This is a genomic window from Paracoccus sediminilitoris (genome assembly GCF_003259195.1).
GTDB classification, from domain to species: domain Bacteria; phylum Pseudomonadota; class Alphaproteobacteria; order Rhodobacterales; family Rhodobacteraceae; genus Paracoccus; species Paracoccus sediminilitoris.
In genome coordinates this window covers 166,184-278,005 of the sequence record NZ_QJPK01000002.1, presented here as the reverse complement: position 1 = coordinate 278,005, position 111,822 = coordinate 166,184, and the positions used below count along the sequence as shown (strand labels likewise).

The window sequence follows — 111,822 nt, the reverse complement described above, 5'->3', positions numbered from 1 at the left end:
ACGAGGCCATACCATCCCCCGCGCTGATGCCCAGCACGCCCCTGGAACGCCACGAGGTGCGCAGGCTTTGCACGTGGTTCGATGACAAGTTCCATACCGAGGTGACCCAACCCATCCTGAACGAGCGCGTCTGGAAAAAGGTCACGCGGTCCGGATATCCCGACAGCCGTGTCGTCAAGGACGGGCTGAGGGCGATCAAGGAGCATATCGACTATCTGTCCAGCCTGCTGGAAATGCGGCGCTGGCTGGCCGGAAATGCGATCAGCCTGGCCGATTTCACGGCCGCGGCGCATTTTTCCTGTCTGGACTACATCTCGGATGTCGATTGGGACCGGTCCGAGATGCTGCGTGACTGGTATGCGACGATCAAGTCGCGCCCGGCCTTCCGCTCGGTTCTGGCCGATCAGGTTCCGGGCATCCATCCGGCCGCGCATTATGCCGAGCTGGACTTCGGATAGGCCCGCAGGGGGCGGGATGCGTCCCGCGACGGCCGGGGGCGCGTCGCCCCCCGAACCCCCCGAGGGTATTTGGGCAAAGAAGAAGGCGGAAATCGAGACCGAGGCGAAGGCCATCGGTTTTTCGCGCATGGGGGTCACCACCACCCATGCCGTTCCCGAACTGGCCGGGCGACTGGCGGCATTTCTGGAGGCCGGGCGGCACGGGCACATGGATTGGATGGCCGAGCGGACGCATTGGCGGGGCGACCCACAGGCCCTTTGGCCCGAGGCGCGATCGGTGATCATGCTGGCCGAGCTGTATACACCCGACCACGATCCGCTGGCCGTACTGAATCAGCGCGACCGCGCGGCGGTCAGCGTCTATGCGCAGGGCAAGGATTACCACGACCTGGTCAAGAAGCGCCTGAAGCGTCTTGGCCGCTGGATGTTGGAACAGACGCCGGGGCATCAGATCAAAGTCTTTGTCGACACCGCCCCGGTGATGGAAAAGCCGCTGGCGCAGGCAGCGGGACTGGGATGGCAGGGCAAGCATACCAATCTTCTGTCGCGCGACCTGGGCAGCTGGTTCTTTCTGGGGGCAATCTTTTCCACCCTGCCCCTGCCGCCCGATGCCCCGCAGGAGGAGCATTGCGGTTCCTGCCGCGCCTGTCTGGATATCTGCCCGACGGGGGCCTTTCCGGCGCCGTTCCAGCTGGATGCACGGCGCTGCATTTCCTATCTGACGATCGAACACAAAGGCCCGGTCGATCCCGAATTGCGGCCCCTGATGGGCAACCGGATCTATGGCTGCGACGACTGCCTTGCTGCCTGCCCATGGAACAAATTCGCCCAATCGGGGTCCGAAATGCGCTATCGCGGGATCATCGACGCCCCGCCCCTGGCTGAACTGGCCCTGCTGGACGATGCGGGGTTTCGGGCGCGGTTTTCGGGCAGTCCGATCAAGCGGATCGGGCGCGATCGCTTTGTCCGCAACGTGCTTTACGCGATCGGCAATTCGGGGGATGCGACGCTGATGCCGGTGGCACAGGGGTTGTGCGGCGATCCGGATCCGACGGTGGCGGATGCGGCGGCCTGGGCCGTGTCGCGTTTGGCGAATTAGATCAGGAAGTCGTCGCCCGTCAGCGTCAGCGTGCCATTCAGCCAGATCAGCATGTCGGCATGGTGATCGCCGTTCAGGTCGATCATGACATGCGTCTGCGACCCGACATGGTCCCAGGACAGCGATCTGCCGCCCCTGAAATCCTCTGGTCCGGCATGGCCCAGGTTCAGGGGCCTTAAATCAAGACGATCCAAGCCGGGCTGAAAGCCCACGATCAGATCCGGCGTGTTGACGCGGCTGTCATTGGCGTGGCCATAGCAGAAGATGTCGCCACCGGGGCCACCGACAAGCCGGTCCGCCCCCGCTCCGCCGATCAGAACGTCCCGGCCCGCCCCCCCTGTCAGGGTATCCTTACCCCCGCCACCGATCAGGCGATCGGCGCCAGCCTGGCCGAAAAGGCGGTCATTGCCCTGTCCGCCCCTCAGCAGGTCATTGCCGCCTTGCCCGAACAGCCGGTCATCGCCGGCGCCACCATCTAGGGTATCATTGCCCTGCCCCCCCGACAGGTGATCCCGCCCCCCGGCGCCGCGCAGCAGGTCTTTACCGTCACCCCCGAACAGTGTGTCGTTGCCCGCCCCGCCCAACAGCGTGTCGCTACCCCTGCCACCGTTGAGGAGATCGTTTCCAGAGCCGCCCGACAGCAGGTTCAGACCGGCCGTGCTTGACAGCCTGTCATTGCCGGCATTCCCGAACAGGCGGTCATCGCCGCTTCCGCCGGTCAATATGTCGTCGCCGCCCTGACCGAACAGGGTGTCATTGCCCGATCCTCCGAACAGGCGGTCATTGCCCGACCCACCCTTCAGAACATCGCGGCCCGCCCCGCCGAACAGGTGGTCGTCATGCTTGACGCCGATCAGCGTATCGTTGCCGTCTTCGCCGTAAAGCCAGTTCCGGCCGCCACCGCCCTGCAGAAAGTCCTGGCCCGCCCCCCCATAGAGCGAATCGTTGCCGTTGCCGCCCAACAAGCGGTCATTGCCATCGCCCCCGTAAAGAAGGTCATGGCCCGGTCCTCCCTTCAGGGTGTCGTCGCCCATCTCTCCGTACAGCCTGTCATTGTCGGCACCCCCGTCAAAGAAATCGAAATCGTCGCCTCCGAACAAAGTGTCATTTCCGGCATGCCCGAAGATCGAGTCACGCCCCGCACCGCCATAGATCAGATCCGCCCCAAATTGGCCCAGCAGGCGGTCATTGCCGTCATCGCCGTGGATCGTGTCATTGCCTGCCCCACCCAGAAGGCGGTCATTCCCCGGCCCGCCATACAGCAGATCGTTGCCCTCGCCCCCCAGAACCAGGTCATAGCCGGCGCCGCCACGGATCAGGTCGTGACCGCGCCCCCCCAGCAGCGTATCGCCGCCCACGCCGCCGTCCAGCGAGTCGTCACCGTCCTCGCCCTGCAACCGGTCATTGCCGTCACCGCCCGACAAACTGTCATTGCCCAGACCGCCCGACAGGAAATCGGCCCCGGCCCCGCCCATCAGCGTGTCATCGCCATCCTCTCCCAGAAGGCGGTTGTTGCCCAGAAAGACCTGCAGCCAGTCATCGCCCGCCCCGCCGACCAGCGTGTCGTTGCCCGCATCCCCGTAGAGCGCATCATCGCCGTCATCTCCATAGATCAGGTCGTTGCCCACCCCCCCGTACAGGGTGTCATTGCCGGCGCCCCCGTAGATAAGATCATCGTCATCATCGCCGTTCAGCAGGTCGTCACCGGCATCGCCGAACAGCGTGTCGCGGCCCGTCCCGCCCCGGATCTGGTCGGCCCCGTTGCCACCGCGCAGGACGTCATTGCCGGTTTCGCCCTTGATCGTGTCATTGCCCGCCCCGCCCGACACGGTGTCGTTGCCCGCCCCTGCCATGACCGTCTGCGGCGCTGCAGTGCCCAGAAGACGGTCGTTGCCGGCCGTCCCGATCAGCCATTCGGGCTTGTCCGAGGGCGTTCCGCCGGGGGCGTTATCCTCGGGGTCGATCTCGGGCAGGTCGTAATGGGCGACGGGAAACAGCGCGTTCGAGAAATCGGCGATGCTGAGCGAGCGGCCGTCGCGGGTCTGGATGTCCAGGATCGTCTCGCCATAGATGATCATGACGCCGCTGGCGGTGGGAATGAAGCGCAGCTGCCAGATGCTGCGGATGCTGCCTAGCATGGACAGGTCCAGGCGGTCTACTCCGTGTTCGTAGTCCAGAATCGAGATGCGCCCCTTGACGCGCGACGGCACGAAGATGTCGGCCCCCGCACCGCCCACCAGCGTGATCGGCCGGTTGCCCGCCACCAGGATATCGCCGCCGGCGCCGCCCTCGATCCGGGTGGTGTCGGCACCCGCGACCAGCAGGTCACCGCCATTCCCGCCCTTCGCGATGCCCGCGCCCGCAAAGCCCGTCTTACCGATCGGGCCGGGCTGAAAGCTGAGCTGGGTGATGCCCGTTTCGGTCGCCGAGGCCACGAACAGCATGATCTGTCCGTCGCGCACCAGCGCCTGGATGTCGCTGACATCGGCCAAGGTCATGTCGTCCGTATCGGCGATGGTGCCCAGATGCAGCAGGTGGCCGTCGGGCAGCACGGTGAAGACGGTGATCCCGTCATCGGCCCCGCCGACGAAGATGAAGCCACGGCCTCCCATCTGGACGGTTTCCAGCGCCGTGACCGACTGGAACCGGGTCGTGGCCTCGTCCAGCACGTGATCGACGGGGGTCAGCTGGCCTTTTCCGTCCAGCCGAAACACCGTCAGCGACCCGGACCCCGACCCCGCCACGACGACAAAGGTCCGCCCGCCGGAACCGACCACCCGCAGGTCGGATGGCGCGTCATAGCCCACCCCCTGGGCCGCGACATGGACCACGCCCGCGCTGAGCGCGCCGGTCGCCGACATCAGGTGGGTCGAGATGAAGTTCCCCCCCGCCGACACCGCCACTAGGATCTTCTGGCCATTGACCGACGTATCCACGATGCGGTCCAGCGTGGCATCGACGCTGCCCGCGGGCGCGGTCAGAACGACCTGCCCCCGCGCCGTCAGCCTGCCGTCATCCGTGACCACATGTGTCTGCAGGCGCAGCCCGCCATCCTGCGCGGAATAGACGATATTGCCCTGGGCCGTCTGGACCTGCCCCAAGGCCGTCAGCGACCGCCCCAACCCGTTCTGGAACAGGGTTTGGAACTGTCCCAATGCCCCGTTGCCCGACCGCAATTCGGTCGCCTGATCCGCGATGCCGCCCATCTGCGCCACATGGATCATGCTGCGGTCGCCCATGTCGATGACCGACAGCTGCGGCGGGCCCTGATAGGTCGCATCGCTCAGATAGGCGCGGTTGCGCAAGGCGGTGATCTGCGTGCCGGGCCGCCCCAAGGCATAGCTGCTGATCCCGCCGCCCAGCTGCGTCGCCACCACCAGCATCGCCTGCCCATCGATCTCGACCAAGGCGAGATCGGTGATCTTGGCAAGCCAGCGCTGTTGCGTGACACCGAAGGTGGTCACGTGGCGATACTCGATCATGATATTTCGGATGTGCGCCGCGGGGGCGGGTGACTCGGGATTACCCTAAAGATGGGCTTAACCTATCCCTTTGGCTAGTCCGCGTTCTTCTGCATTTTATGCAATCGGCGCCCGGTCACCCCTTGAAAATCACGTCGTTTCCTTGCTGACCGGCAGGGCCAGGGGGCCATAGATGATTAGCCCGGGCTGGCTGACAGGACCTTGGCGCAGCATCTGCGCAAGCCCGTCGACGGTCGTGCGCACAAGGCGCTGCGTGGGGTGGCCCACCGCTTCGGCAAAGACCGCGGGCGTGGTGCCGGGCAGCCCGTGTTCGACAAGTCCTTGCGCCATCTTGGGAAAACTGCGCTGGCCCATGAAGACCACCGTCGTCACCGCCGGATCGGCAAGCGCCGCCCAGTTGATGTCGCCGGGCAGCTGCCCCGTCACGTCGGCGCCCGTCACGAACTGCACCCGGCGCGCGGTCAGGCGGCGCGTCAGGGGCATGCCGATGGCCGCCGCCGCCGCGCTGGCTGACGTTACGCCAGGCACGATCTCGAAGGGGATATTTGCCTGCGTCAGGGCAATCAGCTCTTCCTCCAGGCGCCCGAAGATGCCCGCATCGCCCGATTTCAGCCGCACGACCCGCTTGCCGGCGCGGGCGTGCTGGATGATCAGCTCGTTCACCGCCTCCTGCTTGGCCGAGGGACGCCCCGCGCGCTTGCCCACCGCGATCAGTTCCGCATCGGGCCCCGCATGATCCAGCACCGGACCGGATGCCAGGTCGTCGAACAGCACCACATCCGCCTGCGCCAAGAGTCGCGCGGCCTTCAGCGTCAGCAGTTCGGGATCACCCGGCCCCGCCGAGACGAGCGAGACGAAACCGGGGCTGGGGGCATGATCGGGCAATGTCTGGGGGCCTCTGCATCGGGTGTGGGGACAGCTATACCACCCCGCGCGGGTGTGACAATGCCGCGCATCGGGAATGCAAGTTGCGGATGCGATGAAACTTTCCACGCGGTGATGCGTGATGTCAGGACAGGCAACAAGGAGAATGCGATGACGGTGATCTGCTGGTTCAGACGGGTGCTGCGGCTGGACGACCACCCCGCCCTTGTCGCCGCCGCCAAGGATGGTGCCGTGATCCCGCTGGTCATCCTGGACCCTGCCGAAGCCCGCGACCACCCCGCCAGCGCCCAACGGCAGGCAATGTCCCTGCCCCGCCTGGAAGCCTCGCTGCATCAGCGCCACAGCAAGCTGATCGTGCGACGCGGCGATCCGGCCGAGGTTCTGGAACAGATCGCCCGTGAAACCGGTGCCAGCGCGGTTCACACCACCGTCGGCTTCCCCTTTGCCAGCGATTACGGATTGCAGGCTGCGGTCGAACGGGGCGGCGCGACGCTGCACCTGCATGAACTTGCCGATCTTGTGCCGCGGGCATCGGTGCTGACCAAGACCGGCGGCGTCTACAAGGTCTTTACCCCCTTCTGGAAGGCCGTGCGCCAGACCGACATCGCCCCGCCCCTGCCCGCGCCCAGCCTGTCGTCCCCCGACCGCTGGCCCGAGAGCGACGGCACCGACTGGCCCGAGGCCCGCGCCGCCATGGACCGTGGCTGGGACATCGTCGCCGACCACATCCGCCCCGGCGAGGATGAGGCCATGACCCGTCTGGACGAATTCCTGGACGGCACCCTGCCCGACTACAAGGAACACCGCGACCATCCCTGGCGGCCACGCGCGACCTCGAACTTGTCGGATGCGCTGGCCGTAGGCGAGATCAGCGCCCGCCGCATCTGGCACCACTGCCAGCCTGCCCTTCAGGACGGCCAGCGGGGGATCGATCATTTCCTGTCCGAACTGTGCTGGCGCGAATTCGCCCGTGAATTGTTCCACGAAGCCCCCGACATGGCCAGCACCCCTTGGCGCGAGGAATGGACCGATTTCCCATGGAAACGCGACAACAATGACGCGCGGGACTGGCGGCGCGGGATGACAGGCGTGCCGATGGTCGATGCCGGCATGCGCGAGCTTTATGTCACCGGCCAGATGCACAACCGCGTCCGCATGATCACCGGCAGCTATCTGACCAAGCATCTGCTGACCGACTGGCGCGTGGGGCTGGACTGGTTCGCGCACTGCCTGATCGATTGGGATGCGGCCTCGAATGCGATGAACTGGCAATGGGTGGCGGGTTGCGGGCCAGATGCCTCACCCTTCTTCCGGGTCTTCAACCCCGAAACCCAGGCCGAGAAATTCGACGAGAAAAGCCGATATCGCGACCATTGGCTGCAGCCCGACGCCGAGGGCGCCAAAGAGTTCGCCGCCGCCACCCCCCGGTCGTGGAAGATCGACCTGACGCATAAGCCCACCCCCGCCATTTCCCTGGCCGAGGGTCGGCAACGCGCGCTTGACGCCTATGAAACCGTGAAATCCTGAAGGAACATCCGATGCAAATGGTCATCCTCTATGTCTCGACACTGGTCATCTTTCTGGCGGTGGATGCGGTGGGCATCAGCAAGCTGATCCGCCCGGTCTTTGAACGCCATGTGGGCGACCTGCTGGCCGATCCCTTCCGGATCGGTCCGGCGGCGTTCTTCTATTCGCTCTATATCGTGGGTATGCTCTATTTCGTGTCGGTTCCGGCATTGAAGGCGAACCAGCCCGTGCAGGCGTTGATCGGCGGGGCGCTGATCGGGTTGATGTGCTATGGCACATATGAATTCACCAATCTTGCCACGCTGCGCCCGTGGTCGTGGGAGCAGGTCATCACCGACACGCTGTGGGGTGGTGCGCTGACGGGTGCGTCGGCTTGGGCCGGGGTGATGATTACGCGCTGGTTCGTCTGATGCAGGCGCTGGTCATCGGGGCATCGGGCGGCATCGGCGCCGCCCTGTGCGACCGGCTTCGCGATGCAGGGGCCGATGTCACGGGCTTGTCGCGCAGCGCGGACGGGCTGGACGTGACGCGTCCGGATACGCTGCGCGATCACGCCGCGCGGCTGTCCGACAGGCGGTTCGACCTGATCTTCAATGCTACGGGCGCGCTGGTCGTCGGCGGGCATCAGCCCGAAAAGACCATGGACGCGGTGGATGCACAGGCGATGGCGGCGCAATTCGCGCTGAATGCGACGGGGGTGGCGCTGGTCATCGCGCATTTCGCGCCCTTGTTGGCCAGCGACCGGCGATCGGTTCTGGCTTCGCTGTCGGCGCGGGTCGGATCGATCGGGGATAATGGCTTGGGGGGATGGGTGTCCTATCGCGCCGCCAAGGCCGCCCAGAACCAGATCATCCGCACCGCCGCCATCGAATATCGCCGCCGCAACCGCAACGCCATTCTGGTAGCGCTGCATCCGGGCACCGTGGAAACGCCGCTGACGGCCAGATATGCCGCCCGTTATCCGACCATCACGCCCGATGACAGTGCCGAGGCGCTGCTGGCGGTCATCGACAGGCTGAGCCCCGATGACACGGGCAGTTTCCGCGACTGGAAGGGCCAAGTGGTCCCGTGGTGATCTAACCCTGCAGATAGGGTTCAAACAACGCGCTGATCTGCGGACCACCGGGCTTGGTGAAGGACCCCCAGCTGCCAAGGATCGCGCCATCCGGGCCGATCAGGACCTTGTTGAAATTCCACTTGGGCACGAAACCCGTCTGCTGCCGAACCCAGGCGTAAAAGGGGTGAACCTCGCCCTTGGCCACCGGCAGGATGTCGGTCATCGGCAGGGTGATGCCATATTCCATCTGGCAATATTCGCTGACCTCCTTGCCGCTGGCCAGTTCCTGATTGAAATCATCCGAAGGGACGGCCAGCACCACCAGCCCGCGATCGCCATAGGCGTCATGCAGCGCCTGCATGTCGGTCAGCTGCCCCGCAAAACCGCAAAGCGAGGCCGTGTTCACCACCAGGACCGGCTTGCCCCGCCAATCGGCCGTGTCGTATTCGCCTCCGTCGATCGAGGGAAAGCGAAAGGCCGGCGCATCGGCCGCGCGGGATGCGACGCTGGTCAGCCCCATGGCCGAGATGACCGTGGCCAGCGACAGGAACAGGCGGCGTTTCATCTTGCTTGTCCTTTGCGTTTCAGCCCCATCGCCGCGCGGGCGGCCAGTGCGATCGCACCGATCAGGGCAAGAATGACGATCACCGTATTGCCGCTGGCAAGGTTGGCGACAATGATTCCGATCAAAGCCCAGATCACCGCGGCGGGATAGGCCCATTCTTCGGGCCGCATCGTCATAACGGTCAGGGCGACGGCACAGATGCCGATCAGGCACAGGATGGCGGCCATCTGCTGGGACAGGATGCCATGCCCCGCCAACCAGATGCCGATGGATACCCCCGACGCTGCCGTCAGCCAACCCGCGTAGAGGGCGACGGGCCGCCCTTCCAGCCAGAGATCGCGTCGGCCCGCCCACAGCATGGCCACGATGGCCGACACCATCATCACCAGGATCATCAGCGTTGCCAGACCGGGCAGCACCTGCGCGACGGGGATCCACAGGAAACCCACCGCAAGGCTGATCAGCAGGGCGGGGCGCATGGTGGCCCAGTCCTCGTCATCGGCCCGCCGCCACAGCCCGTATGCCGCGCCTAGGATCAGCCACAGATAGATCACGCCCCAGATGGAAAAGGCCCAGCCTGCAGGCTGCACGGGCGGGTTTTCCTGCGGGATCGGGAACAGGTCGGCATCATAGCCCGCAAAGCCCGGAAAGATCACAGGCGACAGCGCGAAGGCGATTGCCGCGATCAGCACAAGGATGGCCCAGCTGCGGTTGGTCATGGATCAGTCCTCGCGGCTCAGCCGTCGGGTCAGGCGCATCGACAGCGCATAGGGCAGCGCCCGGATCAGCTTCAGCGACCGCGTCAGGCGATGGGGAAAGTGGATCTCGAAGCTGCCGCCCTCAAGGCCCTTCATGATGGCCTTGGCGGCTTCCTCGGGCTTGATGATGGCGGGCATCTTGAAATCGTTCTTTTCGGTCAGCCGCGTTTCCACGAAACCCGGACAGATCAAGCGGATGTCCAGATCGGTCCGTTCCGCCCGCAGCGATTCCGCCAGGTTGATGACCCCCGCCTTCGACGCCGAATAGATCTGCCCCTGCGGCAACCCGACATAACCTGCCACCGATCCGGTCAGCGCCAGCTGTCCGCCCGCGCGCAGGACCTTGGGGCCGATCTGGGCGATGTGAAAGCTGCCGGTCAGGTTCACGGTGACGATCTGGGCGGCCTTGTCGGGGTCCAGATCGGCGATGCGGCCAGGATCGTACATGGCGGCCAGATGCACGATTCGGTCGACGGGACCATCGGCGCTGATGGCATCGGCTGCGGCCTGCACGCTGGCGCGGTCGGCGACATCCAGCACCTGCACATCGGCACGGCCCAGCTGGGCGGCCAGCTTTTCCAGCGGCTCGCGACTGCGGGCGGACAGGATCACATGCGCGCCGCGCGCCGACCAGGCCTTGGCCAGCGCCTGCCCGATTCCGTCGCTTGCGCCGATGATCCAAATGCGTTCGGGGGTCTTGTCGCTGCTCATATCCGGCCCTTCCGGTGAAATTGGATCAACAGGCCGATCGCCAGCGCACGCAGCACCAGCGGCAGACCCGCATAGATCCAACGCAGCGCGTCCAGCGCCTGTTCCGGGTTCGATGCCGCAGGACGAAACCCCGCCCGCGCCAGCAGCGGCAGCGCGATGGCCCCCGCCAGCGCCAGCGCCGCCTTGGTCAGGAAGGCCAGCCCCGCATGGGCGCGGGTGGCGGCGGCGGCGCTGCCCGTGGCCCCGATCCGCGCCGACAGGATCGCCGGCGGCAGGACCAGATCCGCACCGAAGGTCAGGCCCGTCACCAGGCAGATGACAAAGAACAGCCCCACGGTCCCCGGCCCCAATGCCAAGGCACCCGCAAACCCGGCGATCGACAGGATCAGCGCGCCCGTCCAGACCGGCACGGCGCCGAAACGCCCGCCCAGATGCCCCGCCATGGCCGCCCCCGGCAGGGCCGCCACGAAATAGGCGAGCAGGAAGGCCCCGGCCAGATCCTCGGCCCCCAGAAGGTCGCGGACCAGCATCAGGATCAGCGCCGCAGGAAAGGCTGCCGACAACAAGACCAGCCCCGCCACCGCATAGAAGGGTCCAAAGGCGCGCAGGCCCGGCGGGGCGGCATCGGGCGCGGCCTGCAGGTCGAAACGCGCGCCTTGCCGCCATCGCAGGAACAGGGGCAGGCAGATCGCCATGCCAATCGCCAGCACCCCTGCCAGTGCCATCAGCGATGCCTGGCGTCCCACCACCACGGCCAATCCGGCGGGCAGCGACACCGCCAGGATCAGCCCCGCCAATCCAAAGCCTTCGCGAAAACCGCTGATGCGGGACTTGGCGGCGGGCGCATCGCGCCAGACCCCGCCATAGGTCATCAGGTTCACCGAAATCAGGCTGTGCCCAAGACTGGCCAGCACCATCATCAACCCGAACCAGACCAGCAGCGGCAGGCCCATCGGCGCAAACAGGCCCGCCACACCGGCCACCAGCGCCACCGCGCCCGCCACCATCATCGCGGGACGCGCCCGGGGCCAGCGGTCGCCCGCCCAACCGACCAGCGGGTCCTGCACCGCGTCGACCGCGCGCAGGGCGGCCAGCACGACCCCCAGGGCCGCCAGCCCCACGCCCAGATCGGCGGCATAGAAATCGGGCGCGTGGATATAAAGCGGCAGCCCGCCAAAGGCCAGGGGCGCGGCCAGCGCGCCATAGGCCAGAACCTCGGCCCGCGGTGGATCCGCTGGCCGGGGGCCGTCACGCATGGGCAAGACGGTATTGGATCACGTCGGTGCGCCCGACCTCGAACGACGCTGCGCAGGCGGCCAGATAGAAGCGCCAGACGCGGATGAAGGCATCGTCGAAACCCAGGCTGCGGATCTGCGGCAGGGCCGCGTCGAACCGCACCAGCCATTCGCGCAGCGTGCGGGCATAGTCGCGGCCAAAGCCGAAGCTGTCCTCGACCCGCAGGCCGGCGCGGGCGGCCTCGGCCTGGAACCGTGTGGGGGACGGCAGCATGCCGCCCGGAAAGATGAAGCTGCGGATCATGTCCGGGCCGCTGCGATAGCGGTCGAAATAACGGTCGGCCACGGTGATCGTCTGGATCATCGCCCGTCCCTTGTCGGCCAGCACATGGCCCAGCTTGCCGAAATAGACTGGCCAGAATTTCTCGCCCACGGCCTCGAACATCTCGATCGACACGACGTGGTCGTATTTCCCGGCCTCGTCGCGGTAATCCTGCAGCGCGATGTCGGCCCCCTGCCCCAGACGGTTGCGCGCATATTCGGCCTGTTCGACCGACAGCGTCAGGCCCTTGGGCGCGAAATCGCCGCGTGCCATGGCCCGTTCGGCGAAACCGCCCCAGCCGCAGCCGACCTCCAGCAGGCGGCCCGAATTGCCCGACAGGTTGTCGATGATGCGGTCGTATTTGCGATGCTGGGCCGCGGTCAGGTCGTCGCCCGGCGCATAGATGCCCGAGCTGTAGGTCATGCTGTCATCCAGCCACAGGCCATAGAACTGGTTACCCAGGTCGTAATGCGCCTGGATGTTGCGACGCGACCCGGCCTTGGTGTTGCGGTTGAAGAAATAGAGCGCCTTGGTCGCCATCGCCTGCAACCGGTTGCCATAGATATAGCGGTCCAGCACGTCCTCGTTCAGCAAGGCGACGGTCAGCAGAGCTTCCAGATCGGGGGTGTCGCACCAGCCGTCGCGATAGGCTTCGGTCATGCCGATGTCGCCCTTGGCGGCCAGCGCGGGCACCATGCGCCAGTCATGGATGATCAGATGCGCGTCAGGGCCGGGATGGACGCCGCCAAAGGCATGGATGGCGCCATCGGGCGTAGTGATGGTCAGCGTGCCGCGTTCGATACGCTCGGCGGTTTCCAGGAACTGGCGTGACAGTCGTCCTTGCAGCAGCATCGTTATTCGTCATCCCCTGTCATGTGATCCCTTGCCGCGGTCCAACGCGGTCGCGTCCGAGGCCCTGACGGCCTTCTGCGCGGGCTTTCTCAAGTAACGGACGCCCCGTCCGAAAAGTTGCGCGGCCTGCCAGTGGATCAGCGCCATGATCCGCTGTGCCTGAAGCGGGCGACGCAGGGCGGCGGCCCGGACACCGCGCCGCGTCATGGCCCGCGCGGGCCCCACCATCGAAGTCCCCAGCCGCACCGTCCCATCCGCGCCGATCCAGTCGACCCAGGCCCCGAAACGATCCGGCCCCGCATCGAAGCGGAAGACATAGCGCCCCGATCGCGGCAGGAAGGGCGAGACGTGAAACAGCTTCTCGCCCGTCAGCCGGTCGCTGCGCGTGATCGGACCCCGATCGGGGCGGTGGCACAGATAAAGGTGACGTTCCCCGAAGGTGTTCGAGACCTCGGCCAGGACGGCGCGCAGATCGCCCGCATCGTCGCGGCACAGCCAGAAGCTGACCGGGTTGAACCCGTATCCCGACGTGCGCGGCGTGGTGACCAGCGTGACGTGGCGGGCCTGCGACAGCCCGGCGGGTTCCAGCAGCCCCATGATGAAGCCCTGCAACGACGATCCGTCCCGCGCGCCGAAATCGCGGCGGCGAAGCTGCCACACCGCCGCACGGTCCACCGCGACGGGCAGATCGCCCGCGTCGAACCCCGCCACCGGCACCGCCAGATAGGTCGCGCGATAGTGGAAGTCGCGCGCCACATCGCCCCGCCGGCCATGCCAGATGCGGGTGTCGATCAGCGCGCCTTCCCACAGATCGGTCATGCAGCCTGCGCCTCCTCGGCCCAGGGGTCGATCCCCAGGGGCCATTCGATGCCCATGGCCTGTGCGACGCGCAGCGCCGACAGCAGGCCATCCTCGTGGAAGCCATAGCGCGTCCAGGCGCCCGCGTGATAGACTCCGCCGCGCCCTTGGATCGAGGGCAGCCGCCGTTGCGCGGCCATGGCGGCATCGTCGAATTGCGGATGGGCCAGCATCGCCTGGTCGTGGATGTCGCGCGGTTCGAATTCGGGGTTCAGCGTCACGATCAGGGGTTTCGGCGTCTCCAGGTTCTGCAGGCGGTTCATCCAGTATGACAGGCTGATCGGCCGGTCCGGCACGGGGCGGCGTTCCTGCGTAATGTAATTCCACGACGCCCATGCCGCACGGCGACGCGGCATCAGGCGTTCGTCCGAATGCAGCACCATGCGGTTGGGCTGGGTGCGAAAGGCACCCAAGATGGCCCGTTCCTGCGCGTCGGGATGATCCAGCATCGCAAGGTTCTGGGGGGCATGGGCGGCAATGACGACGCGGTCGAATTCCTCGGGGCCGCGGGGGGTGACGACGGTGACGCCCTGCGGATGGCGGATGACCTTGAAGACCGGCGCACCCAGGCGCAGCTGCCCGCGCAGCCCGGCGGTGATGGCCTGCACATAGGCGCGCGACCCCCCCGTGACCGTCAGCCAGTCCGGCTGGCCGCTGACCGACAAGAGGCCGTGATTGTCAAAGAACCGCACAAAGCTGGCCGCCGGGAAATCCAGCATGTCGCCCGAAGGCGTGGACCAGATGGCGCCGGAAATCGGCTGCAGGAACATCTCGCGGAAGTCGCGGCCAAGGCGCAGCCGGTCCAGCATCTGGCCAAGGGACAGCCCGCCATCCTGGTATCCATGTGCCTGACGGAAGAACCGCAGGATGTCGCGCAGCATCATCAGGTGGCGGGGGTCCAGCGCCCGGATCTTTTGCGCAAACAGCGCCGCTGTCGTGGCGGTGCCGTATTCGTATCGCCCGCCGCCGAAACTGGCCGAGAACGTCATGTCGGATTTTTCCAGGGCCACGCCCAAGTGCTCCAGCATGGGAGTGAACAGCGGATAGGTTCGCCTGTTGCAGACGATGAAGCCGGTATCGACGGGGGTGCCCAGGGCCTCGACGGTGCGGGCATGACCACCGGGGCGGGTCTCGGCCTCGAACAGGGTGACGTCGTGATGCGGGTCCAGCAGCCAGGCGGTCCCCAGCCCCGAAATGCCGCCCCCGATGACGGCGATGCGGGCGCGGGGGCCCGGGCTGGACATTCGGGGGGCGGGGCGGAACTGGGTCGGGTCGGTCACTGTCTGTCTCCTGCTCTTGGTGCCAAGACACGGACAGGGCCGGGAAAAGGTTGCACCCTGCGACTTCGGGGGGTCGGCGGTCGGAAAGTCAACCACGATTGCGCAAACCCGTTGAAAGCGCGAAACTGTTGCCATCGTTGGGCGAAAGCTGCATTGATGGAAACCGATACCCGTCCCGGCGCGACAACGCGCCGCGGCAAGATGCGGACGAACATGACGCTTAAGGAATTCGCCAAGCTGGTCGGCATGTCGCAGACGACCGTCAGCCGGGCGCTGAACGGCCACCCCGAGGTCAATGAACGCACCCGCGCCCGCCTGATCGAGGCCGCGCGCCTGCACGGCTACAGCCCCAACGCCCATGCGCGCTTTCTGGCCACGGGTCATGCCGACATCATCGGCTGCGTCATCCCCGTCACCGGCCGCAATGAGATCGTGAACCCGATCTATGCCGATTTCCTGGCCGGCGTGGGCGAGGAATGCGCCGCCCGCCGCTTTGACATCAACCTGTCGATGGTCCCCGACGACGATCAGGCGCAGGCCTATCGCGGGTTGAAGTCCAAGGGCATGATCGGCGGCGTCATCGTCCAGTTCCCGCGCCATGACGACACGCGGCCCGCGCTGCTGGACAGCATCGGCCTGCCATACGTGGTGCATGGCCGGGTCAGCGAACATTCCGGCCCCTATTCCTGGGTGGACGTGAACAACCAGCGCGCCTTCGAACGGGCGACGGGGTTCCTGCTGCAACTGGGTCACCGGCGCATCGCCCTGCTGAACGGGGACGAGCGGTTGGATTTCGCCCATCGCCGGCGCCAGGGCTTTGCCAAGGCGATGCGCGATGCGGGGCTGTCGCCCGCGCCGCAGATGATGGTCTCGGCCGAGATGACGGCGGCTTACGGCTATGCCCAGGCGCTGCGCCTGCTGGACCTGCCGGAACCGCCCACCGCGATCCTGTGTGCCGCGACCACCATTGCCACGGGCATCCGCCAGGCCGCCGAGGAACGCGGCCTTGTGCTGGGTCGCGACCTGTCGGTGGTCACCTTCGACGACGACCTGTCCTATTATGCCAATCGCGACACGGTGCCCTATTTCACCGCCATGCGGTCGCCCGTCCGCCTGGCGGGACAACGCTGCGCCGCCCGCCTGATCGAGCGGGTGGGCAACAAGGACGCCCCCCATGTCGAGGACCTGCTGGAGGCAGAGCTGGTCGTCGGTCGTTCCACCGCGCCGCCGCTCTGACCGGCGTCAGGCGGTCACCTGCGCCGCCGCCGCGCGCAGGGTGGCCTCGTGGCCCGTGCCCAGGATCTGACCCTCGGCCATCAGGTCGGCGATGCGGGGATCGGGTGCGAAAAGCGGCAGCAGCACATCCGCGTCATCCAGCCGCCGCAGCGCCCGCGCCAGAACCGTAACCTGCGCCTGGTCCAAACAGCCGAAACCCGACAGCCCTCGCAGCCGCTCCGCGATGATCGAGGGATAGACCTCGGCCAGGACCACCGGCGCATCCTGCCAGTCCTGGAAGGGCCAGACCCGCGCATCCTGCCGGTCGCGCAGCCCCGCCAGCCAGGGAATGCCCGTCAGGCTCTGGGCGCCGACGCTGCCCGCCCCTGCCAGTTGAAAGGCCGATTTCGGCCGCGCCCCGGTGATGGTCGTTTCCGTGGCGCGGTGGTCGCGCAGGTCAGGATGCGCGGGCGGCTTCAGCCGCGGCAGATCCGCGATCTGGACCTTGCGCCCGTTGCCCCAAAAGACCGGCTGCCCGATCTGGCGGTTCATCTGGGCGGCGATGTCGCGATAGTTGCTGGCGTTGGTGCCGTCATCGTGATGCAGGGCCGACAGGTGGTCCCACAGCGCCATGGCCCGCCCCTGCCCCGTCACCATCGCCGCCAGCCCCGTCGGGTGGCCAAAGGCGAAATCCACGCCGATCAGCACCCGATGCCCCGCCTTGCGCGCCCGCGACAGCTGACAGCCCAGCATCTTCCACGCCCGCTGGCGGGTTTCGGGATTGGCCGCATCGCCCGCATCGCTGCCGATCCAGATGGAATTCGCGCCCCGGCAGGGTTTGCCCGCCGCCGACCAGTCGACGATCAGGATCCGGTCAAAGCGCGGCAAGCCGGGCCTCGGTCAGGGCCAGATCCTGCGGCGTGTTGATATTGGCGAAGGGATCAAAGGGGGCGGCGTCCCAGATGGCCTGCACGGCCCCGTGGCGCGCGGTGAAGCTGCGCACCCGCCCCTGGCCCTGCGCCAGCGTGGCGCGCAGGTCATCCCGCAGGTCCACCGGCCACAACCCGAAGGTGGGGTGATCGCGCAAACCCGCGCCATCCCGCGTCGCGGCCAGCGCCAGGCCCTGCGGCCCTGCGGCCCCGGCCAGCCCCACCACCAGGTCGCGGGGAAACAGCGGCGTGTCCCCCGCCACCGTCACCACTTGGCGCGCGCCCGTCGCGGCGGCCCAGTCCATCGCCACCAGGATGCCCGCCAGCGGTCCGGGGAAATCGGGCAGGCTGTCGGGCAGAACGGGCAGGTCGTATGATGCAAAGCGGGCGGGATCGCCATTGGCGTTCAGCGCCACCGGCCCGCCCTGCCCGTGCAACCTGTCCAGAATGATCGACAGCAGGCTTTGCCCGCACAAGCTCAGCAACGGCTTGTCCAGACCGCCCATCCGGGTGGCCCGTCCGCCTGCAAGAATGACGACCGGAATCTTCATGCCCCATCCTTGAACCGAGCAGATCGCCGGGGCAAGCGCTATTGCCAGCCTATTCTTGACATCTTTACTAAGATTACGGTATCGGCATGGGAAACCCCGCATCCGGGCCCTGCCGGCCTGCCTTTCACGCCTGCCGCGGCCATGCGCCGCCCCAGCATTCAGGAACCGACCCATGACCGAACTCGGGACGACATTGGCCTCCATTCCCCTTTTCGCGATGATCCGCGACGGCGGTTGGACGATGTGGCTGATCGCCGCGCTGTCGGTGATCCTGCTGGCGGTGGTGCTGTGGAAGGTGCTGTCGCTGTGGCGGCTGGGGGTCTGGGGCGGGCGGCATTCGCGGCGCGCGCTGGAGCTGTGGGCGCAGGGCGACCGCCGCGCGGCGCTGGACCAGGTGCGGGGGCGTCCCTCGGCGCGGGCGCGCGTGGTGCAGGCTGCCATCGGCACCTCGCTTGATCCGGCCTTCGACGATCAGGCCGCGCGCGAGGAAACCGCACGCGTCGCCCGCCAGACCTTGTACCGGTCCCGCGAAGGCCTGCGCGCGCTGGAGCTGATCGCCACCATCGCGCCGCTTCTGGGTCTGCTGGGGACGGTTCTGGGCATGATCTCGGCCTTCCAGGTGCTGCAGACCTCGGGGAACCAGGCCGATCCGTCCGATCTGGCAGGCGGCATCTGGGTGGCGCTGCTGACGACCGCGGCGGGCATGGCGGTCGCCATCCCCGCGGGCGTGGCGCTGTCCTGGTTCGAAAGCATCAGCGACCGCCTGCAATCGGACCTGGAGGACCTGGCCACCCGCGTCTTCGTCAAGCGTGACGCCGCCCCTGCCCGCGCCCGGCTGCTGCAGGCCGCGGAATGACCCAGGGCGGCTTCGACCTGGGACCGCGCCGGCACCCGCGACGAATGTCGCTGACGCCGATGATCGACGTGGTCTTCCTGCTGCTGATCTTCTTCATGCTGGCATCGCGCTTCGGCATGGATGTCGCCCTGCCCATCGCGGGCGGAGCCGAGGGTCAGGCCACCGAATGGCAGGGCGCGCCGCGCCTGGTCGACGTGACGCCCGACGCGATCCTGCTGAACGGCACGGCGATGGCCCGGCCCGACCTGGTCGCGGCGCTGTCCGACCTGCTGCCCGAACCCGGCGATGCCGTCATCCTGCGCCCCCGCGACGGGGCCGACCTGCAGCGACTGGTCGGCGTCATGGACGATCTGCGCGCGGGCGGCATCACCAACATGATCCTGGTGGAATAGCCCATGCATATCGACATGCCCAGGCGCAGGCCGCGCGGCGAATCGATCATCCCCATGATCAACGTCGTCTTCCTGTTGCTGATCTTCTTTCTGCTGACGGCGCAGATATCGCCCTCAACGCCGTTTCCCGTGACGCCGCCGGACAGCCGGTCCGATCTGCGCACGCAGGCGCAGGACGTGCTCTACGTGTCGGCCACCGGTGAGCTGGCCTGGAACGAGGCGCGGGGCGAGGATGTCTGGCCGCTGATCGCCGCCCGCACCGACACCCTGCCCGTTCAGATCCGCGCCGATGCCGCCACCCCCGCGCTCAGCCTGGCCGCCTATCTGAAACAGCTGCGCCAGGTGACCGATGCCGGGGCGCAGCTGGTCGTCAACAAGGGTCAGCCATGATGTCGCTGCGGATGTTGGAAACGGCGGGCTTCTTCACCATCGCGGCGGCGCTGCACGTGTCGGCGGCAGCGATGATGCTGCCGCAGGACGAGCTGGAAAAGGGCGCCGCGATGGATGCCCCGCCCGCATCGCTGGCGGCGGGCGGACCCGAAGCGCAGGCCCTGGTCGAGGCATGGGAGACCGAGCCCGACACGGCCGAGCAGCCCGAACAGGTCCAGCCCGAACCCGAGAGCGCGGACCTGCCCGACGCTTCGGTCGAAGAGGCACCGCAGATGGCCGCGTTGCCCGACATGGCCCCGCCCATGCCGACCGCCGCGCGTCCGAACCTGCCGCCCCCGCCCGAGCTGGAACCAGTGCCGGAACCAGAGCCGGAACCCGAACCCCGGATCGATCCCGCGACGCTGGACCTGCCCGACCTGCAGCAGATGACCCCGCCCGACATCAAGCCCGACACCGCGCTGGTGGCCTCGGCTCGTCCCGACCGCAAGCCCGCCCGTCCCAAGCCGCAGCCCAAAGTGGAACCGCAACCCGAAACCCAGGCACGCCCGGAACCGGCCAGCCCCGCACCCGCACGGGCGGCCGAGGCCCAGCCCGCGCGCCGTCAAGGGAATGGCGGGACCAGCCAAGCCTCGGGTCAGGGGGGCGGAGGCGGCGGCGTCAGCGCCCAGACCCGCGCCAACCTGAAGGCCCAATGGGGGGCGCAGATCAACCAATGCCTGGCCCGCCAGTTGTCGCGGATCAGCGGCGGGCGCGGCCAGCAGGTGAATATCGACGTGACGGTGGCCCGCAGCGGCCAGATCCAAGGTGCCTCGCTGGCCGGTTCGACCGGGAACGCGCGCGTCGATCAGCAGATCCAGCGTGCCCTGCAGCGCACCGGCAGATGCCCCGCCGCCCCCGCCGGCGTGACCGAGGCCGCGGTCGCCTTCCGCCAGCCCTTCGCCCTGCGCTGAGGCCCCGGCTCAGGCGTGATGCAGCACCAGTGGACGGTCCTTGTGCCGACCCACGGTGATCGGCGCGTCATACAGATCCGACAGCACGGCCTGGGTCAGGACGGCATCGGGCGTGCCCTGGGCCACGATGCGGCCGTCCTTCATGGCGATGACGTGATCGGCCCATGCGGCGGCATAGTTGATTTCATGCACGACCAGACCGACGCTGCGGCCCTGCCGATCAACCAGGTCGCGCAGGCGCGCCATCAGCGCGCGGGCATGGGCCATGTCCAGGTTGTTCAGGGGTTCGTCCAGCAACAGCCATTCGGTGTCCTGGGCAAAGGCCATGGCAATATGAGCGCGCTGTGCCTGGCCGCCTGACACCTCGTCCAGGAACCGGTTCTGCAGGGGGGTCAGGCCAAAGGCATCGATGGCCTCTGCTACCTTGGCGCGGTCGGCGGGGCCGGGGCGGCCCTGATGATGGGGCCAGCGGCCAAAGGCCACCAGCTCGGACAGGCGCAGCCGGCTGGCGATGGCGGTCTGCTGGCCCAGGATCGCCATGACGCGGGCCAGATCGGCGGTGGGCGTGCGGGCCACGTCATGGCCGGCCACGGTGATGCGCCCCTGCTGCAGGGGTTCCAACCGTCCGACAAGGCGCAGCAGGGTGGATTTGCCCGCCCCGTTCGGCCCGATCAGCGCCGTCAGCCGACCCTTGGGAAAGCGGGTGGTGATGTCGTGCAGGATCTGCGTCCCGCCGATCTGGTGGCCAAGATTGCTGATCTGGATCATCGGATACGGCCTTTCAGCAGCAGATAGAGGAAGAAGAGCCCGCCCGCGAATTCGACGACCACCGACAGGGTGGCGGCCTGTCCCAGCACGCGTTCGAACAGCCACTGACCGCCGACCAGCAGGATGGCCGCGATCAGCCCGGCGGCGGGGATCAGCCCCGCGTGGCGCGCGCCTTGCAGCGCCCCATGCGCCATCCCCGCCACGATCAGCCCGAAGAAAGCCACTGGTCCCACCAGCGCCGTCGACACCGACACCAGCATCGCCACCAGCGCCAGCGTCGCCATGACCAGCCTGCGATGGCGCAGGCCCAGGGACACCGCCGGTTCGCGCCCCAGGGCCAGCACGTCCAATTGCGGTGCCAGACGGAGGGCGGTCAGCACAGCCCCCGCCGTCAGCACGCCCGCCACAGGCAGCAGGGCCGCATCGACGCGGTTGAAGCTGGCAAAGCTGACCGATTGCACGACGGCGAATTCATTGGGGTCCAGCACCCGCCCCAGGAACCCGGAAACGGACCGGAACAGCACCCCCAGGATCACCCCGGTCAGGATCATCCGGGGAATGTCGCGCGCGCCCCTGACCAGCAGCGTGCCGAACAGCGCCACCGACAGCACGGTCATCATGCCGACATCCGCCGCGAATTTCAGGCCCGCCGGCAGGCCCGCAAAGCCGGCATTGCCCAGGATCACCACCATCAGCGTCTGCATCAGCACGTACAGCGCGTCGAACCCCATGATCGATGGCGTCAGCACCCGGTTCGCCGCCACCGTCTGGAACAGCACCGTCGCCACGCCGATCGCCACGGCCACCGTGACCAATGCCGCCAGCTTGGTGGCGCGCAGCGACAGGATGAAGCCGCGATTGCCCGCCCCCAGCCCCTGGAACATCCACAGCGCCGAAAGCCCCGCCAGCAGGAGGGCCAGTCCGGCCAGCATCAGCGTCGCGCGCCTATCCATGGGCGGGCCTGCGATGCAGCAGCCACAGGAACAGGGCCGCACCCAGAATGCCCAGGATCATGCCGGCGGGCACCTCGTAGGGATAGATGACCAGCCGCCCCGCCAGGTCGCAGGCCAGCACCAGCACCGCCCCCGACAGCGCCACCACCGGCAGCGAGGCCCGCAGGTTGTCGCCCATCACGCGCGATACCAGGTTCGGCACCACCAGCCCGACGAAGGGGATCATCCCCACCGTGGTCACGACCATCGCCGTCACCACGGAAACCACCGCCAGCCCAAGCCGCATGACCGAGGCCGTGGAGAGCCCCAGCCCCGTGGCCACCTGATCGCCCAAGCCCAGAATGGCAAAGCGGTCGGCGGCGAACCATGCCAGTCCCGCCGCCCCCGCCGCGACCCACAGCAGTTCATAGCGCCCCGCGATCACGCCCGAAAATTCGCCGCTCAGCAGCCAGGTGCTGACATATTGCATCAGGTCGGTCTGCCAGCCGACAAAGGTCACGACCGATCCCAGCACCCCCGACAGAACCAGGCCCGCGATGGGGATCAGCATCACTTCGCGCACGGGCAGACGGCGGATCACGCCAAGAAACAGCCAGGTCGTCGCCATTGCCGCAAGGCTGGCCGCGATCATGCGCACCCACAGCGGGCTGGCCGGGAACAGGATGGTGACGCCCAGCAGGCCAAGGGCCGCGCCCTCGGCGGTGCCGACGGTGTCGGGGCCGACAAAGCGGTTGCGCACCAGCGCCTGGATCAGAACCCCTGCCACCGACAGCGCGGCCCCGGTCAGGGCCACCGCCACCGTACGCGGCAGGCGCGATTCCAGCAGGACCAGCATCGCGCGGCTGTCGCGAAAGATGTCGCGCAGATCGACATGGGCGGCCCCGACGGTCAGGCTGGCCAGCATCAGCGCGACCAGCGCCATCAGCAGGGCGGGCAGCGGGCGCATCAGCGGGTGGGGCTGTCGGTCAGTGCCTTGGTCAGCTGGTCCAGCGTCGCGATCAGCGACCCGTAACCGCCCGCCGCGATATAATTCGCCGCCGGGTCCAGATAGACGACCTGCCCCCTGGACCACGCCGTCGTCCCCGCCACCAGATCCGAGGTCAGCGTCGCTTGGGCGCCCTGCCCGTCCTCGCCGATGGCAGCCCCGCGATCGACGACCAGCAGCCAGTCGGGATCGGCCTCGGCGATGAATTCATGGGTGATGGCCTGCCCGTGGGTGGCCTCGTCCAGACCGGACGCGGCCTCGGCCAGGCCGGCGGCATCATAGATCCAGCCAAAGCGCGACCCCTTGCCATAGGCCGCCATCTTGGGACCGTTGGTCATCACGATCATCGCGGTGTCGTGGCCATGGGCGGCATCCTTCAGCGCGGCCAGCTTGTTGTCCAAGGTCTCGCGCATCTGCGCGGCGCGGTCCTGCTTGCCGAACAGCGTGCCATAGGCCTCGATGCGGGCGCGGGCCTCGGGCAGCAGGTCGGTGTCGATGGTCATGTCGATGGCAGGGGCGACCTGAGACACGGTCTGCAGCTGGGTCGAAGACCGGCCTCCGACGATGACCAGATCGGGTGTCAGCCCCGCCAGTGCCTCGAGGTCGGGTTCGAACAGCGTGCCGACAGGGGCGGCATCCTTGGCCCCTTCGCGCAGCGCCGGAACCATGATGTCGTCGATGGTGCCCGCAGGCGTCACGCCCATCGCCTGCAAAGTGTCCAGCGCCGCCATGTCATAGACGGCGACCCGTTGCGGGTTTGCGGGCAGTTCGACCGGACCCTGCGCGGTCTGGATGGTGACATCCTGGGCAAATGCGGCGGATGACAGGGCGACGGATGACAGCGTGACGGCCATCAGGCCGGACAGGGCAATGTGACGCATGACAGATCCTTTCATTGACGCGCGCCCATCCAACAGGCCGGACAATCGGGCGCGCAACCAAGGCCCTAGCGCGGCAGATGACCAAGGTAAAGAATGCCCGCGTGTTTTTGTCAGGTTACCGCGCCGATTTGTTGACAAATTTGGTTGGTCGCCCTAGCCCAAGGCGGATCGCCCCGATCGCGGGGCCGGATACCAAAGGATTCCGCCATGCAGATGACCGCAGATTTTCCCACCGAACGCGCCACGGGCCTGATGACCACGATGGGCAAGCATTTCGGCCACAAGATCCCGGTCACCCTGGCCGATAACCACGCGATCCTGACCTTCGAGATGGGAACGGCGCGCATCGCCACGACCGCGGATGGCCTGCATCTGGTCCTGGATGCCAGCGATGCCGAGGCGATGGAGAGCCTGCGCGATGTCATCGAACGGCACCTGCTGCGCTTTGCTCAGCGCGACGACCCAGCACCGCTGGCTTGGTCGACCCCCGCCTGACCGAACCCCGCCTGATCATCACGGGTATCAAAAATCTGCGGGACCCCGTCCTGCGGGTCCCATGCGACATGCCAGGCGCCCGTCAGGCCGCGCTTGTTCTTGGTCAGCGCCCAATGGTGGGCGGCCATGTCCCATCCCGCCCCCGCCAACGGCCTGCAATGCCAGCGGCTTTCGGTGGCATTGGACCCGGCCCCCGCCCCGATCATCATCAGGCCGGTCGTGCGCCCAGCCTCGGCCGCCAGCTGCAGCCGTCGCCCGGCGGTCAGGGACAGGGGCTTGGTCGGCTCGGCCAGGACGAAACCCGTCAGGCGCGCGCGCAGGGTTTCCTCGACCGCCCAAAGCAGATCGACCTCGGATCCGGCGCAGACCTGATACAGCCGCGCAGCCAGACCCTGCGGCAGCCCCGCCGGCAGGAACGTGCCCCGATCGCGCAGGGGTCGGACCCAGAAGACCGGCCCCGCATGGCGCGCGGCCTGAAAGATGGCAAAGGCATGACGACCCGCACCCTCGACCTCGTGGATGCGGGCAGGCACAAGCTGAAAGGGGTTCGGTTCAGGTGGCAGCATGATCGACCTTGGGCAGAAGGTGAACATTGCATGAACATCGCCTTGTTGAAAACCCGGCAAGGGATGAAATTGGGGCTTTTCATTCGCCCCCGCATGGCGTTCCTTGCCGGCCAGGAGGCGTGATGGTGCTTTATCTGGGACTGGATGGCGGCGGAACAGGCTGCCGGGCGGCAATCTGCGATCACGCCGGTCAGCTGCTGGGCCGTGGCGAAGGCGGGCCGGCCAACATCAATTCGGACCCGCAGGGGGCAACGGTCAGCATTCTGGCGGCCGCCACCGCCGCGATGGTGCAGGCCGGGGCGACCCCCGCCGATCTGGTGGCGGTGCTGGGTGTCGCGGGGGGCGGGCTTGCCCGACCCGCGGCCCTGATACGCAACAGCCTGCCCTTTGCCCGCACGCTGGTCGTCAACGACGCCGTCACCGCCGCAAGGGGTGCCTTGGGGACCGCCGACGGCATTCTGGTGGCGGTCGGCACGGGGTCTGTCCTGGCCGTGCAGCGGGGGGGCGATCTGCGCCAATATGGCGGGCGCGGCTTTCTGATGGGCGACGAGGGCAGCGGCGCCGTTCTTGGCCGGACCCTCTTGGCGCAGGCCATGCGCGCGGGCGATGGCTTTGCCCCCGACAGCCCGCTGCTGGCGGCAATCCGCGACGAATTCGGCGGCCATGACGGCATCATCGCCTTCGGCACCACTGCCAGCCCCGCCGATTTCGCGACCCTGGCCCCGCGTCTGATCGCCACCCAGGACCCCGAGGGGCAGCGCATCCGCGATCAGGCCGTGGCCCAGATGTCCGATGCCATTCGCGTATTGCAACAGGGGCAAGGCCTGCCGGTGGTCTGCCTTGGCGGGCTGGGGCCCTTCTATGCCGCGCGGCTGGCGCAGGATTGGGACGTGCGACCGGCCAAGGGATCTGCGGTCGATGGCGCGCTTGCCATGGCGCGGGACCTGAGGGGCACGGCATGACCCGCATCTTGGCCCCCGATCTGCTGTTCGATGGCACCGAACTGCACGAAGGCATGGCCGTCGCCATAGACGGCGACCGGATCACCAGCGTCACCCGTGCCGCCCCCAAGGGCGCCGAACCTCTCCCCGGCATTGTGGCCCCCGGCTTTGTCGACTTGCAGGTGAACGGCGGCGGCGGGCTGATGGTCGGGGCCGACACGGATGCCAATAAGCTGGCCCATATCTGCGCCGCCCATCGCGGGCTTGGTTGCGCGGGCGTGCTGCCGACGCTGATCACCGACCGCGCGGAGGTGACCGCCAGCGTCATCGAGGCCACCATCCAGGCTGCGCGCGCGGGCACGCCCGGCCTGCTGGGCCTGCACCTGGAGGGGCCGCATCTGGACCCCCGCCGCGCCGGTGCCCATGACCCCGCCCTGATCCGGCCCATGCAGCAGGACGACCTGGCGCGGCTCTGCGCCGCCGCCCGCGACCTGCCGGTGCTGATGGTGACGCTGGCCCCCGAATCGGTGACGCCCGACCAGATCGCGCAACTGACCCATGCGGGTGTGCTGGTCAGCCTTGGTCACAGCGATTGCAGCCTGGAAACCGCCCGCGCGAGTTTCGCCGCCGGTGCGCGCCTTGCCACCCATCTGTTCAACGCCATGAGCCAGATGGCCCATCGCGCCCCCGGCCTTGTCGGAGCGGTCCTCTCGGGCGAGGCCCATGCCGGACTAATCGCGGACGGTGTTCATGTCGATCCGGCGGCGCTGTCGGTGGCCCTGCGCGCGCGACCGTCGGGGCTGTTCCTAGTCAGCGACTGCATGGCCGTGGCGGGCAGCGACATGGACAGCTTCGACCTGCATGGCCGAACCATCCTGCGCCGCGAAGGCCGCCTGACCCTGCCCGACGGCACGCTGGCGGGGGCCGATCTGCGGCTGGACCGGGCGATACAGAACATCGTGGCGGCAGGGGCCGACCCCGCACGGGCGCTGGCCATGGCGACCAGCATCCCTGCCGCCCTGATCGGCGCGGATGACCGCTTCGGGCGTGTAGCGCCGGGTCGCAGGGCCGATCTGATCGTTCTGGATCACGACCTGACCCTGCGCGGCCCGCTGGCGGCCTAGGCGTCGCGGGCGATGATCTCCTCGACCTCAGGCGCCGGGACGAAGCGCCAGTTGCGGCGCGGCCCCGCCATGACGTTCAGGTAGTACAGCTCGAACCCATAGGGCGCGCCGCAGGGGTGATGGCCGCGCGGCACCAGCACCACGTCGCCATCCTTGACCGCCATCACCTCATCCAAGGTCCCGTCATCGGTATAGACCCGCTGCACGGCCCAGCCTTGGGCGGGGTTCAGGCGGTGGTAATAGGTTTCCTCCAGATAGGTGATGCGCGGGAAGTCGTCCTCGTCATGACGGTGGCTGGGATAGGAGGACCAATGACCTGCGGGGGTAAAGACCTCGGTGACCAGCAGGCTGTCGCAGTAATCCTCGGCCTCCATCGCGATATTGTTGATGTGGCGGGTGTTGCCGCCCTTGCCGCGTTGGGTCAGCGTGATGCCGTCGGGTCCGATGCGGCGGGCGGGATGGCCGCCACGACCGGGGGCGGCGCAGACGGCAATGACGCAATCGGTTTCAGCAGTGGCCGACCAGTCCTGCCCGTTCGGCACATAGAGACAATGCGGCGGGGTCTTTTCGAAGACGTCCATCCGTTCGCCCAGCACGCCCCAATCCTGCCCTGCGGCGGTAAAGGCGGCTTTGCCCTCGACCATGACCAGGATCACCTCGTTGCTGCCGGTCGCCTCGGCCGCGCTTTCACCCGCCCGCAGCCGATAGAGCGAGAACCCCACGTGCCGCCATCCGGCATCCTGCGCGGTGATCTGATGCACCTTGCCATGCTGCCCAAGGGGCTTTCGAAGAAGATGGCTCATGGGTTGCTCCTTGTATTTGGTCCCGTGGTGCGGCCAAGGGATCGCCCCCTTGGCCGCGTCATGTCGATCAGGCGGCCGCGTCGCGGTCCAGACCCGCGTCGCGTGCCATGCGGCGCAGGGCCTTATGCCCCATCGACTGATAGTGCAGCGGATCGCGGATGGCGCTGTCCTGTTCGGCCTCGATCACCAGCCAGCCGGAATAACCCGCCTTGGCCGCGACCTTCAGCACGGAGGTGAAATCGACGCAGCCCTCGACATCACCCGGCACGGTGAAGGCCCCGCGACGCACGCCCTCGATGAAGGACAGGCCCTGATCGCGGACCTGCGCCATGATATCGGGGCGGACGTTCTTGCAGTGGATATGTCCGACGCGGTCCATGTATTTGGCCGCGACCGCTTCCGGGTCGGCACCCGCAAAGGTCAGGTGGCCGGTGTCCAGCAGCAGATGCAAATCGGGTCCGGCGGCGGCCATGAAGCGGTCGACGTCATCCGCGCTTTCCACGCAGGTGCCCATATGGTGGTGATAGCAGGCGCGCACGCCCTGCCCCGCCGCATGGCTAGCCAGCGCGTTCAGTCCCTCCATCAGGCGGTCCCATTCCTCATCCGACAGGATGGGGCGGTCGTTCACCGCGACCTGATCGTTGCCATGCACCGTGTTCGAGCATTCGCACAGGATCACCACGTCGCTGCCCGCGCCCTTGGTCATGGCGATATGCACGTCCAGTGCCGCCATTTCCGTTTCCAGCGTCGCGCCGGTGGCCAGGATGTTGGTCGAATGCCAGCCGCCCACAAAGCGCAGTCCGTATTCGCCAAGTGCGGCCTTCAGCGCGCTGCCTTCGTTGGGCATCTTGTGGCCCTTTTCGATGCCGTCGAAGCCGATCTTGCGGCAATCGGACAGGCAATCGTCCAGCGACAGATGGGCGCCGATGCTGTGGTCGTCGTCATTCGACCAGGCGATGGGATTGGTGCCGTAAAGGATCATGGTCTTGTCCGTTCAGTTAAGCGTGGCCTGACGGCCCGCCTGTTCAAGATAGCGTTCGTGGGCGCGACGCAGGGCATCCGTATCGCCCACCTCGGGGACGGCGACGTCCCACCAATGGCCCGCATCGCCGAAACCTGGGCCTTCGGCGGCGGTCGTGTTGATGACGATGACGGTGGGGATGTCGCGCCCGCGTGCCGCCTCGATCTGGGCCTGAAGGTCCGCGATGTCGCGGGCCTTGACGGCATGCGCCCCCATGGCCCCGGCATGGGCGACGAAGTCGATTTGCGGCTGCACCTCGATCCGGCTGTCGACATACATATTGTTGAAGGGTGCGCCGCCGCAGCCCTGCTGCAAGCGGTTGATGCAGCCATAGCCGCGGTTGTCGGTCAGGATCACCGTGAAGGGGATCCGCCGCATCACCGCCGTGGCCAATTCGCTATTGGCCATCATGTAGCTGCCGTCGCCCACGAAGCACAGAACCTCGCGTTCCGGACGGGCCAGCTTCAGCCCCATCGCGCCGGCCAGTTCATAGCCCATGCAGCTGAACCCGTATTCCATGTGATAACCGCCCTGGCTGGGCTGCCACAGCAGCTTCAGGGCACCGGGCATGGTGCCTGCCGCGCACATGGCGATGCTGGCGGGGGTCGAGGCCCGCTGCACCGCGCCGATCACCTGTGCATCGGTCGGCAAACCGTCGCCCGTGGGCGCGGCGCAATGCGCGTCCACCGCCGCCAGCCATGCCGCGCGGCTGTCGGTATCGGCGGCATCGGCGCGGTATTCGCCAAGCGCGCCGCCCAGCTGTTCCAGCGCCACCTTGGCATCAGCCACCAGCGTGACCGAGCCGTGCTTGGCCGCGTCATAGGGCTGGACGTTGATGCTGACCAACCGCCCGTTGGCGAAGAGCGTTCGCGACCCGGTGGTGAAATCCTGCAGCCGCGTGCCGATGCCGATCACCAGATCGGCCTTGCCTGCCGCCGCATTCGCCGCAGCCGATCCATCGACCCCCGCCGCCCCGAAGTTCATCGGATGGTCCTGCGCCAGCGCCGATTTGCCGGCTTGGGTCTCGATCACCGGGATATTGTGGCGGGTGGCGAAATCGGCCAGCGTGGCCTCGGCACCCGAATAGATGACGCCGCCGCCCGCCACGATCACCGGCGCCTTGGCCGCGCGGATCAGGTCGGCCACCTGCGCCAGTTCCCGCGCATCGGGCGCAGGACGGCGGATGCGCCAGACGCGCGGTTCAAAGAACGCCTGCGGCCAGTCGTAGGCCTCGGCCTGCACGTCCTGACAGAAGGACAGGCAGACCGGCCCGCAATCGGCGGGATCGGTCATCACCCGCATGGCGCGGGGCAACGCGCTGAGCAGATGCTCGGGGCGGGTGATGCGGTCGAAATAGCGCACCACCGGGCGGAAGCAGTCATTGGCGCTGACCGTGCCGTCGGTGAAATCTTCGATCTGCTGCAGCACGGGATCGGGCCTGCGGTTGGCGAAGACATCGCCGGGGATCAGCAGCAGCGGCAGGCGGTTCACATGCGCCACCGCCGCGGCGGTGACCATATTCGTGGCCCCCGGCCCGATCGATGCGGTGATCGCCTGCGCCCGCCGGCGTCCATGACCCTTGGCAAAGGCGATGGCGGCATGGGCCATGGTCTGTTCGTTCTGGCCACGCCAGGTGGGCAGCGCGTCGCCGATGCCGTGCAGCGCCTCGCCCAGACCCGCGACGTTGCCATGGCCGAAGATCGCCCAGACCCCGTCGATGAAGCGTTCGCCGTCCTCGGTCATCTGCACCGACAGCCAGCGGACGATGGCCTGCGCGGCCGTCAGTCTGATTGTGCCCGTCATGCCGCCACCCGCGATGCGGCGCGCGCATCGTCCCAAATATTGCACAGTCTCTCATAGCGTTGTGCCATCATGGCCACCGCCTGCGCGTCGTCGATGCGTCCGGCCAGCCAGTCGTGGGCCACGCTGCCAAAGATGGTCCGGCCCACGGCGAAACCGCGCACCAGCGGGAATTTGGCTGCGACCGCAAAGCTGGCGGCCAGCTGGTCCTCGGGGGCGTCCAGTCCCAGAACCACGATGCCGCGGGTGTTCTGGTCATGCGCCTCGATGGCGGCGATGGCCTTGGACCATGCCTGCTTGCTGGTCAGCGGTTCCAGCTTCCACCAGTCGGGGAAGATGCCCGCGGCATAGAACTGGGTGATCAGCGCCGCGGTGGTGTCGTCATCGACCGGGCCGACCTTGGACGGGATGATCTCCAGCAGGAAATCCAGCCCGTTGCGGCGCGCGGCGGCATAGAGCTTGCCGACCGTCGCTTCTTGATCGGCGCGCAGGGCGGCATCGTCGTCCGGGTGACAGAAGCAAAGCACCTTGACCACGTTCTCGCGCGCCCATTCCTGCAGGGCTCCACAATCGGGGCCCAGTTCGGGTTCCAGCGTCAGCGGGCGCGAGGCGGGCCATTCGGCTGGCCTGCCGATCCACAGGCCCGTGCCCGATGCCGCATGCAGCGCCGCGCGGCCAATACGGTTGTCGCAGAGGATGCCATAGCCCGCCTGCCCGTCCTGCACCTGAAGCGCCGCCTGCAGGCAGAGCTGCTTGAAGTCGCCACCCTTGGCGGGGGTATAACCCTCCATCTCCTCCAGCTGGATACGGTGATCGAAGGCGAAGACCCGCATCGTCGACCAGTCGCCGCCCATGCGGCCCTGACGGTTCGTCGCCCAATGGATCTGTTCCAGATCGGCGTCGTTGCGCAGATCGGGGCGCACCACGCCGCGATCCAGGAAGAAGCGCAGTTCCTCGAGGCTGGGATAGGCGGGCGTGCAGCCGTGGCGGCTGACCGCGAAGGCCCCGCAGGCATTGGCGTATTCCAGCGCGCGCGGCCAGGGTTCGTCATCCATCCAGCCCTTCAGCAGGCCCGAAAAGAAGCCGTCGCCCGCGCCCAGCACATTGAAGACCTCGATCGGGAAGCCGGGGCCTGCCTGACCGGCATCAAGGCTGTCGGGGATCGCGCCCTCGAAGGCCACGGCGCCCACCGCCCCGCGCTTGCAGATCAGCGTGGCATCGCTGACGGCGCGGACCGCGCGCAGGGCGGCCAGCGTGTCGGTGGTGCCGCCGGCAATGTGGAACTCCTCCTCGGTGCCGACGATCAGGTCGAAGCGGTGCAGCGTCGCCTGCAGGCGCGCGGTGACGGCGGCGCTTTCGACAAAGCGGCTTTCGCCATCGCCATGCCCGGCCACGCCCCAGAGGTTCGGACGGTAATCAATGTCCAGCGCCGTGCGCGCGCCATGCTGGCGCGCCAGATCCAGCGCCTTGATGACCGCAGCCTCGGTCTGCGGATGCGACAGATGCGTGCCGGTCGCCAACACGCAGCGGGCATCGGCGATCAGGTCTTCGTCGATATCGTCGGGCGACAGCGCCATGTCGGCGCAGTCCTGGCGATAAAAGATCAGCGGAAAGCTGTCCTGATCGCGGATGCCCAGGATCACCAGTGCGGTCAGCCGGTCGGGATCGGTTCCCACCCCGCGCACGTCGACGCCTTCGCGGATCAGCTGTTCGCGGATGAAGCGGCCCATATGTTCATCGCCGACCTTGGTGATCACCGCCGAGCGCAGCCCCAGCCGCGCCGTCCCGCAGGCGATGTTCGTCGGGCTGCCGCCGATATATTTGGCAAAGGACCCCATGTCCTCAAGCCGGCCGCCGACCTGCTGACCGTAAAGATCAACCGAACTCCGACCGATCGTCACGACATCAATCGTCTTCATCCTTGAAACTCCTTCATCGTCACGGCGCGGCCATCCGAGGCTGCCATCGCGTGAATGACCCGTTCAATCTCCAGGCCCTGTGCGAAATCGGGCGTGGCGGGACCCTGGCCGTCGATGGCGCGCATCAGGTCGCGGCATTCGATGACCTTCTGTTCGTTGAACCCGAAATTATGGCCTGCGCCGGGGCAGAAGGCCGCGAAATCGGGCTGGTCGGGTCCGGTCAGATGCCGCACGAAGCCTGGCTGCCCTGCCTGATGGACCCAAAGTTCGTTCATGTTTTCCTGGTCGAAGACCAGTGTGCCGTCGCTGCCGTGGACCTCCCATTGCAGGCGGCATTTTCGGCCGCGCGCCACGCGCGAGGTGGCGAATGACCCCTGCGCCCCGCTGGCAAATCGGATCAGGGCCAAGGCGCTGTCCTCATTCTCCACCGCACGCGGGCCTTCGGGCGAGGGACGCTGCGGGACCGCGATCTGGGTCATGGCCGTCACCTGATCGACCGGCCCCATCAGCGCGACCATCAGACTCACGAGGTGGCAGCCCAGATCGCCAAGCGCGCCCAGGCCGCCCCCCTCGTGAGTCATCCGCCATGACCAGGGGAGGAGCGGGTCGGCGGAATAGTCTTCGTCATAGACGCCGCGAAACGCCAGCAGACGCCCGATCGCGCCCTGTGCAACCAGATCGCGCGCCGCCTGAAAGGCCGGGCTGCGCAGATAGTTGTAGCCCAAGAGCGTCACCTGACCCGGATGCTGCGCCGCCAGATCGGCCATGGCCTGCGCATCGGCCAGCGTCAGCGCCATGGGCTTTTCCAACCAGACATGCTTGCCGGCGCGCAGCGCGGCCTCGGCCATGGGGCGGTGAAGGCCATTGGGGGTGGTGATGCTGACCACGTCCACCTGAGGGTCGGCGACCGCCTGATGCCAGTCATCGGTGCCGCGGGCGAAACCGAACTGCGCGGCCATGGCTTCGGCACGATCGGGCATGTCACACAGCACCTGCAGCCGGGGATGGGCGCCACCAAAGACGGTGGCGACGTTGCGCCAGGCCATCGCGTGGCATTTGCCCATGAACCCGGTGCCGATCAGGGCCACGCCCAAGGGTCGCGCCTGCGTCATCAAATGGTCCCCCCCAGGCTGCCTTCCAGCGTCGCCAGCTCCTGCCCGCCGGCCATCATGTCCTGCAATTCGGCGGCGTCGATCTGACCCTTCTGGGCGGTGCCCAGGGTTTGGCCGCGGTTCAGCACGGTGAAGCGGTCGCCCACGGCCAGCGCGTGGCGCACATTGTGGCTGATGAAGACGACGCCCACGCCCTGCGCCCGCACCCGCGCGATGGTCGCCAGCACGTTCGACGTCTGGCGCACGCCAAGCGCGCTTGTCGGTTCGTCCAGGATCAGCACCTTGGCCCCGAAATACACGGCCCGCGCGATGGCGACCGTCTGGCGTTCGCCGCCCGACAGCGTGCCCACCGCCTGGTCGGGCGCGCGCAGGTTGATGCCCATCTTGCGCATCTCCTCCATGCAGATGCGGTTGGCGGCCTCCAGGTCGAAGCGCTTGACGAAACGGCCCCTGGTGGGTTCGCGCCCCATGAAGAAGTTGCGCGTCACGCTCATCAGCGGGATCATGGCCAGGTCCTGGAAGACGGTGGCAATCCCCGCCTCCATCGCGTCGCGGGGGCTGTCGAAGGACAGGGGCTTGCCCTCGAACAGGATCGTGCCCTCGGTCGGCTTGTGAACGCCCGACATGGTCTTGATGAAGGTCGACTTGCCCGCGCCGTTGTCGCCAAGCAGGCAGTGGCATTCGCCGGGACGCACATCGAAGTTCACGCCGTTCAGGGCGATGACATTGCCGAAATGCTTCTTGATGCCCTGCATCCGGATGATGGGATCGGTCATGTCAGCGTTCCCCCGTCACACGCTTGCGGATCGCGTTGTTGAAGACCACGGCCAGCAGCAGCATGCCGCCCAGAAAGACCTGGAACCAGTCCTGGTCAAAGCCGGTATAGGTCAGCCCGATGGTGACCATGCCGAAGATGATCGCCCCGAAGAAGGCCCCGATGGCCGACCCGTAGCCGCCGGTCAGCAGGCAGCCCCCGATGACGGCGGCGATGATCGCCTCGAATTCCTTCATGAAGCCGCGGCGGGCATCGGTCGACCCGGTGTCGATGACGGTGATGATGGCCACCAGCGCCGCAGCACAGGCCGTCAGCATAAAGAGCGAGATCTTGACCTTGCGCACCGGCACGCCCGAATTGCTGGCGGCGTTCTTGTCGCCGCCGGTGGCAAAGATCCAGTTGCCGGCAGGGGTGCGCAGCAGGACGAAGGTGGCGACGGCGGCCACGGCGATGAACCACAAGATCTCGACGGGGATGCCGGGGACCTTGGGGGCGCCGGAATTCAGCGCCTCGATCCAGCCATTGTCGGCCATCCACTGGAAGGCGCCCCCGAAGGCGTCTCCCGAAAAGAAAGGGGCCAGCCAGTCACCCTCGACCGATTCGCGCACGCCGCGCAGCTGGGTCGAGCCGTTGGTGAAGATCTTCAGCCCGACCAGCGACGCGCCGCGCAGGATGAACAGGAAGGCCAGCGTCACGATGAAGCTGGGCAGACCGGTGCGCAGCACGATGGCGCCATTGACGGCCCCCATCGCGGCGGCAAAGCCCATGGTCAGCGGAATGGCGAAGATCAGCGGCAGGCCCATGTTGACGACCAGGACCCCGAAGATCATCCCGGCAAAGGCCACCATCGACCCGATCGACAGGTCGAATTCGCCGCCGATCATCAACATCGCGGCCGCGATCCCCAGGATGCCCAGCTGGGCCGCGGGGGTCAGGAAGTTCATGATCCCCGAAAAGGAGAACATCGTCCCGCTGGCGGTGAACAGGAAGAAAATGGTGACAAGGATCACCCCGCCGATCGCCCCCAGTTCGGGCCGCTTCATCAGGCGCGTCGTGATGGATTCGGTCTTGATCCGCTCGTCCGCGGATGCGGTGGCGTTGGCCATGGGTTTCCTCCCCCCTCTCGCTCTGTCGGAATGGGCGGGCGCGCGATGCGCCCGCCTGTTCGGCCGCCGGTCAGCGGATGCCCTGCGCGGACAGGTCGATCACCTGCGCGGCGCTGTCCTGCATCACCAGGTTCGGCCCCGAGGGCACGTCGCCGCCCGGCATCAGCCCGTATTCCGCGTTCAGCGCCAAGAAGGCGACCGGCAGATAGCCCTGCAGGTATTGCTGCTGGTCGATGGCAAAGGCGGCGTCGCCGTCGGCCACCGATTGCAGGAAGCCCGCCGACAGATCGAAGCTGGCGATCAGGACGTCGTCGCGACCAAGCGCCTTGACGGCGGCCACGGCCGGTTCGCCGACCAAGCTGGCGCCCAGGCCCAGGACGGTGTCGACCTCGGGGTCGCTGTCCAGGGCGGCGCGGATCTTGGACTGGACCTCGGTCGGGTCGTTCTGGGTCGGCACGACCGAAACCGGGTTGCCGAAGCCTTCTGCGAAACCGGCGCAGCGCTGGTCCAGCGAGACGTTGCCGACCTCCTGGTTGACGCAGATGCCCTTCTTGCCGCCCAACTCGGCCAGCTTTTCGCCTGCGGCCTTGCCCGCGTCGAATTCCGACTGGCCGACATGCAGCAGCGCGCCCAGTTCCTTGGCGACGTCGGACCCGGAATTCATCGAGATGACGGGGATGCCCGCATCGACCGCGCGTTCGATCGAGGGCCCAAGCGCATCCGCATCGGGGATCGACACGACCAGCCCGTCGGGCTCCTGGTTGACGGCGGCATCGATCAGCTGGCCCATGGCGACCATGTCGAAGGTTTCGGGCGACCGGAAATCGACCGTCGCGCCGGTATGTTCGCCGGCCTTGGCCGCGCCGTTCTTGACGACCGACCAGAAGGGGTCGTTCGCCTGGCCATGGGCTACGACGATGATATTCTGGGCCAGCGCGGGGGCGCCGAAGGCCATCAATGCGGCGACTGCCGCGGCGGTTCTGAATGTGGTCATGTCTTCCCTCCCAAGGTTGAAGTCATATCCCCCCGGCCCCTCCTCGGACCTGCGGGTTCGTCCGGCGCCTCTGCGGGCGCGCGGATCTCAGCTGCCCAAGGCGCGGATCGCCCGGACGGACCGGGCCAGCATATCCTCAAGCGTATCCTCAAAGCCGGGACCCTTGTTCGTGGTGAACGGATCGGGTCCGGGGGCTGCGGGTTCGACGATCATCGGCCCCGCGTAATCGATGGCGTCCAGCGCGCGGAACTGGGCGGCAAAGTCGATGTGACCATCCCCCACCGCGCCGCGATTGCTGTCGGCCAGATGATAGAGGCCGATGCGCCCGCCCCCAGACCGCAGGGCGGCGGTGGGATCGGCCTCTTCGATGTTCATGTGATAGGCGTCGGGCAAGAGCGCCAGGTTCGCGGCACCGACCGCGTCCAGCAGCGCCAACCCCTGGGCCACGGTGCGGACCTGGTGGCTTTCATAGCGGTTCAGGATCTCGAAGCAGACATCCAGCCCGGCCCCATGGGCCAGCGTGCAGATCCGGCGCGTGCTGTCGGCCAGCAGGTCGTCTTCCTGCGCCTGATCGCTCAGCGGACGGATGCGCTGCACCAGCCCGTGGCAGCCGACGCGCGGCGCATGGCCAAGCGATCCGGCCCAATCGACCAGCCGGCGGTAATAATCCACCGCATCCTGGCGGATTGCCCCGTCGGGATGGCTGATATCGGCGTCCCCCGGCGTGATCGAAAAGATCCGCAAGCCGTGATCGGACAGGATGCGCCCCGCCTGGACCGGATCGATCGACAGATCGCCATGGATCTCGACCCCGTCCAGCCCCGCGCGGACGGCACGGGCCGCGATGGCCGCGATGTCCTTCGTGCCGAAGATCCAAGTGCAGCATCCGATGGGGCGCATCACGCTCATCCCAGCATGTCGGGGGTGATGGCGACCGTCTGGCCGGTCTGCATCGACCGGGTGGCGGCCTCGGCGCAGGCAAGGGCCGCGACGCCTTCGCGCAGGGTCACGGGCATGGTCGTCCCGCCCTGCACGGCATCCACGAAGGCCGTCCATTCGTCCTGATAGGCCCGCATGTAGCGTTCCAGGAAGAAATGCACCGGCTTGGCGCTGACCGCGCCTTCGGTGGTGATCTTCTGGACTGTGTTTTCCAGCACGTTGGCAGCCGACAGCAGCCCATCCGAGCCCAGAACCTCGATCCGCTGGTCATAGCCGTATCCGGCGCGGCGCGAATTCTTGATTACCGCGATGCGCCCGTCGTCCCAGACCATGGTCACGGCGGCGGTATCGACATCGCCCGCCGCCCCGATTTCGGGATCGACCAGGGCCGCGCCGGTGGCGGTGACCTTGGCGGGGGTGCCGCCGAAGATCCAGCAGGCCATGTCGAAATCATGGATCATCATGTCGCGGAACAGCCCGCCCGACACCTTGACATAGCTGACCGGCGGCGGGGCCGGATCGAACGAGGTGATGGACAGCAATTCGCCCTTGCCGATCTCTCCCTTGTCGAAGGCGGTCTTCAACGCGGCGAAATTCGGATCGAAGCGGCGGTTGAAGCCGACCATGACCGGCTGGCCCGTGGCCTCGGCCTTGGCCAGCGTCGACAGCGCGCGTTCCAGCGACAGGTCGACCGGCTTTTCGCACAGGACGGCCTTGCCCGCGGAGGTCGCGCGTTCGATCAGGTCGGAATGCGTGTCGGTCGAGGTGGCGATCAGCACCGCATCGATCGAGGCATCCGCGATGATCTCCTCGACGCTCATGGCGCGGGCGCCGATCTCGGCGGCCAGATCGCGGGCCGCGTCGGTGTTCACGTCGGCCACCGCGATCAGGTCGCAGGATTTCGTCATGACGATGGATGTCGCATGGACCCGACCGATTCGGCCCGCCCCCAGCAAGGCAACCCTAAGCATCCTGCACTCCTCCCTCGAATCGTCTGCAGAACCGTATGTGACGCAACGTTGCACAGCGTTGCACGCGCGTGCAACAATTATCTGCACGCGCGTGCAAGACACTTCCGGTCGGCTGATGCGCAAGATAGGATGCCCCCATGGCAGACCCCGAAGACAGCACCGATACCGTGACCGCCGACCACGTCGCCGCCGCGGCGGGGGTGTCGCGCTGGACCGTGGCCCGCGCCTTCAAGAAGGATGCCTCGATCTCGCGGCAAAGCCGCGAACGCGTGATTGCCGCTGCCGAGGCCCTGGGATATGCACCCGACCTGATGGCCTCGTCGCTGGCCTCGGATCGGTCGAACCTGATCGCGCTGATCACCAACGATTTCAACAATCCGCACAAGCTGGTGCTGCTGGAACGGCTGACGCGCATCCTATGGTCGCGGGGCTGGGGGACGCTGCTGGTGCATATGTCCGACAGCGAGGACGCCTCGGCGGCACTGCTGGCGGCCAGCCAGCGCCGGGTCGATGCGGCGGTCGTGATCGGCACCCGCTTCGACGACAAGATGCTGGAAACGGCGCTTGGGGCGCGGCGGCTGAAGAAGCTGGTGATCTTCGCCCGCTACAGCCAGAATCCGAACACGCTGACCATCGCCTGCGACGACGTGATCGCCATGCGCCAGATGGCCGATCACCTGCTGGAACGCGGCTATCGCAAGCCCGTCTTCCTGGCCGGTCCCGACACGCAATCGGCCAAGCTGCACCGCAAGTCGACCTTCACCGAATACTGGCAGGAACGCACCGGGACGCATGTGCCCTCGATCAATGCCGCGGCTTATGATTTCGGCCCCGCCATCGACCGCGTGACCGCGCTGCTGCAGGACCGCACAGCGGCCGACCGCCCCGATGTTCTGGTCTGCGAAAACGACATCATCGCCATCGGCGCCATGGATGCGATCCGTTACCGCCTGGGGCTGCGCGTGCCGCAGGACATCGCCGTGACGGGGTTCGACGACATCCCGCTGTCCAGTTCGCCCGCCTATCAGCTGACCACCTATCGCCAGCCGATCACCGCCATGGCCGAATGCCTGCTGGAGGTGCTGGAGGGCAAGCTGACCCATGACGTCGCCCTGCCCGGTCAGTTTATCGCACGCCAGACGACCTGAGACCTCTGGTCGTGGCGACCGGCAGGCCTTAGATAACGGACATGCGCAAGATCACCCTTCCAGAACGCCCCGACCTGGCCGCCAAGGCCGAGGATGCCGGTTTCACCTTCGCCCACATGCATGGCGAACCCTATTGGGACGAGACATCAGCCTATCAGTTCACGCTGGCCCAGATCGAGACCGACCTGGAAGACCCGGCCACCGAACTGCACGCCATGACCCGCCAGGCCGTCGACCGCATCGTGGGCGATCAGGCGCTGATGGCCAAGCTGGGCATTCCGCCCGCGCATTTCGGCCTGATCGCCGACAGTTGGGCGCGAAACGAACCCGAGGTCTATGGCCGCATGGACCTGGCCTATGACGGCAAGGGTCCTGCCAAGCTGCTGGAATACAACGCCGACACGCCAACCTCGCTTTACGAAAGCGCAGCCTTCCAGTGGCAATGGCTGGAGGATCAGCTGGCGGCGGGCGTCCTGCCCGAGGGCGCCGATCAGTTCAACGGCATCCACGAGGCCCTGGTCGAACGCTTCAAGGAATTGTTCGACCCGAACACCGACATCCATTTCTCGGCCATGCCGGACACGCCCGAGGATTATGCCACGGTCGAATCCATGGCCTGGGCGGCGCGCGAGGCCGGGATGGGCGCGCATTACACCGACCTGAACAAGATCGCGATCAGCAAGGACAAGCAGTTCCTGGACGACCAGGATCGGGTCATCGGCACGCTGTTCAAGCTGTACCCCTGGGAGGACATGCTGGCCGATGATTTCGGCAAGCATGTCAAGGGTTCGGGCTGCCTGTTCATCGAACCCGCCTGGAAGGCGGTCGTGTCGAACAAGGGTCTGCTGCCGGTCCTGTGGCAGATGTTCGAAGGCCATCCGAACCTGCTTCCGGCCTTCTTTGCCGATGACGTGGCCGAGGCGCTGGTCGCGGGCGGAACCCCCGATCCCGCCGTGGCCGACGCCTTTGGCCGGGTAGCCGACCAGATCCGCGCGGCCCATGTGGTCAAGCCGATCTTCTCGCGCGAGGGGGCCTCGATCAGCATCGTCGAGGGCGGTGATGTCACCGAGACCAGCCCCAACACCGATTACGACCGCCATCCGCGCATCGTCCAGGCCTATCACGCGCTGCCCGAATTCGACGGCTTCCGCCCGGTGGTGGGCGCTTGGATCGTGGGCCATGCCTGCGCGGGCATCGGCATGCGCGAGGACCGGTCGCGGATCACCCAGGATCTGTCGCGCTTCAAGCCGCATTTCATCGCGGAGTGATCCGCGCTAAGGAGGGAATATGAGGAAACGTTCCAGAACCGTCGCGCTGACCATCCTTGGCGCCGCCGCCTTCACCGTCGCGGGCTGCCGCGAGGAACAGGTCGACGCGCAGGCCTTTCCCGACATGGCCAGCTGCGAGGCCGCCGCCGCGCAGGACGGCCTGTTCTCGGTCGAGGAATGCGACAAGGCCTTTGCCGAGGCCGAGGCGCTGCATGTCGAATCCGCCCCCCGCTATGACAGCCTGCAGGTCTGCGAGGAACAGCATGGCGAGGGCAATTGCGGGTCCGAGGAACAGCAGGTCAGCAATGGCGGGTCCGGCAGCATCTTCATGCCGCTTCTGGCCGGTTACCTGATCGGGAACATGCTGGGCCGTGCGGGCGGCGGGATGGCGGCCTCGCAGCCGATGTACCGCAACGCGCAGGGCGGCTTTACCAACGCCACCGGCACGACGAATTTTGGCAGCAATGCGGGCCGCGCCACGATGGGTGCACAGAACTTCACCCGCCCTGCCGCCACCGCAGGCCGGGCGCCGATGACGCGCGCCACCGCCGGATCGCGCGGCGGCTTCGGCGCCAGCCGCAGCAGCTTTGGCGGTTAAGGCGTGACGCGGGCGGTGCTGCGACGCGGCACCAGCCTGTATCCCAGATCGATCGCGTGACCGCGCGGCTGGCCCCTGCCTGCCAGCCGGTCGCGGATCTGAAGGATCGCGGCGCGCCCCATTTCATAGCGATCCGTCGCGACCGAGGTCAGCGGCGGTTCGGCCGCCGACATCATTTCGTGGTCGTTGAACCCGCAGATGCCAAGCCGGTCGGGGATGCGGATGTTGCGCCGCTGCGCCTCGAACAGCACGCCAAGCGCCAAATCGTCATTGTTGCACAGCACCGCATCGGTCTGGGGGCGCGTCGCGATCAGATCCGCGAACAGACGGCACCCCAGGCTGACGGATGACGGCTCGGGCGTGGTGACGACGGGATCGTCGCCGCCCAGCCCCGCCGCGATCAGGCAATCGCGGAACCCTGCCAGGCGGCGCTGGCTGCGCGGGTCCATCTGCGCGCCCAGGAACGCCGGCGCGCGGTATCCGCTGTCCAGCAGATGCTGCGCCCCGTCCCGCGCCGCCTGATAATGCGACAGGCCCACGACCAGGTCGATGGGCTGCGGCCCCACCTCCATGATCTGGACGACGGGGCAATCGGCGCGCTCCAGCAGGGCGCGGGCACCGGGCGACTGGTCATGGCCCGCCACGATCAGGCCGGCGGGCTGCTGGGACAGGAAGACGCGGACCAGCTGCTCCTCGGTCGAGGGTGCATAGCGGGTTGTCCCCAGCTGGACGCCAAGCTGACTGTCCTGCAGCCCGTCATAGATCCCGCGCATCACATCCGCGAAGACGTTGTTGCTGACCGACGGGATGATCACCCCCACCACATCCGTCCGTCCCGATGCCAGGGCCCGCGCCGCAGGGTTCGGCACATAGCCCAGCTGGGCGATGGCCAAGGTGATTCGGGCCCGCGCATCGGGCGACACTTTTTCCGGATCGCGCAGAGCGCGCGACACCGTGATAGGGCTGACATCGGCAAGCGCCGCAACATCTGACAGGGTGGTCTTGCGCGTTTTTTCCATGATGACCGCAAGTTACTCGGTCCTTCGAAAAAAGTAAGGGGGTTGACGAATGACAGCGCTGTCATCCATGATTGCGCTGTCATCGAGGGGGTGACACGACAGGAGGACAGGTGACATGGGTGTGCGACCGATTCTGGTCATGGGTATCTGCGGCGTCGGCAAATCGACGATCGCGCAGGGCATCGCGGACCGGCTCGGCGGGCATTTCATCGAAGCCGACGAATACCACGACGAACGAAGCGTGGCCCATATGCGCGACGGCCGCCCCTTGACGGATGACATGCGTTGGGGCTGGCTGGACAGACTGGGCCAGGCGGTGAACGCCGCGCCCGGACGCGCGGTGCTGGCCTGTTCCGCCCTTGGCCTTGCCCATCGCGACCGCCTGCGGACCGTGACCGGTCCGATCGACATCGTGTTCCTGCATGGCGACCGCGCCCTGATCGAGGAACGGATGAACGCCCGCACGGGCCATTACATGCCGACCAGCCTGATCGACAGTCAGCTGGCGGCGCTGCAGCCACCCGATGCCCAGGCCGAGAACGCGCTGTGGCTCAGCGTGGCGCTGGCGCCGGAACGCATCATCGAGCTTGCAGCCGAGGCGCTTGCCCCGGCTGCCTGAATACCAACCCGGAGGAGAAACACATGACCAACCTGACCCGCCGCACCCTGATGGCCGCCACCGCGCTGATGGCGCTGGCCGCCCCTGCGCTGTCGGCCGACTACACCTTCCGCTTCCAGTCCTCGGACCCGGCAGGCAACCCCAACTTCATGCTGCAGCAGGGCTGGGCCAAGGATGTCGCCGAGAAATCCGACGGCAAGATCGAGATCAACCTGATGCCCGTCGAATCGATCGTCGCGCATAACGAGACGCAGGACGCGATCGCGACCGGCATCCTGGACGGCCATGTCACCGACCTGTCCTATTTCTCGGGCAAGGATCCGGCATTCGGCCTGATGGGCAACCCGGTCGGCGCATGGTCCAACCCCGAACAGATGCTGGACTTTGTCGAGAACGGCGGCGGCTCCGAGCTGCTGAACGAGATCATGAACCCCTATGGCCTGCAATTCATCGGCGCCACGACCCCCGGTCTGGAAGCGCTGGTCAGCGCCGTGCCGCTGGACGGCGTGGACGACCTGCAGGGCGTCAAGATCCGCGCCCCCGAAGGCCTGGTCCAGTCGGTCTTTGCCGCCGCCGGCGCATCGCCCGTGAACCTGCCCGGCTCCGAGGTCTTCACCTCGCTGGACAAGAAGGTCATCGACGCGGCCGACTATACCGTCTTCTCGACGAACCAGGCGCAGGGTTTGAACGACATCGCGCCCCATCCGGTCTATCCGGGCTTCCACTCGATGCCCTTGGTCGAGATCTCGATGAACAAGGACAAGTGGGACGCCCTGCCCGAGGACCTGCAGCAGGTCATGACGCAATCGGTCAAGGATTTCGCCCGCGTTCAGGTCGCAGCCCTGGCCGAAGCCGATGAAAAGGCCGTCGCCGCAGCCAAGGAGAGCGGCGAGATCACCGTCCACGACTGGTCCGATGAAGAACGCGCCAAGTTCCGCGGCATCGCCATGGGCGAATGGGAAAAGGTCGCAAGCCAATCCCCCGCCGCACAGAAGGTCTATGACGCCCTGACCGCCTATCTGACCGAAAAAGGCCTGGTCGAGTAAAACACGCTTCCGGGTCGGGCCACGTGCCCGACCCCACCCGAGGGAGGGGAAACACCATGTCCGCATCCGATGAGATGCCGCGCGAGGAGCATGCCGCCGTCGCGCAATCCGGCTTTCTGGGCCGATGGATCGACCGCTTCGCGCTGATCCCGGCACTGGGGCTGGTCGTCGCCATGCTGATCCTGATCCAGGAGGTCATCCTGCGTTACGTCTTCGGCAACCCGACCAACTGGGCGCATGAGACGACGGTGTTCCTCTGCGCGATCTCGTTCATCTATGGCGGGCTTTTGTGCACCTCGCGCGACCGTCACATCCGGGTCGTGCTGGTCTATGACATCCTGCCGCCCGCTGCGCGGCGCGTGGCCGATTTCCTGATTTCGGCGGTCTGCGCAATTTCCGCGGGCGCCTTCGCATGGGCCGCCTGGCAGATGGTCAAGCGTTCGGCATGGCGTCCCGACGGCAGCTTCCACCTTGAAACATCCGGCAGCGCCTGGAACCCCGCGTTCCCCGGCGTGCTCAAGATCCTGCTGATGGTCGCGCTGATCGTCATGGCAGTGCAATTCGTGATCCTTGCGATCAACTATGCCCGCGGGCAGGGCATGGGGGCCCGCTGATGGAGATTTTCGGTTCACTTCAATCCCTGGGCATCGAAACCGGCACGCTGGTGCTGTTCGCGATGCTTCTGGGCCTGCTGGTCACCGGCATTCCGCTGGCCTTCGTCACGCTGCTGGTCACGCTGATCTTCGCGCTTGGCTGGTTCGGGCCGAACGTGGTGCCGTTGATCACCAGCCGCGTCTATTCCTTCGTCAGCAGCTTCGTCTTCGTCTCGGTCCCGATGTTCGTGCTGATGGCGGCCATCCTGGACCGCAGCGGCATCGCGCGCGACCTGTTCGAGGCGATGCGCCTGATCGGCGGGCGCATCCGCGGCGGCGTGGCCGTCCAGACCATCTTTGTGGCCGTCATTCTGGCCGCCATGTCTGGCATCATCGGCGGCGAAGTCGTCCTTCTGGGCCTGATCGCGCTGCCGCAGATGCTGGCGCAGGGCTATGACCGCAAGCTGGCCATCGGTGTCGTCTGCGCGGGCGGCAGCCTGGGGACCATGGTGCCGCCGTCGATCGTGCTGATCATCTATGGCCTGACGGCGAACGTCTCGATCGGAGACCTGTTCACGGCCTCCTTCATTCCGGGCTTCATGCTGGCCATGCTCTATGTCGGCTATGTGCTGATGCGGGCCTGGCTGACGCCGGGCGCGGTCCCGCCCACCGTCAGCGACCCGGTGCCGACATCGGAAAAGCTGCGCCTGCTCAAGGGGCTGTTCCTGCCCATCGTCGTGGTGGTCATGGTGCTCGGCTCGATCTATGGCGGCATCGCATCCGTGACCGAGGCCAGCGCCGTCGGCGTGGCGGGGGTGCTGCTCTCGACCATCGTGCGGGGTGAATTCACCTGGGCGCTGCTGCGCGACGCGGCCATCCAGACGCTGCAGACGGTCGGCATGATCGTCTGGATCGGCATCGGCGCCTCGGCCCTGGTGGGTGTCTTCAACCTGATGGGCGGCATCAGCTTCGTGTCCGAACTGATCACCGGCATCAGCGACAACCCCACCATCATCATCCTGTTCATGATGGCGATCCTGTTCGTGTTGGGGATGTTCCTGGACTGGGTGGGGATCGCGCTGCTGACCATGCCGATCTTCGTGCCGATCATTGTCAGCCTTGGCTATGACCCGGTCTGGTTCGGCGTGCTCTTCGCGATGAACATGCAGGTCAGCTTCCTGTCGCCGCCCTTCGGGCCTGCCGCCTTCTATCTGAAGTCGGTCACCCCGCCCGACATTTCCCTGGGCGAGATCTTCACCGCACTGCTGCCCTTCATCGGTCTTCAGATCCTGGCGGTGGCGCTGCTGATCATCTTCCCGATGATCGCCGTCTACTGATCACGGGCGACTTAACCACATTCGGGGCCGGGGCATCTGCCGCCGGCCCCGATGCATTCCGACGGGGCGATTTCCGCCGGAACCTTTCCCCCCGCCCTGCATTTGGGTCCTGAGCCGCATTGCGGAATGCCACAGAGCGCCCGGCGCGACAGGAAAGGACCACCCATGAAAGCCATCCCCTCGATTGCCGCCGCAGCCCTGATCGGACTGGGCTCTGCCGCCGGTGCGCAGGACATCACCGTTTCCTCCAAGATCGACACCGAGGGTGGGTTGCTGGGCAACATCATCCTGATGGCCTTGGAAAATGCCGACCTGCCGGTCAACGCGCGCCTGCAGCTGGGCGGCACGCCAATCATGCGCGATGCGATCACCTCGGGCCAGATCGACATCTATCCCGAATATACCGCCAACGGCGCCTTCTTCTTCAACGAAGCCGACAGCGAGGTCTGGAAGGATGCCGATGCCGGCTACAAGCGCGTGGCCGAACTGGACCTGGAGCAGAACGACATCGTCTGGCTGCAGCCTTCGCCCGCCAACAACACCTGGGCCATTGCCGTCCGCCAAGACCTGGCGGAAGAAAACGACCTGTCCACCATGAGCGATTTCGGCGCTTGGATCGCGGATGGTGGTGACGTCAAGCTGGCCGCGTCGACCGAATTCGTGACCTCGGCGGCGGCCCTGCCCGCCTTCCAGTCCACCTATGGCTTCGAGATGTCGCCAGACCAGTTAGTCCAGCTGTCGGGGGGCGACACGGCCGCCACCATCGCCGCGGCGGCGCAGCAGACATCGGGCGTGAACGCGGCCATGGTCTATGGCACCGATGGCGGCATCGCGCCTGCGGGCCTTGTGGTGATGGAGGATGACAAGGGCGTTCAGCCCGTCTATCAGCCCGCCCCCATCGTGCGCGCCGAAATCCTCGAGGCGCATCCCGATATCCGCGACGTCCTTGCCCCCATCTTCGAGGGACTGGACCTTGAAACCCTGCAAGAGCTGAACGGGCGCATCCAGATCGGCGGCGAACCCGCCGAGGCCGTCGCCCGCGATTACCTGACCAGCGTGGGCATTCGGGATTGATGACGGCGCGGCTGGATCGCCCCGGCCTGCTGTTCGCCCTGATCGGGCTGGTCGGGCTGGTCCTGCCGCTGGTGCAGTTCAAGGCTAACAGAATCGTTCCCGGCGACGGCGTGTCGATGGCCCTCCCGCTGGCAGGGCTGCTGGCGTTGATCCTGCTGGGCGGATGCCTGCGCTGGTCCCATGGCCTGCGACTGGCAGCGGCCCTGGCGGGGCTTGGCACGGTGATCGCGGCACTTGGCGGCACGGCGCGGGCGTTGATGGCCGATGGGCCCGCTCTGGCCCGCGTCGCCCCGGCGGCGGGTTTCTGGTTGCTGCTGCTGGCCTTTGCGTTGATGCTGACCGACGCGGTGACGCGGCTGCGCCCTGCCCTGCACTGGCGGTGGCTGATGCTGGCGGGGGCCATCGCGCTGGTCGCGATGGTCCTGTCGACGGGCTGGCTGGACCAGGTGTCGGTCATGCGCGAATACGCCGCACGCCGCGACGCCTTTCTGCGCGAAGGCGTCGCCCATCTGTATCTGGCCTTCGGGTCGCTTGGCCTGGCGCTGATGATCGGCCTGCCCTTGGGGGTCGCGATCCATCAGGCGCCATCGGCGCGCGGCCCGGTCCTGTCGGTGCTGAACATCCTGCAGACCATTCCGTCTCTGGCGCTCTTCGGCATTATGATCCCGATCTTTGGCTGGATCGCGGCCAATGTTCCCGGTGCTGCGCAGGCGGGCATCGCGGGGATCGGCGTCTTTCCGGCGCTGGTCGCGCTGTTTCTCTATTCGCTGCTGCCGGTGGTGTCGAACACGCTGACCGGCCTGTCGGGCGTCAGTCCCGCCACGCAAGAGGCCGCCATCGGCCTTGGCCTGACACGGTTCCAGCGACTGACATGGGTGCTGGTGCCGTTGGCCCTGCCCGTGCTGCTGGCCGCGATCCGCATCGTGCTGGTCCAGAATATCGGGTTGGCCGTCATTGCGGGCCTGATCGGCGGAGGCGGTTTCGGCACCTTCGTCTTTCAGGGCTTGAATCAGACCGCGATGGATCTGGTCCTGCTGGGTGCGCTACCCACCATCGGGCTGGCCTTGGTGGCCGGCATCGCGCTTGACCTGCTGGTCCAGACCCTGAACCACACCACCCCGAGGCCCGCATGATCCAGATCAGCCACCTGACCAAGCTCTATGACGGCAAGCCCGTGGTCGACGATGTCAGCCTGACCGTCGAGCGGGGCCAGATCGCGGCGCTGGTCGGCACCTCGGGGTCGGGCAAGACGACATTGCTGCGGATGATCAACCGGCTGGTCACGCCCAGTTCGGGGCAGGTGCTGATCGATGGTCAGGATACGGCCGCCATAGCCCCGCACCTGCTGCGCCGCCGCATCGGTTACGCCATCCAGGGGCACGGGCTGTTCCCGCACCGCACCGTGGGCCAGAACATCGCCACCGTTCCGCGCCTGCTGCGCTGGTCCGCGGACGACATCCGCGCCCGGGTCGATGAATTGCTGACCCTGTTCCAGCTGGACCCCGACGCCTTTCGCGACCGCATGCCGCATGAACTGTCGGGCGGCCAGCAACAGCGCATCGGCGTGGCCCGCGCCTTGGCCGCCAAGCCCGATCTGCTGTTGATGGACGAACCCTTCGGCGCGCTGGACCCGGTGATCCGCGCCAAGGCCCAGGCCGATCTGCGCCAGATCCAGCGCCAGCTGGGGACAACGCTGGTCCTTGTCACCCATGACATGGCCGAGGCGATTCTGCTGGGCGACCGCATCGCCGTCATGGACCGAGGCAAGCTAGTGCAATACGCGCCCCCCGCCGACATCCTGCGCGCCCCCGCCACCCCCTTCGTCGAGGCGCTGATCGGTCCCGACATGCGCCCTTTCCACCTGCTGTCGCTGACCCCCGCCTTCCAGATCGCCACCGAGGGTCACGCCATCGGCGCCCCCATCCCGCGCGAGGCGACGCTGCGCGACGCCTTGGCCGAATGCCTGTGGAGCGGGCGCGACGCCCTGCCCGTCGAAGGCGGCGGCGTGGTCACCCTGGCCGCCTTGCGCCAAAGGGCCGCCCCGTGATCGGACGCATCCTGATGACAGCGGCGGGGCTGTTCCTGATCGCCTTTCTGGCCAGCCCCGACAGCTTTGCCTGGCTCTTCTCCCCGATGACCCGGAACGGCGCGCCCGCCATCTATACCCAGACGCCGCTCTGGTCGCTGACCCTGTCGCATCTGGCGCTGGTGGCGATGGCGGTCACGGCCTCGACCCTGGTGGCGCTGGTGCTGGCGATCCTGGTGACGCGGCCCTCCGGGCGCGAATTCCTGCCGCTGGCGCGGACCATCACTTCGGTCGGGCAGACTTTTCCGCCGGTGGCGGTGCTGGCGCTGGCGGTGCCGGTGATGGGCTTCGGGGCGGGGCCGACGCTGGTGGCGCTGTTCCTCTATGGCCTTCTGCCGGTCTTTGAAAACACGTTGGCGGGCCTGACCAATCAGCCCGCCCGCATCCGCGAGGCGGCGCGTGGCATGGGCCTGACCCCCGCCCAACGCCTGTGGCAGGTGGACCTGCCCCTGGCGCTGCCGGTGATCCTGACGGGGATGCGGCTGACGGCGGTGATCTCGCTTGGGACGGGGACGATCGGCTCGACCGTCGCCGCCCGCACCCTGGGCGAGGTGATCATCGCGGGTCTTCTGTCCTCGAACACCGCCTTCGTTCTGCAGGGCGGCATGGTCGTGGGCATCATCGCCGTGATGATCCACGAGGGCTTTCAGGCGCTGGCGCGCCTTGCGGCGCGCCGCACCGGTTAACTGGGCAGCGTGACCGGCCGGACGTCCCAGATATCCTGCATATAGCCGCGGATCGTGCGGTCCGACGAAAAGAACCCCGACCGCGCGATGTTCAGCGCCGCCATCCGGTGCCAGTCGTCCTGATCGGCATAGGCGGCATCGACCTGGCGCTGCGCCGCGTAATAGGCGTCGAAATCCGATGCCACTAGGAAGGGATCGTCGTTCCAGGTCCGGTCCAGCAACCCGTAATAGGTCTCGGCCCGGCCAAAGCGGCCTTCGGCGATCAGCTGCAGAGCGATCTTCATGTCCTCGCTGCGCTCGATCGCGGCGCGGGCATGACCGGGGCGCGATTTTTCCGCCGCCGCCTGATCGGCGGTCATGCCGAACAGGAAGAAGTTCTCGGGACCGACATGGTCGCGGATTTCCACGTTGGCGCCGTCCAGCGTGCCGATGGTCAGCGCGCCGTTCATCGTGAACTTCATGTTGCCGGTACCCGACGCCTCTTTCCCCGCCGTGCTGATCTGTTCGGACAGATCGGCGGCGGGGATCAGATCCTCGGCCATCGAGACGTTATAATTCGGGGGATAGGCGATCTGCAGATATTTCGACGTGACCGGGTCGCTGTTGATCGTTTCGGCCACGTCGTTGATCAGGTGGATCACCGATTTCGCCAGCCAGTATCCCGGCGCGGCCTTGCCGCCAAAGATCTTGACGCGCGGGGTCCAGTCGCCGTTGGGGTCGTCGTGGATGCGGCTCCAGAGCGCGATGGCTTCCAGGATGTTCAGCAGCTGGCGCTTGTATTCGTGGATGCGCTTGATCTGCACGTCGAAGATCGCTTCGGGATCAGCCTTGATGCCCAGACCCGCCAGCAGACCGTTCGACAGCAGGACCTTGTTGTCGCGCTTGGCCGCGCGCAGACGGTCGCGGAACTCGGCATCCTGGGCATAAGGTTCCAGCCCCTTCAGCTGGTCCAGATCGCGCGTCCAGCCCGTGCCGATGGTATCGTCCAGAAGCCGCGTCAGGGCGGGATTGGCCATCCGCAGCCAGCGGCGCGGAGTGACGCCGTTCGTCTGGTTCACGATCCGGTCGGGATGCAGCCGGTGCAGATCGGCAAAGACGGTGTCCTTGACCAGATCCGTGTGCAGCGCCGAGACGCCGTTTACCCGGCCCGCCATGATGAAGGCCAGCTCGCCCATATGGACCTGATCGCCATGCACGATGCCGACATGGTTCGGCCGGCCCGTGGCGCGGCGGTGTTCGTCATCGATCATCTGGATGATCTGCATATGGCGCGGCAACACGCGGCCCATCAGCCATGTCGACCACCGTTCCAGCGCTTCGGGCAGCAGGGTGTGGTTGGTATAGTTCAGCGTCTTCTGCGCCAGCACCATGGCCCGGTCGAAGGGCAGTCCGTGTTCATCCATCAGCAGGCGGATCAGTTCTGGCCCCGCGATGGCGGGGTGGGTGTCGTTCAGCTGGATCGCGACCTTTTCGGGCAGCAGGTCCAGATCGCCGTGTTCGGACAAAAAGCGGCGCAGGATGTCCTGTAACGCCGCCGAGGTCAGGAAATATTCCTGCTTCAGGCGCAGCTCCTTGCCCGCCTCGGTCGTGTCGTCGGGATAGAGGACGCGCGACAGGGTCCGGGCCAGGGCCTCGGGTTCGGCTGCGGCTGTGTGGTCGCCCGCGTTGAAGCGGTGCAGATCCAGCAGCGTCGTGGGATGCGCCCCCCACAGGCGCAGGCTGTTGGCCCAATCGCCGCCCCAGCCGATGACCGGCGTGTCATAGGCGCGCGCCAGCACGCTTTCGGCGGGGCGCCAGACGGCGCGGCTGTCGATCTGGTCGACATGGCCCTTAAAGCCGATCTCATAGCTGTAATCGATGCGGACGAATTCCCAGGGGTGCGGCTGATTCAGCCAGTCCTCGGGGGTTTCGACCTGCTGGCCGCCTTCGAAACGCTGGCGGAACAGCCCGTGTTCGTAACGGATGCCGTAACCGAAGGCCGGGCAGTTCAGCGATGAGAGCGATTCCATGAAACAGGCTGCCAGACGCCCCAGCCCGCCATTGCCCAAAGCCGCATCCGGTTCATCGTCCAGAATCGTGCTTTCATCCTGCCCCAGCAGCGCCAGCGCCTCGCCGATGGCGGGTTCCAGACCCAGGTTGATGATCGCATCGCCCAGGATGCGGCCGATCAGGAATTCCATCGACAGGTAATAGACCCGCTTGGCGCCCTGGTCGCGGGCGGCGCGGATGGCATTGACCCAAGGCCCCACCATCTGGTCGCGCACGGTATAGCTGACCGCCATCCGCCAATCGAAAACGGTTGCGAATTCCGGCCCCCGACCCTGGGTGTGGGTCAGGTGGTGAAGGATCTGGTCACGCAGGTCTTGCGCGGTCAAGGCATGGGTCATGTTGGGCCTCTTACACTTGTTCAGGACAGCCAGACACGGCCATAGGGGGGCAGAATCAGCATGTCGTCATGCAAGGACACCGTTGCGTCCGACAAGATGTCTCGCATGTCGGTCACGCCTTGAAAGCGCAGCCAATTTCCATCGACCTGTTGCCAGTTTTCGGTGAAGTTGAAAAGACAAACAACACTTCCCTGCGGCGCGCGGCGCGCAAAGGCAAAAACTGCGGCATTTGCGCCATCCAGAACCTGGGTGGGATGCCCGCCATGCAGGCGGTCGCAGGATCGGCGCCGCGCCATGATCATCCGCGTGCCATGCAGGATGCGCCCTTGGGTCGAGCCTGCATCTGCGACCGCCTGCGCCGCACCGTCCCAATCCATCGCCGGTCGGTGGATCCAGCGGCTGTCATGGGCATGTTCGGGCACGTCGCGATAGCCGTGATCGTTCAGCAGACCCAGTTCGTCGCCCATATAGATCAGCGGCACCCCGCCAAAGGACGCAATCAAAGCGTGGCCCATCAGGATGCGCTGCACTGCCAGGTCGATGCCCTGTTCGTCGCCCCGCGCCAGCGCGCCCTCCAGCCCCGCCATGGATGCGAAGCTACCCGAGATCCGCTTGTCGCCCGTTTCCGGATTGACTTGGAACAGCGTCCCGTTCGCGAAACTGCCCGGAAAGCCGCCATCATAGAAATCCGACAGAAAGGCCCGGTGCGCCGCGCCCGAGATCCCCAGTGCCGCCGCATCCTCGTCGGTGATGGCCCATCCGATATCGTCGTGACAGCGGATATAGGTGGCATAGGTGGCATTGGTCAGCACGGGCGGGAAATGGGTGGCCAGCACATGGGTCATCAGCCGCGTGTCGCGGGTGGCCAAGGCGCTCCAGAACTGGACCATCAGGCTGTTGTGATAGGCCAGGTTGCCTTCCTTGCCGTCATGTTCGCCCCGCCCGAAATAGGTCAGCATGTCGGCGGGACCGACGATGGCCTCCTCCAGGTGCAGGACGGCATTCGCGGCGATGCGCGTGCAGGCGCGCAGCGCGCGCAGCAGCAGATGCACCTCGGGCTCACCCTGGCAGGTGGTGCCCATGCGTTTCCACATGAAGGCCACCGCGTCCAGCCGCAGCACATCGACGCCCTTGTTGGCCAGGTTCAGCATGATCCGCACGATTTCCAGAAAGACGCGCGGATTGGCCCAGTTCAGATCCCATTGGTGTTCGTTGAAGGTCGTCCAGACCCATTTGTCCAGGTCCGGGTAATGGGTAAAGCTGCCCGGCGCCGTGTCGGGAAAGATCTCGATCAGGCTTTGCTCATAGGCGTTGGGCAGGGTCTGGTCGTCGAACATCAGATACATGTCCTGACAATCCGGATCGTCGGCCACCGCCGCCTGCGCCCATTCATGTTCCTTGGCCGTGTGGTTCAGCACCAGATCCACGCAAAGCGACATGCCCCGCGCCCGCAGCGCCCCAGCCAGCCGCGTCAGATCGGCCATCCGCCCATAGGCCGGGTTCACCTGCCGATAGTCCATCACCGAATAGCCGCCGTCGCTGTCACCGGGGCGCGGCTTGAGGCAGGGCATCAGGTGGACATAGGTCACGCCAAGGTCGCGCAGGTAATCCAGCCGGTCGTGCACGCCCGACAGGTTCCCCGCGAAACGATCGACATAAAAGACATAGCCGACCATCTGCGGGCGCTGGAACCAGTCAGGCTCCAGGTCGCGCGCCAGATCCAGCCGCTTGAGGTCGGCGGGACGCGCGGCCCATCCCTCGCGCAGGGTCTGCAGCAGCTGGTCGCAGAAATCGTCGTAATCGGCGCGTTCGCCGTAAAGCCGTTCCAGCATCGGCCACAGGTCGGCCGCGCTGCGCGACAAGCGCATGTCGAAGATGGTCGCGGCGCTCATGGGCGCGATCCTTCGCACAGCACGAAGGCCACGACGCTTTCCCCGGCAATGCTTTCGCGATCCTCTGCGGCGATATCCGTCGCATCGTCGCGGGCGCTGTCCAGCCTGCGCCGCCAGTGGCTGCCCTTGGGGGCGTCGGGAACCGTGACCATCTGATCCTTACCGTTGTTATAGACGACGAAGATCGCCCCCGGCAGCGCGGCATAGGCGGGCGTGCCGGATGCCATGCGCATCTCGGCCGCCAGCAGGCGCAGCTCGGGGTCGTTCCAATCCTCGGGGCGCATCGGGCCGCCGTCGGCGCGGCGCCAGAACAGGTCCGGCAGGCCGTCCTGTTCGCGGGACTGGCTGTGCAGGAAACGCTTCTGCCGCAGGATCGGATGGGCCTTGCGAAAGGCGATCGCGCGCCGGCAGAAGGCCAGAAAATCGGGATCGGCATTGTCCCAATCGACCCAACCGATGGCATTGTCTTGGCAATAGGCATTGTTGTTGCCACCTTGGGAATTGCCCATCTCATCCCCCGCCAGCAGCATGGGCGTGCCCTGCGACAGCATCAGCGAGGCGATCAGGTTGCGCCGCCGCCGGTCGCGCCGGGCGATGATGCCGGGATCGTCGGTCGGCCCCTCGATGCCCATGTTGTCGGACAGGTTGTGATTGTGGCCGTCGCGGTTGTCCTCGCCATTGGCCTCATTGTGCTTTTCAGCATAGCTGACCGTGTCCATCAGCGTGAACCCGTCATGGGCCGAAACGAAATTCACCGAACTGGTCGCCGCCCGCCCGTCATGGTCGAACCGCGCCGCCGATCCCGCGACGCGCTTGGCCAGCTTGCCGATCAGGCCCGGATCGCCGCGCCAAAAGCCGCGCAGCTGGTCGCGATACCGGTCGTTCCATTCCGCGAAAGGCGCGGGATAGGCCCCCAGCTGATAGCCGCCCTCGCCGATATCCCACGGCTCGGCGATCAGCTTGACGCGGTTCAGGACCGGGTCCTGGCGAATGGCGCGAAAGAACGGCCCGTCCCTGTCGAAGACGCCGCGCGTGCGCCCCAGGACACTGCACAGGTCGAAACGGAAACCGTCGACATGCATCACCTCGACCCAATAGCGCAGGCTGTCCATGACCAGCCGCAGCGTGAAGGGACTGTCCATGTCCAGCACGTTGCCCGTCCCGGCCTCATTCACATAGAACCGCCTATCCTCGGCCAGGCGATAGTAGGAGGCATTGTCCAGACCCCGGAAGGACAGGGTGGGGCCCAGTTCATTGCCTTCGGCGGTGTGGTTATAGACGACGTCCAGGATCACCTCGATCCCGGCCTTGTGGAACCGCGCGACCATCTGCTGGAATTCCGCGATATCGCCGTCGCGCATGTATCGCGGCTCGGGCGCGAAAAACCCATAGGTCATGTAGCCCCAGTAATTCGTCAGCCCCTTGTCCACCAGAAAGCGGTCATCGGCAAAGGCCTGGACCGGCAACAGCTCGATCGCGGTGACGCCCAGCTTTGTCAGGTGGTCCAGCATCGGGTCCGACGCCATCGCCAGATAGCCGCCGCGCCCCGGAATACCCGGCCGCCCGGCGGTCAGGCCCTTCACATGCGCCTCGTAAAGGACGGTGTCGGTCATGGGGCGGCGCAGGGGGCTGTCGTCGCCCCAGGTGAAGGCGGGGTCCACCACCACGCTGCGCGGCACATGGCTGGCGCTGTCGCGGCGGTCATAGGACAGATCGGCATCGGCGTGACCCGCCCGATATCCGAAGACCGCGTCATGGGGGGCCAGCCGACCCGACAGCCGCTTGGCATAGGGGTCGATCAGCAGCTTGTTGGGGTTGAAGCGGTGCCCCTCTTGCGGCTTGTAGGGGCCATGAACGCGGTATCCGTATCGCTGTCCGGGGCGCAGTCCCGCGATATGGCCGTGCCAGACATGGCCGTCGCGTTCGGGCAGGTCGATGCGCGTCTCGCGGTTCTTGTCGTCGAACAGGCACAGCACCACACGGTCGGCATGCCTGGAAAAGAGGGCAAAATTGACACCGGCACCGTCAAAGGTCGCCCCCAGAGGCGCGGGGTGCCCGGCGGTCATCGCATCATGGTCGTTCATCTGCTTGCGGTCAGTCCGGCGTAAAGTTCGGCATAGGCCTTGGCCGACAGCGCCCAACCCACCGGCTGCGCCATCGCGTTCACCTGCAGGCGGGACCATGTTTTCCTGTCCTTGTAAAGGGCGTCCAGCCGCACAAGCGCATTGCGCAGTGCCCCCGCCGTGACAGGCGAGAATTGGATGCCGGTCGCCACCTTGCGCGCCAGCGCCGCGGGTGATGCGTTGATGACCGTATCGGCCAACCCGCCCGTCAGCGCCACGACGGGCACTGTCCCATAACGCAACCCGTAAAGCTGGGTCAGGCCGCAAGGCTCGAACCGCGAGGGCACAAGGATCGCGTCGCCCCCCGCGATCAGCCGATGAGAGAACCCCTCGTCATAGCCAATGCGCACCGCGACATTCGGATTGGCGTCGGCCGCCGCGCGGAAAGCCCGTTCCAGGTCGGGATCGCCCGACCCCAGCAGGGCCAGCTGACCGCCCCGTTCCAACAGCGTCGGCAGGGTTTCCAGAACCAGGTCCAGCCCCTTCTGATGGGTCATGCGCGACACGATCACGCATAGCGGACCATCGGCTTGGGGCAGGCCCATCTCTGCCTGCAGCGCCGTCTTGGCGGCGGCCTTTCCTGCCGGCTTGGCATAGCCCGCGATGGCCGGATCGGTAGCGGGGTTCCAGGCGTCCTCGTCGATGCCGTTCAGGATGCCGTGCAGCGATGCGCAGCGGTGGCGCATCACGCCCTCCAGGCCCATGCCGAATTCCGGGGTCATCAGCTCCTCGGCATAGCTGGGGGATACGGTGGTCAGCGCATCCGCCCCCATCAATCCCGCTTTCAACGCCGAGATCATGCCCCAGAATTCGTAGCCCTCGCTGTGAAAGCGACCGGGGTCCAGCCGCAGGGCATCCAACCGGCCCGGATCGGCGGGACCGGTGAAGGCGATGTTGTGGATGGTCAGGACGGTGCGGACATGGCCCGCATCCATCCGGCGCAGGTATTCCATGGCAAGGCCCGCCTGCCAGTCATGGCCGTGCAGCACCGCCGGGTGCCAATCCCTTGCCCCATGCGCGGCGATATGGGCCCCGACCCAGGACAGCGCCGCAAAGCGTTCCGGGTTGTCGGGCCAGTCGCGCCCGTCCGGCCCCAGATAGGGGTTGCCCGGCCGCGCATAGAGATGCGGCGCGTCGATCACCAGCAGGTCCAGCCCCGCGACAGTAGCGGCAAGAACCCTGGCGGGCCCGCCGAAAAGATCGTCGAAATCAAGAACCGCCTCGGGATCGTTCTGGCCTTGCGTCACGGCCGCCATGACCGCCGGATAGCCCGGCAGCAGGGTGCGCATCTGCACCCCCTGCTGGGCCAGGGCGGCAGGCAGGGCCCCCACGACATCGGCCAGCCCGCCGGTCTTGACCAGCGGCGCGCATTCCGAAGCAACCGACAGAACCTTCATCACAGCGACGCCGCCCGCCTGTCCAGCATGTCCTGGGTGATCAGGGTCACACCCTTGTCGCTGACGCGGAACCACTTGGCGTCGTCCAGCGGGTCCTCGCCCACCACCAACCCTTCGGGGATGGTGACGCCCCGGTCGATGACGACATTGCGCAACCGCGCGTGCCGTTCGACAGTGACATAGGGCAGCACCACCGCGTGATCCAAGATGGCATAGGAATTGGTATGCACCTCGGTGAACAGCAGCGAATTGCGGATTTCCGTCCCCGAGATGATGCAGCCCCCCGACACCATCGAGGATATCGCCACCCCGCGCCGGTCCTTTTCGTCGTGGATGAACTTGGCGGGCGGCTTGCTTTCCGAATAGGTCCAGATCGGCCAGTCGTTGTCCCAAAGATTCAGTTCGGGCGTGAAATCGGTCAGGTCGATATTGGCCTGCCAGAAGGCATCGACCGTACCGACATCCTTCCAATAGGCGGGCGCGCCGGGGCTGCGCACGCAGGACACGTCGAAACGATGCGCCATGGCCTTGCCGTTCTTGACGATGCCGGGGATCAGGTCGGTGCCGAAATCATGGCTGGAATTGGGGTCCTCGGCATCGGCCAACAGCAATTCGCGCAGGAAGGCCCAGTTGAAGACATAGATCCCCATGGAGGCCAGCGCCTTGTCGGGATGGCCGGGCATGGCGGGCGGGTCCTTGGGCTTTTCCAGGAAGGACACGATGCGGCCCTTGTCGTCGACATCCATGACGCCGAAGGCGCTGGCTTCCTCGCGCGGGACGGTCAGGCAGCCGACGGTGACATCGGCGCCGCTTTCGACATGCTCGCGCAGCATCACCTCGTAATCCATCTTGTAGATGTGGTCGCCCGCAAGGATTATGATGTAATCGACATCGTAATCGTCGACGATGTCGATGTTCTGCGTCACCGCATCCGCCGTCCCCTGGTACCAGTGCTGTTCCGAGGTCCGCTGGCTGGCGGGCAGGATGTCCAGGAATTCGTTGCGCTCGGCGCGAAAGAAGTTCCAGCCACGCTGGCAATGACGGATCAGGCTGTGGGCCTTGTATTGCGTGGCGACGGCGATCTTGCGGATGCCGCTGTTCATCGCGTTCGACAGGGCGAAATCGACGATGCGGGTCTTGCCGCCGAAATAGACGGCCGGCTTGACGCGCCGGTCGGTCAGTTCCATCAGGCGGCTGCCGCGCCCCCCGGCCAGCACGAATGCCATGGCACGGCGTGTCAGACGCGTGTTTTCGGCCATGTTCAAATCCTCCCCCAAGTGAAATCAGTTATCGGCGACGAAGATGACGACCGACAGCGGCGGCAGCGTCACCGCCATGCTGGCAGGCTGGCCATCCTGGCCCGCTTCGTCGGCCGTCACGCCGCCCATGTTGCCCATCCCGCTGCCGCCATAGACGGCCGCATCGGTGTTCACCGCTTCGCGCCATTGCCCCGGCTGCGGCACGCCGATGCGGAAATCGGGCCGCGGCACGGGGGTAAAGTTGCACACCACGACCACTGGCGGATCGCCCGCGTTTCCCTTGCGGATCCAGGCATAGGTCGATTGCGCGGGATCGGTGGCGATCCACTGGAAGCCGTCGGCCTCGCAATCCTTGACGTGCAGCGCGGGCTGGGCGCGATACAGGTGGTTCAGGTCGCGCACCAGCGATTGCACGCCCTGGTTCAGCGGCTGACCAGCGGCGTGCCAGTTGAGTTCGCCATTGTGGTTCCATTCCTCGGGCTGGCCGAATTCGCAGCCCATGAACAGCAGCTTCTTGCCCGGATGCCCCCACATGAAGCCGTAATAGGCGCGCAGGTTGGCGAATTGCTGCCATTCGTCGCCGGGCATCTTGTGCAGCATGCTGCCCTTGCCGTGAACGACCTCGTCATGGCTGATCGGCAGGATGAAGTTTTCGCTGAAGGCATACATCAGCCCAAAGCTCATCAGGTCGTGGTGATAGCGGCGGTGGACGGGATCGCGGCTCATATAGCGCAGCGTGTCGTTCATCCAGCCCATGTTCCACTTGAACCCGAAGCCCAGGCCCCCCGTATCCACCGGCGCCGAAACCTTGGGATAGGAGGTGCTTTCCTCGGCCACAGTCATGATGCCGGGGGTCTCGCCATAGGCGGCGATGTTCATCTTCTGCAGGAAATCGATCGCCTCGTAATTCTCGCGGCCGCCGTCCTTGTTGGGCACCCATTCGCCATCCTTGCGCGAATAGTCACGATACAGCATCGAGGCCACCGCATCCACGCGCAGCCCGTCGATATGGTATTCCTGGAACCAATAGATGGCATTGGCGATCAGGAAGTTCTGCACCTCGGTCCGGCCATAATTGTAGATCAGGGTGTTCCAGTCCTGATGGAAGCCTTCGCGCGGATCTTCGTGTTCATAAAGCGCGGTGCCGTCGAAGCGGGCCAGCCCGTGGGCGTCGGTCGGGAAATGCCCCGGCACCCAGTCCAGCAGCACGCCCAGACCCGCCTGATGCACGGCATCGATCAAGTCGCGGAATTCATGCGGCGGGCCGAAGCGGATCGTCGGCGCATAAAGACCCACCGGCTGATAGCCCCATGATCCGTCGAAGGGAAATTCGCTGACCGGCATCAGCTCCAGATGGGTAAAGCCCATATCCTTGGCATAGGCGACAAGATCGCGGGCCATTTCCTGATAGGACAGGGGTCGGCCGCCATCGTCCCATTTGCGCCGCCAGCTGCCCGGATGCACCTCATAGACCGAGATCGGCGCGGTCCGGTCCTGCGCGGTCGCCCGCGACGACATCCAAGCATCATCCTTCCAGCCAAAGCCGCTGATGTCGCGCACCACACTGGCCTTTTCGGGGGGATGCTGGCTGCCGAAACCGACCGGATCGGCCTTTTGCATCACGCCGCCATGCGCATCGACGATCTCGTATTTGTAGAGCGTGCCTTCGGTCAGGTCGGGCAGGAAGATTTCCCAGATGCCGCTGCCACCCAGACGCCGCATCGGGTGGCGCCGCCCGTCCCAACCGTTGAACTGTCCCACCACGGACACGCGCTGCGCATTGGGCGCCCAGACCGCGAAATGCGTGCCCCGCGTGCCTTCATGGGTCATCACATGCGCCCCAAGCGCCTGCCACAGCCGACGATGCGTCCCCTCGCCCAGCAGATGCAGGTCCATGTCGCCCAGGACGGGACCAAAGCGATAGGGATCGTCAAACTCCCATGTCACCCCGCCGCCGCTTTCGGCCTGCAGGCGATAATCCCCCGCGGGGATCGGCCCGGCGAACAGGTCGCCCGCAACGCGCGGCAGGTCGATCAGCTTGCCCCCGCTGATCACCCGCAACGCGGCAAGATCGGGATGATAGACCGTCAGCGACCTGTCCTTGCCCGCACCGCGCGGCCCCAGGATCCGAAAAGGATCGCCGCATCGGCCCCGCTCCAGCGCGATCTGGTCATCGACGGCGGGCAAGGAAGGCTTTGACGTTATTTTCATCGGTCCACTTTATCCGGGTCACAGATTCGGGCAATTCCGAGGTTAACGCTAACCTCTGGTTTTTGATCCGGCTATAGTGGTCTTGTCCGACAAGAACTTCACGACCGAAAGGTGCACGATGACGGAATGGTGGCGCGATGCGGTGATCTATCAGATCTACCCCCGCAGTTTTCAAGACAGCAACGGCGACGGAATCGGCGATCTGCCGGGCATCACCCGTCGTCTGGACCATGTGGCGGGCTTGGGGGCCGATGCGATCTGGCTGTCGCCGATCTTCACCTCGCCGCAGAAGGACATGGGATATGACGTGTCAGATTACACCGACATCGACCCGCTGTTCGGATCGCTGGCCGATTTCGACGCCTTGGTGACACGCGCCCATGATCTGGGCATCAAGGTCATCATCGACCAGGTGATCAGCCATTCCAGCGACAAGCATCCCTGGTTCGCCGAAAGCCGCAGCAGCCGCGACAACGACAAGGCCGACTGGTATGTCTGGGCCGATCCGCGCCCCGACGGGACACCGCCCAACAACTGGCCCTCGGTCTTTGGCGGTCCGGCCTGGGAATGGGATGCGCGCCGCAAGCAATATTACCTGCACAACTTCCTGATCGAACAGCCCGACCTGAACATGTGGAACCCCGCCGTCCAAGACGCCCTGCTGGAGACGATGCGCTTCTGGCTGGAACGCGGCGTGGACGGCTTCCGGCTTGATACGGTCAACTACTATTTCCACGACCGCAAGCTGCGCGCGAACCCGCCCAACCCCGATTACGACGGGCCGGAAACCTATCCGCGCCAGTTGCATGTCCGGTCCAAGAACCAGCCGCAGAACATCGCCTTCCTGAAACGGATGCGCGCGCTGACCGACGAATTCCCCGACCGCATGATGGTTGGAGAGGTCGGCGACGGCGGCCAGACGGCCATCGACATCATGGCCGAATACACCGCCGGCACCGACCGGCTGCACATGTGCTACAGCTTTGAGATGCTCAGCCCGGAATTCACCGCCGCGCATTTCCGCACATGCATCGAGGGCGTACATGTCGGGGCCCCCGACGGCCACAGCTGCTGGAGCTTTTCCAACCACGACGTCATGCGCCATGTCAGCCGGTGGGCCAAATACGCCGCCGATCCCGACACCCTGGCCCGCCAGTCCGCCGCCATGCTGATGTCCTTTCCGGGCACCATCTGCATCTATCAGGGCGAGGAACTGGGTCAGACCGAAACGACGCTAGTTTACGAAGAACTGACAGACCCGCCCGCCCTGCGCTTTTGGCCCGAGGTGAAGGGCCGCGACGGCTGCCGCACGCCGATGGTCTGGGACGCCGATCAGCCCCATGCAGGCTTTTCCGAAGGCACACCCTGGCTGCCGGTCAAGCCCGCGCAGGCCGCCCATGCGGTCGCGGCCCAAGAAGGAACCGGCAGCGTGCTGGCCGCCTATCGCGACACGATCGCCTTCCGTAAATCGCAGCCGGCCCTGCGGTGGGGCGACACGCGGTTCCTGGACCTGCCCGAGCCGATCCTGGCCTTCACCCGGACTCAGGATGAACGGTCGCTGACCTGCGTCTTCAACCTGTCGGCCGAACCCGTGACGCTGAACCTGTCGCAGGACAGCGCGCTTTGCGGTCCCGGTCATGCCACCTTGGACGGCCGCTCGCTGAGCCTGCCCGCCAACGGTTTCGCATGGCTGGACGGTCAGCCCGGCCTGGCGGCCTGAACGTGGCCGCCTGATCTTGGCTGCGACCGGGGACAGCCCCGGTCGCATGCCGTTGCCGCCGGTCAGGTCGCGGGCGGCAGGGCGATGCCGCGCTGCCACCCTGGGGCCTCGCTGAAGGCCTGAACCATGTGATCGACGAACAGCCGCGTCTTGCGGGGCATGGGCTTGGCGGGCGGCCAGACGACGCTGATCGGCAGCAGCTCCTGCGGCAGGTCCGGCAGCAGCTGCACCAGACGCCCGTCCCGGATCGCATCGTCCACGATGAACAGCGGCAGCAGCGCCAGACCGATGCCGCCCAGTGCCATGTCGCGCATCGCCTCGCCGTTATTGGCGGTGATGCGGCCCTGCGCGGGGGGCTGGGTACCCGCGCCGTAAGGCCAGATGTCGGACAGGCGGACATTCAGATAGCCGATGCAATCATGCCCCCCAAGGTCGTCGGGATGCCGGATGTCGCCATGGCGCGCCAGGTATTCGGGGCTGGCCACCAGCGTGCGCGGGTCCTGGCACAGGCGCCGCGCCATCAGGCTGCTGTCGCGCAACTGCCCGATGCGCAACGCCACGTCGTATCCCGCCCGCCCCAGGTCGGTGTTGCGGTCGTCGTAATCCAGCACGATCTCCAGCGCGGGATGCGTGCGGGCGAAATTGGCGATGATCGGGCCCAGGTGGCGGATGCCGAAACTCATCGGGGCGGCGATGGCCAGACGGCCGCGCAGGGGGGTTTCGGCCCCCCCGATGTTTTCGGTCGCGGCCACCAGTTCGGCCAGCGCGGGACGCAGCCGGTCGGCCAGGGCCCAGGCGCTGTCGGTGGGCGTGATGCGACCCGCGTGACGCGTGAACAGCGGCACCCCCAGCGTCGCCTCGAATTCGCTGATGCGCTTGCTGACCACCGATTTCGACAGGTCCGCCCGCACCGCCGCGCCCGAGATGCTGCCGGCGTCCAGGACGGCCAGGAAGGTGCGGATATCGGTCAGGGTCCATGTCATCCCCCGACCATAGCGCCCCGCCGACCGTTCGCAAGAACCGAACACGGCGTTGCCTGCGCGACGGGTGTCACGAACGACCGCCCGGGTGCATATTCCCCTCAACGCTTATCGAAAGGGGCATCCCATGCAACTGACCGGCATCCACCACCTGACGGCGATCACCGCCGACGCACCCGCCAACAACCGCTTCTATACCCAGACCCTGGGCCTGCGCCGCGTCAAGAAGACGGTGAACCAGGACGACACCTCGGCCTATCACCTGTTCTTCGCCGACGGGGCGGGCACCCCCGGCACCGACATCACCTTCTTCGACTGGCCCGCCGCCCGCGAACGCCGCGGCACCAATGCCATCACCCGCACCGGCCTGCGCGTGGACGAGGCCAGCCTGGATTACTGGGCCGACCGCCTGTCCGGCCTGGGCGTCAGCACCGGCCAGATCGCCACGCTGGACGGCCGTCCCAGCCTTGATGTCGAGGATGCCGAGGGCCAGCGCCTGCGCCTGGTCGCCGCCCCGCAGCCCGTGGGCGAACCCTGGGCCGACAGCGACGTGCCCGCCGAACACCAGATCCGCGGCCTGGGTCCGATCACCATTTCCGTCGCCGAGCTGGGCCCGACCGAGGCCGTGCTGACCCAGGTGATGAACATGCGCAAGCTCCGCGACTATGCCAGCCCCGACGGGCAGGGCCAGGTGCATGTCTTTTCCATGGGCGAAGGCGGGGCGGCTGCGGAACTGCATGTGGCGGTCCAGCCCGACCTGCCCCGCGCGCGCCAGGGGGCCGGCGGCGTCCACCACGTCGCCTTCCGCGTGCCCGACAATGCGGCACTGACCGAATGGACGAACCGCGTCGCGAAATACCGGGTCCCCAGCTCGGGCGAGGTCGAGCGTTATTACTTCCGGTCGCTTTACTTCCGCGAACCGGGTGGCAATCTGTTCGAACTGGCCACCGACGGCCCGGGCTTTGACGTGGACGAACCGCGTGACAGCATGGGCCAAGGCCTGTCGCTGCCCCCCTTCCTGGAAGGCAAGCGCGCTGCAATCGAGGCCAAGCTGAAGCCCCTGGCCTGAACCGTGAAAGGAACGACGCCATGACCACCATCCTGGGACTTGCCGGAAGCCTGCGACAGGCGTCTTTCAACGCAGGCCTTCTGCGCGCCGCCCGTGACGGCGCGCAGGGGGTGACCCTGACCATCGGCGACATCGCCCAGGTGCCGCTTTACGATGGCGACGCCGAGGCGGCCCACGGCCTGCCCCCCGCCGTCAAGACCCTGCAAGAGCAGCTGGCCGCCGCCGATGGGCTGCTGATGGTGACGCCGGAATACAACAACGGCGTTCCCGGCGTCTTCAAAAACGTGATCGACTGGATGTCGCGCGGCGACGGAATGAAACTGTTCAAGGGCAAGCCCGTGGCGCTGATCGGCGCCACGCCCGGTGGTTTCGGCACCACGCTGGCACAGGCGCATTGGATGCCTGTCTTCCGTTTCCTGCAGGTGCGTCCCTGGCTGGAGGGTCGGATGACGGTCGCGGGGGCGGGCAAGCTGTTCGACGACCAGGGCAACCTGACTGATGAAAAGACCCGTCAACAGGTGAATGAATTCGTCGCGGGCTTTGCCGCCAGCCTGTGAATGGACCGCCTGGCCGCCGACCGCATGTTCGTCCAGGTCGTCCGCATGGGCGGCTTTTCGGCGGCGGCCGCGCGGGCGGGGGTGTCGCCGGGTCAGGCGTCCAAGCTGGTCTCTCGGCTAGAATCGCATCTGGGCCTGCGCCTGCTGACCCGCACCACCCGCGCCATCAGCCTGACCCCCGAGGGCGAGGCCTATCTGGCCAGCATCGCCGCCATCCTGGACCAGTTGGACGACCTGGATGACAGCCTGCGCGATGCCGCTGCCAATCCTTCGGGTCTGCTGCGGCTGACCGCGCCGCTGACCTTCGGCACGGTGCAGCTGATGCCGGCGCTGAGCGATTTCGCCCGTGCCCATCCCGCCGTGACCCTGCAGGTGGATTTCACCGACGACATCGTCAGCCTGGCCCAGCAGGGTTTCGATCTGGCCATCCGCGCGGGCCAGCCCCGCGATTCGACGCTGGTGGGGCGCAGGCTGGCGGTGATGCGCATCCAGGTCGTCGCAGCGCCCGCCTACTTGGCGGCGCGGGGCACGCCGCAACGGCCCGAAGATCTGCGCGACCACGCCATCATCACCGACCTGAACTTTGCCCAGCCCGACGATTGGCAATTCCAGGACGGCAGCAGGCGGGTCACCTTGTCCCTGCCCGGTCGCCTGCGGTTTTCCAACGCCGAAGCCTGCGTCAGTGCCGCCATCGCGGGGCTTGGCGTGACCCGCGTGCCGGATTTCATCGCCGCCCCCGCGATCCGCGATGGCGCCCTGACCCAGCTTTTTGCCCCGATGACACCCCAGCAGGTGCCGATCATGGCGATCACGCCTCCGGGGCGGCACATGCCCGCGCGGGTCCGGTTGCTGGTCGATTTCCTGCGCGACAGATGGGGACCGGATCACCGATGGGACAATTGATTCCGATACGGCACAAATCTTCTTCCCAAGGGCCGGATTATCGCGGGGATCGTCATGATCCATATCGGGGGCCAGACACAGGCCCCTGACGGGCCCGAAAGGACAGACCGATGCTTGCCACCCAGATTGACCGTCTTCGCAACCCCGACCTAGCCGCGCTGATCCTGCGCGTGACGCTTGGGGTCCTGTTTCTGGTCCATGCGGGTCTGAAGGTCTTTGTCTTCACCCCCGCCGGCACAGCGCAATACTTCGGCTCGATCGGCCTGCCAGGTTTCCTGGCCTATCTGACCATCGCGGCGGAACTGCTGGGCGGGATCGCCCTGATCATCGGGCTGCAGGTCCGCGTGGTGGCGCTGGCCCTGGTGCCGCTGATGCTGGGCACCATCATCTTTTCGCATGGCGCCAACGGTTTCTTCTTCAACAATCAGGGCGGCGGATGGGAATATCCTGCTTTCTGGGCCATCGCGCTGATCGTTCAGGCGCTGATCGGTCCGGGTGCCGCCGCCATCAGCAACAAGTAGGGTCCACCTCATGTCCCCCAAGCGCACCATCGAACAGGTTGTTCTGCGGGTCCGCGACCTGCCCGCCATGACCGCCTTCTATGAAAATGCCATCGGCCTGCGGGTCATGGGCCGCGACGGGGACAGCCTGCAGCTGGGGGTGGGCGGCAACGTGCTGGTCACGCTGCTGTCCGACCCCGACGCGATCCCCGCCGACCCCGCGCAGGCGGGACTGTACCACACCGCCTTCCTGCTGCCGTCGCGGGCCGATCTGTCGCGCTGGCTGCGCCACGCGGCCGATATCGGGCTGCGGCTGTCGGGCGCCTCGGATCACGGCGTCAGCGAGGCGCTGTACCTGACCGACCCCGAGGGCAACGGCATCGAGATCTATCGCGACCGCCCCGAGAGCGACTGGCAGCGGACCGGCGACCGGGTGCAGATGACGACCCGGCGGCTGGACCTGTTCGCGCTGTCCCAGCACACCACCGACAGCTGGCAGGGTGCGCCCCTGGGGACCGGCATCGGGCATGTCCACCTGCAGGTGGGCGATGTCGATCTGGCCGGTCGCTTCATGACAGGGGATCTGGGCCTGACGCGCAGCTTCGATGCCCCCGATGCCGCCTGGTTCGGCTGGAACGGTTATCACCACCATCTGGCGGTCAATGCCTGGAACAGCGGGGGCGCAGGCCCCCGCGATCCGCGCATGGCGGGCCTAGTGCAGATCGTCGTCGCCGCCCCCGACCGCGCCGGAGAGGTTCTGACCGACCCTTGGGGCACCAGCTTTCGCATGATCTGAGGCCAGCAGGCTGGCCAGCCATTCGCTGGCCAGCCGCAGGTCCTCTGCGGCCAGTTCATGTCCCGCATCGACGCGCAGCATCCGCGCCTCTGCGCCGGTGCTGTCCAGCCACGCCTGCAGGGCGGGCGCATGGATCCCATAGGGATCGCGCGCACCCTGCAACCCCAGGACCTGCACCCCAGTCAGATCGACCGAGGGCGGGTCCTGCAGCGCCAGCATGGGCCGCAGCAGGATCGCGCGCCGGATCAGCCCCGGATGCAACCCCATCACCGCAGCCGCGAAATTCGCGCCGTTGGAATAGCCCAGAACCGTCAGCCGCGCCGGGTCCAACCCATAGCTGGCGATGGCACCCGTCCAGAATTCGGCAAAGGCCGCGGCCTCGGCGCGGATGTCATCCTGGTCGAAGCGATCCATAGACAGGCGGCGGAAAAACCGCGCCACGCCTTCCTCGGTCGATCGGCCGCGCAGGCCCAGCAGGCGGGCGCGCGGGGCGATGCGATGAGCCAGCGGCATCAGGTCGGTTTCCGACCCGCCAGTGCCGTGCAGCAGGATCATGGCGCTGCCATCGGGGTCCTCGGGCTGGTGCAGGCGGTGGGTGAAGGGCAGATCGCGCATGGGGGTCCTTTCCTCGCCCGGGCGGGCGAATTGCGGCAAGTGCAGCCGCAGGTCGATGGTATCGTCGAAATGTGGCGGCACCATCAGGGTGCTGCCGGGGCGGTCTTCGTCCACGGCCATGCCGGGGCCGTCGGTGGCCAGCTCGATTAGAGTGCCGGCCGGTTCGCGCACGTAAAGCGAGGTGAAATACCGCCGGTCATGCAGCGTCGTGTCCGCCAACCGCGCCTGATGGGCACGGATGGCATCGACATCGGGCATCCGCAGGGCGACATGGTCGATCATCCCCGTGCCCGGAATGCCCGGCACGAAGCCGCCCGCATCGCGGATATCCAAGTGGTCGCTGTCCGAAACCAGCCGCGTGATCCCCTCGCCCACCATCCCGCGGTGATAACCGAAGGGGCCCAGAAAGGCGGCGGTGGCGGCGGGGTCTTCCGACCACAGCGTCACCCCGGCCAGGCGCACCGGCGCGGCAGGCCACCCGTCATCGGGCAGATCGCGCCCGACCAGCGTGACCATGATGCCGTCGGGATCCTTCAACCGCAGCACCGTGTCGCCCAGGTGCCGCAGGGGGCCCTGCACCGTGATGCCATGCTGCAGCGCGCGGGTCAGCCAGTCGCCCATCCGCAGGCGCGGCACGGCCAGCGCGATCTCGGCCACCTGGCCATGGCCCACGCGACCGGCGGCCCCGTCCTGCCAGACCAGAAAGCTGACCAGCGTGCCGGGACGGCCCTGCGCATCGCCATAGAACAAATGCAGCTGGGCGGCGTCTTCGAACCCCGCCGTCTGCTTGACCAGGGACAGGCCCAGAAAGCCCATCCAGAAATCAACATTGGCCTGCACGTTGCGCGTGATGGCCGTGACGTGATGAAGTCCGGTTGTCATGGGACACCTTCCTTTCCTTGCCCTGCAAGATGCGCCGCGCGTCCCGTTCGCGCCAGCCCGTCCTGCAGCGAACCCCGCGTTCTGCCTGCGCGAACGCCAAGCGCCTTGCCGTGCCGCCCCGGACGGCCCACCCTGCCATGACGTCCCAAAGACAGCAGGAGAAGACCATGACCGTCACCACCGCAGCCGAGGTTCTGGATTTCTGGTTTTCGGGCCAGATGCAGCCGTATTGGTTCGCCAAGTCGGACCAGATCGACACGCAGATCAGCCAGCGTTTCGCCGATACCTATCAGGCCGCCCATGAGGGACAGCTGGACGGTTGGATCAAGGATACCGACAGCGCGCTGGCCCTGTGCATCGTGCTGGACCAATTCCCGCGCAACATGTTCCGCGGATCGCCTCGCAGCTTCGAAAGCAACCGCATCGCGCTGGACCATGCCCGCAAGGCGCTGGAATTGGGCCATGACCAGGCGCAGGACCCGACCCGCCGCCAGTTCTTCTATCTGCCCTTCATGCATTCCGAGGATCTGGCCGACCAGACAACCTCGGTCCGTCTGTACGAGGATCTGGGAAACCAGCATTCGCTGCATTTCGCGCGCGAACATCGCGACATCGTCGAGCGCTTCGGCCGCTTTCCGCACCGCAACGCCGTGCTGGGCCGCGACAGCACCCCCGAGGAAGCGATCTTCCTGGAAACTCACAAGGGGTTCTGAGGCGAGGCGGGGCCAAGGGGCTGGATCGCGCCCCCTGTCCCGCCCTATAGGGTGCGGGGATCATCAAGGGGGCATCATGCGGATCTGCGTCATCAACACCGGCGGTACCATCGCCTGCACGGGATCGCCGTTGGCCCCCATGTCCGCGGGGCAATTCGCGCAGGCCGCGCAGCATCTGCTGGGCCCGTCGCTGGCCGCCAGCCTGCAAGGGGTGACGGTGCATTTCGACACCGTGCTGCGCTTTTCCGATGACGGCCCCGGCACGCTGGACAGCACCGATCTGCGCCCCCGCGACTGGTGCCGCATGGCCGCGCGGCTGCTGGATCTCTATGACGACCACGACGGCTTCGTGATCTTGCACGGCACGGACACGATGGATTATTCGGCGGCGGCGCTGTCTTTTCTGCTGAATGTCGCGGACGGGCAAGGGCGGGCACGGGCCGTGCTGTCCAAGCCGGTCATCCTGACCGGATCGCAGCTGCCGCTGTTCGTGCAGACCGCCGACGGGCTGGCGCTGAACGCGGCCAGCGATGCGCTTGGCAACCTGGCGGGGGCGCTGTCCACGGCCCGGCTGCGCCTGCCCGAGGTGGCGCTGTTCTTCGACGGCAGGCTGCTGCGCGGCAACCGCGCGCTGAAATCATCGACCACCGAATTTGCCGGTTTCGACAGCCCGCATCTGCCACCGCTGGCCCATGCCGGGATCGGCTGCTGGCACGGCGCCGCCAAACCCCTGCGCGGCCCGGCCCGGCCCGCGCAGGCGCTGGACGACCCCGCCGCGATGACGCTGGTCCGCGCCCAGCTGCAGGCGGTGGCAGACCGGATCGACGCGCAGGGCGTCGCCCAGATCCCCGCCGTGCCCGCCGCAGGACCGCTGATGGGCCAGCTGATCGACGCCGCCCTGTCATCCGGCGCGACCGGGCTGATCCTGCAGGGCTTCGGCGAGGGCAACATCCCCACCAGCCCCGCCACGCGCGCGGCGCTGGAGGCGGCGCAGGCGGCCGATGCCGTCACCGTCATCGCCAGCCGCGTGATGGCGGGGTCCGTGGGGGCCTTCCACTATGCCGCCGGCGCCTGGATCGCCGATACGGGCGCCATCGGTTGTGCCGACCTGACGCCGGTCGCGGCGCTGGCCAAGCTGACCGTGCTGTCCGCCGCCGCCGATCACCACGGATGGGACCGCGCCACGCTGCGGGCGCTGATGCAGCGCAGCCTGGCGGGGGAATGCGCCGCCCCCGATTGCAGCACGGGGCCGCTGTGGCCGGGACAAGCGCTGCGCGCGGTGGACGGCCCCGTGACGCTTGTGAACGACCCCGACCAAGGGCCAGTCCTGCGGGATGGCGACCGGTTCCTGTGGCGCGCGGGCGCGGCGGGGCGGTTGCAGATGCAGGGCGACCGGCTGGTACTGATCGCGCCCGACGGATCGCCCGCATGGGCCGGCCCGCAGGCCGATCCGCATGCGCGGATCGCGGTGGCGGCCCACCCCGCACGCCTGATCCTGATCGACCCGACGGGGCAGCGCCCGGATGTCATCGCCGCGCCCGTTCAGGGCTGACAGGACGCGCCCCGGTTGTTAGCAAGGGGCATCATCTGCCAAGGAAAACCCATGTCGCTGATCTATGTCCTGAACGGCCCGAACCTGAACCTTCTGGGGCAGCGCCAGCCCGAGATCTATGGCGGCACCACCTTGTCCGATGTCGAGGATCTGTGCCGCGACGCCGCCGGCCCCCACAAGATCCGCTTTCTGCAATCAAACTGGGAAGGCCAGATCATCGACTGGATCCACGAGGCGCGCCAGGACGGCGCGGCCATCGTCATCAACCCGGCGGCGCTGACCCATACCTCGGTCGCGGTGCTGGATGCGCTGAACGCCTTCGAGGGCCCTGTGATCGAGATCCATATCAGCCAGGTCCACAAGCGCGAAGCGTTCCGCCACCATTCCTATGTCTCGATGCGGGCGGATGGGGTGATCGCGGGTTTGGGCGTGTGCGGCTATGCGGCGGCGGTGCGTCACGTGGTGTCGCTGATCGACTGACGCGAAAACCGTCATTCCCGACCGCCGGGAGGAGGAGGAGCGGCGGGAATGACGGCCTTGGCTTGGTCCGTTGCCGGACCGGAGGAGGAGGAGCGCCTGAAGCAATCCGTGCTTCGTAACTTCAGGATGCACGGGCCACGCCCCCGCGTCACGCCCTGACGCCGCAGCGCGGCAACGCGCTCAGGGGGTTGGGCATTCACAGGGCAGGATTTCCCTACCCTGCCCAGCAAACAGGCAGGCTTCGGCTGTTCCCGCCCTGAAATCGATTCGAAATGGCGCTCAGCTGGCCTGATCCAAGGTCGTCAGATAGGCGCGCGACCACCAGGCGATGTCCTGTTCGACGACGCCCTTCAGCAGCCGGGAATGACGTTCGCGCCGCTCCTCCAGCGTCATCCGCATAGCCTGGGCCATGGCACCCGCCGTATCGCTGGGGTCATGGGGATTGATGATCAGCGCCTCTTCCATCGTCTCGGCCGCGCCGGCAAAGCGCGACAGGACCAGAACGCCCGGATCGTCGGGGTCCTGGGCCGCCACGTATTCCTTGGCGACCAGGTTCATGCCGTCGGCCAGGGGCGTGACCAGCCCGATCCGCGCCTGCCGATACAGCCCCGCCAGCACATGGCGCGGCATCGAACGGTGGATGAAGCGGATCGGGGTCCAGTTCAGGCTGGCGAATTGCCCGTTGATGCGCCCCGCCAGATGCTCGGTCTCCTCGCGGATGTCCTGATAGGCCTCGACCTCGCCGCGGGTGGGCGGCGCGATCTGCAGGAAAGAGATCTTCTCATGCAGGTCGGGGATCTTTTCCAGCAACAGCTGATAGGCGCGGAACCGGTGCGGGATGCCCTTGGAATAATCCAGCCGGTCGACGCCGATCATCATCTTGGCGCCGGTCAGGCTGCGCATGCGGTCCTCGTCGGGGGCGTCCTTGGCCTCGGCGATGAAATCGGCGGCGTCGATACCGATGGGAAAGACCCCCGCCTTCAGCCTGCGACCCGACAGGCGGAAATCGGTATCCGAGATGTGGTCCATGTCCGACAGCTGCCGCCCGCTTTCGGCAAAGGCCCCCAGATCGCGTTCGGCCTGAAAGCCCAGCAGGTCGTAATGGGACAGCCAGTCGAACAGTTCTTGGGGGTTGGGCAACGCACCACAATCGGCGGGGCCGGGAAAGGGGATGTGCAGGAAATGACCGATGGGGGCAGTGACGCCCCGCGCCCGCAATTCGGCGGCCAGCGGGAACAGGTGGTAATCCTGCACCCAGATGCGGTCGTCATCGCGCAGATGCGGGATCATCAGATCCGCGATGCGCCGGTTGACCCGGCGATAGCCATCGACGAATTCCGGCCTGATGCGCATCAGATCGGGCCGCCCATGACACAGCGGCCACAGGATCGAGTTCGAATAGCCCAGGTAATACCGTTCGTGATCTTCGGAATTGAGGTCGAAGGACAGGCGCTGGAAAGGCGCGCCGGGATGGTCCTGCAGGCTGTCGCCCGGATTTTCGGTGACCTCGCCCGAGAACCCGATCCAGACGCCGCCCGAACTGCGCAGGGCATCTTCCAGCGCGACCACCAGGCCGCCGGACGGGTTTTCACCCAGGGGCAGGCGGTTCGAAACGACGATCAGGCGGGACATAAGGGCTCCTTGTCGGATTCAGGTCAGGGATGCATCAAGCCAGGCGGCCAATGCGTCGGGATCAGAGAGGCGGTGACGGGCTGCGGTCGGGCCTTCGCCGACCTTGATGGCATAGCCGCCCAAGGCTTGAGCCTGCTGCATCGCGGGTTCGTCGGTATGATCGTCACCCGCAAAGACCGGCATCCGACCCGCAAAGGGCGCCCGCTGCATCAGGCCGGCCAAGGCGCTGTCCTTGCCGACGCCATTCGGGCGCAGTTCCAGCGCCATCTTGGACGGTTGCAGCATCAGACCCGGATTGTCCTGCAGCATGTCCTGCATGACGCGTTCGACATAATCCTGCAAGGACGGATCGGCCCGGTAATGCAGGGCGACGCCATGGGGCTTTTCCTCGACCAGCAGGGCGGGATGGGGACGGGCCAGGTCGTGGGCGCGGGCATGCAGGGCGGCGGCGTCGAAGGCGTGGTCGTGGACGGACTGGATCTGGCCTGGGGCCAGGGACAGCTCGGCCCCGTGGCTGCCGGCGACGATGCCCGCGAAATCAGGCAGGAACCCCCGCAGCGCCGACACGTCCCGCCCTGAAATCAGCGCGACCGCACCGTCCAGCATCGCGTGCAGACGCCCCAGACGGTCACGCAGCTGGCTGGACACCACCACCGCATCGGGCCGATCCGCGATTTCGACCAGGCAACCGTCGAAATCCAGGAACAGCGCGGCATCGGGGGTCAGCTTGGGCGGGGTCATGGGCTTTCCTTTGGTGGTGATGCCAGATCAACCCCGCCATCGGGTCACGGGTTCGCCCAAAGGTCAACTTTTTGTGCCCCAGTGCCAAGACGCCTCAGAATTCGACGCCGGCCTGCGCCTTGATACCTGCCCGGAAGGGATGCTTGACCTGCCCCATCTCGGTGACCAGATCGGCGGCCTCGATCAGGCTGTCGGGGGCGCCGCGCCCGGTCAGGACCACATGGGTCATGGGAGGCTTCTCGGACTCCAGAAAGGCCAGGACCTGGGCCACATCCAGATAGCCATAGCGGAAGGCGATGTTGATTTCATCCAGCAGGATCATGCGGTTTGCCGGGTCGCGGATCAGGTCCCGGGCCTTGGCCCACCCGGCTTTGGCTGCGGCGATGTCGCGGGACTTGTCCTGCGTTTCCCATGTGAAGCCCTCGCCCATGCTGTGGAACTGGCAAAGGTCGGCGAAATGCGTGGTCAGCAGGCGGCGTTCGCCCGTGTCCCATGCGCCCTTGATGAACTGCACCACCGCGCAGGGCATGTCATGGGCGATACAGCGCATGATCATGCCGAAACCGCTGCTGGACTTGCCCTTGCCGGGGCCGGTGTGGACGATGATCAGCCCCTTTTCGCCGGTCTTGGTTTCCATCATCCGGTCGCGGGCGGCCTTTTTCTTGGCCATTTTCTGCGCGTGGCGGGCCAGATCCTGTTCGGGAATGGGGTCGGACTGCGTCATCGGGTCGCTCCTTCGGGTTGACAAATCGGGGCTGCGGGCCTTTGGTTGGCGCGTGTTGGTTCCTGTCGTAAGGCAGGTGAAAAGGGAATGCGACAGGCAAGGCGTCACCGCCCCGCCCAAGCGCAGCCGCCCCCGCGACCGTGACCGGAAAGGTCGCCCGATCCACTGGCCCCCCATGGGCTGGGAAGGTGGGACGACCGTTGGGCCCAGGCCCCGAATCCGCAAGCCGGGAGACCTGCCAGCACCTGTTGATGACGGGCGAACGGGGTGTTTCGCGACCGGCAGGTGATGGCCGGATGCCCCGTGCCATGTCCTCTCGGCCTATCCCCCTGATGCCACAGAAGGGAAGGGCCGCAATGCGCGCCATCTTGCATGTCTGCACCACCTGCCGCGGCACGGTGCCCATGGACGACCCCGATGCCCCCCGCCCCGGCGCGGTGCTGCATCAGGTCCTGTCCGACGATCCCCCCGCAGGCGTGGAGATCCGCCCCGTCGAATGTCTGTCCGCCTGTTCGCAGGGCTGTTCGGTGTCGCTGACGGCACCGGGCAAGTGGTCCTATGTCTATGGCCGCCTGACCCCCGCTGACGCCGCCGATATCGCCACGGGTGCCGCCGCCTATGCCGCCAGCGGCGACGGCATCGTGCCGTGGCGCGAACGCCCCGCCATCTTCCGCAAGCAGAGCCTTGCCCGCATCCCCCCGCAGGAGTGACCCCATGTCCGATCTGACCAAGACCCCCGTGACCGTGATCACCGGCTTTCTGGGCGCAGGCAAGACCACGCTGGTCCGCCACCTGATGCAGAACCCCCAAGGCAAGCGCCTTGCCGTACTGGTCAATGAATTCGGCACGATGGGTGTCGACGGCGAAATCCTGAAGGGCTGCGCCGACGACAACTGCCCCGCCGAAAACATCATGGAGCTGTCGAACGGCTGCATCTGCTGCACGGTCGCCGATGATTTCATCCCGACGCTGGAACGGCTGATGGCCCTGCCGCAGAAGCCCAACCACATCCTGATCGAGACCTCGGGGCTGGCGCTGCCGAAACCGCTGCTCAAGGCCTTTGACTGGCCCGCCATCCGGTCGCGCATCACCGTGGACGGCGTCATCGCCCTGGCCGATGCCGAGGCCGTGGCCGCGGGCCGTTTCGCCCCCGACATTGCCGCCGTCGACGCCCAACGCGCCGCCGATGACAGCCTGGACCACGAAACGCCCCTGTCCGAGGTCTTCGAGGATCAGATCGCCTGCGCCGATGTCGTCCTGCTGACCAAGGCCGATCTGGCCGGCGATGCCGGCGTGGCCGCTGCCCGTCAGGCCATCCTGGACCACGCCCCGCGCAAGCTGCCCATCCTAACCGTGACCGAGGGCGCGATCGACCCGCAGGTGATCCTGGGCCTCAACGCCGCCGCCGAGGATGATCTGGCCGCCCGCCCCAGCCATCATGACGGCCATGACGATCACGAGCATGAGGATTTCGACACCGTCGTCATCGACCTGCCCGAGATCACCGACCCCGCCCATCTGGTCGCGGCCATCGAACGCCTGGCCACCGAACAGAACATTCTGCGCGTAAAGGGCCATGTCGCGGTGCAGGGCAAGCCGATGCGCCTGCTGGTGCAGGCCGTCGGCGCGCGCGTGCGCCATCAATACGACCGCCCTTGGGGCAGCCAGCCGCGCCGGTCGCAGCTGGTGGTCATCGCCGAACATGACGACGTGAACCTTGATGCGATCCGCGCCATGCTGACGGGCGTGCCTGCCTGATGCATGTCGTCTTCCGCGAACGCCACGGGCTGGACCAGTCCGACGCCCCCTATGACCCCGGCCAGTCGCCGGCGGATCTGGTGGTGCTGTCCTTTTCGGACAGCGATCTTGGCGCCTTCGCGGCGGGCTGGCATCGCGCGGCGGGGGGGCTGCCGTCCCTGCGGCTGTGCAACCTCGTGGCACTGCGCCATCCGGTCTCGGTCGACACTTATCTGGAGCAGACGCTGTCGGGTGCCAAGGGCATCCTGATCCGTCTGATCGGCGGCGAGGCCTATTGGCCCTATGGTCTGGCATCCGTGCAGGACCTGGCGCGGCGGCGCGGCATCGCGCTGGCCGTGCTGCCCGCCGATGGACGCGATGATGCGCGGCTGGATCAGCTCTCGACCGTGCCCGCATCCGTGCTGCGCGTGCTGCGCCGCCATTGCGATCAGGGCGGGGCGGTGGCGGCCCAGGCCGCGCTGGCGCAGATGGCGATCGCGGCAGGGCTGAACGCGGCCCCAGTGCCGGGGCGGAAGACGCTGCCGCCGATGGGGCTTTACGACCCGGATGCGGGCGTGATCGATACCCCGCCCGCCGGACCGCTGGCGCTGGTCACCTTCTATCGCAGCTGGCTGGCCGCCGCCGATACCGCCGCGATCGACGCGATGATCCATGCCCTGCGCGCGCGTGGCTTTGCCGCCTGCGGGGCCTTCGCCCCTTCGCTGAAGGCCCCGGGTTTTAACGAATGGCTGCGGGGCAGCCTGCCCGAGGCCCCTGCCGTCATCGTCAATGCCACGGGCTTTTCGTCCGGCCAGAATGGCGCCTTCGATGGCTTCGACAGCCCTGTCTTTCAGGTCGCCCTGTCCACCAACCGCCGCCGCGAATGGCGCGACGCCGAACGCGGACTGTCACCCTCGGACTTAGCCATGAACGTGGTCCTGCCCGAGGTGGACGGACGCATCCTGGCCGGCGTCATCAGCTTCAAATCCCCCGCCAAGCGCGACCCGGACCTGCAATACTCCCGCTTTGCCCACCGCCCCGACCCCGCACTGGTCGATGCCGCCGCGGACCGCATCGCCGCCTGGCACCGCCTTGGCGCGACGCCAGCCCCCGACCGCCAGCTGGCACTGATCCTGTCCACCTATCCGGGCCGCGACTGGCAGATGGCCCATGCGGTGGGGCTGGACGCGTTGGCCTCCGCGCAACAGGTGGCAGGGCTGCTGGCCGATCACGGCCATGACGTCCCCGCCGTTCAGGGCGACCTGACCGGCGACCGGATCACATGGCCGCTGGACGAATACCGCGCGGTGCTGGCCACCCTGCCCCGAACCCTGCGCGACGATCTTCATGCCGCATGGGGTGCGCCCGAGACAGACCCCGACATGCAGGACGGCGCCTTCCACTTCGCCGCCATCCGCGCGGGCAAGCTGCTGATGGCGCTGCAGCCAGAACGCAGCCACCGCGCCAATCGCGACGACGATTATCATGACCTGACCCGTGTGCCGCGCCATGCCTATGTGGCCTTCTACCTGTGGCTGCGATCCCAAGGGCTGCACGCGATGATCCACATGGGGGCGCATGGCACGCTGGAATGGCTGCCCGGCAAGGCGGTGGCGCTGTCGGGCGACTGCTGGCCGCAGGCGCTGACGGGGGCGCTGCCGGTAATCTATCCCTTCATCGTCAACGACCCGGGCGAGGCCGCGCAGGCCAAGCGCCGCATCGGGGCGGTCACGCTTGGCCACCTGCCGCCGCCCATGCTGGCTGCCACCCTGCCCGACGACATGGCGGGTCTGGAACGGCTGCTGGACGAATATTCCACCGCCGACGGGCTGGACCCGGCGCGCCGCGACCGGCTGGTGGCCGACATCCGCGACACGTCCCGCGCGCTTGGGGTGGACCGCGACTTGGGCATCCCGCCCGATGCGTCCGAGGCCGAGGCGATCACCCGCATCGACCGCTTCGTCTGCGACATCAAGGAAAGCCAATACGGGCAGGGTCTGCACATCTTCGGCCAGAGCGAATGCGGCGCGCAGGAACGCGCGGGCCTGCTGGACGCGCTGTCGGGGCGCCATGTCCCGCCGGGTCCGTCGGGATCGCCCGCGCGGGGACGGCGGGACGTACTGCCGACCGGGCGCAACCTCTTTGCCACCGATCCGCGCGCGGTGCCGACACGCGCTGCCCACGCCCAAGGCGTCAAGCTGGCCGAGGAATTGCTGCGCCGTCACCTGCAGGATCACGGCGATTGGCCGCGCGGCTTGGTCGTCGATCTGTGGGGCAGCGCCACGATGCGCACCGCTGGCGAGGAATTCGCCATGGCCCTGCATCTGGCGGGGCTGAAGCCTGTCTGGGATGATGGGTCGGGCCGGGTGTCGGGCGTGGAGATCGTTCCACTGGCGCTGATGGACCGGCCCCGCATCGACGTGACGTTGCGGGTGTCGGGCCTGTTCCGCGATGTCTTTCCCGTGCTGGCGCAGCTGTTCGAAACCGGCGCAAAGGCGCTGGCCGACCGCGACGAGGCGCCCGAGATGAACCCCTATGCCGCCCGCATGGCACGGGTGTTCGGACCGGAACCCGGGCGATACGGGCTGGGCATGGGCACCGCCCCCGACACCTTCACCGATGCTGCGCGGCAGGCCGCGGGCGAGGCATGGATCGCGGCCTCCAGCTGGGCCATCGGCCTGGATGGTGCCGTGACGCAGGATCGGGGCGGCATCGAAGCCCGCCTGCAAACCGCCGACAGCTTCGTCCACGCGCAGGACCTGCCCGAAAGCGACCTGCTGCTGGCCGCCGATTACGCCGCCCACGAAGGCGGCTTTGCCGCCGCCATGGCCCGAATCGGGGCGGATGCGCCGGCGCTTTATCACCTTGACGCCACGCAGCCCGACCGCCCCCGCGCCCGCAGCCTGACCGAGGAGATCGCCCGCACCGTCCGCGCCCGCGCCACCGATCCGCGTTGGGCGGATGCCATGACCGCCCACGGCTTTCGCGGAGCTGCCGAGATTGCGGCCACACTGGATCACATGGCGGCCTTTGCCCATCTGGCGGGCGCGGTGCCGCCGCATCTGTTCGACCTCTATCACGACGCCACCTTGGGGCGCGACGACATCACCGTCTTCATGCAGGACACCAACCCCGCAGCTCTGGCGGCCATGCGCGACCTGTTTCGTCGGCTGCATGATGCGGGCCTTTGGGTGACGCGGCGCAATTCCATCGCCGCCAGCATGGGGGCAGACACATGAGCGGCGTGAAGGGCTGGTGCCCCGGCGCCCTGCGGCCGATGGAATCGGGCGATGGCTGGGTCGTGCGGGTCAAACCGCGCGGGGCGATGCTGTCCCGCGACCAGGCCCAGGGCATCGCCGATGCCGCCGAACGGCATGGCAACGGCCTGATCGAGCTGACGGGCCGCGGCAATTTGCAACTGCGCGGCATCACGCCCGACAGCCATGCGCCGCTGATCGCGGATCTGCGCGCGCTGGACCTCATCGACCCCGACATCGCCACCGAGACGCGGCGCAGCATCATCGTCACCCCCTTTGGCGGGGATGCCACCGATGCGCTGGTCCGCGATCTGGAAACCGCGCTGGCTGACAGCGCCCTGCCGCTGCCCGCCAAGTTCGGTTTTGCCGTCGATACCGGCGCCGCGCCGGTCCTGACCCAGGACCCCGCCGACATCCGGATCGAACGCGCGGGTTCGGGCCTGATCCTGCGCGCCGACGGGATGGGGTATGGCGTGCCCTTCGGTTCGCCGCAGGACGCCGTCGCGCTGGCGGGCTGGTTTCTGGAACGCGGCGGGGCCATCGGCGGACGGGGCCGAATGGCGGCGCTGGTCGCGCGCGGCATCGCGCCCCGAGCCGATATCGTGGCACCCACCGCCGCCACACCCGCCACGCCGGGGCCGACACCGCAAGGCATGCTGGCCGGATTCGAATTCGGGCAGGTGCCCCCCGACACGCTGCGCCGGCTTGGCAGATTGGGCCAGCTGCGCCTGACGCCCTGGCGGATGATGCTGGTGCGGGGCACGCGGCATCTGCCGCTCATGCCGGGGCTGATCCTGACCGCCGATGACCCGCGCCTGCGCCTGCGGGCCTGCCCCGGAAGCCCGCGCTGCGCCCAGGCCCATGCCGCCACCCGCCCCCTGGCCCGCGACCTGGCGGCGCTGGTGCCGCAAGGCGCCGTCTTGCACGTCTCGGGCTGTGCCAAGGGCTGTGGCTGGCCGCGCGCGGCCGACATGACCCTGACCGCGACGCCGCAGGGATTTGACCTGATCCGCCATGGCTGCGCCCATGACGTGCCCGCCCTGCGCGGGCTTCACCCCGACCAATTGCCGAAGGTGCTTTGATGCCGCATGTTTACGAAAAGGACGGGGCCGCGATCTATCGCCAGTCCTTCGCCACCATCCGGTCCGAGGCCGACCTGACGCGCTTCGACGCCGATGAGGAACCCGTGGTCACCCGCATGATCCATGCCGCGGGCCTTGTCGGGTTGGAGGCCCATGTCCGCTTCACCCCCGGCATGGCGACCATCGCCCGTGCCGCCTTGGGGCAGGGTGCGCCGATCCTCTGTGATGCCCGCATGGTCAGCGAGGGCGTCACCCGCGCCCGCCTGCCCGCCGACAATCCGGTCATCTGCACCCTGAACGATCCGCGCGTGCCCGACATGGCCCGCGACATGGGCAACACCCGCAGCGCCGCAGCGCTGGAATTGTGGCGTCCCCACCTGGCGGGCGCGCTGGTCGCCATCGGCAATGCGCCGACTGCGCTGTTCCATTTGCTGAACATGCTGGAGGACCCCGACTGCCCCCGCCCCGCCGCCATCATCGGCTGCCCCGTGGGCTTTGTCGGCGCGGCGGAATCCAAGGACGCGCTGATGGCCGCCCCGCCCGTGCCTGCGGTCATCGTGCAGGGCCGGCTTGGCGGGTCCGCCATCACCGTCGCTGCGATCAACGCGCTGGCCAGCCGGAAGGAGTGAACCGAATGGGACAGATCATCTGTGCGGGGCTGGGGCCGGGCGATCCGGACCTGATCTCGGTCCGGGCCGACCGCGCCATCCGCGGCGCGCGCCACGTGGCCTTCTTCCGCAAGCCGGGGCGGCAGGGGCAGGCGCGCCGCATCGTCACGGGCATGCTGGCCGAGGGCGCCCGCGAATACCCGATGGAATACCCCGTCACGACGGAAATCCCCTTCGACAGCCCTGAATACAACGACCTGCTGGCCGCTTTTTATGACGATTGGGCCGCCCGCCTGCGCGATCTGGCCGCGACCGACGATGTCGTGGTCCTGTGCGAGGGCGATCCGTTCTTCTATGGTTCCTTCATGCACCTTTACGTGCGGCTGCGCGACGTGGTGGACATGCAGGTCATTCCCGGCATTCCCGGCATGGCCGGGTGCTGGAACGCCAGCGGCACGCCGATCACATGGGGTGACGACGTGCTGACCGTGCTGATGGGCACCCTGCCCGAACCTGACCTGCGCCGCCACATCGCGGGCACCGATGCGCTGGTGGTGATGAAGACCGGGCGCAACCTGCCCAAGGTCCGCCGCGCGCTGGCCGCCTGCGGACGGCTGGATGACGCCTGGCTGATCGAGCGCGGCACCATGCCCGGCCAGCGCATCGCCCGCCTTGCCGATGTGCCCGATGCCGACTGCCCCTATTTCGCCATCGTCATGGTCCATGGCCGGGGGCGCCGTCCCATGGCCATGCCGCAGGTGGCGGAATGACCGGCTGGATTACCGTCGCGGGACTTGGGCCGGGCGATGATGCGCTGGTGACACCGCAGGTCGTGCAGGCACTGGATCAGGCCACCGATGTCATCGGCTATATCCCCTATGTCGCGCGGGTGGCGGCACGGCCGGGGCTGGCGCTGCACCCATCGGACAACCGGGTCGAGTTGGACCGCGCAAGGATGGCGTTGGATCTGGCGGCGGATGGCCGACGGGTGGTGATCGTTTCCTCGGGCGATCCGGGGGTCTTCGCAATGGCCTCGGCGCTCTTCGAGGCGCTGGAGGATCAGCCCGACCGACATGACACCGACATCCGCATCCTGCCTGGCATCACCGCGATGCTGGCGGCGGCGGCGCGGGCGGGCGCGCCCCTGGGTCATGATTTCTGCGCCATCAACCTGTCGGACAACCTCAAGCCTTTCGATCTGATCGAACACCGTCTGCGCCACGCCGCGCGGGGGGATTTCGCGATGGCCTTCTACAACCCGCGATCGCGCAGCCGCCCCCATCAATTCGCCCGCGTGCTGGAGATCCTGCGGCAGGAATGCCCCCCCGAGACCCTGATCATCTTCGCCCGCGCCGTCAGCACCCCCGACGAATGCCTGACCACCATCCCGCTGTCGCAGGCCACGCCCCAGATGGCCGACATGCGCACCGTCGTGCTGGTCGGCAATTCGGCGACGCGGCGGGTCGGCAAATGGGTCTATACCCCGCGCGGGGCCGTCTGATGCAGCCAAGCCATCGCCAGTTCGGCGCTGTCGACCACTTGCCTTTCGGGCATGGCGGGGCGGTCGATCATGATCACCCGCAGGCCCAGCTCACGCGCGGCGGTCAGCTTGGCCTCGGCCCCCGATCCGCCCGCGTTCTTGGCGACCAGATGCGTGATGGCGTGGTCGCGCATCAGGCGCGTGTCACCCTGAGCCGTGAAGGGTCCGCGCGCGACCACCACCTGCGCATCGGGCAATGGCAGCGCCGTCGGTTCGTCCACCAGCCGCAGCAGGAACCTGTGCGGCAGACCCGCGAAAGCCGCAAGGTTCTGCTTGCCGATGGCCAGGAACACGCTCGCCCGCTGTCGCGGCAGCGCCTGTGCTGCCTGTTCGACATCGCGGACATGGCACCAATCGTCGCCAGCCCCCGCCCGCCATTCCGGTCGCTGCAGCACCAGCAGGGGGACGCCCGAAATATCGGCCGCGTGGACCGCATTGGTGCTGATCTGCGCGGCGAAGGGATGGGTCGCGTCAATCAAATGGGTAAAGCCGCCCTCCCGCAGGTGCCGCGCCAGGCCCTCGGGGCCGCCAAAACCGCCGATCCGGGTCGGCAAGGGCTGCGCCACGGGGGCCGCCGTGCGTCCGGCATAGGAAAACTGCGCCTCGATGCCCGCCTGTGCCAGCAGTCGCGCCATGGCGCTGGCCTCGGATGTGCCGCCCAGCAGCAGGATGCGTGTCATGGATAAGCCTTGGCTGACGATCATCGGTCTGACCGAAGATGGCCTGCCCGGCCTGCCCGATGCAAGCCGAGAGGCTCTGGCCACCGCCGATCTGGTCTTTGGCGGGCCGCGCCACCTGGCGCTGGCCAGGGTCGCGGACAAGGGGCGCCCCTGGCCGGTGCCCTTCGACATCGCGCCTGTTCTGGCCGCAAGGGGGCGGCGGGTGGTGGTGCTGACCTCGGGCGATCCCTTCTGGCATGGGGCGGGCGGTACGCTGGCCGCGCATCTTGCGCCCGATGAATGGGTCGCGATCCCCATTGCGGGCGTTGTCGCGCTGGCCTGCGCACGCCTTGGCTGGCGGGCCGAGGACGTGGTGACGCTTGGCCTGCACGCGGCGCCCTTCACGCGGCTGCGCCCGCATCTGGCACGCGGCTGCCGCATCATCGCCACCCTGCGCGACGGGGCGGCGGTGGCCACGCTGGCGGAATGGCTGCGTGGCCAAGGCGCCGGTTCCGCGCGACTGACGGTGCTTGAGCGTCTTGGCGGCCCCGCCGAACGCATCCGCCGGACCCACGCAGGTGACATCCAACCTGACGACATCGCTGCCCCCGTGGCCATTGCCATCGACGGCGCTGACCTGCCGCGCGGCACGGGGATCGGCACCGTCCCCGGTCGCCCCGATGATGGTTTCACCCATTCAGGCCAGATCACCAAATTCCCCATCCGCGCCATGACTCTGGCCGCCCTTGGCCCGCGCCCCGGCGCGCTGCTGTGGGATGTGGGCGGCGGTTCGGGGGCGATCTCGGTCGAATGGGCGCTGGCGGGGGGGCGCGCCATCTGCATCGAACCGCGCGACGACCGGATTTCGCTGATCCGCGCCAATATCGACGATTTCGGCGTCGGCCATCTGGTCACGCCGGTCCAGGGGCACGCACCGCAGGCCCTGTCGGACCTGCCGGAACCCGACGCGGTCTTCGTCGGTGGCGGCGGATCGGCGGCGCTGTTCGACGCGCTTTGGCCGATGCTTCCGACCGGCGCGCGGTTGGTCGCGAACGGGGTCACGCTTGAGACCGAAAGCCTGCTTTCGGCCCTGTCGGCCCGCCACGGGGGCGATCTGACGCGCATCGAGATTGCCCGCGCCGCCCCCTTGGGAGGCATGCGCGGCTGGCAACTCGCGCGCCCCGTCGTGCAATGGGCGGTGACGGCATGAGGGTCGTGGGCATCGGCTGCCGCGCCGACACGCCGCTGGAGGCGCTGGCCCATGCGGTCGGTAATGCGGATGTGCTGGCCACCATCCCCGAGCGTGCCGCGCTGCTGCGCCCACTGGCCGACCGTTTGGGTCTGCCCCTGCGCATCGTGTCGGTCGCGGGCGTCGACACCCCGACCCGATCCCCTCGCATCCAGGCCCTTCATGCCACCGGATCGGTGGCCGAGGCCGCAGCCCTGGCCGCCGCAGGTCCCGCCGGGCGGCTGACCGGCCCGCGTATCATCTCGGCCTGCGGCCGCATCACCATCGCCATCGCAGAGGTTCCATGACCATCCATTTCATCGGCGCAGGCCCCGGCGCGGCCGATCTGATCACCCTGCGCGGGCGCGACCTGATCGCTGCCTGCCCCGTCTGCCTTTACGCAGGCAGCCTGGTGCCCCCCGCCCTGCTGACCCATTGCCCGCCCGGCGCGCGGATCGTGAACACCGCTTCCCTCAGCCTTGATCAGATCATCGACGAAATGCAGGCGGCCCATGCCGCTGGACAGGCCGTGGCGCGGCTGCATTCGGGCGATCTGTCGGTCTGGTCGGCGATGGGCGAACAGCTGCGCCGCCTGCGGGCGCTGGACATTCCCGTGCAGGTCGTCCCGGGGGTGCCCTCCTTCGCCGCCGCCGCCGCCGCGCTGGAAGCCGAGCTGACCTTGCCGGGACTGGCGCAATCGGTGGTGCTGACCCGCACGCCGGGGCGGGCATCGACCATGCCTGCGGGTGAAAGCCTGATCGCCTTCGCGGCCACCGGCGCGACGCTGGCGATCCACCTGTCGATCCATGCGCTGGACCGGGTCGTGGCCGATCTGACCCCGCATTACGGCCCCGATTGCCCCGTGGCCGTCGTCTGGCGGGCCAGCTGGCCCGACCAGCGGGTAATCAGGTCGACCTTGTCTAGCATCGCGGTGGCCGCCCAAGGCATCGACCGGACCGCGCTGATTCTGGTCGGCCCCGCCCTTGCCGGGGACGGCTTTGACGACAGCCGCCTTTACGCCGCCGATTACGACCGCCGATACCGCCCCGTCGGTCCAGACCCGAGGTTCCCCGAATGAGCATACCCGGACTGATGATCTCGGCCCCCGCCTCGGGGACCGGCAAGACGATGCTGATGCTGGGCCTGCTGAGCGCGCTGCGGCGGCGGGGCATGGCGGTACAGCCCTTCAAGTCGGGGCCCGATTATATCGACCCGGCGTTTCATGCGACGGCCTCGGGGCGGGCGTCGTTCAACCTGGATGCCTGGGCGATGCAGCCGGGGCGGATCATCAGCCATGTGACGGGCCAGCCGGATGCCGACCTGATCCTGGCCGAAGGCTCCATGGGGCTGTTCGACGGGGTCGCGACGCCGGGGGAAACCGGCATCGGATCCAGCGCCGAGGTGGCGCAGATGATGGGCTGGCCCGTCGTGCTGATCCTTGACGTCTCGGGGCAGGCGCAATCGGCAGCGGCGGTCGCGCGGGGTTTCGCGACCCTGCGGCCCGATCTGCCCTTCGCGGGGGTTGTGCTGAACCGCGTCGCTTCCCCGCGCCACGACACCCTGATCCGCGAAGGCATGGCCGAGGCGGGCATCACCGTCTTGGGTGCCTTGCCCCGTCAAGGCAACATCACCCTGCCCGAACGCCACCTTGGCTTGGTTCAGGCCGAGGAAACCCCCGAACTGCAGGCGATCCTTGACCACGCGGGGGATTTCGTCGGCGCGCATTGCGATCTGGACGCCATCGTCGCCGCTGCCGCCAGCCGCGCCCTGCCGGATGCCGACGCGCCCCTGCCGATTGTCCCGCCGGGGGGCCGCATCGCGCTGGCCCGCGATGCGGCCTTCAGCTTTACCTATCCCCATGTTCTGCAGGCGTGGCGCAAGGCGGGCGCGACCATCCTGCCGTTTTCGCCGCTGGCCGATGAAGCCCCCGATGACAGCGCCGATTGCTGCTGGCTGCCGGGCGGTTATCCCGAACTGCATGCGCCGAAACTGGCAGCCGCCGACACCTTCCGCAGCGCCATGCACCGCTTTGCCGCGACCCGGCCCGTGCATGGCGAATGCGGCGGATACATGGCGCTTGGGGCGGGGCTGGTCGATGCGACGGGCGAACGCCACCGGATGCTGGGCCTGCTGGGGCTCGAGACCAGCTATCACAAGCGCCGGATGCATCTGGGATACCGCCGAGCCGACCTGGTCGCGCCCCTGCCGGGGGTTGGTCAAGGCGCGCTGCGCGGCCATGAATTCCACTATGCCTCGATCACCGATCAGCCCGATGCGCCCCTGGCCCGCGTCACCGATGCCAATGGCGCGGCAGTACCCGAAACCGGATCATGGCGCGCGACCCGGGGCGGGCAGGTCACCGGCACCTTCTTTCACATGATCGCACCGGCCGCGACTTGACGCGCGCGGTCCGATCACGTCTATCTGATCGCCTGGATGGTGCCCATCAGGACGCTCAAGCGTCGGGCTTCATCGGGAATGGGGAAGGGTGGACCCAATCGCGGCACCCGAAGCCTCAGCCGCCCCCGCGACTGTATGCGGAGAGCGTGCGTCACCGACGCCACTGGGCCCCACGGGCCTGGGAAGGCAGACGCCACGCCCTGACCCGCAAGCCAGGAAACCGGCCATGCAGACAATTTTCCCGCCGTCGGGGATGACGGCTACAGGAGACTGGACATGCATATCGAACATGGCGTCGTGACCGGCGCCAAGCTGATCTTGGGCTATGCCACCGCGGCCACGGCCGGCCTTTACACGCTGAAGATCGCCACCACCGCGCTGCGCGAACGCGGGATCGCATCGCTGGCCGGGCGCGGCCTGCTGGCCACCATCGCCACCTTCGTCTTCTTTCAGGTCCTGCCCACCGCGCCCGTCGGCGTGTCCGAGGTGCACCTGATCATGGGGTCCACCCTGTTCCTGCTGTTCGGCGCGGCGCCTGCGGCCATCGGGCTGGCGCTCGGGCTGCTGGCGCAGGGGCTGTTCTTCGCGCCCGCCGATCTGCCGCAATACGGGATGAACGTCACCACGCTGCTGGTGCCGCTATTCGCGGTCTCGGCGCTGGCCGGGCGGATCATCGCGCCCCGGACCGCCTATGTCGACCTGACCTATGGGCAGGCGCTGGCGCTGTCGACCGCCTTCCAAGGCGGCGTCGTGGCCTGGGTCGCGTTCTGGGCCTTCTATGGACAGGGGATCGGCGCATGGTCCGGGGTCGCCAGCTTCGGCGCGGCCTACATGTTGGTCATCGCGCTGGAGCCGCTGGTCGATCTGGCCGTGCTGGCAGGCGCGAAATCCCTGCGCGGGCTTCGCGGCAGCGAGCTGGTCACGCCGCGCCTTTTCGCATGATCGACCTGACCCTGATCGGGATCGGCACGGGCAACCCCGACCACCTGACCCTGCAGGCCATCGCGGCCATGCGGCAGGCGGACCTGGTGCTGATCCCGCTGAAGGGGGACGACAAAGCCGATCTGGCGGGCATCCGGCGGGCCATGCTGGATCGGCACCTGACGGATGCGCCCCTGCGGCTGGCCGAATTCGACCTGCCGCGCCGGGATGTCGCCGATCCCGATTACCTGGACGGCGTCGATCGCTGGCACGATGCCATTGCGGATGCTTGGCGGGCCCAGATCGACCGCCACCTGCCGCAGGGGGGCCGCGTCGCCCTGCTGGTCTGGGGGGACCCGTCGCTTTATGACAGCAGCCTTCGGATCGCGACGCGGCTGGATCTGGCCGTCACGGTCATTCCCGGCATCACCGCCATCCAGGCGCTGTGCGCGGCGCACGCAATCCCGCTGAACGATCTGGGCGCCCCCGTGCAGATCACTACGGGGCGGATGCTGCGCGATCATGGCTGGCCCCAAGGCGCGGACCGGCTGGTCGTCATGCTGGACGGGCAATGCGCCTTCAGCGCGCTGCCGGGCGACACGCGCATCTGGTGGGGGGCCTTTCTGGGCATGGCTCAACAGATCCTAGACAGCGGCACGGTGGCGCAGGCCGGCCCCCGCATCATCGCCACGCGCCGCGCGGCGAGGGCGGCGCATGGCTGGATCATGGACTGCTATCTGCTGGCGCGCGGCTAGAACAGGAAGATGTCGTCGGCCACGTCCTGAACCGACAGGTCGGACCCCTGCACCAGAATGTGGTTGCCGTCGGACAGCGTGATCAGGACGCCGCGATCGGTCCGCTGCACGTGATCATCCAGAAAATCGGCCATCGACCCATCGATCAGCCCATCGGCAATCATCAGGCGATCCTGACCCGCGGTGAAATCGGTGACCACGTCGCGCCCGAAGTTGCCGGCAAAGATGAACTGATCCGCGCCGTCACCACCGCAAAGCAGGTCGGCCCCGCCCCCGCCGATCAGCACGTCGCGCCCCGCCCCGCCATACAGCGTATCATTTCCATGGCCACCCAGCAGGCGGTCATTGTCCATCTGCCCCATCAGGCGGTCGTTGCCCGCCTCTCCCTTCAGATGGTCGCGGCCCGCCCCGCCGGCCAGCGTGTCAAAGCCGATGCCTCCGGCCAGGACGTCGTTGCCCATCTGCCCGGCAAGCCGGTCATGCCCGCTCTGGCCGATGATGAAGTCATCGCCCTGCCCGCCGCGCAGCACGTCACGGCCCGCGCCGCCCGCAATCAGGTCGTCACCCCCATAGCCCGACAGCGTGTTGTCGGCCGATCCCTTGATGATGCGATCATCCGCGCCGGTCCCCTGCGGGCCCGTCCGCAGAGGGCCATGCGCATCCAGCCAAGTGGCCTGCGACATGACCCCCATGAAAGGGCGGTCAATCTGGCTGACCGTGACCCCCGGCGCCAGGTCCAGGATCACATCGCCCCCGGTCGCGGCGAAATTCTGCGTGGCCATCAGGATCTGATAACCGCTGAATTCGCCGACCTGCAGGCCGATGCCGATATGATCGATCTTGGGGTCAAGGATATTGGCGCGGTGCCCGGAGCTGTTCATCAGGTTGGTATGCAACTGCGCAACCTCGTCCAACAGCGAATCGTCGCCGTCGACCGAAATATAGGCCAGGTTTTCGGTCACGCGCCAGCTGCCCTCCAGCGGAAAGTCGGCGGCGCGAACGCGGTCCGTTGCCGAAGATCCCGAGGCCCCGTCATGCGAAAACCTGTCATTCCGCAGCATCCAAGCGCTATGCGCATCAGAGGCATCGTTCAGATGCGTTTCCAGCGTGACAGGGTCCAGACCGTGTCCGGCCCTTTCGCGATTGACCAGTTCAAGGAAATATCGTTCGGCGGATGTGGCTTGCGACATGGGAACCCCTTGCTTCGCCTTCGGCAATCATGGGTTGTTCTTAACAGATATCGCTCGCCTCGCGAAGCATGACCGCGCGTCGACTGACAAAGGTCAAATCCCGGCCCCGCCATGGGGCCGGGATGATGGCCGGATCAGGCCTGCAGGCTGCGCACGCCCACTTCACCCTCGCCGCGCGACTTGATCGCGGCGACGGCGGCGATGCTGCCCGCGGCCGTGGTGAAATACGGGATCTTGTCGTACAGCGCGACGGCCCGGATTTCACGGCTGTCGGCGATGGCCTGGACGCCTTCGGTGGTGTTCAGAACCATAGCGACATCGCCGTTCTTCAGCCGGTCGACGATGTTCGGGCGGCCTTCATAGACCTTGTTGACGCGCTGCGCCTCGACGCCGGCGGCGGCCAGGAAATCGGCCGTCCCCGATGTGGCGATCAGCGTGAAGCCCATCGCCACCAGATCGCGCGCCGCACCCGCCAGGGCATCAGTCTTGTCGCTGTCCTTGACGGAAACGAAGACGCGGCCTTCATGCGGCAGATGCGTGCCGGCCCCCATCTGCGCCTTGAGGAAAGCGCGGGCGAAGTTGCGGTCCCAGCCCATCACCTCGCCGGTGGAGCGCATCTCCGGGCCAAGCAGGGTATCGACGCCGGGGAAGCGCGCAAAGGGCAGCACGGCCTCCTTGACGCTGAACCACGGAGTGATCGGATCGGCAAGGGTCAGCGGGTCGGCGAAGGGCAGATCGGTTTCCGGGCCGACCCCCGCAGGATAGGGCGCGCGTTCGGGGAAATTCGACATCGGTTCGCCCGCCATCAGGCGCGCCGCGATGGATGCGATGGCGCTGTCGGTGGCCTTGGCCACGAAGGGCACCGTGCGGCTGGCGCGCGGGTTGACCTCAAGGACAAAGATCTCGCCGTCCTTCAGCGCGAACTGGACGTTCATCAGGCCGACCACGTGCAGGGCGCGGGCCATGGCCACGGTCTGGCGCTTGATCTCCTCGATGGTTTCGGGCGTCAGCGTGTGGGGCGGCAGCGAACAGGCGCTGTCGCCGGAATGGACGCCCGCTTCCTCGATATGCTCCATGATGCCCGCGACATGGACGTTTTCACCGTCCGACAACGCGTCCACATCGACCTCGATCGCGCCGGTCAGATAGCTGTCCAGCAACACCGGGTTCTTGCCCGACACCTTCACGGCCTCGGTGATATAGCGGCGCAGGTGATCCATGTCGCGCACGATTTCCATGCCACGACCGCCCAGAACATAAGAGGGGCGGATCACCAGCGGGAAGCCGATATCGGCGGCGATGGCCAGCGCCTGTTCGTCTGTGCTGGCGATGCCGTTCACGGGCTGGCGCAGGTCCAGACGGTTCAGCAGATCCTGGAACCGTTCGCGGTCCTCGGCCAGGTCGATGGCGTCGGGGGTCGTGCCCAGGATCGGGATGCCCTCGGCCTCCAGCGCATTGGCCAGCTTCAGGGGCGTCTGGCCACCGAACTGGACGATGACGCCGTGCAGCGTGCCGTTCTGCTGTTCGGTGTGCAGGATTTCCAGCACATGCTCAAAGGTCAGCGGTTCGAAATACAGACGGTCGCTGGTGTCGTAATCGGTGCTGACCGTTTCCGGGTTGCAGTTGACCATGATGGTTTCATAGCCCGCGTCGGTCAGCGCATAGCAGGCGTGGCAGCAGCAATAGTCGAACTCGATCCCCTGGCCGATCCGGTTCGGACCGCCGCCCAGGATGACAACCTTCTTGGCATCGGTCGGACGGGATTCGCATTCGACGTCGCCCATCGCGGGGGCTTCATAGGTCGAATACATATAGGGGGTCTGTGCCTCGAATTCGGCAGCGCAGGTATCGATGCGCTTGAAGACGGGGCGGATGTCCAAGGCACGGCGGGCGCGGCGGACGGCGTCTTCGTCCTGGCCGGTCAGATGCGCAAGGCGGGCGTCGGTAAAGCCCATCATCTTTAGCTGGCGCAGTCCATCCACGTCCTGCGGCAGGCCGTTTTCGCGCACGATATGTTCGGCGTCGATGATCTCGCGGATGCGCGCCAGGAACCACGGGTCAAAGCTGGTGACGCGCTGGATCTCGTCGTTGGACAGGCCAAAGCGCATCGCCTCGGCGATGACGCGGATGCGGTCGGGGGTGGCCTTGGACAGGGCTGCAATGACGGCGGGCTTGCCTTGATCGGCAGCACCCTCGATGGCGATCTCGTCCAGGCCGGTCAGCCCGTTTTCCATCGAGGTCAGCGCCTTTTGCAGCGATTCGTGGAAGCTGCGGCCGATGGCCATGACCTCACCCACGGATTTCATCGCGGTGGTCAGGTCGGGCTTGGAACCGGGGAATTTTTCAAAGGCAAAGCGCGGGATCTTGGTGACGACATAGTCGATCGAGGGTTCGAAGCTGGCCGGCGTCACCTTGGTGATGTCGTTGTCCAGTTCGTCCAGGGTATAGCCCACGGCCAGCTTCGCGGCGATCTTGGCGATCGGGAAGCCGGTGGCCTTCGACGCCAGCGCCGAGCTGCGGCTGACGCGGGGGTTCATTTCGATCACGACCATGCGGCCGTCTTCGGGGTTGATCGCCCATTGCACGTTCGAACCGCCGGTTTCCACGCCGATCTCGCGCAGGACGGCGATCGAGCCGTTGCGCATGATCTGGTATTCTCGGTCGGTCAGGGTCAGGGCCGGGGCCACGGTGATGCTGTCGCCGGTATGCACGCCCATCGGGTCGACGTTTTCGATGGCGCAGACGATGATGGCGTTGTCGTTGCGATCGCGCACGACCTCCATCTCGAATTCCTTCCAGCCCAGAAGGGATTCGTCGACCAGCACCTGCGCCATGGGCGAGGCATCCAGCCCCGAACGTACGATCCGTTCGTAATCGTCGCGGTTATAGGCCACGCCGCCACCGGTTCCGCCAAGGGTGAAGGCGGGGCGGATGATGGCGGGCAGGCCGATCTCCTCCAACGCTTCCATGGCTTGGCTGACGCCGGCGTTGATGTCGTATTTGCCTGATGCCAGCTTGGGGGCGGCGATGATCGTGGCCTTGGGGTTTTCGATGCCGATGCGGTCCATCGCCTCGCGGAACAGCTTGCGGTCCTCGGCCATCTCGATCGCACTGCGCTGCGCGCCGATCAGTTCGACCCCATAGCGGTTCAGCGCGCCGTTGTCGGCCAGCGCCAGCGCCGTGTTGAGGCCCGTCTGCCCGCCCATCGTTGGCAAAAGCGCATCGGGACGCTCCTTGGCGATGATCTTTTCGACGATCTCGGGGGTGATCGGCTCGATATAGGTGGCATCGGCCATTTCCGGATCGGTCATGATCGTGGCAGGGTTCGAGTTGACCAGGATTACCCGATAGCCTTCCTCGCGCAGGGCCTTGCAGGCCTGGGCGCCGGAATAGTCGAATTCGCAGGCCTGCCCGATGACGATCGGTCCTGCCCCGATGATCAGGATCGATTTGATGTCGGTTCTTTTCGGCATGGTCTTGCCCCCGGGCTTGGATGATGGATCGCGGCAAATCGTCCGGGGTTATAGCCAAGCAACGCTTGGACGCAAGGTGCGGCAAGCGGGCAAAGGGCCTAAAACTGGCCTAACATCACCTTTGTCGCATTCACTACAGCCGTCAAGTCATTGCCCTGTCGCAATGGTTCTGACGCGCCCGTCACAATCCGGTCAGCAGGGTCAACGCCGCGCTGTAGCGGTTCTGCGCCACGCTTTCGGTCAATTGCGACCGCGCCATGAAGGACACCATCAGCCGGTCCGTCACCTCGGGCGTGGTGATGTCCTTGAAGCTGGAGCTGCCAAGAACGCGTTCCGCCGCATCCATGAACTCCTCAAGCTGGCGTTCCACCGGCAGGTTGCCATAGCTGGATCCGAAACCGAAGGCGCCTTCGAAAACCTTCTTCAACGGCTGGTTGCCGATCACCTCGTACCACAGGGTCTTGTCGGAAGAGCTGCGCCCCTGCATCGCCTTCAGTTCGCGCGTCGCGTTCAAGGCCAGCCGCATGTTTTCATCGCTTTCACCCACGCGCTTTTCATATTCGCGCTGCACGAAAGCCTGCGACACGGTCTCTGCCAGATCCGCCGCAGGGGCGGTGCTGCCAAAACCGAAAGCCTCGGCCAGCTTCAGATAGCGTTTGTCCGCCAGCCGGTTCACCAGAGAGCTTTTGTCGCTGGTATCCGATTCAAGAACCTTCTGGATGAAAGCCTTGTTGGCGATGTCGCCTTCCAGACCGAATGCGGAAAGTGCCGTGTTCAGCAGGCGATAATCCTTGACCAGCTCCTCGGCCTTGGCGGCCTTGGCGATATTGTCCTTGAAATAGGTGGTCGAGCGGATCACCACCGGGTCCTGCGCCACGACCTGCAGCTGGCGGGCTTCGGTGCGCTGCAGGACCTTCCAGCCGGCCAGTCCACCAAGGCCGATGGTGATCGCGCCGCCCATGGAACTACCTTGCAGCTGCGGCGAAGAGACGAGCCTCTCGCGGCAGCAATTCGCGCAGCTTGCGCATGGCCAGATAAGGATTCTCGTCGATGGCAGCACTGGTTGCATCAGCCAGCAGCAGGCGGCTGTCGCGGTCCTCGAAGACTTGGCTCAGCTGTTCGATGGCCAGCAAAAGCTGCTGACGCCCTTCGCGGGGCTCGGCATCGCCCGACAAGATCAGCTGCGCAATATAGCATGCGCGGGACACCGGCGTCGCCGCCTTGTCGGGGTGGATCGCGTCGCGCAGTCGCAGCACGTTCACGTTCGGCGTCTTGATGGCGATCCTGGACCGCCGGTCACCGTTTTCGATGACCGCACCGTTGATCAGCACCCTTTCGTTCGGGGCCAGCTTCAGGACAAGCCCGCTCATGCGCCGACCTCGCCGCGCAGACCGCGCATGACGGTCATGTTGATGTCGATCAGCGGGTCCGAGGCCTGTTCGCCTGCCAGGACCGCCTGCCCGTGTCTGATCGAGAAGCTGGCAAGGGACAACAGGCCTGCCTTGGTGGCATCGGGAAGGGCATTGCCCGGATCGGCCAGGTCGATGGCAAGCAGTGACCATAATTCATTATTCTTGAGGACTGCCATGATGGTATCGCCATTGTCGGCCATTCGACCCGCTTGGCGCATCATCCGCGTCACTCGCGAAAAGACATCGTATTCCGCATCCCGCGCCGTGCGCAGGCCGCTTGTCTTGTACCCATGCTGGGTCAGTGGCGTTACCGCGTTCAAGGTCGTGTTTCCCGTTCTGGAATGGTGATGGGGGTCAGGGGGCGCCGTTCAGCGCCCCCCGTTCTGTCATCAGCGGAACAGCGACATGACGGCCGAGGGCGACTGGTTCGCAATCGACAGCGCCTGGATGCCCAGCTGCTGCTGCGTCTGCAGCGCCTGCAGGCGGGCGGACGCTTCTTCCATGTCGGTATCGACCAGCGAGCCGACGCCCTGCTTCAGCGAGTCACCCAGCTTGCCGACGAAATTTGCCTGGTCGCTGATGCGCTTGCCATCCGAACCCAGCTGCGCCGCACCCTTCACCGAGGCGTCGATCATGGTTTCGATCGCCGTCACCATGGCTTCGGCCGTGGTCGTGTCGGTGATGCCGGTGTAGTTCGAGGACGTCCCGGCCGTCAGGTCCAGACCCAAGCCGGCCTCCAGATCCACCGTGGCGACGTCGATGACGTTGGCGGTGGTTTCGGCCGTGCCGTTGGTCCGGTCGAGCGAACCAACCACGCTCATCGAGGTGCCGGTCTTCAGCAGGTTCACGCCGTTCAGCTGCGTGCCCGAAACCACCGCCGCGATCTGCTTGAACTTGGCGTCGATATCGGTGTCGATCTTGGCGAAATCGGCGGTGCTGACGGTGGCACCGATGGCCAGATCCTTGATTTCCTGCAGCAGGTTGGTGACCTGCTCGGCCCCCGTGCGCGAGGTTGCGACGGTCGCGTCGGCCACGTTCAGGTTCGACTGGATCGCCTTGAATGCCGACTGGTCGGTTTCCATCACCTTCGAGATGGCCCAGACAGCGGCGTTGTCCTTGGCGTTGGCAACCGATTTGCCGGTCGCGATGTCGCTCTGGGTTTTACCCAGTTGCGCGTTGATCGACTTCAGGGTCTGAAGTGCGACGATCGAGCTGTTGTTGGTCAGAATGCTGGACATGTTGTCCTCCGTCAAAAGGTGCTTTGCACCGGGGTTTGCATTGATGGCCTTCTGACCGGACGGGCCTTTGCCCTGCGCCTTTTCTGGCATGTCACCGTTCTAACCGGCGGAGATTTACAACTAGTGAATGCAGGGCCTCCTCTCAAACAAACCTTGCAGTGAATTTTATCAAAATCTTTGCGGTGATGCGGCGCGGGTGGCGGTTACCGTCTTGCGCCCCTGGGAATCATAGGTCTGCAGGCTGCGCGCCGCCTGGATGATGGCGCGCACCTGTTCGGCCGCTTGCTGGGCCCCCGAAAGTGAGGCCTGGGCAAGGTCACGCAGCTCGGCCAATGCTGGTTCCAGGGCGGCGCGGGTTCCGGCATCCACCCCTTGGCGGGCAGCCGTGCGGACCAGATCTTCGATTCGGATCAGGGCGGTATGGGGATCGCCGGACAGAAGCGCGGCGCGGATTTGGCCCACCTGGCGTGTCAGGGCGCGGCTCATGCGCCGGTCCCCCCGGCGATGCGGGAGAGTCCCGGATTGAGGTTAAGGTCCAGGCGTCCGGCCAAGCTGGCGGCGTATTCGCGGGTCAGGAAACTGTTGAACTGATCCTCTCCGGCACCGCCCGAGAATTCGCCCTTCATCGACGAAGGCCCGCAATATTTCAGCATCTCTTCAAGGAACGCCTGTTCCAGTTTCGATTCGACCGTCACCTTCGGGTCGGTCGTCTGCGTGGGAACGATAGGGTCGATTTTCATGAAATTTCCCGTCAATTTCTGGATGGGCCCAAATAAGCAGACAGCCGTAAATAATTGGTAAGGAATCCCGGATAGGCAGGGAAAAACCACGGGGCTTCCAATGTCGGACATGCACGTCACCACCAGCCTGATCCCAGTCGCGGATATGCCGCCCGGCATTGCCCCGACGCCGCCAACGGTCGATTCGGGCTTTGATCCCGGTCTGCTGGATTGGACGATTGGCACCATGCAGGTGGCGCCGAAGGCGCTGACGCCCGGCATGCCCGTCATGCCGAAGGGCGGCGATCCACTGGCGCAGTGGCTGCTGCAGGCCAGCGGCATCAGCGCCGATTTCGCCCCCCCGGCAAGCGTCCTGCCCCCCGAATTCGCGGCCATGGTCATGCCGGCCCCCGCAGCGCCAATGGAAGAGCTGACGGAGGCCGAGCTGATCTTTGCGCCGGTTCCGGAACCGGAGATGGCCATACCGTCGGATATGACGGCGGACGCAATGGTGGCGACATCCGAGGCCCCTGTCATTCCGACACCGGTTGCGATGCCCCTTTCCCGCGAAACTTTCGCCGAGGCCGGGAACGCGCCACCCAATGCGGGTCTGGCGGTGTCCACCGCGCTGCAAACACAGGATGCGCGCGTTCTCGCCACCACGGCAGGTGCGACGCCAAAGGAATCGTCGGCGCAGGTGCCGGCGGTCCCGACACCCGTGCAGCCGACGCAGCCTGCCGACGCGCAGCCGCCCGTCGCCGCCCAGGCAACCGTCATGCCGCAACCCCTTGGCGGCAAGGCCGATCCGCGCGCGCAGAAGCCGGCGCCCGCCCCTGCCGTGGACGCCTCTGGCAAGTCGACGCTGGTTCCGCCCGACGGCTTGTGGACCGGGGACCCCCTGGCGCCCGCCATCGGCGATGCGACCCAATCGGTCGATCCGGTGCAGACCGAACGGCTGCGCAGCGTTGCTGACGGCCTGCCCCTTGCCCCCAAACCGGCGGCACCGATCCTGCGGGATGCATCGATCATTCCCGATCAGGCGGCAGCACTGGACGTCCAGCCCCTTCAGCCGCATCGCGAGGCCTCGTCTTCGGCCGCGCCCGCCCTGACCCCGTCCCATGCCCCCGCACCCCATGCGGACCCGCGCCCGGTGATGCAGCAGGTCACGTCGGCCATGGTCACGACCCGCAAGGATGCCACCGAAATCGCCCTCTCGCCCGAGGAACTGGGACGTCTTCGGGTCGTCATGTCCGGACCGGATCGGAACCACGTCACCATCTGGGCCGAACGCCCCGAAACGCTGGATCTGGTGCGCCGCAACGCCGACATGCTGGTCCAGCATCTTCAGGAGGCCGGCATCGACACGATGGACATGGAATTCCGCCAGGATCACGGCGGCCCCTGGCAGGACGGCGATGAAGGGATCGTCCGTCCTGACCTTGATGACACCGATCGTCCCGTGACCACCCGCATGCAGATCGCAACGCCGCCGGTCAGCGACCGCCGCGTCGATATCCGGCTTTAGGAGAGACCCATGGTCGATGCCATCACCACCACCCCCGCGACCCCGCAGGTCAGCGCCCAACCCACGGCCTCTGGATTTTCGGGTGCGGCGGGGGGCGATTTTCAGACCTTCCTGACCATGCTGACCGCGCAATTGAAGAATCAGGACCCCCTGAACCCCATGGAGGGGACGGATTTCGCGATACAGCTGGCCACCTTCGCGGGGGTGGAACAGCAGGCGCTTGGCAACAAATATCTGGAACAGATGGCCGGGTCCGGTGGCGCCGGCGGTCTTGGCAGCATTTCGGGATGGATCGGCAAGGAGGCCCGCACGACGGCCCCCGTCTGGTTCGGCGACAGCCCCCTGACGCTGGACATCGCCCCCCATGCCATGGCCGACAATGTCCAGCTGATCACCATGGATGGCAGCGGCAACGTCGTCGCCCGAGAGGAGATCGGGCCGGGCACGGGTCAGATCGACTGGTTCGGACGGGCCGAGGACGGCAGCAAGCTGCCCGACGGCACCTACAGCTTTACCTTGGAAAGCTGGCGCAACGGAGAGCTGATCGACGAGGCCCGTGCTGGTGCCTATGCCCGCATCACCGAGGCCCAGCTGGGTCCCGAAGGCGCCAAGGTGATCTTCCAGGGCGGCAGCTCTGCCTCTGTCGACCAGGTAACGGCGCTGCGCGATCCCGCGTGATGGCAGGGGCGGCATGATCGGCAGGACAGGACTGTTGACGCGGGGATGCTTTCGACCGTAACCCGTGGCGACCTTGGCGCCGGGCGCATCGTTCCGCGCGGACTGGACGCCGGGGGCAGCCGCAGAAAGGACCCGCCATGACCTTCGACCGCACCATCAAGATCACCCCTTCGATCCTTTCGGCGGATTTCGCCAATTTCGGCGCCGAGATCCGCGCCATCGAGGATCAGGGCGCCGATTGGGTCCATGTCGACGTGATGGACGGGCATTTCGTCCCGAACCTGACCTTCGGCCCCCCTGCCGTGAAGGCCTTCCGCCCGCATGTGAAGACCTTCATGGATGTCCACCTGATGATCGCGCCGGTCGACGCCTATATCGACGCCTATGCCGAGGCGGGCGCCGACATGATCACCGCCCATGTCGAGGCAGGCCCCCACCCCCACCGCACCCTTCAGGCCATCCGCGCCACAGGAAAGAAGGCGGGCATCGCCCTGAGCCCCGGCACCCCGGTCGAGGCGGTCGAATACCTGCTGGACCTGGCCGACATGGTCTTGGTGATGACCGTGAACCCCGGATTCGGCGGGCAAAAATTCATCCACAGCCAGATCGACAAGATCGCCCGCCTGCGCGGCATGATCGGGGACCGGCCCATCCACATTCAGGTCGATGGCGGCGTCGATCCGGTCACGGCACCGCTGGTCGCCAAGGCAGGCGCGGATGTGCTGGTGGCGGGATCGGCGGTCTTCAAGGGCGGCTCGGTCGATCGGCCTTCGGTCTATGGCGACAACATGCGCGCGATTCGCGGCGCCATCGAAGCCGTTTGACAATCGGCCCGCCCGAGCGTCTGCTGCCCGCCGACATAGCCAAGCAGGAGGACGCGATGGATCTGGGCATCAAGGGAAAACGGGCGCTGGTTTGTGCGGCCTCCAAGGGGTTGGGCCGCGGCTGCGCCGAGGCTCTGGCCGCGGCGGGCGTCGATCTGGTCATCAACAGCCGGACCGAATCCGAAATCACCCAGGCCGCCCATGAAATCGCCGAGAAATACGGCGTCAGCGTCACGCCTGTCGCCGCCGACATCACCACCGCCGAAGGCCGCGCCAAGGTGCTGGATGCCGTGTCGCAGGCCGATATTCTTGTCACCAACGCGGGCGGCCCGCCCCCCGGCGACTGGCAGGATTGGAGCCGCGACGATTTCATCAAGGCCATCGACGCCAACATGCTGTCGGCCGTGGCGCTGATGCAGGCACTGGTGCCCGGCATGATGGACCGGGGCTGGGGCCGTGTCGTCAACATCACCTCGCAATCGGTGAAATCACCCATCGCGGTGCTGGGGCTGTCGAACACGGCGCGTGCCGGCCTGACGGGCTTTGTCGCGGGCATGTCGCGCCAGGTCGCGGGCAAGGGCGTCTGCGTGAACAACATCCTGCCCGGCATCCACGACACCGACCGTGCCACCGGCCTTGACGCGGGCGTGGCCAAGTCCAAGGGCATCACCCCGTCCGAGGCCCGCACCCAGCGCGAGGCGACCATTCCCACCGGCACCTATGGCCGGGCGGATGATTTCGGCGCGACCTGCGCCTTCCTGTGCAGCCAGCAGGCGCGCTTCATCGTCGGCCAGAACATCCTGCTGGATGGCGGCGCGGTGAACGCCACGCTGTAAGGGGCCGCAGTTGCGGGCCGGGGGTGGCCCTGATAGGCATCCCCGACCCTTTCCATCTGCCAAGGCCAAGATCGTGACGACGCCCCCAAGACTGGAAGTCCAGAGCCTGACCCGCGCCTTCGACGGCGCGCCCGTCGTCGAGGACGTCAGCTTCCAGGTCCAGGCCGGGCAGGTGGCCTGTCTGCTGGGGCCTTCGGGTTGCGGCAAATCGACGACGCTGCGGATCGTCGCGGGCGTCGACATGCAGGACAGCGGCCGCATCATGGTGGACGGCAACCTGATCTGCGACACGCATTTCCGCGTCCCCCCAGAACGCCGCGCCATCGGGCTGATGTTCCAGGACTTTGCCCTGTTTCCCCATCTGCCCGTCCGCGAAAATGTGGCCTTTGGCCTGCCCGGCGGCTTCAAGGCCAACCGCGACCGCGTGACCGAATTGCTGGACCGGGTGCGCATGTCGGCCCATATCGACAGCTTTCCCCATGAATTGTCGGGCGGCGAACAGCAGCGCGTGGCCTTGGCCCGCGCCCTGGCCCCTCGCCCCCGCGTGCTGTTGATGGACGAACCCTTCAGCGGCCTGGACGAACGCCTGCGCGACGGCATCCGCGACGAAACCTTGGCCCTGCTGAAGGAGGAAGGTACCGCCGTCCTGCTGGTCACCCATGAACCGCACGAAGCGATGCGCATGGCCGACCAGATCCTGCTGATGCGTCAGGGGCGCATCGTCCAGCAGGGGGCGCCCTATAACCTCTATAACGCGCCGGTGGACCGGCAGGCGGCGGGGTTCTTCAGCGATATCAATGTTCTGGAAGGCACCGTCCAAGGTGCGCTGACCGACACTCCCTTCGGCCAGTTCCTGACGCCGGGCATGCCCGACGGGGCGCAGGTCGATATCGTCATCCGCCCCCAGCATCTGAAACTGGATTTCGACCGCGCGGGCCAGGGACCGGCCCCCACGGTGGAAAACGGCACGGCGGCCCGCGCACGGGTCACGCGGGCGCGCTATCTGGGCCGCGAATCACTGGTGGAATTCGCCACCGATCAGGGCAACATCAGCCTGAACGCGACCGTGCCGGGGGTCTTTCTTCCGCCGGTCGGCACGCAGATGTGGCTGATGCTGCGCCGCGACCGTGTCTTCGTCTTTCCACGCCGCTAGCCCTGCCGCGTGGCCTCGCGATAGGCCGCCAGCACCTGTTCCAGATGCGCGCGACGCCCGACGGGATCGGCCAGGCCTTCGCAGATCCGCCGCGCCCGGCCCGCGATGCGCTTGCATTCATTCGGGTTCGCCCGCGCCCACTCCAGACGCTCCACCAGATCCGCCCCGCCCGAGGCCAGCGGGATATAATGCCGCCACGGCTTGAACAGACCGGTCGCGAAACTTTCCCAGCCATCCTCCTCTTTCAGGACGATGGCGTGGCTGTTGGCCAAGGGCAGGAAATCGGCATCACCGTCGCTGCGTCCCAAGCAGATGGCATAGCGACCCTGCGGCGCATCATCGCGCATGGGGACGCTCAGCCCCGCCGCCTTCAGCGCGCGCCGCGTCCGGTCATCGGCCCGCAGCGCCAGATCCACCCCCGTCATGCCGGCATGGTCCTTCAGGAACCGCCAGCGGGCGCTGCGCCGGATGGCCTGGGCATCGGGAGCATCTCCAAGGGCGCCTTCGATCCGGTGGTTCAGATCCCGCGCGCCGGGGTCCTGGGCATAGCCCGACAGCGCACCGCGCCAGACAGCGATGTCGGGGCGGTCGTCGAAGGGCGGATCATCTGCCATCGTGGCAGCCGGAAAGCCCGCATTGCCGATGCGGTGCAACCAGGGCGCGGGCCACAGGAACACGTCGCTGGCCCCCCGGCGGCGCAGCCCCGCGATCACCGGCCCGCCCGCAGACTGCACGCTGCCCGTGAGGCAGGCGGGCCGCATGTCCAGCCAATAGCGGCCCGTATTCGTCAGCTGCGCGATATCATTTGCGGTCGAGGTCGTGCGCAGCAGTTCGAAATGCCCCGCATCCTGATAGAAACGCCCATCCGGTCCCCGCGTGACGGGCTGCATCGCGCCCTTGGCATTCGTCAGCCGCCCCCGGTCCAGATCCAGCAGCAGCGCGTGATCGCCGGGGCATCCCGTCCGCCCCGTCAGCCGCGCGGGTCGGGCAAAGCCTGCCAATCGGGCGGCAAGCTTGTCCCGACGGTCCGGGCGGATGTCGGGTGTGGGGGCCTGCAGCATCTGTTGCAAACGTTCGGGATAGGATTTGCGCGCCTGGCGCACCCCCGCGCCCGGCGCCTTGGGCAGGACGGGCAGGTCGAACCAAGGGGCCAGGGCATCGCGGTAATCCTCGGGGGCGGCCCTGTCGATATCGATTTCCAGAAACCGGTCGCGGCCCGCGAAATGGGCGCGACACCCGGCGATGTGATCATGCCAGTCCCGCCGCCAGATATCGCCCAGATCGGCCAGCGGAACCCCCAGGCAGGCCGCATAGCTGCGCGCATAGCGCCCGCCCCAATGCAGATAGCGGCTGGCGACCCAATCATCGACATCGCGCGTGTTCAAAAGAAAGACCGCATCCGGAAAGCTGGCATCCAGGAAGGCATAATTCTTGAAGGCCTCGATGACCGGCATGTTCAGGAACCGCACCGATTCCATGTCGGTGAAGGCGACGGTGTCGCGGGACCAGCGCTGCAGCGGCGCCCGACCCGTCAGCCGCGAATAGGCGATGTCATCGGCCAGCGCACCCTCGGCCCAGTGGATGGCGGGAATGCCGTTCAGGTCGAACAGCCTGGCGATGAAGGTCGTGCCGCATTTGTTGAAGCCGATCTGGAAGAACTTGGGGGGCATCGGGTCTTTCCGCGACAGGTCCGCCCGGACGATGGGCCGGGGCGGTTGGCACTGTCAACCGCCCCGCCCCCTACGACAAAAGGCTTGCTTTGACAGCGGCCTGACAGTAGCACCATCACAGGAATTCGGGAGAAACCGGTGACAATCCGGGGCCGAAGGAGCAGCCGCCCCGGCGAACTCTCAGGCAAAAGGACCGTTTTCCCCAAGAACTCTGGAGAGTGGCCGCAAGGCCCGCCGAAGGGATAACGATCTCAGGCGCCCGATCCGGGCAGGGACAGAGGGGGCATCGACGCGCGGGCAGCTTGCCCGCCCAACCGATGCCGAGCGTTCGGCAGGAACAGCAGGAGGCCCCATGGCCGACACGACCCGCCGGACAGGTCTGCACGACCTTCACGTCGAACTTGGCGCCAGGATGGTGCCCTTTGCCGGATGGGACATGCCCGTCCAGTTCCCGATGGGCGTCATGGCCGAACATCTGCATACCCGTGAAAACGCCGGGCTGTTCGACGTCAGCCACATGGGACAGGTCTTCGTTCGCCCGCTGGACGGCAATATCCAGACCGCCGCGCTGGCGCTGGAAACGCTGATCCCCGCCAACGTTCTGGACCTGGCGCCGGGACGCCAGCGCTATGGCCTGTTCACCAATGAACAGGGCGGCATTCTGGACGACCTGATGTTCGCCAATCGCGGCGACCACTTCCTGCTGGTGGTCAATGCCGCCTGCGCCGATCAGGACATCGCCCATCTGCGAACGCTGGATGGCGTCGCCATCGAACCCGTGACCGATCGCGGGCTGGTGGCCTTGCAGGGCCCGCGTTCGGCGGGTGTGCTGGAGCGACTGATCCCGGCCACCGTCGAGATGCGCTTCATGGACAGCTTGAGCTTTGACTGGCAGGGACATGATCTGTGGATCTCGCGGTCGGGCTATACCGGCGAGGACGGGTTCGAGATCTCGGTTCCCGATGCCGCGCTGGAGGATTTCGCCCGCGCCCTGCTGGACCAGCCCGAGGTGGCCCCCATCGGCCTTGGCGCCCGCGACAGTCTGCGGCTGGAGGCCGGAATGCCGCTTTACGGCCATGACATGGATCCCGACGTGACGCCGGCCCAGGCCGCCCTTGGCTGGTCCATCCCCAAGGCCCGCCGCAACGGCGGCGCACGGGCAGGCGGTTTTCCCGGTGCGGATGCGGTGCTGGCCGAACTGGACGCAGGGGCCGCCACGACGCGCCGCGGGCTGCGCCCCGAAGGCCGCGCCCCCATCCGCGAAGGCGTCACCCTGTTTGCCGATCAAACCGGCGACGCCCCCCTTGGCACCGTGCGGTCGGGGGGCTTCGGACCCTCGGTCGGCGGGCCCGTCGCCATGGCGATCATCGACGCCAGCCTTCCCGAAGGCGCCACCATCTGGGCCGAGTTGCGCGGCAAGCGCGTTCCGGTCACCATCACAGCACTTCCCTTTGTCACGCCCTCCTACAAACGCTGAGGATAACGCTATGCTGAAATATACCGACGACCATGAATGGCTGCGCGCCGAGGGCGACGAGATCGTAGTGGGCATCACCAAGCACGCCAGCGAACAGCTGGGTGACGTCGTCTTCATCGAACTGCCCGAGGAAGGCACCGATGTCATCGCCGGAGACGAGATCGTGGTTATCGAATCGGTCAAGGCCGCGTCCGACATCACCGCCCCCGTCGGCGGCACCATCACCGCCGTCAATACGGCGCTGGCAGATGCGCCGGGCGATGTGAACGCTGACCCGATGGCGGCATGGTTCTTCCGGATCAAGCCGGCCGATCCGGCCGCGATCGAAGGCTTCATGGACGAAGCTGCCTACAAGGCATTGGTCGACTGACCTCCCGTGCGGGGGCGCGCGGCCCCCGCATCCCCCCTGCCAGGAGCGTGACCCGAATGACCCGCTGGACTGCAAGCGACTACAACCCCGACGATTTCGCCAACCGCCGCCACATCGGCCCCTCGCCCGCCGAGATGGAGCAGATGCTGAAGGCCGTCGGCACCGACAGCCTTGACGCGCTGATCGACCAGACCGTGCCCCAGGCCATCCGCCAGAAGGATGTGCTGGACTGGCCCGCCCTGTCCGAGGCCGGGCTGCTGGCGCGCATGAAGGAGGTCGCGTCGAAAAATCGCGTGATGACCAGCCTGATCGGCCAAGGGTATTACGGGACCGTGACGCCCCCCGCCATCCAGCGAAACATCCTGGAAAACCCGGCTTGGTATACCGCCTATACCCCCTATCAGCCCGAGATCGCCCAAGGTCGCCTTGAGGCGCTTTTGAACTTCCAGACCATGGTCGCGGATCTGACCGGCCTGCCGGTGGCGAATGCGTCCTTGCTGGACGAAGCCACCGCCGCGGCCGAGGCGATGGCCATGGCGCGCCGCCAGTCGAAATCCAAGGCGCAGGGCTTCTTCGTCGATCGCAACCTGCACCCACAATCGATCGCCGTGATCCAGACCCGCGCCGCCCCCCTGGGCATCGAGGTCATCCAAGGCGACGCACAGGACATGGACCCCGCCGCCGTCTTTGGCGCGATCTTCCAGTATCCCGGCACTTATGGGCATGTCCGCGACCTGACCGCCGATATCGACGCCCTGCACGGCACGGGCGCGCTGGCCATCGTCGCGACCGACCTTCTGGCGCTCTGCGTCTTGAAGGAGCCGGGCGCGATGGGTGCCGACATCGCCGTGGGTTCGGCGCAGCGGTTCGGCGTGCCAATGGGCTATGGCGGGCCGCACGCGGCCTTCATCTCCTGCCGCGATGCGCTGAAGCGCGCCATGCCGGGGCGGATCGTCGGCGTCAGCATCGACGCATCCGGCAACCAGGCCTATCGCCTGTCGCTGCAGACCCGCGAACAGCATATCCGCCGCGAAAAGGCGACCAGCAACGTCTGCACCGCGCAGGCACTGCTGGCGGTGATGGCGTCCTTCTATGCCGTCTTCCACGGGCCGGTAGGTTTGCGGGCGATTGCACAGCGCGTCCACCTGCATGCCGTGACTATCGCCGACGCCCTGCGCGATGCAGGTGCCGATGTCGCCCCCGAGACCTTCTTCGACACGATCACCGTGCGCGTGGGCGTCGGCCAACAGGGCATCATGGCCGCCGCGCGTCACCGGGGCATCAACCTGCGCAAGGTCGGCCGTGACCGCGTCGGCATCAGCGTCGACGAGACGACGGACACGACCGTCATCACCAAGCTGCTGGACGCCTTCGGCATCACCGATGCGGCAACGCCCGCCACCGCGCCCGCCATCCCCGACGACCTGCTGCGCGACAGCGAATACCTGACCCACCCGGTGTTTCACATGAATCGCGCTGAATCCGAGATGATGCGCTATATGCGTCGTCTATCGGACCGCGACCTGGCGCTGGACCGGGCAATGATCCCGCTGGGGTCCTGCACCATGAAGCTGAACGCCGCTGCCGAGATGATGCCCATCACCTGGCCGGAATTCGGCGCGCTGCACCCTTTCGCACCGCATGACCAGGCGGCGGGATACCACGAGGCAATCGGCGATCTGGTGGAAAAGCTGTGCCGCATTACCGGCTATGACGCGTTTTCCATGCAGCCCAACAGCGGCGCGCAGGGGGAATATGCGGGGCTGCTGACCATTCAGGCTTATCACCGCAGCCGCGGCGACGATCAGCGCGACATCTGCCTGATCCCCGTCAGCGCCCATGGCACCAACCCTGCCACCGCGCAGATGTGCGGCATGCAGGTCGTGGTGGTGAAATCGGCCCCGAACGGCGATATCGACCTGGAGGATTTCGCCGACAAGGCGGCCAAGGCCGGCGACCGGCTGGCGGCGGTGATGATCACCTATCCCAGCACGCATGGCGTCTTTGAAGACACGGTGCGTCAGGTCTGCGACATCACCCATGATCATGGCGGACAGGTCTATATCGACGGCGCGAACATGAACGCGCTGGTCGGTCTGGTGAAACCCGGCGAGATCGGCGGCGATGTCAGCCACCTGAACCTGCACAAGACCTTCGCCATCCCGCATGGCGGCGGCGGCCCCGGCATGGGCCCCATCGGCGTGCGCGCGCATCTGGCGCCCTTCCTGCCCGGCGATCCGCAGGAAGGTGACAGCGGCGCGGTCAGCGCGGCCCCCTATGGCAGCGCCTCGATCCTGCTGATCAGTTGGGCCTATTGCCTGATGATGGGCGGCGAGGGCCTGACGCAGGCGACCCGCGTGGCGATCCTGAACGCAAACTATATCGCAGCGCGGCTGACCGGGGCCTATCCGATCCTGTTCATGGGCAATCGTGGCCGCGTGGCGCATGAATGCATCATCGACACCCGGCCCTTTGCTGAACATGGCGTCACGGTCGATGACATCGCCAAGCGTCTGGTTGATAACGGCTTTCACGCCCCGACGATGAGCTGGCCCGTCGCGGGCACGCTGATGGTCGAACCGACGGAATCGGAAACCAAGGCCGAGATCGACCGCTTTGTCACCGCCCTGCTGGCGATCCGGGACGAGATCACCGATATCGCCGAAGGCCGGATCGAGGTCGAGAGCAGCCCCCTGCGCCACGCCCCCCACACGGTCGAGGATCTGGTCCGCGATTGGGACCGCCCCTACAGCCGCGAACAGGGCTGTTTTCCGCCGGGTGCCTTCCGCGTGGACAAGTACTGGCCACCGGTCGGGCGCGTGGACAATGCCCATGGCGACCGCAACCTGATCTGCACCTGCCCGCCGCTGGAGGCCTATGCCGAGGCTGCGGAATAAGGAATGAAGACGGCCCTGCGCAGTCCGGCTGCGCAGGGCATGACGTCACAGGATGAAGTCATCCGCACCCAGATCCAGCCGACCGATCAGGCTGATCATCATGTCAGCAGTCGCGTCGCCGTCGATATCGATCATCACCCGGGTCCGGTCCGCGTCGATCAGCATCGCCAGCTGGCCCGCCTGTCCGCTCAGCCCATCCAGCGACAATGTGAAGGCCTGATTGCCCTTGACCCCAATGTCCGCGTCGATCGCCGACAGGTCGATACGGTCACGTCTGACACCGAAATCCTGGATCACGTCCGCCCCGGCAGCAAAGCGTCCCGAATCCGCCAGCATATTGAACTTGAACACATCCGCGCCCTGCCCGCCGGTCATGAGGTCGCGCCCGCGACCGCCGATCAGCAGGTCATTGCCCCGTCCGCCCGTCAGCTGATCGCTACCCACGTGCCCCTCCAAGCGGTCATCGCCAAAGCCCCCCAGCAGCTGGTCCTGGCCCCTGCCGCCGATCACGGTATCGGCTCCCGATCCACCGCGCAGGACATCAAAGCCCTTGCCGCCCCACAGCACATCCATGCCGCCATCGCCCAGGATCGTATCAGCGCCGTCATTTCCCTGCAGGCTGTCATCGCCGCCCTTGCCCATCATCCGATCATTGCCGTCAAGACCCATCGCCCTGTCGTCACCGCCGCTGAGCCGGAAGACATCGCTGCCCGACAGGACGCGGCTGATGAATTGCCGGTCGTCGGCCTGGCCCGCGCTTTCGGCGGCGGTCACCAGGTCGGACAAAGGCGTCTCAAGGCCGCTGATCCGCCAGTTCTGGATCGTCACGCCCGCACTTTCGGCGGCGATGGCGACCGCGTTCAGCGTGCCCATGATTGAAAAGTCGTCCGAACCCAGCCGGAAATCCTGGCCGCCCAGATAGGCGTTGGAGGCAAAGCCGCCATCGAGATAGCTGATCAGGAAGACATCCTCGATGGGCTGGCCGTCAATGGCAAGATTGACGTCGTCGAAGAATTCGACATCGACGCGGTTACGGCTCAGAACATTCAGATCCATCCGGGTCTGATCAAAGCGGGAATTTGCGGTCAATCTCGCCATCTCGGCCTCCGGTTTGACAACGGAGGCCTGCAGCCATTTGCAGGCCATCCGGTACGTGTTAACGCTTGGAACGTTAACGGCCGGATTTTCCGTCTGTCAAAGGATAAAGCCCGCGGCCTGTTACAGCCCCGCGCCTTCCGGAAGGCCCAGCATGATGTTCAGGTTCTGAACCGCGGCCCCCGATGCGCCCTTGCCTAGGTTGTCCAGCACCGCGATAACATTGGCACAGCCCGCATCCTCGTCGCCATGGACGCTGATCTGCATCACGTTGGTGCCGTTCATCGCGGTGGGATCGATGCGCGCGCCGATCTGGTCGGCGGGCACGACCTGCACAAAATCCTGCCCGGCATAGTGATCGGACAGCGCCTGGTGCAGGCCCGCGATGCTGCGTTCGTCATCCAGATGCAACGGCAGCTGAACGGCCATGCCCTGCGCGAAATTCCCGACCGAGGGCGAGAAGATCGGCTGGATCAGCAGGCCGCCATGGGTCATGATCTCGGGGATGTGCTTGTGGCGCTGCGTCAGGCCATAGACGAAATGCGGCGGCGCGGTCTGCGCCTCGTATTCCGCGATCAGGGCCTTGCCGCCGCCGGTATAGCCGCTGACGGCATTGATGGTCAGCGCCTCGTTCTCCTCGATCAGGCCGGCCGCCACCAGCGGGGCGATCATCGCGATCGAACCGGTGGAATAGCATCCCGGATTGCTGACGAACCGCGCGCCTGCGATCAGTTCGCGCATCTCGGGGGCCAGTTCGGCATAGCCGAAGACCCAGTCCGGATCGATCCGATGCGCGGTCGAAGCGTCGATCAGGCGCACATCCATGTCGCGGGTCAGTTCGACCGCCTCGCGCGCGGCATCATCGGGCAGGCACAGGATCGCGACATCGGCAGCCCGAAACGCTTCGGCCCGCGCCTCTGCATCCTTGCGGCGTGCGGGGTCGATCTGGATCAGTCGGATATCCTCGCGTCCCAGCAGGCGGTCGCGGATCTGAAGGCCGGTGGTTCCGGCTTCGCCATCGATGAAGACGCTGTGGGTCATGGGACAACCTTCCTTTGGGGGGTTGCCGTCTGTTTAGCCGAACATCAACGGGGTCACAACGCCCATGCGCATCAGATGCTGCACAGCTGCGACCGCATCAGAAAGCGCTTTTCCCGTCCGTTATCCAGGCTGAACATGCCGCCGCGCCCGGCGACCACGTCGATGATCAGGTCGGTATGCTTCCATGCCTCGTACTGGCTGGCCGAAATGTAGAAGGGCGCGCCACCGATCTCTCCCAGTCTCACGTCGCGGTCGCCGATGCGAAAATCGCCTTGGGGATAGCACATGGGCGACGACCCGTCGCAACAGCCGCCCGACTGGTGGAACAGGACGGGGCCGTGATCGGCCACGATTTCCCGGATCAGGTCCAGGGCTTCGGGGGTGGCGGTGACGGTGCTCATGACTTCAACCTCCTTTTCAGCAGGCGCAGCACCTGCTTTTCCTCGAGACGCAGGTCGGCGCTATTCAGATTGTCCTCGATGCTGTCCTGCAGTTCCAGCTTCAACTCGTCGGCCAGATAGGCGTCGATGATCTGCGGATGGACATAGCATTTGCGACAGATGGTCGGCGTGTTCCCCAGACGTGCAGCCACGGTTTCGATGGCGTCGCGGATGTTGCGCTTGGCGGCGGCGTCGCTGTCGGCCTTTTCAAACTCCGACAGCGCCAAGGCGGCCAAAACCGTGCCGGTCCAGGTGCGGAAATCCTTGGCCGTGATCTGCCGCCCCGAGATCTCGCGCAGATAGGCGTTCACATCCGACGATGACACCTGATGTCGGGCGCCGTCTTCGTCCAGATACTGGAACAGGTGCTGGCCGGGGATCTCTTGCGCGGCCCGCACGATGCGCGCCACCCGCCTGTCGCGCAGCCCCAGGTCCCATTCCTTGCCGCTCTTGCCGCGGAACCTG

At 66.8% G+C, this 111,822-nt stretch carries 106 protein-coding genes and 3 riboswitches (2 of these 109 only partly in view); of the genes, 54 read left to right on the top strand and 52 right to left on the bottom strand.

The features are described from left to right. Together fzlA and queG are read left to right on the top strand one after the other, a co-directional pair. Positions 1-458, top strand: the 3' portion of a protein-coding gene (fzlA, locus tag DKT70_RS05255; protein WP_111558146.1) for an FtsZ-binding protein FzlA. Its footprint begins 229 nt before the window's first position; 458 of the gene's 687 nt are visible here — the last part of the coding sequence; its start codon lies off the left edge, out of view; the stop codon is at positions 456-458. A gap of 16 nt (positions 459-474) precedes the next feature. Beyond that, the gene (queG, locus tag DKT70_RS05250; protein ID WP_111558145.1) at positions 475-1,557 is read left to right on the top strand and encodes a tRNA epoxyqueuosine(34) reductase QueG; all 1,083 of its coding nucleotides are present in this window, start codon (positions 475-477) and stop codon (positions 1,555-1,557) included. Here the strand turns inward: queG and DKT70_RS05245 are convergent. Together DKT70_RS05245 and cobA are read right to left on the bottom strand one after the other, a co-directional pair. Continuing rightward, on the bottom strand, positions 1,554-5,039 hold the full coding sequence (locus DKT70_RS05245; protein ID WP_233490428.1) for a calcium-binding protein: 3,486 nt from the start codon (positions 5,037-5,039) through the stop codon (positions 1,554-1,556). The genes queG and DKT70_RS05245 overlap by 4 nt on opposite strands. Before the next feature lie 129 nt (positions 5,040-5,168). After that, positions 5,169-5,924, bottom strand: a complete 756-nt coding sequence (gene cobA, locus DKT70_RS05240) for a uroporphyrinogen-III C-methyltransferase (RefSeq protein WP_111558144.1) — start codon at positions 5,922-5,924, stop codon at positions 5,169-5,171. Positions 5,925-6,074: 150 nt separating this feature from the next. Here cobA and DKT70_RS05235 point away from each other — a divergent pair, with 150 nt between their 5' ends. From DKT70_RS05235 to DKT70_RS05225, 3 genes are read left to right on the top strand one after another with little or no spacing between them, the layout of a single operon-like run. Then, a complete protein-coding gene (locus DKT70_RS05235; protein ID WP_111558143.1) occupies positions 6,075-7,451 on the top strand; it encodes a cryptochrome/photolyase family protein in 1,377 nt (458 codons plus the stop codon). 11 nt (positions 7,452-7,462) lie between these two features. Then, a complete protein-coding gene (locus DKT70_RS05230) occupies positions 7,463-7,861 on the top strand; it encodes a DUF2177 family protein (protein WP_111558142.1) in 399 nt (132 codons plus the stop codon). Next, on the top strand, positions 7,825-8,526 hold the full coding sequence (locus DKT70_RS05225; RefSeq protein WP_325048029.1) for an SDR family NAD(P)-dependent oxidoreductase: 702 nt from the start codon (positions 7,825-7,827) through the stop codon (positions 8,524-8,526). The genes DKT70_RS05230 and DKT70_RS05225 overlap by 37 nt, the downstream gene beginning before the upstream one ends. A 1-nt stretch (position 8,527) precedes the next feature. Here DKT70_RS05225 and DKT70_RS05220 read toward each other — a convergent pair whose 3' ends face one another. The 7 genes from DKT70_RS05220 to DKT70_RS05190 are packed head-to-tail and all read right to left on the bottom strand — an operon-like array spanning position 8,528 to position 15,089. Further along, entirely contained in the window at positions 8,528-9,073 is a 546-nt protein-coding gene (locus tag DKT70_RS05220) for a glutathione peroxidase (protein ID WP_111558140.1), read from the bottom strand. After that, positions 9,070-9,792 (bottom strand): TspO/MBR family protein, encoded by a 723-nt coding sequence (locus DKT70_RS05215; RefSeq protein ID WP_111558139.1) that lies wholly within the window; start codon positions 9,790-9,792, stop codon positions 9,070-9,072. The genes DKT70_RS05220 and DKT70_RS05215 overlap by 4 nt, the downstream gene beginning before the upstream one ends. Before the next feature lie 3 nt (positions 9,793-9,795). Continuing rightward, positions 9,796-10,542, bottom strand: a complete 747-nt coding sequence (locus DKT70_RS05210) for an SDR family NAD(P)-dependent oxidoreductase (protein WP_111558138.1) — start codon at positions 10,540-10,542, stop codon at positions 9,796-9,798. Beyond that, a complete protein-coding gene (locus DKT70_RS05205) occupies positions 10,539-11,798 on the bottom strand; it encodes an MFS transporter (protein WP_111558137.1) in 1,260 nt (419 codons plus the stop codon). The genes DKT70_RS05210 and DKT70_RS05205 overlap by 4 nt, the downstream gene beginning before the upstream one ends. Continuing rightward, positions 11,791-12,951, bottom strand: a complete 1,161-nt coding sequence (locus DKT70_RS05200; protein WP_111558136.1) for an SAM-dependent methyltransferase — start codon at positions 12,949-12,951, stop codon at positions 11,791-11,793. Before DKT70_RS05200 ends, DKT70_RS05205 begins: the two co-directional genes overlap by 8 nt. A 9-nt stretch (positions 12,952-12,960) precedes the next feature. Continuing rightward, positions 12,961-13,770, bottom strand: a complete 810-nt coding sequence (locus DKT70_RS05195; protein WP_111558135.1) for a DUF1365 domain-containing protein — start codon at positions 13,768-13,770, stop codon at positions 12,961-12,963. Beyond that, positions 13,767-15,089, bottom strand: a complete 1,323-nt coding sequence (locus DKT70_RS05190; RefSeq protein WP_233490427.1) for an NAD(P)/FAD-dependent oxidoreductase — start codon at positions 15,087-15,089, stop codon at positions 13,767-13,769. Before DKT70_RS05190 ends, DKT70_RS05195 begins: the two co-directional genes overlap by 4 nt. A 156-nt stretch (positions 15,090-15,245) precedes the next feature. Between DKT70_RS05190 and DKT70_RS05185 the strand changes: the two genes are divergently transcribed. After that, on the top strand, positions 15,246-16,325 hold the full coding sequence (locus DKT70_RS05185; protein WP_233490426.1) for a LacI family DNA-binding transcriptional regulator: 1,080 nt from the start codon (positions 15,246-15,248) through the stop codon (positions 16,323-16,325). 6 nt (positions 16,326-16,331) lie between these two features. On the opposite strand, the gene DKT70_RS05180 is transcribed toward DKT70_RS05185, so the two are convergent. Together DKT70_RS05180 and mobA are read right to left on the bottom strand one after the other, a co-directional pair. Beyond that, positions 16,332-17,192: a hypothetical protein gene (locus tag DKT70_RS05180; protein WP_111558134.1), complete on the bottom strand. Its 861-nt coding sequence runs from the start codon at positions 17,190-17,192 to the stop codon at positions 16,332-16,334. After that, entirely contained in the window at positions 17,179-17,784 is a 606-nt protein-coding gene (gene mobA / locus DKT70_RS05175) for a molybdenum cofactor guanylyltransferase MobA (RefSeq protein ID WP_111558133.1), read from the bottom strand. Before mobA ends, DKT70_RS05180 begins: the two co-directional genes overlap by 14 nt. Positions 17,785-17,956: 172 nt before the next feature. Between mobA and DKT70_RS05170 the strand changes: the two genes are divergently transcribed. From DKT70_RS05170 to DKT70_RS05155, 4 genes are read left to right on the top strand one after another with little or no spacing between them, the layout of a single operon-like run. Continuing rightward, entirely contained in the window at positions 17,957-18,640 is a 684-nt protein-coding gene (locus tag DKT70_RS05170) for a MotA/TolQ/ExbB proton channel family protein (protein WP_111558132.1), read from the top strand. Beyond that, entirely contained in the window at positions 18,637-19,032 is a 396-nt protein-coding gene (locus DKT70_RS05165; RefSeq protein ID WP_072296590.1) for an ExbD/TolR family protein, read from the top strand. Before DKT70_RS05170 ends, DKT70_RS05165 begins: the two co-directional genes overlap by 4 nt. Before the next feature lie 3 nt (positions 19,033-19,035). After that, positions 19,036-19,422: a biopolymer transporter ExbD gene (locus DKT70_RS05160; RefSeq protein ID WP_111558131.1), complete on the top strand. Its 387-nt coding sequence runs from the start codon at positions 19,036-19,038 to the stop codon at positions 19,420-19,422. Beyond that, the gene (locus DKT70_RS05155; RefSeq protein ID WP_111558130.1) at positions 19,419-20,372 is read left to right on the top strand and encodes an energy transducer TonB family protein; all 954 of its coding nucleotides are present in this window, start codon (positions 19,419-19,421) and stop codon (positions 20,370-20,372) included. Before DKT70_RS05160 ends, DKT70_RS05155 begins: the two co-directional genes overlap by 4 nt. A 9-nt stretch (positions 20,373-20,381) precedes the next feature. Here DKT70_RS05155 and DKT70_RS05150 read toward each other — a convergent pair whose 3' ends face one another. From DKT70_RS05150 to DKT70_RS05135, 4 genes are read right to left on the bottom strand one after another with little or no spacing between them, the layout of a single operon-like run. Next, complete coding sequence (locus tag DKT70_RS05150; RefSeq protein ID WP_111558129.1) at positions 20,382-21,140, bottom strand: iron ABC transporter ATP-binding protein; 759 nt, start codon at positions 21,138-21,140, stop codon at positions 20,382-20,384. Further along, complete coding sequence (locus DKT70_RS05145) at positions 21,137-22,093, bottom strand: iron chelate uptake ABC transporter family permease subunit (RefSeq protein ID WP_111558128.1); 957 nt, start codon at positions 22,091-22,093, stop codon at positions 21,137-21,139. The genes DKT70_RS05150 and DKT70_RS05145 overlap by 4 nt, the downstream gene beginning before the upstream one ends. Beyond that, positions 22,086-23,039 (bottom strand): ABC transporter permease, encoded by a 954-nt coding sequence (locus tag DKT70_RS05140; protein ID WP_199559532.1) that lies wholly within the window; start codon positions 23,037-23,039, stop codon positions 22,086-22,088. The genes DKT70_RS05145 and DKT70_RS05140 overlap by 8 nt, the downstream gene beginning before the upstream one ends. Next, a complete protein-coding gene (locus tag DKT70_RS05135; RefSeq protein ID WP_111558127.1) occupies positions 23,039-23,959 on the bottom strand; it encodes a siderophore ABC transporter substrate-binding protein in 921 nt (306 codons plus the stop codon). Before DKT70_RS05135 ends, DKT70_RS05140 begins: the two co-directional genes overlap by 1 nt. Positions 23,960-24,166: 207 nt before the next feature. On the opposite strand from DKT70_RS05135, the gene DKT70_RS05130 reads away from it, so the two are divergent. Beyond that, positions 24,167-24,454, top strand: coding sequence for a DUF2218 domain-containing protein (locus DKT70_RS05130; RefSeq protein ID WP_111558126.1), 288 nt, complete (start codon positions 24,167-24,169; stop codon positions 24,452-24,454). Here DKT70_RS05130 and DKT70_RS05125 read toward each other — a convergent pair. Next, entirely contained in the window at positions 24,409-25,020 is a 612-nt protein-coding gene (locus tag DKT70_RS05125) for a hypothetical protein (protein ID WP_146612595.1), read from the bottom strand. The genes DKT70_RS05130 and DKT70_RS05125 overlap by 46 nt on opposite strands. Before the next feature lie 122 nt (positions 25,021-25,142). Here DKT70_RS05125 and DKT70_RS05120 point away from each other — a divergent pair, with 122 nt between their 5' ends. Then, positions 25,143-25,982, top strand: a complete 840-nt coding sequence (locus DKT70_RS05120; protein WP_111558124.1) for a BadF/BadG/BcrA/BcrD ATPase family protein — start codon at positions 25,143-25,145, stop codon at positions 25,980-25,982. Further along, positions 25,979-27,085, top strand: coding sequence for an N-acetylglucosamine-6-phosphate deacetylase (gene nagA, locus DKT70_RS05115; RefSeq protein WP_111558123.1), 1,107 nt, complete (start codon positions 25,979-25,981; stop codon positions 27,083-27,085). The genes DKT70_RS05120 and nagA overlap by 4 nt, the downstream gene beginning before the upstream one ends. On the opposite strand, the gene iolB is transcribed toward nagA, so the two are convergent. The 10 genes from iolB to iolG form a co-directional block, all read right to left on the bottom strand. Next, positions 27,082-27,888 (bottom strand): 5-deoxy-glucuronate isomerase, encoded by an 807-nt coding sequence (gene iolB, locus DKT70_RS05110; RefSeq protein WP_111558122.1) that lies wholly within the window; start codon positions 27,886-27,888, stop codon positions 27,082-27,084. The genes nagA and iolB overlap by 4 nt on opposite strands. A gap of 67 nt (positions 27,889-27,955) precedes the next feature. After that, positions 27,956-28,870 (bottom strand): myo-inosose-2 dehydratase, encoded by a 915-nt coding sequence (gene iolE, locus DKT70_RS05105; protein ID WP_111558121.1) that lies wholly within the window; start codon positions 28,868-28,870, stop codon positions 27,956-27,958. A 12-nt stretch (positions 28,871-28,882) separates the two neighbouring features. Next, positions 28,883-30,712 (bottom strand): 3D-(3,5/4)-trihydroxycyclohexane-1,2-dione acylhydrolase (decyclizing), encoded by a 1,830-nt coding sequence (iolD, locus tag DKT70_RS05100; protein WP_111558224.1) that lies wholly within the window; start codon positions 30,710-30,712, stop codon positions 28,883-28,885. Continuing rightward, on the bottom strand, positions 30,709-32,628 hold the full coding sequence (locus DKT70_RS05095) for a bifunctional 5-dehydro-2-deoxygluconokinase/5-dehydro-2-deoxyphosphogluconate aldolase (RefSeq protein WP_111558120.1): 1,920 nt from the start codon (positions 32,626-32,628) through the stop codon (positions 30,709-30,711). Before DKT70_RS05095 ends, iolD begins: the two co-directional genes overlap by 4 nt. Then, positions 32,625-33,740: a Gfo/Idh/MocA family protein gene (locus tag DKT70_RS05090; RefSeq protein ID WP_111558119.1), complete on the bottom strand. Its 1,116-nt coding sequence runs from the start codon at positions 33,738-33,740 to the stop codon at positions 32,625-32,627. Before DKT70_RS05090 ends, DKT70_RS05095 begins: the two co-directional genes overlap by 4 nt. Further along, positions 33,740-34,516 (bottom strand): ATP-binding cassette domain-containing protein, encoded by a 777-nt coding sequence (locus DKT70_RS05085; protein WP_111558118.1) that lies wholly within the window; start codon positions 34,514-34,516, stop codon positions 33,740-33,742. The genes DKT70_RS05090 and DKT70_RS05085 overlap by 1 nt, the downstream gene beginning before the upstream one ends. A 1-nt stretch (position 34,517) precedes the next feature. Beyond that, a complete protein-coding gene (locus tag DKT70_RS05080; protein WP_111558117.1) occupies positions 34,518-35,621 on the bottom strand; it encodes an ABC transporter permease in 1,104 nt (367 codons plus the stop codon). Positions 35,622-35,691: 70 nt separating this feature from the next. Then, positions 35,692-36,615: a sugar ABC transporter substrate-binding protein gene (locus DKT70_RS05075; protein WP_072296614.1), complete on the bottom strand. Its 924-nt coding sequence runs from the start codon at positions 36,613-36,615 to the stop codon at positions 35,692-35,694. Positions 36,616-36,702: 87 nt separating this feature from the next. Continuing rightward, positions 36,703-37,524, bottom strand: a complete 822-nt coding sequence (locus tag DKT70_RS05070) for a sugar phosphate isomerase/epimerase family protein (protein ID WP_199559531.1) — start codon at positions 37,522-37,524, stop codon at positions 36,703-36,705. Continuing rightward, complete coding sequence (gene iolG, locus DKT70_RS05065; RefSeq protein WP_111558116.1) at positions 37,521-38,525, bottom strand: inositol 2-dehydrogenase; 1,005 nt, start codon at positions 38,523-38,525, stop codon at positions 37,521-37,523. Before iolG ends, DKT70_RS05070 begins: the two co-directional genes overlap by 4 nt. Before the next feature lie 137 nt (positions 38,526-38,662). On the opposite strand from iolG, the gene DKT70_RS05060 reads away from it, so the two are divergent. Genes DKT70_RS05060 through DKT70_RS05050 form a run of 3 tightly spaced genes read left to right on the top strand, consistent with a single transcriptional unit; the run spans position 38,663 to position 41,539 of the window. Further along, positions 38,663-39,673, top strand: a complete 1,011-nt coding sequence (locus DKT70_RS05060; RefSeq protein ID WP_111558115.1) for a LacI family DNA-binding transcriptional regulator — start codon at positions 38,663-38,665, stop codon at positions 39,671-39,673. 41 nt (positions 39,674-39,714) lie between these two features. After that, a complete protein-coding gene (locus DKT70_RS05055; protein ID WP_111558114.1) occupies positions 39,715-40,941 on the top strand; it encodes a glutathionylspermidine synthase family protein in 1,227 nt (408 codons plus the stop codon). Between the two features lie 19 nt (positions 40,942-40,960). Further along, positions 40,961-41,539, top strand: coding sequence for a DUF1190 domain-containing protein (locus DKT70_RS05050; RefSeq protein ID WP_111558113.1), 579 nt, complete (start codon positions 40,961-40,963; stop codon positions 41,537-41,539). Here the strand turns inward: DKT70_RS05050 and gntR are convergent. Next, on the bottom strand, positions 41,536-42,558 hold the full coding sequence (gene gntR, locus DKT70_RS05045; protein ID WP_111558112.1) for an HTH-type transcriptional regulator GntR: 1,023 nt from the start codon (positions 42,556-42,558) through the stop codon (positions 41,536-41,538). The genes DKT70_RS05050 and gntR overlap by 4 nt on opposite strands. A 115-nt stretch (positions 42,559-42,673) precedes the next feature. On the opposite strand from gntR, the gene DKT70_RS05040 reads away from it, so the two are divergent. The 8 genes from DKT70_RS05040 (at position 42,674) to DKT70_RS05005 (ending at position 49,999) form a co-directional block, all read left to right on the top strand. Continuing rightward, on the top strand, positions 42,674-43,177 hold the full coding sequence (locus DKT70_RS05040) for a gluconokinase (protein ID WP_111558111.1): 504 nt from the start codon (positions 42,674-42,676) through the stop codon (positions 43,175-43,177). Positions 43,178-43,200: 23 nt separating this feature from the next. After that, entirely contained in the window at positions 43,201-44,223 is a 1,023-nt protein-coding gene (locus tag DKT70_RS05035; RefSeq protein WP_111558110.1) for a TRAP transporter substrate-binding protein, read from the top strand. A gap of 56 nt (positions 44,224-44,279) precedes the next feature. Further along, entirely contained in the window at positions 44,280-44,837 is a 558-nt protein-coding gene (locus DKT70_RS05030; RefSeq protein WP_072296621.1) for a TRAP transporter small permease subunit, read from the top strand. After that, entirely contained in the window at positions 44,837-46,153 is a 1,317-nt protein-coding gene (locus DKT70_RS05025; RefSeq protein ID WP_111558109.1) for a TRAP transporter large permease, read from the top strand. The genes DKT70_RS05030 and DKT70_RS05025 overlap by 1 nt, the downstream gene beginning before the upstream one ends. A 165-nt stretch (positions 46,154-46,318) precedes the next feature. Then, complete coding sequence (gene osmF, locus DKT70_RS05020) at positions 46,319-47,227, top strand: glycine betaine ABC transporter substrate-binding protein OsmF (protein WP_111558108.1); 909 nt, start codon at positions 46,319-46,321, stop codon at positions 47,225-47,227. Continuing rightward, positions 47,227-48,360 carry an ABC transporter permease gene (locus DKT70_RS05015; RefSeq protein ID WP_111558107.1) on the top strand — a complete coding sequence of 378 codons (1,134 nt, stop codon included), beginning with the start codon at positions 47,227-47,229 and terminating at the stop codon, positions 48,358-48,360. Before osmF ends, DKT70_RS05015 begins: the two co-directional genes overlap by 1 nt. Next, entirely contained in the window at positions 48,357-49,274 is a 918-nt protein-coding gene (locus tag DKT70_RS05010; RefSeq protein WP_111558106.1) for an ABC transporter ATP-binding protein, read from the top strand. The genes DKT70_RS05015 and DKT70_RS05010 overlap by 4 nt, the downstream gene beginning before the upstream one ends. Then, positions 49,271-49,999, top strand: coding sequence for an ABC transporter permease (locus DKT70_RS05005; RefSeq protein WP_407672190.1), 729 nt, complete (start codon positions 49,271-49,273; stop codon positions 49,997-49,999). Before DKT70_RS05010 ends, DKT70_RS05005 begins: the two co-directional genes overlap by 4 nt. Here the strand turns inward: DKT70_RS05005 and DKT70_RS05000 are convergent. The 6 genes from DKT70_RS05000 to glgB are packed head-to-tail and all read right to left on the bottom strand — an operon-like array spanning position 49,996 to position 61,268. Then, on the bottom strand, positions 49,996-52,386 hold the full coding sequence (locus tag DKT70_RS05000) for a glycogen/starch/alpha-glucan phosphorylase (RefSeq protein WP_111558105.1): 2,391 nt from the start codon (positions 52,384-52,386) through the stop codon (positions 49,996-49,998). The genes DKT70_RS05005 and DKT70_RS05000 overlap by 4 nt on opposite strands. Before the next feature lie 20 nt (positions 52,387-52,406). Continuing rightward, positions 52,407-54,278 (bottom strand): alpha-amylase family protein, encoded by a 1,872-nt coding sequence (locus DKT70_RS04995; protein WP_233490425.1) that lies wholly within the window; start codon positions 54,276-54,278, stop codon positions 52,407-52,409. Then, the gene (glgX, locus tag DKT70_RS04990) at positions 54,275-56,362 is read right to left on the bottom strand and encodes a glycogen debranching protein GlgX (protein WP_111558104.1); all 2,088 of its coding nucleotides are present in this window, start codon (positions 56,360-56,362) and stop codon (positions 54,275-54,277) included. The genes DKT70_RS04995 and glgX overlap by 4 nt, the downstream gene beginning before the upstream one ends. Then, positions 56,359-57,798 (bottom strand): glycogen synthase GlgA, encoded by a 1,440-nt coding sequence (gene glgA, locus DKT70_RS04985; protein ID WP_111558103.1) that lies wholly within the window; start codon positions 57,796-57,798, stop codon positions 56,359-56,361. The genes glgX and glgA overlap by 4 nt, the downstream gene beginning before the upstream one ends. Then, positions 57,798-59,057 (bottom strand): glucose-1-phosphate adenylyltransferase, encoded by a 1,260-nt coding sequence (gene glgC, locus DKT70_RS04980; RefSeq protein ID WP_111558102.1) that lies wholly within the window; start codon positions 59,055-59,057, stop codon positions 57,798-57,800. The genes glgA and glgC overlap by 1 nt, the downstream gene beginning before the upstream one ends. 24 nt (positions 59,058-59,081) lie before the next feature. After that, entirely contained in the window at positions 59,082-61,268 is a 2,187-nt protein-coding gene (gene glgB, locus DKT70_RS04975; protein WP_111558101.1) for a 1,4-alpha-glucan branching protein GlgB, read from the bottom strand. A 118-nt stretch (positions 61,269-61,386) separates the two neighbouring features. Between glgB and DKT70_RS04970 the strand changes: the two genes are divergently transcribed. Further along, on the top strand, positions 61,387-62,988 hold the full coding sequence (locus tag DKT70_RS04970) for an alpha-glucosidase family protein (protein ID WP_111558100.1): 1,602 nt from the start codon (positions 61,387-61,389) through the stop codon (positions 62,986-62,988). Positions 62,989-63,050: 62 nt separating this feature from the next. Here DKT70_RS04970 and DKT70_RS04965 read toward each other — a convergent pair whose 3' ends face one another. Beyond that, entirely contained in the window at positions 63,051-63,971 is a 921-nt protein-coding gene (locus tag DKT70_RS04965) for a LysR family transcriptional regulator (RefSeq protein ID WP_111558220.1), read from the bottom strand. A 124-nt stretch (positions 63,972-64,095) separates the two neighbouring features. Between DKT70_RS04965 and DKT70_RS04960 the strand changes: the two genes are divergently transcribed. The 5 genes from DKT70_RS04960 (at position 64,096) to DKT70_RS04940 (ending at position 67,793) form a co-directional block, all read left to right on the top strand. Continuing rightward, a complete protein-coding gene (locus DKT70_RS04960; protein ID WP_111558099.1) occupies positions 64,096-65,037 on the top strand; it encodes a ring-cleaving dioxygenase in 942 nt (313 codons plus the stop codon). Between the two features lie 20 nt (positions 65,038-65,057). Continuing rightward, a complete protein-coding gene (locus DKT70_RS04955) occupies positions 65,058-65,594 on the top strand; it encodes an NADPH-dependent FMN reductase (protein ID WP_111558098.1) in 537 nt (178 codons plus the stop codon). Then, positions 65,595-66,497 (top strand): LysR family transcriptional regulator, encoded by a 903-nt coding sequence (locus DKT70_RS04950; protein ID WP_111558097.1) that lies wholly within the window; start codon positions 65,595-65,597, stop codon positions 66,495-66,497. A gap of 110 nt (positions 66,498-66,607) precedes the next feature. Then, positions 66,608-67,018, top strand: a complete 411-nt coding sequence (locus DKT70_RS04945; RefSeq protein ID WP_111558096.1) for a DoxX family protein — start codon at positions 66,608-66,610, stop codon at positions 67,016-67,018. Positions 67,019-67,028: 10 nt separating this feature from the next. Next, positions 67,029-67,793: a VOC family protein gene (locus DKT70_RS04940; protein ID WP_111558095.1), complete on the top strand. Its 765-nt coding sequence runs from the start codon at positions 67,029-67,031 to the stop codon at positions 67,791-67,793. Here the strand turns inward: DKT70_RS04940 and DKT70_RS04935 are convergent. Then, a complete protein-coding gene (locus tag DKT70_RS04935) occupies positions 67,710-69,290 on the bottom strand; it encodes a VOC family protein (protein ID WP_111558094.1) in 1,581 nt (526 codons plus the stop codon). The two genes, DKT70_RS04940 and DKT70_RS04935, sit on opposite strands and share 84 nt — an antisense overlap. A gap of 167 nt (positions 69,291-69,457) precedes the next feature. Here DKT70_RS04935 and DKT70_RS04930 point away from each other — a divergent pair, with 167 nt between their 5' ends. The 3 genes from DKT70_RS04930 (at position 69,458) to aroQ (ending at position 72,035) form a co-directional block, all read left to right on the top strand. Then, positions 69,458-70,003, top strand: coding sequence for a DUF924 family protein (locus DKT70_RS04930; protein ID WP_111558093.1), 546 nt, complete (start codon positions 69,458-69,460; stop codon positions 70,001-70,003). Positions 70,004-70,079: 76 nt separating this feature from the next. After that, the gene (locus tag DKT70_RS04925; RefSeq protein ID WP_111558092.1) at positions 70,080-71,555 is read left to right on the top strand and encodes an asparaginase domain-containing protein; all 1,476 of its coding nucleotides are present in this window, start codon (positions 70,080-70,082) and stop codon (positions 71,553-71,555) included. A 51-nt stretch (positions 71,556-71,606) separates the two neighbouring features. Continuing rightward, positions 71,607-72,035 (top strand): type II 3-dehydroquinate dehydratase, encoded by a 429-nt coding sequence (aroQ, locus tag DKT70_RS04920; RefSeq protein ID WP_111558091.1) that lies wholly within the window; start codon positions 71,607-71,609, stop codon positions 72,033-72,035. A 279-nt stretch (positions 72,036-72,314) separates the two neighbouring features. Here the strand turns inward: aroQ and DKT70_RS04915 are convergent, their stop codons facing one another. The 3 genes from DKT70_RS04915 to cobO all read right to left on the bottom strand — a co-directional run bounded on the left by DKT70_RS04915 (position 72,315) and on the right by cobO (position 75,132). Beyond that, positions 72,315-73,667, bottom strand: a complete 1,353-nt coding sequence (locus DKT70_RS04915) for an alpha,alpha-trehalose-phosphate synthase (UDP-forming) (RefSeq protein WP_111558090.1) — start codon at positions 73,665-73,667, stop codon at positions 72,315-72,317. An 18-nt stretch (positions 73,668-73,685) separates the two neighbouring features. After that, positions 73,686-74,408: a trehalose-phosphatase gene (gene otsB / locus DKT70_RS04910; protein WP_111558089.1), complete on the bottom strand. Its 723-nt coding sequence runs from the start codon at positions 74,406-74,408 to the stop codon at positions 73,686-73,688. Between the two features lie 94 nt (positions 74,409-74,502). Continuing rightward, positions 74,503-75,132 carry a cob(I)yrinic acid a,c-diamide adenosyltransferase gene (gene cobO, locus DKT70_RS04905; protein WP_111558088.1) on the bottom strand — a complete coding sequence of 210 codons (630 nt, stop codon included), beginning with the start codon at positions 75,130-75,132 and terminating at the stop codon, positions 74,503-74,505. 39 nt (positions 75,133-75,171) lie between these two features. Beyond that, a riboswitch (cobalamin riboswitch) is annotated at positions 75,172-75,389 on the top strand. A gap of 99 nt (positions 75,390-75,488) precedes the next feature. Between cobO and DKT70_RS04900 the strand changes: the two genes are divergently transcribed. The 7 genes from DKT70_RS04900 to cobJ are packed head-to-tail and all read left to right on the top strand — an operon-like array spanning position 75,489 to position 83,317. Beyond that, positions 75,489-75,842 carry a DUF1636 domain-containing protein gene (locus DKT70_RS04900; protein ID WP_111558087.1) on the top strand — a complete coding sequence of 118 codons (354 nt, stop codon included), beginning with the start codon at positions 75,489-75,491 and terminating at the stop codon, positions 75,840-75,842. 4 nt (positions 75,843-75,846) lie between these two features. Beyond that, positions 75,847-76,890 carry a cobalamin biosynthesis protein CobW gene (cobW, locus tag DKT70_RS04895; RefSeq protein ID WP_111558086.1) on the top strand — a complete coding sequence of 348 codons (1,044 nt, stop codon included), beginning with the start codon at positions 75,847-75,849 and terminating at the stop codon, positions 76,888-76,890. Then, a complete protein-coding gene (gene cobN, locus DKT70_RS04890; protein WP_111558085.1) occupies positions 76,890-80,108 on the top strand; it encodes a cobaltochelatase subunit CobN in 3,219 nt (1,072 codons plus the stop codon). Before cobW ends, cobN begins: the two co-directional genes overlap by 1 nt. Next, a complete protein-coding gene (cobG, locus tag DKT70_RS04885; RefSeq protein ID WP_111558084.1) occupies positions 80,105-81,208 on the top strand; it encodes a precorrin-3B synthase in 1,104 nt (367 codons plus the stop codon). The genes cobN and cobG overlap by 4 nt, the downstream gene beginning before the upstream one ends. Next, positions 81,208-81,837, top strand: a complete 630-nt coding sequence (locus tag DKT70_RS04880) for a precorrin-8X methylmutase (RefSeq protein WP_111558083.1) — start codon at positions 81,208-81,210, stop codon at positions 81,835-81,837. The genes cobG and DKT70_RS04880 overlap by 1 nt, the downstream gene beginning before the upstream one ends. A gap of 5 nt (positions 81,838-81,842) precedes the next feature. Beyond that, entirely contained in the window at positions 81,843-82,586 is a 744-nt protein-coding gene (locus DKT70_RS04875; RefSeq protein WP_111558082.1) for a precorrin-2 C(20)-methyltransferase, read from the top strand. Next, entirely contained in the window at positions 82,583-83,317 is a 735-nt protein-coding gene (gene cobJ, locus DKT70_RS04870; protein ID WP_111558081.1) for a precorrin-3B C(17)-methyltransferase, read from the top strand. The genes DKT70_RS04875 and cobJ overlap by 4 nt, the downstream gene beginning before the upstream one ends. Here cobJ and DKT70_RS04865 read toward each other — a convergent pair. Further along, positions 83,293-84,036, bottom strand: a complete 744-nt coding sequence (locus DKT70_RS04865) for a cobalt-precorrin-6A reductase (protein WP_111558080.1) — start codon at positions 84,034-84,036, stop codon at positions 83,293-83,295. The genes cobJ and DKT70_RS04865 overlap by 25 nt on opposite strands. Here DKT70_RS04865 and cbiE point away from each other — a divergent pair. The 6 genes from cbiE (at position 84,035) to cobF (ending at position 89,319) form a co-directional block, all read left to right on the top strand. Beyond that, the gene (gene cbiE, locus DKT70_RS04860; protein ID WP_111558079.1) at positions 84,035-85,225 is read left to right on the top strand and encodes a precorrin-6y C5,15-methyltransferase (decarboxylating) subunit CbiE; all 1,191 of its coding nucleotides are present in this window, start codon (positions 84,035-84,037) and stop codon (positions 85,223-85,225) included. The genes DKT70_RS04865 and cbiE overlap by 2 nt on opposite strands. Next, positions 85,207-85,551, top strand: coding sequence for a cobalamin biosynthesis protein (locus DKT70_RS04855; protein WP_233490424.1), 345 nt, complete (start codon positions 85,207-85,209; stop codon positions 85,549-85,551). Before cbiE ends, DKT70_RS04855 begins: the two co-directional genes overlap by 19 nt. Next, the gene (cobM, locus tag DKT70_RS04850; RefSeq protein WP_111558077.1) at positions 85,548-86,321 is read left to right on the top strand and encodes a precorrin-4 C(11)-methyltransferase; all 774 of its coding nucleotides are present in this window, start codon (positions 85,548-85,550) and stop codon (positions 86,319-86,321) included. Before DKT70_RS04855 ends, cobM begins: the two co-directional genes overlap by 4 nt. Then, entirely contained in the window at positions 86,318-87,643 is a 1,326-nt protein-coding gene (locus tag DKT70_RS04845; RefSeq protein WP_111558076.1) for a cobyrinate a,c-diamide synthase, read from the top strand. The genes cobM and DKT70_RS04845 overlap by 4 nt, the downstream gene beginning before the upstream one ends. A gap of 20 nt (positions 87,644-87,663) precedes the next feature. Continuing rightward, a riboswitch (cobalamin riboswitch) is annotated at positions 87,664-87,886 on the top strand. 33 nt (positions 87,887-87,919) lie between these two features. Beyond that, positions 87,920-88,585 carry an energy-coupling factor ABC transporter permease gene (locus DKT70_RS04840; RefSeq protein ID WP_111558075.1) on the top strand — a complete coding sequence of 222 codons (666 nt, stop codon included), beginning with the start codon at positions 87,920-87,922 and terminating at the stop codon, positions 88,583-88,585. Continuing rightward, a complete protein-coding gene (gene cobF / locus DKT70_RS04835) occupies positions 88,582-89,319 on the top strand; it encodes a precorrin-6A synthase (deacetylating) (RefSeq protein ID WP_111558074.1) in 738 nt (245 codons plus the stop codon). Before DKT70_RS04840 ends, cobF begins: the two co-directional genes overlap by 4 nt. Here the strand turns inward: cobF and DKT70_RS04830 are convergent. From DKT70_RS04830 to DKT70_RS04795, 8 genes are all read right to left on the bottom strand, one after another. After that, positions 89,316-90,509 carry a CAP domain-containing protein gene (locus DKT70_RS04830; RefSeq protein ID WP_111558073.1) on the bottom strand — a complete coding sequence of 398 codons (1,194 nt, stop codon included), beginning with the start codon at positions 90,507-90,509 and terminating at the stop codon, positions 89,316-89,318. The genes cobF and DKT70_RS04830 overlap by 4 nt on opposite strands. A 134-nt stretch (positions 90,510-90,643) precedes the next feature. After that, entirely contained in the window at positions 90,644-93,982 is a 3,339-nt protein-coding gene (gene carB, locus DKT70_RS04825; RefSeq protein ID WP_111558072.1) for a carbamoyl-phosphate synthase large subunit, read from the bottom strand. Between the two features lie 181 nt (positions 93,983-94,163). Continuing rightward, positions 94,164-94,943, bottom strand: coding sequence for a DUF1217 domain-containing protein (locus tag DKT70_RS04820; RefSeq protein ID WP_158529948.1), 780 nt, complete (start codon positions 94,941-94,943; stop codon positions 94,164-94,166). A 4-nt stretch (positions 94,944-94,947) separates the two neighbouring features. Further along, positions 94,948-95,352 (bottom strand): flagellar biosynthesis repressor FlbT, encoded by a 405-nt coding sequence (gene flbT / locus DKT70_RS04815; protein WP_072296662.1) that lies wholly within the window; start codon positions 95,350-95,352, stop codon positions 94,948-94,950. Beyond that, positions 95,349-95,714 (bottom strand): flagellar biosynthesis regulator FlaF, encoded by a 366-nt coding sequence (gene flaF / locus DKT70_RS04810; RefSeq protein WP_111558070.1) that lies wholly within the window; start codon positions 95,712-95,714, stop codon positions 95,349-95,351. The genes flbT and flaF overlap by 4 nt, the downstream gene beginning before the upstream one ends. A gap of 69 nt (positions 95,715-95,783) precedes the next feature. Next, positions 95,784-96,632: a flagellin N-terminal helical domain-containing protein gene (locus DKT70_RS04805; protein ID WP_111558219.1), complete on the bottom strand. Its 849-nt coding sequence runs from the start codon at positions 96,630-96,632 to the stop codon at positions 95,784-95,786. Between the two features lie 168 nt (positions 96,633-96,800). Beyond that, positions 96,801-97,118, bottom strand: a complete 318-nt coding sequence (locus tag DKT70_RS04800) for a hypothetical protein (protein WP_111558069.1) — start codon at positions 97,116-97,118, stop codon at positions 96,801-96,803. Then, positions 97,115-97,372 carry a rod-binding protein gene (locus DKT70_RS04795; RefSeq protein ID WP_072296665.1) on the bottom strand — a complete coding sequence of 86 codons (258 nt, stop codon included), beginning with the start codon at positions 97,370-97,372 and terminating at the stop codon, positions 97,115-97,117. Before DKT70_RS04795 ends, DKT70_RS04800 begins: the two co-directional genes overlap by 4 nt. 100 nt (positions 97,373-97,472) lie before the next feature. Between DKT70_RS04795 and fliK the strand changes: the two genes are divergently transcribed. From fliK to DKT70_RS04770, 5 genes are all read left to right on the top strand, one after another. Further along, on the top strand, positions 97,473-98,876 hold the full coding sequence (gene fliK, locus DKT70_RS04790; protein WP_111558068.1) for a flagellar hook-length control protein FliK: 1,404 nt from the start codon (positions 97,473-97,475) through the stop codon (positions 98,874-98,876). Between the two features lie 9 nt (positions 98,877-98,885). After that, on the top strand, positions 98,886-99,554 hold the full coding sequence (locus DKT70_RS04785) for a flagellar hook capping FlgD N-terminal domain-containing protein (RefSeq protein ID WP_111558067.1): 669 nt from the start codon (positions 98,886-98,888) through the stop codon (positions 99,552-99,554). A 137-nt stretch (positions 99,555-99,691) separates the two neighbouring features. Next, positions 99,692-100,378: a ribulose-phosphate 3-epimerase gene (gene rpe / locus DKT70_RS04780; RefSeq protein ID WP_111558066.1), complete on the top strand. Its 687-nt coding sequence runs from the start codon at positions 99,692-99,694 to the stop codon at positions 100,376-100,378. A gap of 56 nt (positions 100,379-100,434) precedes the next feature. Beyond that, positions 100,435-101,214: an SDR family oxidoreductase gene (locus DKT70_RS04775; RefSeq protein WP_072296882.1), complete on the top strand. Its 780-nt coding sequence runs from the start codon at positions 100,435-100,437 to the stop codon at positions 101,212-101,214. Positions 101,215-101,287: 73 nt separating this feature from the next. After that, positions 101,288-102,367, top strand: a complete 1,080-nt coding sequence (locus DKT70_RS04770) for an ABC transporter ATP-binding protein (RefSeq protein WP_111558065.1) — start codon at positions 101,288-101,290, stop codon at positions 102,365-102,367. Here the strand turns inward: DKT70_RS04770 and DKT70_RS04765 are convergent. Beyond that, positions 102,364-104,037: a glycosyl transferase family 90 gene (locus DKT70_RS04765; RefSeq protein WP_111558064.1), complete on the bottom strand. Its 1,674-nt coding sequence runs from the start codon at positions 104,035-104,037 to the stop codon at positions 102,364-102,366. The two genes, DKT70_RS04770 and DKT70_RS04765, sit on opposite strands and share 4 nt — an antisense overlap. Before the next feature lie 116 nt (positions 104,038-104,153). Beyond that, positions 104,154-104,243, top strand: a riboswitch (glycine riboswitch). A gap of 146 nt (positions 104,244-104,389) precedes the next feature. Between DKT70_RS04765 and gcvT the strand changes: the two genes are divergently transcribed. From gcvT to gcvP, 3 genes are read left to right on the top strand one after another with little or no spacing between them, the layout of a single operon-like run. Continuing rightward, a complete protein-coding gene (gene gcvT / locus DKT70_RS04760; RefSeq protein WP_111558063.1) occupies positions 104,390-105,514 on the top strand; it encodes a glycine cleavage system aminomethyltransferase GcvT in 1,125 nt (374 codons plus the stop codon). A 13-nt stretch (positions 105,515-105,527) separates the two neighbouring features. Further along, on the top strand, positions 105,528-105,884 hold the full coding sequence (gene gcvH, locus DKT70_RS04755; protein ID WP_072296884.1) for a glycine cleavage system protein GcvH: 357 nt from the start codon (positions 105,528-105,530) through the stop codon (positions 105,882-105,884). Positions 105,885-105,940: 56 nt separating this feature from the next. Continuing rightward, on the top strand, positions 105,941-108,781 hold the full coding sequence (gene gcvP / locus DKT70_RS04750; protein ID WP_111558062.1) for an aminomethyl-transferring glycine dehydrogenase: 2,841 nt from the start codon (positions 105,941-105,943) through the stop codon (positions 108,779-108,781). Between the two features lie 45 nt (positions 108,782-108,826). On the opposite strand, the gene DKT70_RS04745 is transcribed toward gcvP, so the two are convergent. The 4 genes from DKT70_RS04745 to DKT70_RS04730 all read right to left on the bottom strand — a co-directional run. Then, positions 108,827-109,837 carry a calcium-binding protein gene (locus DKT70_RS04745; protein ID WP_158529946.1) on the bottom strand — a complete coding sequence of 337 codons (1,011 nt, stop codon included), beginning with the start codon at positions 109,835-109,837 and terminating at the stop codon, positions 108,827-108,829. Positions 109,838-109,999: 162 nt separating this feature from the next. Next, the gene (gene argC / locus DKT70_RS04740) at positions 110,000-110,917 is read right to left on the bottom strand and encodes an N-acetyl-gamma-glutamyl-phosphate reductase (protein ID WP_111558060.1); all 918 of its coding nucleotides are present in this window, start codon (positions 110,915-110,917) and stop codon (positions 110,000-110,002) included. 71 nt (positions 110,918-110,988) lie between these two features. Continuing rightward, positions 110,989-111,318: a DUF779 domain-containing protein gene (locus DKT70_RS04735; RefSeq protein ID WP_111558059.1), complete on the bottom strand. Its 330-nt coding sequence runs from the start codon at positions 111,316-111,318 to the stop codon at positions 110,989-110,991. After that, positions 111,315-111,822, bottom strand: partial view of a DNA topoisomerase IB gene (locus DKT70_RS04730; RefSeq protein WP_111558058.1) — the end only. 548 nt of this gene lie beyond the right edge of the window; only the last 508 of its 1,056 coding nucleotides appear in the window; the start codon falls outside the window, past its right edge; it ends in the stop codon at positions 111,315-111,317. The genes DKT70_RS04735 and DKT70_RS04730 overlap by 4 nt, the downstream gene beginning before the upstream one ends.

What these genes read in the sequence shown, in the direction of transcription:
- queG (WP_111558145.1), top strand. Translation starts at nt 475, where the DNA reads ATGCGTCCCGCGACGGCCGGGGGCGCGTCGCCCCCCGAACCCCCCGAG.
- DKT70_RS05245 (WP_233490428.1), bottom strand. Translation starts at nt 5,039, where the DNA reads ATGATCGAGTATCGCCACGTGACCACCTTCGGTGTCACGCAACAGCGC.
- DKT70_RS05235 (WP_111558143.1), top strand. Translation starts at nt 6,075, where the DNA reads ATGACGGTGATCTGCTGGTTCAGACGGGTGCTGCGGCTGGACGACCAC.
- DKT70_RS05230 (WP_111558142.1), top strand. Translation starts at nt 7,463, where the DNA reads ATGCAAATGGTCATCCTCTATGTCTCGACACTGGTCATCTTTCTGGCG.
- DKT70_RS05220 (WP_111558140.1), bottom strand. Translation starts at nt 9,073, where the DNA reads ATGAAACGCCGCCTGTTCCTGTCGCTGGCCACGGTCATCTCGGCCATG.
- DKT70_RS05215 (WP_111558139.1), bottom strand. Translation starts at nt 9,792, where the DNA reads ATGACCAACCGCAGCTGGGCCATCCTTGTGCTGATCGCGGCAATCGCC.
- DKT70_RS05210 (WP_111558138.1), bottom strand. Translation starts at nt 10,542, where the DNA reads ATGAGCAGCGACAAGACCCCCGAACGCATTTGGATCATCGGCGCAAGC.
- DKT70_RS05205 (WP_111558137.1), bottom strand. Translation starts at nt 11,798, where the DNA reads ATGCGTGACGGCCCCCGGCCAGCGGATCCACCGCGGGCCGAGGTTCTG.
- DKT70_RS05200 (WP_111558136.1), bottom strand. Translation starts at nt 12,951, where the DNA reads ATGCTGCTGCAAGGACGACTGTCACGCCAGTTCCTGGAAACCGCCGAG.
- DKT70_RS05195 (WP_111558135.1), bottom strand. Translation starts at nt 13,770, where the DNA reads ATGACCGATCTGTGGGAAGGCGCGCTGATCGACACCCGCATCTGGCAT.
- DKT70_RS05185 (WP_233490426.1), top strand. Translation starts at nt 15,246, where the DNA reads ATGGAAACCGATACCCGTCCCGGCGCGACAACGCGCCGCGGCAAGATG.
- mobA (WP_111558133.1), bottom strand. Translation starts at nt 17,784, where the DNA reads ATGAAGATTCCGGTCGTCATTCTTGCAGGCGGACGGGCCACCCGGATG.
- DKT70_RS05170 (WP_111558132.1), top strand. Translation starts at nt 17,957, where the DNA reads ATGACCGAACTCGGGACGACATTGGCCTCCATTCCCCTTTTCGCGATG.
- DKT70_RS05165 (WP_072296590.1), top strand. Translation starts at nt 18,637, where the DNA reads ATGACCCAGGGCGGCTTCGACCTGGGACCGCGCCGGCACCCGCGACGA.
- DKT70_RS05160 (WP_111558131.1), top strand. Translation starts at nt 19,036, where the DNA reads ATGCATATCGACATGCCCAGGCGCAGGCCGCGCGGCGAATCGATCATC.
- DKT70_RS05155 (WP_111558130.1), top strand. Translation starts at nt 19,419, where the DNA reads ATGATGTCGCTGCGGATGTTGGAAACGGCGGGCTTCTTCACCATCGCG.
- DKT70_RS05150 (WP_111558129.1), bottom strand. Translation starts at nt 21,140, where the DNA reads ATGATCCAGATCAGCAATCTTGGCCACCAGATCGGCGGGACGCAGATC.
- DKT70_RS05145 (WP_111558128.1), bottom strand. Translation starts at nt 22,093, where the DNA reads ATGGATAGGCGCGCGACGCTGATGCTGGCCGGACTGGCCCTCCTGCTG.
- DKT70_RS05140 (WP_199559532.1), bottom strand. Translation starts at nt 23,039, where the DNA reads ATGCGCCCGCTGCCCGCCCTGCTGATGGCGCTGGTCGCGCTGATGCTG.
- DKT70_RS05135 (WP_111558127.1), bottom strand. Translation starts at nt 23,959, where the DNA reads ATGCGTCACATTGCCCTGTCCGGCCTGATGGCCGTCACGCTGTCATCC.
- DKT70_RS05130 (WP_111558126.1), top strand. Translation starts at nt 24,167, where the DNA reads ATGCAGATGACCGCAGATTTTCCCACCGAACGCGCCACGGGCCTGATG.
- DKT70_RS05125 (WP_146612595.1), bottom strand. Translation starts at nt 25,020, where the DNA reads ATGCTGCCACCTGAACCGAACCCCTTTCAGCTTGTGCCTGCCCGCATC.
- DKT70_RS05120 (WP_111558124.1), top strand. Translation starts at nt 25,143, where the DNA reads ATGGTGCTTTATCTGGGACTGGATGGCGGCGGAACAGGCTGCCGGGCG.
- nagA (WP_111558123.1), top strand. Translation starts at nt 25,979, where the DNA reads ATGACCCGCATCTTGGCCCCCGATCTGCTGTTCGATGGCACCGAACTG.
- iolB (WP_111558122.1), bottom strand. Translation starts at nt 27,888, where the DNA reads ATGAGCCATCTTCTTCGAAAGCCCCTTGGGCAGCATGGCAAGGTGCAT.
- iolE (WP_111558121.1), bottom strand. Translation starts at nt 28,870, where the DNA reads ATGATCCTTTACGGCACCAATCCCATCGCCTGGTCGAATGACGACGAC.
- iolD (WP_111558224.1), bottom strand. Translation starts at nt 30,712, where the DNA reads ATGACGGGCACAATCAGACTGACGGCCGCGCAGGCCATCGTCCGCTGG.
- DKT70_RS05095 (WP_111558120.1), bottom strand. Translation starts at nt 32,628, where the DNA reads ATGAAGACGATTGATGTCGTGACGATCGGTCGGAGTTCGGTTGATCTT.
- DKT70_RS05090 (WP_111558119.1), bottom strand. Translation starts at nt 33,740, where the DNA reads ATGACGCAGGCGCGACCCTTGGGCGTGGCCCTGATCGGCACCGGGTTC.
- DKT70_RS05085 (WP_111558118.1), bottom strand. Translation starts at nt 34,516, where the DNA reads ATGACCGATCCCATCATCCGGATGCAGGGCATCAAGAAGCATTTCGGC.
- DKT70_RS05080 (WP_111558117.1), bottom strand. Translation starts at nt 35,621, where the DNA reads ATGGCCAACGCCACCGCATCCGCGGACGAGCGGATCAAGACCGAATCC.
- DKT70_RS05075 (WP_072296614.1), bottom strand. Translation starts at nt 36,615, where the DNA reads ATGACCACATTCAGAACCGCCGCGGCAGTCGCCGCATTGATGGCCTTC.
- DKT70_RS05070 (WP_199559531.1), bottom strand. Translation starts at nt 37,524, where the DNA reads ATGAGCGTGATGCGCCCCATCGGATGCTGCACTTGGATCTTCGGCACG.
- iolG (WP_111558116.1), bottom strand. Translation starts at nt 38,525, where the DNA reads ATGCTTAGGGTTGCCTTGCTGGGGGCGGGCCGAATCGGTCGGGTCCAT.
- DKT70_RS05060 (WP_111558115.1), top strand. Translation starts at nt 38,663, where the DNA reads ATGGCAGACCCCGAAGACAGCACCGATACCGTGACCGCCGACCACGTC.
- DKT70_RS05055 (WP_111558114.1), top strand. Translation starts at nt 39,715, where the DNA reads ATGCGCAAGATCACCCTTCCAGAACGCCCCGACCTGGCCGCCAAGGCC.
- DKT70_RS05050 (WP_111558113.1), top strand. Translation starts at nt 40,961, where the DNA reads ATGAGGAAACGTTCCAGAACCGTCGCGCTGACCATCCTTGGCGCCGCC.
- gntR (WP_111558112.1), bottom strand. Translation starts at nt 42,558, where the DNA reads ATGGAAAAAACGCGCAAGACCACCCTGTCAGATGTTGCGGCGCTTGCC.
- DKT70_RS05040 (WP_111558111.1), top strand. Translation starts at nt 42,674, where the DNA reads ATGGGTGTGCGACCGATTCTGGTCATGGGTATCTGCGGCGTCGGCAAA.
- DKT70_RS05035 (WP_111558110.1), top strand. Translation starts at nt 43,201, where the DNA reads ATGACCAACCTGACCCGCCGCACCCTGATGGCCGCCACCGCGCTGATG.
- DKT70_RS05030 (WP_072296621.1), top strand. Translation starts at nt 44,280, where the DNA reads ATGTCCGCATCCGATGAGATGCCGCGCGAGGAGCATGCCGCCGTCGCG.
- DKT70_RS05025 (WP_111558109.1), top strand. Translation starts at nt 44,837, where the DNA reads ATGGAGATTTTCGGTTCACTTCAATCCCTGGGCATCGAAACCGGCACG.
- osmF (WP_111558108.1), top strand. Translation starts at nt 46,319, where the DNA reads ATGAAAGCCATCCCCTCGATTGCCGCCGCAGCCCTGATCGGACTGGGC.
- DKT70_RS05015 (WP_111558107.1), top strand. Translation starts at nt 47,227, where the DNA reads ATGACGGCGCGGCTGGATCGCCCCGGCCTGCTGTTCGCCCTGATCGGG.
- DKT70_RS05010 (WP_111558106.1), top strand. Translation starts at nt 48,357, where the DNA reads ATGATCCAGATCAGCCACCTGACCAAGCTCTATGACGGCAAGCCCGTG.
- DKT70_RS05000 (WP_111558105.1), bottom strand. Translation starts at nt 52,386, where the DNA reads ATGACCCATGCCTTGACCGCGCAAGACCTGCGTGACCAGATCCTTCAC.
- DKT70_RS04995 (WP_233490425.1), bottom strand. Translation starts at nt 54,278, where the DNA reads ATGAGCGCCGCGACCATCTTCGACATGCGCTTGTCGCGCAGCGCGGCC.
- glgX (WP_111558104.1), bottom strand. Translation starts at nt 56,362, where the DNA reads ATGAACGACCATGATGCGATGACCGCCGGGCACCCCGCGCCTCTGGGG.
- glgA (WP_111558103.1), bottom strand. Translation starts at nt 57,798, where the DNA reads ATGAAGGTTCTGTCGGTTGCTTCGGAATGCGCGCCGCTGGTCAAGACC.
- glgC (WP_111558102.1), bottom strand. Translation starts at nt 59,057, where the DNA reads ATGGCCGAAAACACGCGTCTGACACGCCGTGCCATGGCATTCGTGCTG.
- glgB (WP_111558101.1), bottom strand. Translation starts at nt 61,268, where the DNA reads ATGAAAATAACGTCAAAGCCTTCCTTGCCCGCCGTCGATGACCAGATC.
- DKT70_RS04970 (WP_111558100.1), top strand. Translation starts at nt 61,387, where the DNA reads ATGACGGAATGGTGGCGCGATGCGGTGATCTATCAGATCTACCCCCGC.
- DKT70_RS04965 (WP_111558220.1), bottom strand. Translation starts at nt 63,971, where the DNA reads ATGACATGGACCCTGACCGATATCCGCACCTTCCTGGCCGTCCTGGAC.
- DKT70_RS04960 (WP_111558099.1), top strand. Translation starts at nt 64,096, where the DNA reads ATGCAACTGACCGGCATCCACCACCTGACGGCGATCACCGCCGACGCA.
- DKT70_RS04955 (WP_111558098.1), top strand. Translation starts at nt 65,058, where the DNA reads ATGACCACCATCCTGGGACTTGCCGGAAGCCTGCGACAGGCGTCTTTC.
- DKT70_RS04950 (WP_111558097.1), top strand. Translation starts at nt 65,595, where the DNA reads ATGGACCGCCTGGCCGCCGACCGCATGTTCGTCCAGGTCGTCCGCATG.
- DKT70_RS04945 (WP_111558096.1), top strand. Translation starts at nt 66,608, where the DNA reads ATGCTTGCCACCCAGATTGACCGTCTTCGCAACCCCGACCTAGCCGCG.
- DKT70_RS04940 (WP_111558095.1), top strand. Translation starts at nt 67,029, where the DNA reads ATGTCCCCCAAGCGCACCATCGAACAGGTTGTTCTGCGGGTCCGCGAC.
- DKT70_RS04935 (WP_111558094.1), bottom strand. Translation starts at nt 69,290, where the DNA reads ATGACAACCGGACTTCATCACGTCACGGCCATCACGCGCAACGTGCAG.
- DKT70_RS04930 (WP_111558093.1), top strand. Translation starts at nt 69,458, where the DNA reads ATGACCGTCACCACCGCAGCCGAGGTTCTGGATTTCTGGTTTTCGGGC.
- DKT70_RS04925 (WP_111558092.1), top strand. Translation starts at nt 70,080, where the DNA reads ATGCGGATCTGCGTCATCAACACCGGCGGTACCATCGCCTGCACGGGA.
- aroQ (WP_111558091.1), top strand. Translation starts at nt 71,607, where the DNA reads ATGTCGCTGATCTATGTCCTGAACGGCCCGAACCTGAACCTTCTGGGG.
- DKT70_RS04915 (WP_111558090.1), bottom strand. Translation starts at nt 73,667, where the DNA reads ATGTCCCGCCTGATCGTCGTTTCGAACCGCCTGCCCCTGGGTGAAAAC.
- otsB (WP_111558089.1), bottom strand. Translation starts at nt 74,408, where the DNA reads ATGACCCCGCCCAAGCTGACCCCCGATGCCGCGCTGTTCCTGGATTTC.
- cobO (WP_111558088.1), bottom strand. Translation starts at nt 75,132, where the DNA reads ATGACGCAGTCCGACCCCATTCCCGAACAGGATCTGGCCCGCCACGCG.
- DKT70_RS04900 (WP_111558087.1), top strand. Translation starts at nt 75,489, where the DNA reads ATGCGCGCCATCTTGCATGTCTGCACCACCTGCCGCGGCACGGTGCCC.
- cobW (WP_111558086.1), top strand. Translation starts at nt 75,847, where the DNA reads ATGTCCGATCTGACCAAGACCCCCGTGACCGTGATCACCGGCTTTCTG.
- cobN (WP_111558085.1), top strand. Translation starts at nt 76,890, where the DNA reads ATGCATGTCGTCTTCCGCGAACGCCACGGGCTGGACCAGTCCGACGCC.
- cobG (WP_111558084.1), top strand. Translation starts at nt 80,105, where the DNA reads ATGAGCGGCGTGAAGGGCTGGTGCCCCGGCGCCCTGCGGCCGATGGAA.
- DKT70_RS04880 (WP_111558083.1), top strand. Translation starts at nt 81,208, where the DNA reads ATGCCGCATGTTTACGAAAAGGACGGGGCCGCGATCTATCGCCAGTCC.
- DKT70_RS04875 (WP_111558082.1), top strand. Translation starts at nt 81,843, where the DNA reads ATGGGACAGATCATCTGTGCGGGGCTGGGGCCGGGCGATCCGGACCTG.
- cobJ (WP_111558081.1), top strand. Translation starts at nt 82,583, where the DNA reads ATGACCGGCTGGATTACCGTCGCGGGACTTGGGCCGGGCGATGATGCG.
- cbiE (WP_111558079.1), top strand. Translation starts at nt 84,035, where the DNA reads ATGGATAAGCCTTGGCTGACGATCATCGGTCTGACCGAAGATGGCCTG.
- DKT70_RS04865 (WP_111558080.1), bottom strand. Translation starts at nt 84,036, where the DNA reads ATGACACGCATCCTGCTGCTGGGCGGCACATCCGAGGCCAGCGCCATG.
- DKT70_RS04855 (WP_233490424.1), top strand. Translation starts at nt 85,207, where the DNA reads ATGGGCGGTGACGGCATGAGGGTCGTGGGCATCGGCTGCCGCGCCGAC.
- cobM (WP_111558077.1), top strand. Translation starts at nt 85,548, where the DNA reads ATGACCATCCATTTCATCGGCGCAGGCCCCGGCGCGGCCGATCTGATC.
- DKT70_RS04845 (WP_111558076.1), top strand. Translation starts at nt 86,318, where the DNA reads ATGAGCATACCCGGACTGATGATCTCGGCCCCCGCCTCGGGGACCGGC.
- DKT70_RS04840 (WP_111558075.1), top strand. Translation starts at nt 87,920, where the DNA reads ATGCATATCGAACATGGCGTCGTGACCGGCGCCAAGCTGATCTTGGGC.
- cobF (WP_111558074.1), top strand. Translation starts at nt 88,582, where the DNA reads ATGATCGACCTGACCCTGATCGGGATCGGCACGGGCAACCCCGACCAC.
- DKT70_RS04830 (WP_111558073.1), bottom strand. Translation starts at nt 90,509, where the DNA reads ATGTCGCAAGCCACATCCGCCGAACGATATTTCCTTGAACTGGTCAAT.
- carB (WP_111558072.1), bottom strand. Translation starts at nt 93,982, where the DNA reads ATGCCGAAAAGAACCGACATCAAATCGATCCTGATCATCGGGGCAGGA.
- DKT70_RS04820 (WP_158529948.1), bottom strand. Translation starts at nt 94,943, where the DNA reads ATGGGCGGCGCGATCACCATCGGCCTTGGTGGACTGGCCGGCTGGAAG.
- flbT (WP_072296662.1), bottom strand. Translation starts at nt 95,352, where the DNA reads ATGAGCGGGCTTGTCCTGAAGCTGGCCCCGAACGAAAGGGTGCTGATC.
- DKT70_RS04805 (WP_111558219.1), bottom strand. Translation starts at nt 96,632, where the DNA reads ATGTCCAGCATTCTGACCAACAACAGCTCGATCGTCGCACTTCAGACC.
- DKT70_RS04800 (WP_111558069.1), bottom strand. Translation starts at nt 97,118, where the DNA reads ATGAGCCGCGCCCTGACACGCCAGGTGGGCCAAATCCGCGCCGCGCTT.
- DKT70_RS04795 (WP_072296665.1), bottom strand. Translation starts at nt 97,372, where the DNA reads ATGAAAATCGACCCTATCGTTCCCACGCAGACGACCGACCCGAAGGTG.
- fliK (WP_111558068.1), top strand. Translation starts at nt 97,473, where the DNA reads ATGTCGGACATGCACGTCACCACCAGCCTGATCCCAGTCGCGGATATG.
- DKT70_RS04785 (WP_111558067.1), top strand. Translation starts at nt 98,886, where the DNA reads ATGGTCGATGCCATCACCACCACCCCCGCGACCCCGCAGGTCAGCGCC.
- rpe (WP_111558066.1), top strand. Translation starts at nt 99,692, where the DNA reads ATGACCTTCGACCGCACCATCAAGATCACCCCTTCGATCCTTTCGGCG.
- DKT70_RS04775 (WP_072296882.1), top strand. Translation starts at nt 100,435, where the DNA reads ATGGATCTGGGCATCAAGGGAAAACGGGCGCTGGTTTGTGCGGCCTCC.
- DKT70_RS04765 (WP_111558064.1), bottom strand. Translation starts at nt 104,037, where the DNA reads ATGCCCCCCAAGTTCTTCCAGATCGGCTTCAACAAATGCGGCACGACC.
- gcvT (WP_111558063.1), top strand. Translation starts at nt 104,390, where the DNA reads ATGGCCGACACGACCCGCCGGACAGGTCTGCACGACCTTCACGTCGAA.
- gcvP (WP_111558062.1), top strand. Translation starts at nt 105,941, where the DNA reads ATGACCCGCTGGACTGCAAGCGACTACAACCCCGACGATTTCGCCAAC.
- DKT70_RS04745 (WP_158529946.1), bottom strand. Translation starts at nt 109,837, where the DNA reads ATGGATCTGAATGTTCTGAGCCGTAACCGCGTCGATGTCGAATTCTTC.
- argC (WP_111558060.1), bottom strand. Translation starts at nt 110,917, where the DNA reads ATGACCCACAGCGTCTTCATCGATGGCGAAGCCGGAACCACCGGCCTT.
- DKT70_RS04735 (WP_111558059.1), bottom strand. Translation starts at nt 111,318, where the DNA reads ATGAGCACCGTCACCGCCACCCCCGAAGCCCTGGACCTGATCCGGGAA.